Origin of the sequence: Microbispora oryzae (genome assembly GCF_017896165.1) — a bacterium.
In the GTDB taxonomy this organism is placed as follows: Bacteria; Actinomycetota; Actinomycetes; order Streptosporangiales; family Streptosporangiaceae; genus Microbispora; species Microbispora oryzae.
Genome location: NZ_JAFCNB010000006.1, coordinates 1 through 115,343, shown reverse-complemented (window position 1 = coordinate 115,343; position 115,343 = coordinate 1). Strand labels below are relative to the sequence as shown.

Genomic DNA, 115,343 nt, shown 5'->3' with positions numbered 1-115,343 from the left:
GCGGGACGATCACGGTGAGCTGCCCCACCGACACCGAGGCGTTGAACGTCACCTGGGTGCCGGGCGTGAGAGCGACGTCGCTCAGGTCGAGCCGGCCCTCGCCCATGCCCAGCGTGTATTCCATCGGCGTCGTCTGGGACGCGCTGATCGGATGCCACACGAAGCTGCCGATCTTCTTTGGGATTCCGTCCACCGTCGACCCCGCGATCAGGACGAGTGACACCAGCGTGCCGGCCGTGATGAGCGCCGCGCTCCGGCCGAACCAGGTGGCGACCAGCAGCCCGACTCCGAGCGTGACGAGGACCGCTCCGCCGATCACCGATAGGCCGGCCGTCGTCGCACCGGTCCGCTGCAGAGCAACCATGATCCCTCCAACGATCAGAGCGAGGCAGAAGGTCAGGCCGCCGACGAACGACCTGGGCCGCTTGGCCTTGACCTTGACCGGGCGGGGCGGCGGAGCCGGCCGGTAGGTCTCCTGCGGCGGGTACGGCTCCCTGGGCGGATACGGCTCCCGCATCGTGTAGGGGCCGTGGGGGGCGAACGGTTCGCCCGAGCCGTAGCCCGCGACGCCGGCGCGGGCCTCCCGGGCGAGGTCGGACAGGCGCCGGTAGCCGCTCGGCGCGGCTCCGGCGCCGTGCGTGGCACCGGCTCCGGCACCGGGGGCGGCGCTGGAGCCTGCGCCGGGGCTCCCGGGGGCCCGCGGCGGCGCAGTGGGAGCCTCTCCCGCCGGTGGAGCCGCCGGAGGATACGGAGCCGCCGGAGGATACGGGGCCTCCGGGCGGTACGGCGCCTCCGCGGCGTACGGCGGCTGGGCGAACTCGGCGGTCGCGGTGGCCGTCTCAGGAGCGAACGCCGGGTCAGGCCGGGGGGCGGGCGTCTCCCGCGTCCCGGCGGCCCGGCCCGGCATCGACCGCGCCATGGTGAGCAGGTCGACGCCGCGGGCGTGGGCGGCCAGCAGCACGACGGCCAGCAGCGTGCCGATCACGATCGTGCCCTTGTTGATGCCGCCCAGGACGTTGGTGATCAGGCTGAAGGCGAAGACGGCGGCCATCAGCGCGAGCACGGTCTCGGCGTCGAACCTGCGCCTGGTCCACTGCTCGATGAAGCCGGGACGGCCGTCGGGCTGCCGCATGAGCAGGAAGGCGGCGACGTAAAGCATGAAACCGGCGCCCGAGGCGAGGACCAGCACCGCGAACCCCACCCGGAACAGCACCGGGTCCATGCCGGTGAACCTGCCCAGGCCGGCGCAGACGCCGGTGGCGATGCGGCCGTCGTTGCTGCGGCTGATCACGCGTGCCTGGGCGGGGGCGGGATCGGGAGCGGGTGGTGCCTCGGTCATGCCCCCATCCTGGCCGTCACCGCCGGTCACCTGCCATCGGGGAGACCCCTGACTCGTCCCCGAGCCCCTGGTGCCGCGGGCCGGGGATCATCCGGCGCCGCGGCCGATCGCGCCGGTGGGCGCCGATCTCCCGGCCGCCGTCCCGGAGGAGAAGTCAGGGGTCGGCCCTGATGCGGCGCGCACCCGGGACGTGTGACGATGCTGCACGAGATGACTGAGATGCCCAACGCCCCCGAGGCGTACCCACGGATGGTGAGACCCGTCTCGGGTCGCGTCGTCGCCGGGGTCGCGCAGGGCGCCGCCGCCCAGCTCCGGCTCGACCCGGTCGTGCTGAGGCTGGCCTTCGTCCTGCTCACGGTGGTCGACGGGCTGGGCTTCGTGGCCTACGCCGCGCTGTGGATGTTCACTCCCAGAGAGCAGGTGAACGGGCGCGAGCCGAGCCGCGACTGGGGACAGCTCGCCGCGTACGGCGTGCTGTGGCTCGCGCTGGCGGCCTTCGGCTGGATGACCGGCGCGGCGAGCGGCGGCTTCGGCGCCTGGCCCATCGCCATCGGCGGCATCGGCGCGCTGATCCTGTGGCAGCAGGCCGACCCCGGCAGGCGCAAGCGCTGGATGTCCGGCGCGGTCAGGCAGGTGAGCACGACCTGGGTCCGCACCGGTCTCGGCGCGCTGCTCGTGGCCGTCGGCGCGATCGGGTTCCTCGCCGCGAGCGGCGAGCTGGCCAAGGCCAGAACCGGACTGGTCTTCACGGCGGTCGTCGTCGGCGGCATATTGATGATCGTCGCGCCGTGGCTGGCCTCCCTGGTGAAGGAGCTGCAGCGGGAGCGCACCGAGCGCATCCGGCAGGAGGAGCGGGCCGAGGTGGCCGCCCACGTCCACGACTCGGTGCTGCACACGCTGACGCTGATCCAGCGCAACGCGCACGACTCCAGAGAGGTCACCCGGCTGGCCCGGTCGCAGGAACGAGAGCTGCGCAACTGGCTTTACCAGCCGAAGCAGGACGCCGACGTCTCACTGGCCGCCGCCGTCCGCCGGGTCGCGGCCGAGGAGGAGGACGCCCACGGCGTGCCGATCGAGGTGGTCTGCGTGGGCGACTGCGCGCTCGACGAGCGTCTCGGGCCCCTGCTCCACGCGGCCAGGCAGGCGATGGTCAACGCGGCGAAGTACAGTGGCGCCCCCGTCGTGTCCGTGTACGCCGAGGTCGAGACCGACGAGGTCACGATCTTCGTACGCGACCGGGGGAAGGGCTTCGTGCTCGACGACGTTCCGGAGGACCGGATGGGCATCCGTCAGTCCATCATCGGCAGGATGGAGCGCAACGGGGGATCCGCCCGGGTCAGGACCGAGCCCGGTGACGGAACCGAGGTCATGCTGACCATGAAGAGGAACCCGTGACCGCCGCGGTCCGGGTGGTGAGGGAGTCATGAAGACCGTACGTGTGCTCATCGTCGACGACCACCGGCTGTTCCGATCGGGGGTCCGGGCCGAGCTCGGCCCGTCCATCCAGGTCGTCGGGGAGGCCGAGGACGTCGATTCGGCGGTGGCGGCGATCGCCGAGCTGGCGCCCGACGTGGTGCTGCTGGACGTGCACATGCCCGGAGGCGGCGGCCAGGAGGTGCTGAAGCGGGTGCTCGGGTCCGGCTCCCAGGTGCGGTTCCTCGCGCTGTCGGTCTCGGATGCCGCCGAGGACGTCATCGGTGTCATCAGAGGCGGCGCCCGCGGCTACGTCACCAAGACGATCAGCGGGACCGAGCTGACCGACGCGATCGTCCGGGTGTCGGAGGGCGACGCGGTCTTCTCGCCGCGGCTCGCCGGGTTCGTCCTCGACGCCTTCGCCTCGACCGAGGCCCCGCCCATCGACCCGGAGCTCGACTCGCTCACCCAGCGGGAGCGCGAGGTGCTCCGGCTCATCGCCCGCGGGTACGCGTACAAGGAGATCGCCAAGGAGCTGTTCATCTCGGTGAAGACGGTCGAGACGCACGTGTCCAGCGTCCTGCGCAAGCTCCAGCTCTCCAACCGGCACGAGCTGTCCCGGTGGGCGACCGCGCGACGTCTGGTGTGACCCGTCCCGGCGTGCGACTCTTCCTACATGGGTCGTGACGTCCCCGCCGTCACCTTCAGCCGCGAGGATCGCCGCCGGTACCGGGACAAGGTCCGCCGGTCCCTCGACGTGCTGGCCAGGATGCTGCGCGAGTCGCGCTTCGAGGTCGAACGGCCCCAGATGGGCCTGGAGATCGAGCTGAACCTGGTCGACGACCGGGGCGAACCGGCCATGAAGAACGCCGAGGTGCTCGCCGCCATCGCGGAGCCCGACTGGGCGACCGAGCTGGGGCAGTTCAACGTCGAGATCAACATCCCGCCGCAGCCCCTGTCGGGCGACGGCACCCGGCTGCTGGAGGAGTCCGTACGGCGCCGCCTGAACCGGGCGCAGGAGCGGGCGGCGCGCGTGGGCGGGCACCTCGTGCTCGTCGGCATCCTGCCCACGCTGCGCGAGTCGGACGTCTCCGAGGGGACGCTGTCGGCCAACCCGCGCTACCGCCTGCTCAACGAGCAGATCTTCGCCGCCCGCGGGGAGGACCTCCATCTGGTGATCGAGGGGACCGACCGGCTCGACACGTTCGCGGACAGCATCACCCCCGAGGCCGCCTGCACGAGTGTGCAGGTGCACCTGCAGGTCGGCCCCCAGGAGTTCGCCGCCCACTGGAACGCCGCCCAGGCCCTCGCGGGCCCGCAGGTCGCGGTGGCCGCCAACTCGCCGTACCTGTTCGGCAGGCAGTTGTGGCAGGAGACCAGGATCAGCCTGTTCGAGCAGGCCACGGACACCCGTCCGGAGGAGCTGAAGGCGCAGGGCGTCCGGCCACGCGTCTGGTTCGGGGAGCGGTGGATCACCTCGGTCTTCGACCTGTTCGAGGAGAACGTCCGATACTTCCCCGCCCTGCTGCCGCTGTGCGAGGAGGAGGATCCCCGGGCGGTGCTCGACGCGGGCGGGACTCCGCTGCTGCATGAGCTGACCCTGCACAACGGCACCGTTTACCGGTGGAACCGGCCGGTCTACGACGTGGTGGACGGGGTGCCCCACCTCAGAGTGGAGAACCGCGTGCTCCCCGCCGGGCCGACGGTGGCCGACATCGTGGCCAACGCCGCGTTCTACTACGGGCTCATGCGGGTGCTCCCGGCCGCGGAACGGCCGGTCTGGACCCGGATGTCGTTCGCCGCCGCGGAGGACAACCTCCGCAACGCCGCCAGATTCGGCCTGGACGCCCACCTGTACTGGCCGGGGCTCGGCGAGGTGCCCGCGAGCGAGCTGATCCTGCGGCGGCTGCTGCCCCTGGCGTACGAGGGGCTCGACCTGTGCGGGGTCGACCCGGCCGAACGCGACCGGCTGCTCGGCGTCATCGAGGGGCGCTGCATGACGGGCCGCACGGGGGCCGCCTGGCAGGTGGACACGGTCCGGTCGCTCGGGGGCGGGTACGAGGCCCTGCGCACGATGACCCTGCGGTACCTGGACCACATGCATTCCAACCAGCCCGTCCACCTATGGGACGTCTGATGGATGTCTAACGCGTTCGTCCCGATGTCACGAGGTTCAACCGGATAGAGACATGCGTCGTTAATCGGGTACTTATGTGGGAGTGATCCCCCGAAAGTTTCCCGCCCTTCTCCTGGCGGGAACGTTCCTCACCTCGTGCGCGCTGATCCCCGGGAATCCCGGCACCCCGACCGGAGAGACTCCGCTCGGCAGGTTCCCCGCCGGTGACGCCCCGGTCGTCCGGACACCGGACGCCATTCCCTTCACCGGGTTCCCGGCCATTGAGACGCCCGCCGGCGAGACGCCCGCCGTGACCGCGCCCGCCTCGCCCTGCGAAGGCGAGGACGGGCAGACCTTCCTCAGCGACGTACGGCTGGCCCGCTGCCTCACCGAGTGGTTCTGGGAGGGGCGGTTCCAGCAGGACGGCCGGACATATCAGCCGATCACCAGGTTCGTCGCGTACAACGGCTACGACGGGCCGAGCTGCGGCGCGGAGCCGTCGGTGCCGAACAACGCCTTCTACTGCCCGGACGGCCACTTCATCGCCTTCGACTCCGTCTGGCTCCAGGAGCTGTACGACCAGACCGGAGACGGATCGGTCTACGTCGTCATCCCCCACGAGCTGGGCCACGCGGTCCAGGCGCTACTCGGCACGCGGTTCACGTTCAACGTCGACCGCGAGCTCCAGGCCGACTGTTACGCGGGGGCCACGCTGGGCGGACTGATCCAGGCCGGGGTGCTCAAGGAGGACGAGGGCGACGACGGTGAGCTCCTGGCCAACCTGGAGGCCGCGGGCGACCCCACCGACGCCTGGTGGTCTCCCGACGCGCACGGCAGTCCGGAGCGGCGGCAGAGCTCTTTCACCCAGGGATTCACCGGCGGCGTGTCCGCTTGCTGACCGGCCCCGCGCAGGCGGCACGGCCGGGCGGCACGGCCGGGCGGCACGGGAGGCGCGGGAGGCGCGGCGGCTCGACGGCATGGCAGCATGGGCGCCGTGACCGGGCGAGAAGGCGCGAGGTGGCGGCTGGCGGCGAGTCTCGGCGTGCTCGCGGCGGCGAACGTCCTCAACAACCGGGTCGCCCGCCGGTTGGCCCCCGTGACGTCCGTGGCGGCCACCGCCGCTCTCGTCACGCTCGCCCGTCGTGAGGGCCTGACCTGGGCGGAGCTCGGGTTCCGCGAGGCCGGTCGCGGGGCCGCCGCCGGGGGCGCCCTGGCGGCCGGGGTGGCCGCGGTCTACGCCGCCGGCGTCACGCTGCCGCGCACCCGTCCGCTCTTCCTCGACGAACGGGCACTGGCGCTGTCGCGGCGCCGCCTGCTGGAGGAGGTCCTGGTGCAGGTGCCGATCGGCACCGTGCTGCTGGAGGAGGTCGGCTTCCGCGGGGTGCTACCCGCACTGCTCGGCCGCGCCGTGCCCGGCTCACGCGCCGGAGACCGGGCGGCGGCGAGGACGTCAGCGACGTCAGCGGGGCCGGTGACCTCGGTCATACCGGTGGCGGCGTCGGCGGGGCTGTTCGGGCTGTGGCACGTGCTGCCGGCGCTCGACATGGCCCGCATCAGGAACACCGCTGGGAACACCGCTGGGAACACTGCTGGGAACACCGCTGGGAACACCGCTGGGACGGCGCGTCTGGTGGCGGGAACGGTGGTGGCCACCACGGCCGCCGGTGTCGTGTTCCACGGGCTGCGGAGCCGGGCGGGCCTTCTCGCGCCCGCGTTCGTCCATCTCGCCACCAACGCGTTCGGCTACGCCGCCGCCCGGGCGGCCAGGCGCGTCGACGGGCGGATGGCTCAGCCGCCGTCCCGTGGGTCCGCGAGGTCGTGTCGGTAGGCGTAGACGACCGCCTGGGCCCGGTCGCGCAGCCCCGCCTTGGCGAACAGGTTGTTGATGTGCGTCTTGACCGTGGTCTCGACGATGAACAGCGCGGCGGCGATCTCCGCGTTCGACATACCCCGGGCGATCAGGCGGAGCACCTCCGCCTCGCGCGGAGTCAGCCCGTCGGGGAGGGTCTCCGGGGCCGATGGCCGCCCGCGGCCGCCCTCTTCCGCCGGCCCTCGCGGGGCGGGCGGCTCAGGCAGGGCCGTCACGGTGTTCAGCAGCCGGCGCTGCACGCCTGGGTCGAGCTGGGCGTCGCCGTTCATGACGGTCCGTACGGCCCTGGCGATCTCGTCGGAGTCGGCGCTCTTGGTCAGGAACCCCCGCGCCCCGGCGCGCAGGGCGGCGAACACCGACTCGTCGTCCGAATAGGTGGTGAGCACCACCACCTGGGTGTCGGGAAACTCCGCCCGGATCCTGCGGGTGGCCTCGACGCCGTTCATCCGGGGCATCCGCAGGTCCATCAGCACCACATCGGGCCGCCGCTCCGCGATCAGCCGCAGCGCCGCCTCGCCGTCCCCGGCCGAGCCGGCCACCTCGATGCCCGGCAGCAGGCCGAGCAGCAGCACGAGCCCGTCGCGTACCACCGCCTGGTCGTCGACGACCAGCACCCGCGCCGTCATGCCGGCACCCACAGCCGCACCCGGAACCCCCGGCCGGACGGCCCGGCCTCCAGCGTGCCGCCGAGCAGTTCGGCGCGTTCTCGCATGCCCACGAGTCCGTATCCTCCTCCAGATCCTTCCGCCGGCGTCTCCGGGGAGTCGCCGGCGGGGTTGCCGACCTCCAGCTCGCAGCCGCCGTCCAGGAAGGTGAGCCGGACGGTCGCCGGCGCTCCGGGCGCGTGGCGGCCGACGTTCGTCACGGCCTCCTGCGCCGTGCGGAAGACGGCGAGCGCGGTCTCGGGGGAGAGGCCGCGCTCGACGCCGTCCACCACGACCTCGCAGTCGTGGCCGGTCGCGATCCGGAACTCCTCGGCCAGCGCCTTCAACGCCTCCGTCAGCGGTGGGACGTCGCCCCGCAGGGCGGCCACCGCCCGGCGCGCCTCCTCCAGACCGCTCTTGGCCAGGTCTCTGGCGCGGTCGACCCGGTCGAGCGCCTCCTGCGCGCGGTCGGCCCGCAGCAGCAGCCGGGCCCCCTCCAGGTGGACGATCTGCGCCGAGAGCGAGTGGGCGAGGATGTCGTGGATCTCCCGGGCGATGCGGGCGCGCTCGGCCAGCACCGCCTCCCGCGCCTCGGCCGACCTGGCCTGCCTGCGCTGCCTGACCGAGTACGCGATGAGGAACACCAGGCAGGTGCTGACGCACAGCCCTAGCTCGTGGGCGACCTGGAGGGTCTCCACGGACCGCCACAGCAGGCCGGCGATCGCGATGAGCGCCAGCGGCAGGGAGTATCGGAGCGGGTGGCGTACGGCTGCCACGCCCACCAGATAGAGCAGCGCCGAGACCGCGAGCGGCGTGTACGCGAAGGCGAGCAGGCCGATCGACAGCGCGATCGCGCAGCCGGTGAGCACCACCGCGAGCGGCACGCCGAACGGGGCCGGCCAGGACCGGCCGTTCCGGCGGGAGAGACTGGCCGTCGCCGTCCCGGTCACCGCCATCGCCACCAGGAAGGTGAGGACGAGGTAGCCGGGGCCGCGTTCGGTGAGGCCCAGACCGGGCGGGGTGCCCGCCTGGGCCACCACGAAGAGCGCGACCAGCCCGAGCCGCAGGACGACTGGTCCGGCCGTGCCCTCCCACCTGCGCGCATTCACATCACGACGCTACCGTCGAGCGGCTCCTGCCGCCGTACGGCGGGAGCGGGCAGCGCGCGGCCCCGGCGCGCGACCAGGAGCGCCTGGGTGCCCAGGGTGATCCCCACGAAGAAGAAGAGCGCGTTGGTCGGCTGGTTGACGCCGGCGGCCTGTCCCAGGGCGTAGAGGACGACCCTGGCGGCTATGGAGCCGGCCCATGCGGCGAACGTCCACGCGGTGCCCCGGGCCCAGGCGACGCCCGTCTCGTCGCGCCACACGCGGACGGTCAGCGCGCGGACGGCGCCGAGGGCCACGGCCAGGATCAGTTCGGCCGCGAGGAGACCGACGCTGAGCGCCGTGTGACGCGGGTCGACCAGCCCGCCGCCCGCGATGCTGTAAAGGACCATCGCGGCACAGACGTAGAGGGCGCCGCGGCGCTCCGTGGGGCGCGTCGCCGTCTGGCGGTAGATGACGAACGCGACGGCGGCGACGATCAGTACGACGTTGGAGATGTCCATGGGCCCGACCGTAGGCTCCGGACCCCGCCCGGCGGATCGGCGCGGGGATGGAGCCGCGGACCTCCACCCGGGGATGGAGGACCCCCGGGTGGGAGAGCGCGCGTCGACGGTTAGGCAGTGACGACGACCTGGAACGCCTCGGCGAGCGAGCCCTCCGGCAGCCCGGCCGCCGCCGCGTGGTGCGAGAGCATGCCCTTGATCATGCCGTCGAGGTCGTCCATGTGGGAGGTCTGGCTGACGTGCGCGCGCAGCGCGGAGATCTTCCGCTCGGCCGTGCTCGTCACGTCGACGTACGAATCGGGGGTGGGGGAGCCGTTGAGCCACACCTCCCGCACCGTCCAGGCCTCGAGGCGCTCGTCCGCGAGCAACTCGGGGAAGGCGTACGGGTTGCGGGCGTCGGGATAGACAGCGTCGAGGGTCGCGCCGCCGACGGCCCGATGGTCGGGGTGGCTCGGGTAGATGCGGACGTAGTTGCGCTCCGGCGACGAGGTGATCACGACGTCCGGACGCACCTGGCGGATGACCCGTGCGATGTCGCGGCGCAGCCCGAGGGTCTGCTCGACGGCTCCGTCCGGATAGCCGAGGAAGCGGATGTCGGAGACGCCGACGCACTTGGCGGCGGCCGTCTGCTCGGCCCGGCGCACTTCGGCCATGCCGCCGTTGTCCATCTCCCGGTCGTAACCACCCGCGTCGCCGTCGGTGACCACGCAGTAGACGACCTCGACGCCCGCCGAGGTCAGCCTGGCCACCGTGCCCGCCGCGCCGAAGTCGACGTCGTCGGGGTGCGCGACGACCGCGAGTACTCTGTCGATCTCGTCTTCGCCCAGCATCGAAGCCCTTTCTCACAGTTCCGGCACATCACCTTAAACGTGACTTGCCAGGCGGGTGGGCCCCGGATGTCGGTGGGCCGCAATACCCTTAGGACGTGTCCACCCGAGCCGCCACCCATCCTTTGCTCGACGGTCTCAACCCGCAACAGCGGGAGGCCGTCATCCACCAGGGCAGTCCCCTGCTGATCGTCGCGGGGGCCGGCTCGGGCAAGACGCGGGTGCTCACCCACCGCATCGCCTACCTGCTGTCCGAGCGCGGGGTCCAGCCCGGGGAGATCCTCGCGATCACCTTCACCAACAAGGCGGCCCGCGAGATGAAGGAGCGGGTGGACAAGCTGATCGGCCCCCGCTCCAAGGCGATGTGGGTGATGACCTTCCACAGCGCCTGCGTGCGGATCCTGCGCCGGGAGGCCAAGCGGCTCGGGTTTCCCTCCAGCTTCTCCATCTACGACCAGGCCGACTCGCAGCGGCTCATGGCGATGGTCTGCCGCGAGCTCGACCTCGACCCCAAGCGCTACCCGCCGCGCTCGTTCTCCGCGCAGGTCAGCAACCTGAAGAACGAGCTCATCGACTACGAGAGCGCGGCCGACCGGGCGCAGACCCACCTGGAGCGCACGCTCGCCGAGGCGTACCGGACCTACCAGCGGCGGCTGACCGAGGCCGGCGCGATGGACTTCGACGACCTGATCATGCTGACGGTCACGCTGTTCCAGCTGTTCCCCGAGGTGGCCGAGCACTACCGGTTACGGTTCCGGCACGTCATGGTCGACGAATACCAGGACACCAACCACGCGCAGTACACGCTGGTCCGCGAGCTCGTCGGACGGCCGGAGGTGCGCACCGCCGACGGCGAGGTCGTGCGCGAGGGCGTGGAGCCCGCCGAGCTGGTCGTGGTCGGCGACGCCGACCAGTCGATCTACGCGTTCCGCGGCGCCACGATCCGCAACATCCTGGAGTTCGAGCGCGACTACCCCGACGCGCGGACGATCCTGCTTGAACAGAACTACCGGTCCACGCAGACCATCCTCGACGCGGCCAACGCGGTCATCTCGCGCAACGAGGGCCGCAAGCCGAAGAACCTCTGGTCCGACCAGGGCACCGGCGCCAAGATCGTCGGGTACGTCGCGGACAACGAGCACGACGAGGCCATATTCGTCGCTCAGGAGGTCGACCGGCTCACCGACGATCACGGGGTCGCCCCCGGCGACGTCGCGGTCTTCTACCGCACCAACGCCGCCTCCCGGGTGTTCGAGGAGATCTTCATCCGCACCGGCCTGCCGTACAAGGTCGTGGGCGGGGTGCGGTTCTACGAGCGCAAGGAGGTCAAGGACCTGCTCGCCTACCTGCGGGTCCTGGCCAACCCGAACGACACGGTCTCGCTGCGGCGGATCCTCAACGTGCCCAAGCGGGGCATCGGCGACCGCGCCGAGGCAATGGTCGAGGCGTTCGCCAACCGCGAGCGGATCAGCTTCTGGGAGGGTCTGCGCCGGGCCGCCGAGGCTCCCGGCATCGCCACCCGGTCGCTCAACGCGATCCGCGACTTCGTCGCCGTTCTGGACGACCTGCGGGCCAAGGAGCTGCCGATCTCCGAGCTCGCGGAGGAGGTGCTGAACAGCACCGGCTACCGCACCGAGCTGGAGACGTCGGGCGACCCGCAGGACGAGAGCCGCCTGGAGAACCTCAACGAGCTGATCTCGGTGGCCGCCGAGTTCGAGGAGGGCAATCCGGACGGCACGCTGGTCGACTTCCTGGAACAGGTCTCCCTGGTCGCCGACGCCGACCAGATCCCCGAAGGCGAGGACCGCGGCGGCGTGGTCACGCTGATGACGCTGCACACCGCCAAGGGCCTGGAATTCCCGGTGGTCTTCCTGACCGGCATGGAAGACGGCGTCTTCCCCCACATGCGTTCGCTGAGCGACCCCAAGGAGCTGGAGGAGGAGCGGCGGCTGGCCTACGTCGGCATCACCCGGGCCAAGCAGCGGCTCTACCTGTCCAGATCGGCCGTACGGTCCTCGTGGGGCGCGCCGGCGTTCAACCCGGCGTCGCGGTTCCTCTCCGAGGTGCCCGTCGACCTGCTCGACTGGCGCGGCGACCCGGGGAAGAACGCCTGGTCGGCCGCGACCACCAGGCAGACCAGGACGGCTCCCGCCCCGAAGGCCGGCGGCCGGGTGATCCCCGCCCTCTCGCCCGGCGACCGGGTCACGCACGACACGTTCGGGCTCGGCACGGTCGTCAGTGTGGACGGCGTGGCCGAGAAGACCAGGGTGAAGATCGACTTTGGCAGCGAGGGAGAGAAGACCCTGCTGCTCGCCTACGCCCCGATCGACAAACTCTGACGCCGCTCACGCGGGCGGCCGGGCGCGAGCCGCGCTCCGGCCGCCGCGGAGACTCAGTCGCCGGGCTCAGTCACCCAGGTTGATGGTGCCCGGAACGTCCGGCACGGTGCCGTCGATGTCAGACATATTGGCCACCTGGGCCTTCGGCGGGGCCTTGACCGAGACCTTCGTGCCCCATCCGGTGTAGGCGGTGGTGTCGGTCACGGTGAACACGATGGAGGACTTCTCGACCTTCATCTTGATGTCCGTCGAGGTGGACACCCGGCGGACGAGCTGGTCGGAGCCGACCCAGACCTTCCAGTTCACCACGACCTTGCCGGCGTCGCCGCCGAGGGACGCGATCCCACGCTTCAGCGAGGGGGTGGCCTGGGCGAGCTGCTTCAGCGTGATCGTGCCCTGGTAGAGCGTGGTCTTCGCGCCGTTGACGACACCGCCGGCTCCCTTGGCCTTGGTGCTCGCGAGGACCGTCTTGAGGTTCCGCCAGTCGGTGGGGTTGACGAACCCGCCGAGGGCCTGCAGGACCGCGTCCGGGCTCGTATTGGGAACCCGGAGCCAGGTCTTGCCCTCCGGGAGCAGGCTCGCGTAAATACCGCCGGAAATGTACCCCGTTCTCCCGATGACGATCATCCGGGTGGGGTCGTTCAAGCCCTTCATGCTCTCGCTGTTCCCGAGCAGGGCGCCGTAATTGACCTTCTGGGTGACGTTGGACGCGCCGACCCCGGCGCGGCCGAAGGCGAATGCGCCCTTCGCCGTGTATTTGATCGCGGATCCGGCGACGCTCAGCTTGCCGGACGACGCGAATCGGACGCCGTGGCCGGTCACGAACTGCTTGCGCAGCGCGGACACCGGGTCACCGGCCCGGGCCTGCGCCTGCGCGAAGGTCTGCGCGTGCGCGGGGACGGCGACGGCCGGCGCGATGAGTGCGGCGGTGGCCGCACATGCCAGGGCCGCCATTGTTCGCTTCAAAGGGGGTTCCTCCCGTGAGTACTTTCTGGAGTAAGAGCGACCACGGAATTGTCCCGACTAATGATCACGAACTTATCACGCCAATCCGGACAGAAAGTGAAGTGACATGGTGGAAAGGCGGCGGGCCCGCCACCTGGTGGCGTGCGGCGGGATCAGGTAAGGATGTGGGACGGGCACCATCGGGAGGTCGTCATGCAAGCCAGAATTCGGGTCGTCGTCGCCAAGCCCGGCCTCGACGGGCACGACCGCGGGGTCAAGGTCGTGGCGCGGGCCCTGCGGGACGCCGGGATGGAGGTCGTCTACACCGGGCTGCACCAGACGCCCGAGCAGATCGTCCAGGCGGCGATCCAGGAGGACGCGGCGGCCATCGGCCTGTCGATCCTGTCCGGCGCCCACATGACGCTCTTCGCGCGCGTCATCGAACTGCTGCGCGAACAGGGCGCGGCCGACATCGTGGTCTTCGGCGGCGGCATCATCCCCGAGGCCGACATCCCCGAGCTGGAGAAGATGGGGGTCGCGAGGATCTTCACGCCCGGCGCCACGACACAGGAGATCGTTGAGTGGGTGCGCGCGGCGGTGCCCGCGTCGGTTTGAGGGCGTTTGCCACTTTACGGGTCTTCTGTCAGGTCGATCGGGGTGTTGATGACAGAGCACTCCAGCCCCCGATGACGAGTCCACCGCCTGGCTGGGACTAGGCTTCATGCGCGGAATCGCCGGGCGGGACGACGGCGCCCGGCCTCGACTTCAAAAGGGACGGACCCTCGTGGACCTGTTCGAACATCAGGCGAAGGAGCTCTTCGCGGAGTACGGCATCCCGGTGCCGCGCGGCATCGTCGCGCATACCGCGGAGGAGGCGCGGGCGGCTGCCGAGCAGCTGACGGGCCGGGTTGTCGTCAAGGCCCAGGTCAAGACCGGCGGTCGCGGCAAGGCCGGCGGCGTGAAGGTGGCCGACGACGCGACCGACGCGTACGAGAAGGCGACGGCCATTCTCGGCATGGACATCAAGGGCCACACGGTCCACCGGGTCCTGATCGAGGAGGCCAGCCAGATCGCGGAGGAGTACTACTTCTCCTTCCTCCTCGACCGCGCCAACCGCACGTTCCTGGCCATCTGCTCGGCCTCCGGCGGTATGGACATCGAAGAGGTCGCGCACACCGCGCCGGAGAAGGTCGCCAAGATCCCGGTGAGCCCGATCACCGGCGTCGACCGGGCCAGGGCGCGCGAGATCGCGCAGGCGGGCGGGCTGCCGCAGCAGGCGCTCGACGGCGCGGCCGAGCTCATCGAGAAGCTGTGGGCCGTCTTCGTGGACGAGGACGCCTCGCTCGTCGAGGTCAACCCGATGATCCTGTCGGTCGACGGCCAGGTGAAGGCCCTCGACGGCAAGGTCACGCTCGACGACAACGCCGGCTTCCGCCAGCCGGAGCACGGCGTCTACGTCGACAAGGCGGCCGAGGACCCGCTGGAGGCGCGGGCCAAGGAGAAGCACCTCAACTACGTCAAGCTCGACGGCACGGTCGGCATCATCGGCAACGGCGCGGGTCTGGTCATGTCCACCCTCGACGTCGTCGCGTACGCGGGTGAGGAGTTCCCCGGGCAGCCGAGGCCGGCCAACTTCCTCGACATCGGCGGCGGCGCCTCGGCGGAGGTCATGGCCAACGGCCTGGAGATCATCCTGTCCGACCCGTCGGTGAAGTCGGTCTTCGTGAACGTCTTCGGCGGCATCACCGCCTGCGACGCCGTCGCGAACGGCATCGTCTCCGCCTTCAATCTGCTGGAGAGCAGGGGTGAGCAGGTCACCCACCCGCTCGTCGTCCGGCTCGACGGCAACAACGCCGCCCTCGGGCGGCAGATCCTCGCCGACGCGGGTCTCCCGCGCGTCGAGCTTGTGGACACCATGGACGAAGCGGCCAAGCGTGCCGCCGAGCTCGCCGCGGTAGGTGCGTAATGGCCATCTGGCTCACCGAGAACAGCAAGATCATCGTGCAGGGCATGACCGGCGCGGAGGGCACCAAGCACACGCGTCGCATGCTCGCGGCCGGCGCCCGGGTCGTCGGCGGCGTCAACGCCCGCAAGGCCGGCACCGTCCACGAGGGCCTGCCGGTCTTCGGCACGGTGGCCGAGGCCATCGAGAAGACCGGCGCGGACGTGTCGGTCGTGTTCGTGCCGCCGGCCTTCACCAAGGACGCGGTGCGCGAGGCGATCGACGCCGAGATCCCGCTCTGCGTGGTCATCACCGAGGGCGTCCCGGTCCACGACACCACCGAGTTCTGGGCGTACGCCGTGTCGAAGGGCAACAAGACCCGCATCATCGGGCCGAACTGCCCCGGCATCGCCTCTCCCGGCGCCTCGAACGCGGGCATCATTCCGGCCGACATCACGACCCCCGGCCGCATCGGCCTGGTGTCGAAGTCGGGCACGCTGACCTACCAGCTCATGTACGAGCTGCGCGACTACGGCTTCTCGACGGCCGTGGGCATCGGCGGCGACCCGGTCATCGGCACCACGCACATCGACGCCCTCCAGGCGTTCCAGGACGACCCGGGCACCGACGCCATCGTGATGATCGGCGAGATCGGCGGCGACGCCGAGGAGCGGGCCGCGGCCTTCATCGAGCAGCACGTCACCAAGCCGGTGGTCGCCTACGTGGCCGGCTTCACCGCGCCCGAGGGCAAGACGATGGGCCACGCAGGCGCCATCGTCTCCGGCTCGGCCGGCACCGCCCAGGCCAAGAAGGAAGCGCTGGAGAAGGTCGGCGTCCGCGTCGGCCGCACGCCGAGCGAGACCGCCCGTCTCATGCGGGAGATCATGCAGTCCCGCTGACTCCCGCCGACTTCGCTGGGAGATCCGTCGTCGTGATCCCGCGCACCTCCCGCGCGGGATCAACGACGTGCGTGGCGCGGAACGCCGGGCGGCGTGTCTGCGCGCGCTTCGCGGGCCGCGCTGGAAGCATGGGGTAACGTGACGGGTTTTCTCGATCAACTCAGGTCCGGCCCCCGAACCGTCCTGAGCCGCGTCTCCACCGGCGACGACGAGGAGCCCCGCCGTCCCCTGCCCGTCTCCGGCATGCTGGCCGCCGTCTGGACGCTCGGCGTGGGGCTCGCCGTCCTGACCATGCTGACCCTCGTCGGCTGGATCGCCGCGCCCCGTGGCCCGTTCGGTGAGGGACTCTCCGGGGTCTTCCGTACGGCCTGCCAGCTCTGGCTGGCCGCCCACCACGCCGGTTTCGCCATCCCCGGCGGCCGGGTCGGCCTGCTGCCCATCGGCCTCATGGTCCTGCCGGGCGCCCTGCTCTACCGGGCCGGGCTGTGGATGGCGCGGGACGCCGACCTCCGGGTCAGGATGCCCGCCCGGCTGCCCAAGGGCACCCCCCGCGACCTGGAGAACGCCCGCCGCCGGGCCCAGCTCGTGCTGATCGCGCAGGCGGGCATCTCGCTGGCCGCGCCGTATGCGCTGCTCGCGGGCATGATCGCGCTGATCGCCCGGAGCCAGGCCACTCAGCCGTTCCTGGCCGAGGCGCTCGTCAGCCACCTGGTGCTGGCGTTCGTGGCCGGCTCGCTGGCCACCGCCCGCACGATCGGGCCGTGGAAGGCGATGCTGCGGCTGCTCCCCGAGCGCCCGCGGTCGATGGTCGTCGGCACGGCGGTCGCGGTGACGGTGCTGCTCGTGGCCGGCTCGCTGCTCGTGCTCACCGCGATCGCGGTGAACTTCGGGGAGATGCGGGGCGTGGTCGACGTCCTCAGCCCCGGCTTCGTCGGCGGCCTGCTGCTCGTGCTCGTCGAGTGCCTCTACCTGATCAACGCGGCGATCTGGGGCCTGTCCTACATCGCGGGCCCCGGGTTCGCGGTGGGCACCGGCACGCTGGTGGCCCCCACGGGGGTGAAACTCGCCGCCGTGCCCGCGTTGCCGCTGCTGGGCGCGCTGCCCCCGCCGGGCGCGACGCCGAGCTGGGTGATGGGGGTCATCGCGGTGCCGTTCGCGGCCGGGGCCGTGGCGGGGGTGCTGGTGGCCCGCACCGCGCCGACCCCGACGCTGGAGGCGGCCCCGCTGTGGGGGTTCGCCTGCGGCCTGACGTCGGGCGCGGTCGCCGGGGCGCTGGCGGCCCTTTCGGGCGGCCCGCTCGGCGGCGCACGGCTGTCCGCCGTCGGCCCGTCGCCGTGGGAGGTCGCCCTGTCGGTCGCGCTGGAGGTCGGCGTGGCCGCGGGCATCTCGGCGGGGCTCGCGAACTGGTGGCTGATCTCGCGGCGGCCGGTGGCCGCGCCCGAGCCGGTGAAGAAGGCCGGGGCCGTCATCGTGAAGGCCGCAGGCCGGGTGCGGGCCGCCGATCGCCGGGCACGCGTGCTGCCCGGTCACTGGCTCGACGCCACCGAGGCCGACACCCAGCCCATCCCGGTCGTCAGGGACGACTGGACCGACGAGCACGCCGCGGCCACCGCCCGGACGTTCGACGACGTGACCGGGACGTCCCGGGAGCGGGGGAGGCCCGGAGGCCGGCCGGCCCGGGACAACCCGCCCCCGCGCAAGGACATCGTCGACGAGACCGACGACCGCGGGGGCCACGTCATCTACGTCGACCCCTACGCCTTCGACCGGGACTGATCTGTTACGGATCTCTTCGGGGGACGCCCGGAGGGCGATCCGCGGTCAGGAGGGGGCGGGAATGCCCGAGGGCCACGGCACGCCCAGCTTGTCCTCGAACGCCCGCACCAACTGCTCGGAGCAGTCCTGCCGGGCGGCCACCGTGTCCGCGCCCTTCCTGCACTCGGTGTACGCCGAGAGCTCGGCGGAGAAGTACAGCTGGAAGGCGGTCATCGCGGCGCCGAGGAGGAACGCGATCGAGGAGAGGGCCACCGCCCCGACTGCCATGCCGACCCCCTGCCGGGCCCGCTGGAGCGCGCGCAGGTCGCGGATCGCGATGAGGATCGCGAAGACGGAGAGCGCCAGCCCCGCGACGGGCAGCAGCAGCGTGAAGACCACCGCCGCGACGGCGAGGGTGAGCGACCGGCGCCCTCCGGTCGGAGGGGCCTGCGTCTGTAGGGGTGTTGTCACGTTCTCCTCGCCTCGTTCGTTCGGGGCCGGGCCGTCGTGGGTGGGGTGGGCGCCGCCGGATACCCTTTACCTGCGTCGGGAGACGTCCGCCCAGCCACCACCACGGAACCATCTCCCGGCAATCACCTGCAAAACGATGTCCGCTCGCAAAGGAGTTCCGCCCTGACGTTCCGGCTCGTTGTCCTCGTCTCGGGGTCGGGGACCAACCTACAAGCCCTGCTCGACGCCGTGCGTGCCGACGCCTTCGGCGCGAAGATCGTCGCCGTCGGCGCGGATCGCGACGGCATCGAGGGAATCGCCCGCGCCGAGCGGGCAGGGGTGCCGACGTTCGTGGAGCGCGTGGCCGACCATCCCGGCCGTGACGCCTGGGACGAGAGCCTCGCCACGCGGATCGCCGAATACAAGCCCGACCTCGTGGTCTCGGCCGGATTCATGAAGATCCTCGGCCCGCGCGTGCTCGGCTCGGTCCCCGTCGTCAACACCCACCCGGCTCTGCTGCCCGCCTTCCCGGGCGCCCACGCCGTCCGCGACGCGCTCGCGTACGGCGTGCGGGTGACCGGCTGCACCGTCCACCTGGTGGACGCGGGAGTCGACACCGGTCCCGTGATCGCCCAGGAGGCGGTGGCCGTACGGGAGGACGACGACGAGGAGACCCTGCACGAGCGCATCAAGGGGGTCGAGCGCAGACTGCTCGTCGAGATCGTCGGCCGGATGGCCCGCGAGGGGTGGACCGTGACCCGGCGCACCGTCCGGCTCGGGCGGCCGGACGACGCCGGCGCGAGCGCCCCGACAACCCAGGAACAAGGGAGGACCACGAAGTGACCCGCATCGCCATCCGGCGCGCGCTGATCGCGGTATACGACAAGACCGGGCTGGAGGAGCTGGCGCGCGGACTGGAGGCCGCCGGCGTGGAGATCGTCTCGACGGGCGGCACCGCGGCGGCGATCGCGTCCTTCGGCGTGCCGGTGACCAAGGTCGAGTCGCTCACCGGCTTCCCCGAGTGCCTCGACGGCAGGGTGAAGACGCTGCACCCACGGGTCCACGCCGGCCTGCTCGCCGACGGCGGCAACCCGTCGCACGTCAAGCAGCTGGACGAGCTGGAGATCGAGGCGTTCCAGCTCGCCGTGGTCAACCTGTACCCGTTCGCCGCCACGGTCGCCTCCGGCGCCTCGGACGCCGAGTGCGTCGAGCAGATCGACATCGGCGGGCCCGCGATGATCCGCGCGGCGGCCAAGAACCACGGCACGGTGTCCGTGGTCGTCGACCCCGCCTCCTACGGCGAGGTGCTCGCCGCCGTCGCCGAGGGCGGCTTCACCCTGACCGCCCGCAAGCGGCTGGCCGCGGCGGCCTACGCCCACACCGCCTCCTACGACGTGGCGGTCGCGTCCTGGTTCGCCAACGCGTACGTGCCCGACGACGACTGGCCGTCCTTCATGGGCGCCACCTGGGAGCGGAAGGCGTCGCTGCGCTACGGCGAGAACCCCCACCAGCGGGCCGCCCTCTACGTCGGCGGCCGGGACGGCCTGGCGAGCGCGGAGCAGTTGCACGGCAAGGAGATGTCGTACAACAACTACGTCGACGCCGACGCCGCCTGGCGGGCCGCCTGGGACTTCGACCAGCCCTGCGTCGCGATCATCAAGCACGCCAACCCGTGCGGGATCGCCGTGGGCGACGACGTGGTCGAGGCTCACCGCAAGGCGCACGAGTGCGACCCGGTGTCGGCCTACGGCGGTGTGATCGCGGTCAACCGCGAGGTCACCCGGGAGCTGGCCGAGCAGATCGCCCCGATCTTCACGGAGGTCGTGGTCGCGCCGTCGTTCGCGCCCGAGGCGCTGGCGGTGCTGCGGGAGAAGAAGAACATCCGGCTGCTGGCCTGTCCGGACGGCCCGGCCGACGCCGCGGAGTTCCGCCGGATCGACGGCGGGCTGCTGGTGCAGACGGTAGACCGTCTCGACGCGTCCGGCGACGACCCGTCCACATGGGAGCTCAAGACGGGGGAGGCGGCGCCGGCCGAGGTCCTCGCCGATCTGGCGTTCGCCTGGCGGGCGTGCCGTTCGGTCAAGTCGAACGCCATCCTGCTGGCGTCCGGCGGCGCCACCGTCGGCGTGGGCATGGGACAGGTCAACCGGGTCGACTCGGCCCGCCTCGCGGTCTCCAGGGCCGGGGAGCGGGCGACCGGGTCGGTGGGCGCCTCCGACGCCTACTTCCCGTTCCCGGACGGCCTGCAGGTGCTCGCCGAGGCGGGCGTGAAGGCGATCGTCGAGCCGGGCGGCTCGATCCGCGACGAGCTGGTCATCGAGGCGGCCAAGGAAGCGGGCATCACGCTCTACTTCACCGGCACCCGGCACTTCTTCCACTGATCCGCCGGATCCGCCGGATCCGCCGGATCCGCGCTGCGTCTGTCGGCGGCCGCCGCCCTCAGGGTGGCGGCCGTCGCGGCTTTTGGAGGAGAAACGGCACGGGCATCCGGGATGGCCGGTTACTGTGAAAACCCACTCCACTTCCCGCACGGAGCTGTTTCATGCCTCTGCTCGACCTGGTCGTGAACTCCTACGCGCTGATGCACGGCCTGTGGGCCAGCCCGGTCGCGTTGCTGCCCATCGCCGGCCTGGCCGCCTACTTCGGCTGGCGCGTGGTCGAGTTCATCCCCTTCACCCGGCGCATCATCGAACGCCGCGAAGGCGCCAACTAGCCGGAATCGAGGGCATGGCAGGATTGGGAGCCATGAGCGCGCAGATTCTGGACGGCAAGGCCACCGCCGCCAAGATCAAGGGAGAGCTGGCGGAGCGGGTGAAGGCCCTGGCGGCGGGGGGAGTCACCCCCGGGCTGGGCACCATCCTGGTCGGCGACGATCCGGGCAGCCAGATCTACGTGGCCGGCAAGCACCGCGACTGCGCCGAGGTCGGCATCGCGTCCCTCCGCAGGGATCTGCCCGAGAGCGCGACGCAGGCCGAGGTCGAGGCCGCGATCGACGAGCTCAACGCCGACCCGGCCTGCACCGGCTACATCGTCCAGCTCCCGCTGCCGCGCCACCTCGACACCCAGTCGCTCATCGAGCGGATCGACCCCGCCAAGGACGCCGACGGCCTCCACCCGGTCAACCTCGGCCGGCTCGTCCACATGGTCGACGCGCCGCTGCCCTGCACCCCCCGCGGCATCGTGGTCCTCCTGGAGGAGTACGGCGTGCCGCTCAAGGGCGCCGAGGTCGTGGTGATCGGGCGGGGCATCACCGTGGGCCGTCCGCTCGGCCTGCTGCTCACCCGGCGCAGCGAGAACGCCACCGTCACCCTCTGCCACACCGGCACCCGCGACCTGGCGGCCCACGTCAGGAACGCCGATGTCGTGGTGGCCGCCGCCGGAGTGCCCCACCTGGTGACCCCCGACATGGTCAAGCCGGGCGCCGCGGTGCTCGACGTCGGCGTCTCCCGGCTGGACGGCAAGCTCGCCGGAGACGTGGCGCCCGAGGTGCGCGAGGTCGCCGGGTTCTTCTCGCCCAACCCCGGCGGCGTCGGGCCGATGACCCGCGCCATGCTGCTGGCCAACGTCGTCGAGGCGGCCGAGCGCCGCTGACCGCCCGTCCGGCCTCACGCGGGCCGGTGCCGTGCCGGGTGTTTCCGCGCCTTCTCCTGTGACTTCTTCCCGTGTGGCTTCTTCGCGTGCGGCGGGGCGGATTTCCGCCCCCGCGGCGACGGGGACGGCCGGTGGCCGGCGGGCGACGGGTGACCCGACGCGGCGGGCGTCGAGCCCGGCCGGGCCGGGGCGTGCAGCTGCTGGGCGAGCCAGGGCAGGGCCTGGGGCAGCTCCCGGTTCCAGGTGGCGAAGTTGTGTCCGCCGCTCGGCAGGATCAGCGACGCGGCCTGCATCGGCGGCTTGACGGCGGACAGGAACCGCTCGGTCGTGTCGTAGTCGCCCTCGCCCTGGCGGCTCGTGGTCACCAGGACCGAGATCGGCGGGCTGGGCAGGTGTGCCAGCCGCCACATCAGGTCGTTCTCGTCCCGCAGGGCCGTGCTGCCGCCGAACAGGTCGCCCGTGGTCACGTCGACCAGGGTGTGGTAGTAGCCGGACAGGGAGACCGCGGCCGAGAACGCCTCGGGGTGACGCATGCTCATCTTGAGCGCGCAGTATCCGCCGGTCGAGCCGCCGAGAACGCCCCAGTTCGCCGCGTCCGTGCCCACGCGGTAGGCGGCCGCCACCGCCTGCCGCAGATCCCGGGTGAAGTACGTCTCCACCTGGGGGCCGCCCGGCACGTCCACACATTCGGTGTCCCTGGGCGGCACGACCGTCGGCCGCATGAGCACCAGGATCGTCGGCGCCATCTGATGGGCGTGGATCGACGTGGCCGCGACGGTGGGCAGGTTGAGCCGGGTCACGAGGTTGAGCGCGTCACCTGGGTAGCCCGTGAGCGCCAATATGGCGGGAAACCGCGTTTGGGCGTATTTCTTTTCGAAATATTGGGGCGGCAAATAGACATACCCGGGTGAGCTGAGTCCGGTCCGCGCGCCATTGATCAGGACCTGTTCGATCCGGCCGCCGAACGCGCCCGCCTTGCCGTCCGGTACCAGCACGGGCTTGCCGCTCAGCACCTTGACGTTCGCCGCTCCTCCCGTCGCGATTCCGGATCCGAAGGCGATCGCGGGCGCCGCGGTGGCGGCGTCGGTGCCGAACAGGTCGCCCCAGGAGCCGTAGAAGCCGAAGTAGGCGTTGACGACGACGCCGATGGCGACCAGCGTGACCAGCTGGTCCGCCACCAGCACGCCGGCGCGGGCGGCCACCGAGCCGATGGTCGGGCGGCTCAGCCGCGGCCAGAGCCACACGGTCGCGGCGAGACTCGCGACGGCGAGTATGACGAACAGGATCTGTACTTTCTTCGCAGTCAGTTCCAACGCGCGCTCTCCCCGCCGTCCCCCTCGTCGCAGGCTTAAGCAAAACTACTCGCCGGGCGTAAGGGCGTGGTTAAGGTTGGCGGACTGGGCTCCGAGCGACCATTTCGCCATTTATTGTTTCGTTCCGTGAGCCGTCCGACACCCAGGGAGCGAGGCGGGACCTCCCGCCCGTGGGTTCCGGCCGCCGCGGGCGCCGCCGCGGCGCTGATCGGCGCGCTGGACATCCTCAAGGGGGTCGTCCCGCACTTCCGGACGAGCCGGATCAGCGAGCTGGCGAGCGTGCTGCCCGGCAGCGTCACCACGCTGGCCGAGGCGGCCACGCTGCTCGTCGGCATCCTGCTCATCATGCTGGCCCACGCCCTGCGGCGGAGGAAGCGGCGGGCGTGGCGGGCCGTCGTGGTGCTGCTGCCGCTGGGGGCCGTCGTCGAGGCCCTGCGCTGGCGGCACCCGCTGGCCGCCGCGGTCAGCCTGGGACTGTTCGCCGTGCTGCTGGCCAACCGGCGCGAGTTCTCCGCGCTGTCCGATCCGCGTTCGCGCTGGCGCGCGCTGGGCAACCTGGTCGGCCTCGGCGCCGCCGACATCGTCATCGGCTGGTCGCTGGTGGCGTGGCACAGCAGGTCAGTGATCGGCAGTCCGTCGGTGGGCGACCAGTTGCGACATGTGGTCCTCGGCCTGTTCGGGCTGGAGGGGCCGGTCCAGTTCTCCGTCGAGCGCGTGGCCGACATGGTCTACTACTCGCTCGCCGGGCTGGGCGCGCTCACCGCCGTGACCACGATCTACCTGTTCCTGCGGCCGGAACGGCCGGTCGCGGTGCTCGGCCCCGAGGACGAGGAGCGCCTGCGCGCCCTCCTGGCCCGGTACGGCGGACAGGACTCGCTCGGCTACTTCGCCCTGCGGCGCGACAAGAGCGTCGTCTTCTCCCCGTCCGGCAAGGCGGCCGTCTGCTACCGCGTCGTCGCCGGGGTCATGCTGGCCAGCGGTGACCCGATCGGCGACGTCGAGGCGTGGCCGGGGGCGATCCGCCGGTTCCTGGACGAGGCGGCCCGGCACGCGTGGGTGCCCGCCGTCATCGGGTGCAGCGAGAGGGGCGGCGAGGTCTGGACGCGGGAGGGCCGCCTGGACGCGCTCGAACTCGGCGACGAGGCCGTGGTCGACGTCGCCGGGTTCACACTCGACGGCCGGGCCATGCGCAACGTCCGGCAGATGGCCAATCGGGTCGAGCGGCTGGGCTACACCTGCCGGGTCCGGCGGGCGGCCGACCTCAGCGGGGGAGAGAGAGACCGGGTCCGGGCGGCCGCCGACTCCTGGCGCGGGACGGAGACCGAGCGCGGTTTCTCGATGGCGCTCGGCCGCTTCGGCGACCCGGCGGACGGCGAATGCCTGGTGGTCACCGCGCACAGGGACCCAGGGGACGGGCCGGGCGGGGATCTGCGCGCGGTCCTGCACTTCGTGCCGTGGGGCGGCGACGGCGTCTCGCTCGACCTGATGCGCCGCGACCGGCAGGCCGACCCCGGCCTCAACGAACTGCTGATCGTCAAGGCGCTCCAGGCCGCACCGGGCTTCGGCGTGGCCCGGGTGTCGCTCAACTTCGCGATGTTCCGCTCCACCCTGGCCCGCGGCGAGCGGCTCGGCGCGGGGCCGGTGCTGCGCGCCTGGCGCGGAGTCCTGGTGTTCCTGTCGCGCTGGTTCCAGATCGAGTCGCTCTACCGCTTCAACGCCAAGTTTCAGCCGCGCTGGGAGCCCCGCTTCCTCGTCTATCCCACGGCCCGCGACCTGCCGCGCATCGGCCTCGCCGCGCTGCGGGCCGAGGCGTTCCTGACGCCGGGCCTGCCGCGCCCGCGGTTCGCCCGCCTGTCCGTACGGCTGGGGCGGCGGTCAGGGCGGCCCGAGGTCGAGGCGCTGCGGCGGCCCGCCGGGGCCGTGTCCGGGCCGGACGGCGACCCGCCCGTCCACCGCGAGGCCGGGTAGACGGCCGTATAGCCGGACTCGCGTAGCCGGCCTGGTGGACGGCGGCCCTGACGGGGATCAGGACGCGCGCCGGCCGGCTGAGGTGCGCGACTGGGGCTGGGGCTGCGGCTGGGACGGCTGGTCGGGCTCCGCCGGCCCGGTCGCGCGCTGCGGGGGGACGACCGGGGTGGGCCGGACCAGCCCCAGGGCCACCACCTCGTTGGCGAGCCGGGTGCGCCGGTTGGTTCCCTCAGGGATGCGGAACTTCTGGTAGAGCCGCAGCAGATGCTGCTTGACCGCGGCCTCCGTCACCACGAGGTCGTCGGCGATCTCCCGAGCCGTCGCCGGCGCCACGAACGCCTCGTCGGACAGGGCCGGGCGGCACAGCGAGGTCAGCACGTCAACCTCGCGGCGCGTCAGCTCGGGCGCGGCGGCCCGGCGCAGCTCGACCTCGGGCGCGAGGTCCTCGCGGGGGATGCCGCCGACCCGGGCCCGGGCGGCGCCGAAGGAGACGACGTCGCCGTCGTCGAGCACCCGCCTGGCGATCGGCCTGCCGTTCACCCTGGTGCCGTTGCGGGACAGGCCGAGATCCACGACGTACAGGTAGGGCCCGCGCCGGACGAACTCGGCGTGCAGCCGTGACACGCTCGGATCCGTCAGCCGGACGTCCACGCCCCTGCCGCGACCGATCGTGGTGACATCGGGGCGCAGCGGCACGATCTCACCGCTGTCCTCGATCCGAATGAACGGCCCGTCCACGGCAGTTCCTCCCCAGGTAGCCCGCCGTTACTTTCGCTACAGCGTCGGCTTACCCAGACGTGGCGATGGGGAATCGCCTTTGCCATAAGCAGAATCCTCGTTGAATTTGGCGTGGGCGTACACGGGGGGCTTTACCAGCTCACGGGTAGACTTCGGGGGAAGATACGCGGAGGAAACACTTATGGCGGACAAGCCCACCAAAGGCCTGGCGGATGTCGTCGCCGCATCCACCGCGCTGAGTGACATCGACGGCGTCGCCGGCCGGCTCTTCTACCGCGGGTACGACATCCACGACCTGGCCGGGCGTGCCACCTTCGAGGAGACCGCCCACCTGCTGCAGCACGGCGTGCTGCCCGACCGGCGGCAGCTCGCGGCGTACGGCGCCGAGCTGGCCGCGGGGCGCCGCCTGGGCCCGCTCGTGGAGGCCAACATCGCGGAGATCGCCGGCAGCCAGGAGCCGATGGAGGCCCTGCGCACGCTGGTCTCCCTCTCCAGCGCCGACGATCCCGACAAGGACTCGAACGCTCCGGACGCGAGCCGCCGCAAGGCGGCCCGGCTGACCGCGCGGCAGCCGCTCCTCGTCGCCCGCTACCACGCGGCCAGGACCGGGGCGTCCGTCCCGGAGCCCGATCCCGAGCTCAGCGTCGCGGCCAACTTCCTCATGCAGATCACCGGGCGGACGCCGGAGCAGCGGGAGATCGAGATCTTCGACACCTGCCTGGTGCTGCACGCCGACCACACCATGAACGCCTCGACGTTCGCCGCCAGGGTCTGCGCCGCCACGCTCTCCGACATGCACTCGGCGATCGTCGCCGCCATCGGCACGCTGAAGGGTCCCCTGCACGGCGGGGCGAACGAGCAGGTCATGCGCACGCTTGAGGCGATCGACCCGAACGGCGTGGCACGGGCCGTACGGGAGAAGCTGGCGGCCGGGCAGAAGATCATGGGTTTCGGGCACCGCGTCTACAAGACGGAGGACCCGCGAGCGACGCACCTGCGCCGGATGTCGCGTGAGCTCGGCGAGGCGTCGGGCGACGACACCTACTTCCGGATGTCCCGGGAGATGGAGGAGGTCGTCCTCGCGGAGAAGGGCCTCTATCCGAACGTGGACTTCTACGCCGCGACGGTGTACCACTACCTAGGCATCCCCACCGACCTTTTCACTCCGGTGTTCTCCGTCAGCCGGATGGCGGGGTGGACCGCCCATGTGATCGAGCAGCACGCCGACAACCGGCTGATCCGGCCGGACAGCGAGTATGTCGGCGAGCACGACCAGAAATGGGTGCCCATCGACGAGCGGTGACGGCTGGGGATGACACCAACGGCCCGGCGAACCCGCCGGGCCCCATCGGCGGGCCGGGGCGAGGACGTGAAGGCGAGCGGCGGAAGATTGGCCTGGGGGCCGTACCTGCTGGTGCTGGCGGGCGCGGCGACGGGACTGGGCGCGATCGCGCTCGGCGTGCGGCTGGCCGCGGGCGGGGCGATCATCGGGTCGGCCCTGGTCGTCGGCGCGCTGATCCGGCTGAACGTTTCGGACTCCCGGGCCGGGCTGCTCACCGTCCGTACCCGCAAGGTCGACACCCTGGTGATGGCGGGCCTGGGTGGCGCCCTCGTGGTGGGGTCGCTGCTGCTGCTCGTCCACCTGCACAACACCTAGTCACGGGCGCGTTCGGCCCGTCCGATAGCCTCGACGGCCAGTGAGCCTCAAAAGGGACTGTCCGGCCAGTTAGTTCAGAAGGGGAACCCCACGCATGCCCAAGATCAAGGTAGCCGGCCCGGTCGTCGAGCTCGACGGCGACGAGATGACCCGGATCATCTGGCAGTTCATCAAGGACCAGCTGATCCTGCCCTACCTCGACGTCGACCTGAAGTACTACGACCTCGGCATCGAGCACCGTGACGCCACCGACGACCAGGTGACGATCGACGCGGCCAACGCCATCAAGCAGTACGGCGTGGGTGTGAAGTGCGCGACGATCACGCCGGACGAGGCGCGGGTCGAGGAGTTCGGCCTCAAGAAGATGTGGAAGTCGCCGAACGGGACGATCCGCAACATCCTCGGCGGTGTGATCTTCCGTGAGCCGATCATCATGTCCAACGTGCCGCGGCTCGTGCCCGGGTGGACCAAGCCGATCGTGGTCGGCCGTCACGCGTTCGGCGACCAGTACCGCGCCACCGACCTCAAGATCCCCGGCGAGGGCACGCTGACCATGACCTTCACCCCGAAGGACGGCAGCGACCCCATCGAGCTCAACGTCTTCGACTTCCCCGGCTCCGGCGTCGCGCTCGCGATGTACAACCTCGACGAGTCGATCCGCGACTTCGCCCGCGCCTCCATGCGGTACGGCCTCAGCCGCGGCTTCCCCGTCTACCTGTCCACCAAGAACACGATCCTCAAGGCGTACGACGGCCGGTTCAAGGACATCTTCGCCGAGGTGTACGAGACCGAGTTCAAGACCGACTTCGAGGCCGCCGGGCTCACCTACGAGCACCGCCTGATCGACGACATGGTGGCCGCCGCCCTCAAGTGGGAGGGTGGCTACGTCTGGGCGGCCAAGAACTACGACGGCGACGTCCAGTCCGACACCGTCGCGCAGGGCTTCGGCTCGCTGGGCCTGATGACCAGCGTGCTGATGACCCCGGACGGCCGCACGGTCGAGGCCGAGGCCGCCCACGGCACGGTGACCCGTCACTACCGGCAGCACCAGCAGGGCAAGCCGACCTCCACCAACCCGATCGCGTCGATCTTCGCGTGGACCCGGGGCCTGCAGCACCGCGGCAAGCTCGACAACCAGCCCGAGGTCATCGACTTCGCGGAGAAGCTGGAGCAGGTCTGCGTCGAGACCGTCGAGGGCGGCCAGATGACCAAGGACCTGGCGCTCCTCGTGGGCGGCGACGCCGAGTGGCTGACCACGCAGGACTTCCTCGCCGCGCTCGACGAGAACCTGAAGAAGAAGATGTCCGCCTAGTTGGAATCGGCCCCTACCTGCGGTTCTGCCGTCAGGTAGGGGCCGTTTCGCGTCTGTGGGCGGTCTGTGGGCGGTCTGTTTGGGCCGTCGTGATCACGTGGCTGGAAAAGGATTGGACGGGATGACGTCCGGGCTTGTAGCTTGCCGTTGACCGTGAGACCGCCCGAGGAGGTGAGACCCATGAACGCTGTAGCGATGTGGGTGCTCCCCCTTCCGGTCACGGTCGGGCGATTGACATAGGTGTCGCCGGGAGCGCCTCGCCACCAAGGCACTCCCGAAAGGCAACACCTATGGAATCTCCGCAGTCCACCACCGGTCGCACGCCCCTCATGTTCGACGTGATCATCGTCGGGTGCGGGCCGACCGGTGCGATGCTGGCCGCCGAGCTGGGGCTGCACGATGTGCGGGTACTCGTTCTGGAGAAGGGACCGAGCCCAAGTCGTTCGTTCGCGTAGTCGGTCTGCATATGCGCAGTCTCGAGCTGATGGCGATGCGCGGACTGCTGGATCGCGTTCTCCCGCATGGAAGACGACGTCCGGCCGGCGGTTTCTTCGCCGCCATCCCGAAACCCGCGCCCGAGGGCCTGGATTCCGCGTACGCCTATCTGCTGGGCATCCCGCAGCCGGTCATCGAACGCCTGCTGGAAGAACATGCGATCGAACTGGGTGCGCAGGTCCGGCGAGGTCGCGCGGTCGCCGGTTTCGAGCAGGACGACGAGGGCGTGACCGTCGAGCTGGCCGACGGGGAACGGCTGCGTGCGGGCTATCTCATCGGCTGTGACGGCGCGCGCAGCACGGTGCGCAAGCTGCTCGGAGTCGGCTTCCCCGGCGAGCCCTCACGGAACGAGACGCTGATGGGCGAGATGGGGGTGGGCGTGCCGCAGGAGGAGATCGCCGCCAAGGTGGCCGAACTCCGCGAGCCCCATCAGCGATTCTGGCTCCGGCCCTTCGGCGAAGGGGTCTACAGCGTCGTCGTCCCCGCCGCGGGAGTCGGCGACCGCGCGGAACCGCCCACCCTCGACGATTTCAGACAGCAGCTGCGCGCCATCGCCGGAACCGATTTCGGCGTGCACTCCCCGCGCTGGATGTCCCGCTTCGGGGATGCCACCCGGCTGGCCGAACGCTATCGGGCCGGGCGGGTGCTGCTGGCCGGCGACGCGGCACACATCCATCCGCCCATCGGCGGACAGGGCCTCAACCTGGGCGTTCAGGACGCGTTCAATCTCGGCTGGAAGCTGGCCGCGCAGATCCGCGGCTGGGCGCCGGAAACACTGCTCGACACCTACCAGGCCGAACGGCATCCGGTCGCCGAGGACGTGCTGGACAACACCCGCGCACAGACGGAACTGCTGTCCGCCGAACCGGGCCCGCGCGCCGTGCGCAGGCTCCTCACCGAACTGATGGACTTCGACGAGGTGAACCGCCATCTGATCGAAAAGATCGCCGCGATCGGCATCCGCTACGACTTCGGCGAAGGCCCCGACCTGCTCGGCCGCCGCCTGCGCGACATCGACCTGAAGCAGGGTCACCTCTACGGTCTGCTGCATCGCGGCCGCGGCCTGCTGCTGGACCGCACCGAACGCCTGACCGTCGGCGGCTGGTCGGACCGGGTCGACCACCTCGCGGATCCCACCGCGGCACTGGATGTTCCGTGCGTCCTGCTACGCCCCGACGGCCACGTCGCCTGGATCGGCGACGATCAGCGGGACCTGGACGACCACCTCTCCCGCTGGTTCGGCAGGCCCGCCGGCTGATTTCGCCTGAACGGCGCTCACCCCCCCCATCACGACCGCCGAGGGGCTCGGCGGCTGGTTCGGCGACAAGGCCGAGATCGACCTCCGGGTCGGTGGCACCGCCACGCTGACCTGGGACACGGGCGACCAGGCGCACCTGCGCGTCGAGCGGGTCGAACCGAAAACGGTCTTCGGCTACACGTGGGGCATCAACGGCCTGCCCGAGGAAGATCCGCGTCGCACCTACGTCGAGTTCACTCTCGTCCCCGACGGGGCCGGCACGACGGTCGCCCGGACGGGTGACCGGACCGAGGTCCGCTTCACCCACGTGGGGCTCGTCCCCGGCTTCGAGTGCTTCGACAACTGCGCCGACGGCTGGAACTTCTTCATCAACGGCAGCCGCCACCGGCTGGTCACCACCGGCGAAGGGCCGCTGACGCCCCCCTGGGCCTGATAGGCGCCGGTCGAACTTCGTCGTCGACACGTGACAAACATGGGGGTCGCCGCCGGGCGGCCCCCTCCGCCGCTGTCATGGCCGACCGACGCCCCCGCGAGGAGACGTAAAGTTCTGCTGGCACGTACTTTGCCGAACGTGGGGACGCTGGATGCCGCAGATCTCGCCGCTCCGGCCGGGGGACCCACCCCGGCTCGGGCCCTTCGTGCTGTCCGGGCGGATCGGCGAGGGCGGGCAGGGCGTGGTCTACCTCGGGCTCGGCGAGGAGGGGGAGCAGGCCGCGGTCAAGCTGCTGCACGTGAAGTTCGGCGGCGACGCGATCGCCAGGTCGCGCTTCGCCCGGGAGTTGCGGGCGGCCCAGCGGGTCGCCGGATTCTGCACCGCGCGTGTCCTGGCGGCCGACCTGCAGGGCGACACGCCGTACATCGCGAGTGAGTACATCGAGGGCCCCTCACTGCGCGAGACGGTCGACGCGTCGGGGCCGCTGACGGGTTCCGCTCTGGAGCGCCTGGCGGTCGGCACGGCCACCGCGCTCACGGCGATCCACCGGGCCGGGATCGTGCACCGCGACTTCAAGCCCGACAACGTGCTGATCGCCCCCGACGGACCCCGCGTGGTCGACTTCGGCATCGCCCGCATCCTCGACTCCACCGCGACGATCACCAGCCGGGCCATCGGCACCCCCGCCTACATGGCGCCCGAGCAGATCTCGGGCGGGGACGCCGGGCCGCCCGCCGACGTGTTCTCCTGGGCCTCGACCATCGCGTTCGCGGCGACCGGCACGGCCGTGTTCGGCGGCGACTCGATCGCCTTCGTGCTGAACCGCATCCTCAACCACGAGATCGACGTGAGCGTGCTGCCGGAGCCGCTGCGCGGAGTGGTGCGCGACTGCCTGAGCAAGGACCCGGCCGCCCGGCCGGTCGCCGAGCGGATTCTGCTGCGCCTGCTCGGCGGCGGGGCGGAGGGGGGCGACGCCGAGACGACCGCGCTCACGCGGGGAGCGGCACGCGCGGCCGGACCCGAGCCGGAGGCCTCCCCGGAGCCGTCTGAGCCTTCTGAGAGACCTGCCGGGAAGCCCCCAGGGGAGCCTTCGGGTGACCAGAGCACCGGCGCGGCGGAGCGGCCGGACGCCGGGCCGACCGGAGCCGTACGGCTCCGCCGTCCCCGTGGGCGTCGTCGCCGCTGGTTCGCCCTGACGAAGGCCAGGGTGACGGTCACGGTCGCGGCCGTGGCGGCGGCCGCGGCCGGCCTCGCGGCGCTGGTGAACCTCGTGCCCGAGACGCGGGCGGGCGTGCTCCAGACCGGTGGGGCCGGCGGCTCCGGCGGCGTGGCCGCGGCGGCGGGCGCGTCGTTCTCCACGGTGGCGGAGAAGGCCGCCCGGACCCACCGTCTGACCATCGGCGTCAGGGGCGACCTGCCGGGCGTCGCGCTGGCGTCCCAGGGTGGATTCACCGGCTTCGACATCGACGTCGCCAAGTATGTGGCGGCGAAGCTCGGCGTCCCGCAGAGCGGCGTCGCCTTCCGGCCGATCGGCATCGGCGACCGGGTGAGGTCCCTGGCCGGGGGCGACGTCGACATGGTCGTCGGAACCTACTCCTACGACGACAACAAGGCCGACCGCGTCACCTTCGCCGGGCCGTACTATCGGGCGCACACCGACGTGCTCACGCTCGCCAACGGGGCGATCCACTCTCTCGGCGATCTCGCCGGGAGGCGGTTGTGCGCGCCGCCGGGCAACCGGTCGGCCCGGCTGCTGCAGGACAAGGTGAAGGCCCGGCCCGTCGCCGTGCCCGACTACTCCGTCTGCATGGCCAAGCTGATCCGTGGCGAGGTCGACGCCGTACCCGGCGACGACCTGATCCTCGCGGGCTTCGCCGACCGGGAGGCGCTGCGGATGTCGGTGCTCGGCCTGAAGCTCGCCGACCAGCGCTACGCCATCGGGCTGCCGGGCGGCGACGTGAAGACCTGCGAGGCCGTCGACCGGGCGATCTCCCAGATGTACCAGGACGGCACCATCGACAGGTTGTCAGCCCGGCATTTCGGGCATGTCGATTTCACTCCCGAACGTGACCGGCCCGCCGCGCTGCCCTGCCGCTGAGGGGGCGTTCCCCACCTCCGCCGTCCGGCGCCGCGGGCCGCCTCAGCTCGCGAGATGCCCGTTCCCACGCGGCGTGTCGCCGGATCCCCGGCCCGCCGGGCACGGTTGAATTGATCGCGAGCGTTCGGGGGAGCGGCATGGGTCACAGGGTCGTCACGGGTTTGGTCTGCGTATTCGTCGCCGGAGTGCCGCAACCGGCGGTCGCGGCCGATCAGTGGGGAACGGCGGACCTCTCGGTCGGCATCTCCGCGTCGCCGCGGGTCGCGCAGCCGGGCCAGCCGCTGACGTACCGGGTCACCGTGCACAACAAGGGTCCGGGAGACGCCGTCCTTCCAGTGCTGCGCGTGGAGCTGCCGCAGGACTTCCAGGTCGTGAACGTGGACGTCGCCGAGTGCCGGCCGGAGCGCGGCTGGTCGCAGGTCGTCTGCCGGTCCGCCAGGGACGTCGTGTCGGGCGGCTCCGGCGGCATGACGATCACCGGGGTCGTCCGCCCGGGGGCGCACGGTCCGCTCCAGGCCCGGGCGAGCCTGTCCTCCGAGGTCGTGGACGGCCACGAGGGCGACAACACGGCCGACGTCGTGACCCGGGTCGACGGCGGGGCCGACCTGGCGGTCCGGTTCCGTTCCTCGACCCCGTACACCCGGCCGGGGCACTGGTTCTCCGTGCGGGCCGAGGTGCGCAACCGGGGCCCGCGTGTCGTCCGGGACGCGTACGTCTTCTTCCAGCCCCGTCAGGCGCGGCTCGTGTCGGCCGCGGGCGGGCGCTGCCGCGGCGGCCGGGACTTCGTCGGCTGTGCCATGCCCCCGATCCGCTCCGGGTCGAGCGGACTGCTCAAGCTCGTCTTCCGCGTGCCCTCGCGCGCATGCCACGCCGTGGCGACGATGGCGACGGTCTACTCCCGCCGCTTCGGCGACCGGCGCCCGGAGAACAACCGGGCCCGCATGCGCGTCGCCCTGCGTCGCGGCTGACCGCGCATCACCGGACCGGGCGGCCGGCCGGTTCGCACGGAGTCTCCCTGGTCGACCCGACGGCGGTTGAGTCGGCGGTGCCGGAACCGGCGGTGCTGGAATCGACCGTGCCGGAATCGGCCGTGCCGGAATCGACGCTGGCGGAGTCCACCGTGGCGGACAGGTGGTGCGGGACCGCGGACGCGGCCCCAGTGACGGGCCCGGTCACGAACAGCACGGCCGCGGCGGCAAGAGCGCTTCCGAGCAGGACGACGGCGGACAGGGCCGCCCGGGCGATCAACGGGGGAAGCGCTCTCATGACTCACCTCATGGACCGGCGCACACCGGCCCTTCTCGTCGGGGCCGTACGGTAAGAGACGATCTCATCACAATCCGCGCCCGGTTTCTGGCTTTCCGCAGCCCGCCCAGGCGTCCGCGACGATCGTTTCGAGGGAGGTGCGCTGCGGCTTCCAGCCGAGCTCCCGCATGATCTTCTCGGACGACGCCACCAGGACGGCGGGGTCGCCGGGCCTGCGCGGGCCGGCGACCGTGGGGATGGGGTGCCCGGTGACCTGACGGCAGACGTCGATCACCTCCTTCACGGAGAAGCCGCTGCCGCTGCCCAGGTTGTAGATCCGGTGCTCACCGGGGGAGCAGGCGCCGAGGGCGAGCAGGTGGGCCCTGGCCAGATCGGCGACGTGGATGTAGTCCCGGACGCAGGTACCGTCGGGCGTCGGGTAATCGTCGCCGAAGACGCTCACCGACGGGCGCTCGCCGAGCGCGACCTTGAGCACGTTGGGGATCAGGTGGGTCTCCACCCCGTGCCGTTCCCGGAACGGGCCGTACGCTCCGGCGACGTTGAAGTAACGGAGGCTGACGGGCGCCAGGCCGTAGAGGCCGGCGAACGCGGCGAGAGCGGTGTCGACGGCCAGCTTCGAAGAGCCGTACGGGTTGCCGGGCCGGGTGGGATCGGTCTCCTGGATGGGAGTGTGCTCGGGCTCGCCGTACGTGGCGGCGGTGGAGGAGAAGACGATGCGGTTCACGCCCGCCTGCCGCATCGAGTCGAGCAGGGCGAGGGTGCCGCCGAGGTTGTGGGACCAGTACAGACCGGGCTTCTCGACGGACTCGCCGACGAGCGACTTGGCGGCGAAGTGCAGCACCGCGTCGAACCCCCGGTCGAGGACGCCGCGGGCGTCGGTGATGGACCCCCGCACGAAGGCGGCGCCCTCCGGCACGGCGTCCGCGTGCCCTGTCGACAGGTCGTCGAGCACGGTGACCTCGTGCCCCTCCTCGACGAGCTGGGCCGCGACGACGCTGCCGATGTACCCGGCTCCACCAGTAACCAGCAGCCTCACTGTTTACTCCTGTGCGAAATTGTTTGAACCTGTATGTGTTGGGCCCAGCTTACGCGGTTCCCCTGAGGAACGGGTTAAATGCCAGCAGTACCGCACTCGGACGGCCGGACGGCTGGGGCACCGGCCGGAGGGTGCGACACGCGGCACGAACGCACGGCATGAACACTCGGCACCAACACGCAGCACATCCCTGAACGGAATCAAGACGTGGGCAACGTCGCGGTGACCATCGGCCTGGTCCTGATATTCATTGTGATCGGCGGGTTCTTCGCGGCCGCGGAGATGGCCATGGTGTCTCTCCGGGAGAGCCAGATCCGCCGCCTCAGCGGGGAGGGCCGTCGCGGGGCGCGGGTGCAGAAGCTCGCCCGCGACCCCAACCGGTTCCTGTCCGCCATCCAGGTCGGGGTGACCGTGGCCACGGTCCTGTCGGCCGCGCTGGGCGCCGACCGGCTCGCGGGACGGCTCTCGCCCGTCCTGCGGCAGTGGGGGTTCGACGAGAGCGTCGCCGGTCCGGTGGCGTTCGTGACCGTCACCCTGGCCATCTCGTACGTGAGTCTGGTGCTGGGGGAGCTGGCCCCCAAACGGCTCGGGCGGCAGCGGGCGGAGAGCCTGTCGCTGATGGTGGCGCCGCTGCTCGACCGCATCGCGACGCTGTCGCGGCCGGTCATCTGGGTGCTGTCGATGTCGACGAACGGCATCGTCCGGCTGCTGGGCGGCAACCCCTCGGCGGACCGGGCGGCCATGACGACCGAGGAGCTCCGCGACATGGTCGTCGGCCACAAGGAGCTCACCCAGGACGAGCGCGATGTGATCGCTGAGGTGTTCGCCGCGGGAAAGCGCCAGCTCAGGGAGGTGCTGCTGCCGCGCACCGAGGTCGAGTTCATGTCCGCGGACACGCCGCTGGCGGAGGCCGCGGTGCTGGCGGCGGCGATGCCGCACTCGCGGTTCCCCGTCTACCGTGACTCCTACGACGACATCATCGGCTTCGTCCACGTGCGCGACCTGCTCGATCCGGTGCTTACCGGACGGATCGAGCCGATCAGCGAACTCGTGCCCATCCGCCCGGTGAAGCTGGTTCCCGTGAGCAAGCGGGTGCTGGCGACGCTGGCCGAGATGCGCGACGAGGGCCACCACCTCGCGATCGTCGTCGACGAGTACGGCGGCACCTCGGGCATCGTCACTCTGGAAGACCTGGTCGAGGAGCTGGTCGGCGACATCAGGGACGAATACGACGACGACGGCGAGGCCGTCCGCCTGATCGCGGGAGACATGGAGATCGAGGGGCTGGTCAACCTCGACGAGTTCGCCTCGCAGACGGGGGTCCGCCTGCCCGACGGCCCGTACGAGACCCTGGGTGGCTACATCATGGCGAGCCTCGGCCATCTGCCCGACTGCGGAGAGGCGGCGGACGGGCCCGGCGTCAAGCTGACCGTGACCGAGATGGACGGCCGCCGGGTGGCCCGGGTCCGCGTCACCTCCACGGCCCGCGGACCGGCCGGCCCGGGGGAAACCCCGCCTGACGGCCCAGCTGACGGCACGGTGGACGGCGCTTCGGGCGGCAGAGCGGACGGCGCTCCCGATCGCTGACCGCGGTGCCGTGGCGGACGCGCCCGCCGACGCGCGGGGCGGCGCCTGTCACGGGCAGGGGAGAACTCCTGACAGAATTACGTGTCATGGCGCGTCCTCGTGTTCTGTCCGGCATCCAGCCCACCGCCGACTCCTTCCATCTGGGCAACTACCTCGGCGCGGTGCGTCAGTACGTCGCCCTGCAGGAGACGCACGAGGCGTTCTACTTCATCGCCGACCTGCACGCGCTGACGGTCGCCCCGAAGCCGGAGGAGCTGCGCCGGCGCACCAGGGTCGCCGCCGCCCAGCTCTTCGGCGCGGGGCTCGACCCGGAGCGTTCGTCCGTCTTCGTGCAGAGCCACGTGCGGGAGCACAGTGAGCTCGCCTGGTATCTGATCTGCCAGACCGGCATGGGCGAGGCCGGCCGGATGACCCAGTTCAAGGACAAGTCCGCCCGGTACGGCGAGGGGTCGGCCAGCGTCGGCCTGTTCACCTACCCGATCCTCCAGGCGGCCGACATCCTGATCTACCAGGCCGACCAGGTGCCGGTGGGCGTCGACCAGAAGCAGCACCTGGAGCTCAGCCGCGACCTGGCCCAGCGGTTCAACACCCGCTACGGGCAGACCTTCACGGTGCCGAACCCGTACATCCTGAAGGAGGTCGAGAAGATCACCGACCTCCAGGACCCGACGGCCAAGATGTCCAAGTCGTCGTCGAGCCCGCAGGGCATCATCGACGTGCTGGAGGAGCCGGGCGCGCTGCGCAAGAAGATCATGCGCGCGGTCACGGACACCGGCTCCGAGGTGGTGGCCGACGAGGAGAACAAGCCGGGCGTCACCAACCTGCTGCGGATCCACTCCGCCCTGTCGGGCGTGCCGATCCCCGAGCTGGAGGCGAAGTTCGCCGGGCAGGGATACGGGACCTTCAAGAAGGAGGTCGCCGAGGTCGTGATCGACACGTTCGCCCCGATCAGGGAGCGGACCGAGAAGCTGCTCGCCGACGAGGCCGAGCTCGACCGGATGCTCGCGGCCGGCGCCGGCCGGGCCCGCGAGGTGGCCCGCCAGACGATGGCGCAGGTCCGCGACCGGATCGGACTGCTTCCCTCGCCGCCGATCGGCTGACCGTTCCCGCGCGTCGGGCGGCCTGGACGAGGGTAGTGGTCGGCGATGGGAATCGTCCTGATCGAGCGGGTCAGCCGTCGTGTCGACGCGGTCAGGGCGTGGGGGCGGAGGCGGCTTGAGCGGGACCGGGTCCGATTCCGCTGGTTGGATCACCTCGTCCGCACGGTGCAGCGCTACCAGGTGCAGTCGGGTGACCGGCTGGCCGGGGCGTTCACCTACTTCGCGTTCCTGTCCTTCTTCCCGGTGGTCGCCCTGGCGTTCGTGCTGGTCACGACCGTCTACCCGGACGCCATCGGCACGATAGTCAAGGCGGTCAACGCACAGCTCCCCGGGCTCGCCGGGAAGCTGCGAATCGACCAGCTCGCCGACGTGCGGGTCCGTGCGGGTGTGCTCGGCCTGTTCGGCCTGCTCTACGCGGGCCTGGGCGCGATGAACGCGCTCCGCGACGCGCTGCGCACGATCTGGATGACCTGCGAGCCGCCGACGAACTACTTCGTGGGCAAGCTGCGCGATCTCGTCGCGCTCGTGCTCATGGGCGTCGTCCTGCTGGCCTCGGTGCTCGCGGGTGGATTCGCGACCGGCGCGACCAGCATGGTGACCGGATGGCTCGGCCTGGGCAGCTCCAGCCTGGCGGGCTTCTCGGTGTGGTGTGCCGGGATCGGGGCCAGCCTCGTGGCCGACGTGTCGCTCTTCCTCGTGATGCTGGGCTGGCTGGCCCATCCGGGTCAGCCGTTCCGGGTGGTGTTCCGCGGCGCGCTGCTCGGAGCGGTCCTGTTCGGCCTGCTCAAGCAGCTCGCCGCCCTGATCCTGGGCGCCACGCTGCGCAATCCCGTGTACGGCACGTTCGCCGTGGTGGTCGGCCTGCTGGTGTGGATCAACCTGTCGTCGCGGGTGATCCTCTACACGGCGGCCTGGACCGCGACCGCGACCATGGGCCCGCCCCCGGAGCCGACGCCGCTGCCGTCTCCCGCCCTGCCCGGCGGAGGCCCGTGACCCTGTGACCCGTAACCCTGTGGCCCGTGACCCTGGGGCCCATAAGCCTGTGACGTGTAAGCCTGTGACCAGGAGATCCGTGAGACGGCGGCCCGGGGAGCCGGTCACTCCTCGTCGCGGCGTCTCCTGCGGAGCCTGCCGTACATGAGGAGGGCGACGCCGCCCGCGACGCCCGCGCCGAGCACGGCCGCGGCCACCCCCGGCGCCGCCCCCTGCCAGGCGCTCTTCCCGGCGCCTCCGGCGTTCCGCGCCGCACCCGGAGGGGCCGGAGTGCCGCCCGCGCGTACGGCCCCGGCGGGCGGCGACGGGGTCGGCGAGGGCGCGGGCCCCACCAGTTCGCCCACGGGCGCCGCCTTGCCGCGCACCTCGAAGCCCCAGTCGAGAAGCTTCGCGACCTCCTCCCAGAAGCCGCCCGGGTGATGCATGATCACCACGATGATCGTGTGGCCGTCGCGCTTCGCGGCGCCGACGAAGCTGCCGAGCGCCTTCGTCGTCCAGCCGTTCTTGACGCCCATCATGCCCTTGTAGCGGCCGAGCAGCTTGTTGTGGTTGGCGATCTCGTAGTGACCCTTGGGCGCGGGGAAGTCGGCCGTCTTCGTGCTGATGTACTCCCGGAAGTCGGGCATCGCGAGCCCGGCCCTGGCGATCAGCGCCAGGTCGTAGGGGGAGCTGCGCTGGCCGGGCCGGTCGAGGCCGTTCGGCGACTTCGCCACGGTGTCGTACGCCTGGAGCTGGCGGGCCCGCTCGTTCATGTCGGCCAGCGTCTCGCGCAGGCTGCCGTTGGCCTCGGCGAGGGCGTCGGCCGCGTCGTTGCCGGAGACCATGAGCAGGGCCCGCATGAGGTCGTGAACCTTGTAGATCGGCTTGGGCACCAGGCCGACCGCGCTGCCCTCCTCGTCGCACGCCCACTTGCTCGGCTTGATCACGCGGTCCTTGTCGAGTTTGGGGATCAGAGTCACGGCGGTGAGCGTCTTGAGCGTGCTGGCCGGCATGTAGTGCCCGTGCGGGTCCTTCGCCGCGAGTACCGCCCCGGTGTCGGCGTCCGCGATGAGGAACGCGGACGCCTCGGTCTTGGGCGGCGCGGGCACGCCCTGGGGGGCGATCAGGCCACGTCCGGCGAGACGCTCACCGCCGATGACGCGGTCGGCCGGCGGCGCGCCGAGCCGGGCCGGACCGGACGCCTGCGCCGGAGGGACGCCGGCCAGCGCCGTGGTCATGAGTCCCCACGTCATCGTGGACGTCGCCAGAACGGCGGCGCCGAGGGCCCTGCGCCGGCCGGTCACGCGTCGGCCGGTCCCCGGCTTGCCGGTCCTGTGTGTGCCGGCTCGGTTCTCGCTCACCCCGTGCTCGGCGACTACGTGCTTGCCCACCCCGTGCTCGGCGACTACGAGCTTGCCGACTCCGTGCCTGCCGACTCCGTGCGTGCTCCCCATAGGTCGCTCAGCCTAGCCGCGGGTCTCTTCGCATGTGATGACATTTCCCCCAAAGATCGCCGGACCACGCGTGCTCCAACCCGGCCGATACTGTGAGCATGACGAGACGTGTATCGGCCTTTCTCCTGGCCCTCGCCGCTTTCATGATCTTTGAGTGGATCTCGCTCGGCTTCAACCTGAGCGACGGTCATCCCACGGCCTTCTATGTCGTGCACGGCGTGCTGATCGTCGTCAACATCGTGCTGGCCGTCGTGCTCGCGCTGGTGGGCGTGCGGGGACTGAAGGCGGGTAGGGCTTAGTCGCCAAGTCTTTGCACGCGGATGTGCACGCGGATGTGATGGAGGCATGCGGTGGCGATCGAGTTCAGTCCCTCGCGCGGCGCGACCCTGGGTGTGGAGTGGGAGCTCCAGCTTGTCGACAGGCACACGCGCCTTCTCCGCCAGGACGCCAGAGACGTCCTCGCCGCGGTGCCGGACCTGAGCGAGAGCCAGCGGCCCAAGGCCATGCACGAGCTGATGCAGTCCCAGATCGAGATCGTCACCGACGTCTGCCACACCGTCGCGGAGGCCGTGCAGGACCTGAAGCGGAGCATCGGGCGGCTGCGGGAGGCCGTCGAGCCGCGCGGGATGTCGCTGGCGTGCACGGGCACCCACCCGATCAGCGACTGGCGGGACGCGGTCTACGCGCCGGTCCAGCGCTACACCGAGCTGGTCGAGGAGATGCAGTGGCTCGCCTGGCGGATCCAGACCTTCGGCGTGCACGTCCACGTCGGCGTGACCGACCGCGACAAGGTGATCCCGATCGTCAACGCGCTCGCCGCCCACCTTCCCCACTTCCTCGCGCTGACGTCCTCCAGCCCCTACTGGGGCGGGCAGGACACCGGGCTCGCGTCCAGCAGGGCGATCGTGTTCGGGGCGCTGCCCACGGCGGGGCCGCCGCACCTGCTCACCGACTGGGCCGAGTTCGAGGAGTACATGGACACGCTGCGCCGGGCGGGCACGATCAAGAGCATCAAGGAGGTGTGGTGGGACATCCGGCCCCACCCCGACTTCGGCACGATCGAGGTCCGCATGTTCGACGGGATCCCCACGCCCCGGGAGGTCGGCATGGTCGCCGCCCTCTCCCAGTGCCTGGTGCAGCAGTTCGACCAGCAGATCGACCGCGGCTACAAGCTGCCGCATCCGGCGGCGTGGGTCGTGCGCGACAACAAGTGGCGCGCGACCCGCTACGGGCTCGACGCGGACGTCATCACGGACGACCACGGCTCCACCGCGCCGATGCGCGACGTATTGTATGAACTCCAGCGTGAACTCGAACCCGTCGCCGAGCGCCTGGGCTGCGCCGAGGAGCTGGCGGTGCTCACCGACGTGCTGGAACAGGGGAGTTCGGCCGAGCGCCAGCGGGCGATCCTCGCCGGTGGGGGCACTCTCCAGGATGTGGTCGACGCGACGGTGATCGAGCTCGCGGAGGACAGGTTCGTCACGTCGAACCCCAACGGAGCGACCAAACATACGGGCACTTGATCACGATGTCATGATTTGTCCGGGAATTTGGGTCGGCTCCTGACAACAGGCGGTCGCCGGTGTAAATACTGGGCAATCCGCCGCCTGGGAAGGTCGCGGCATGGAAGGATTGTGATTGAAGGGTCGGTGGTGGCGAGACGACGCCCCGCGACCCTTTTGATCTTTGCCATGACGCGTCCAGTTGAACATTGATGATCCGGCGTACCCGGGGCGGGGTGGCGCCGGAGAAGGGAACTACCCGTGGCCACCTCATCGAAGCTCGCACTGCCGGACTCGGCCCAGCCCGGAGGGGGCGACCTGGCCGGTCAGCTGGCGGAGTTCCTTCGCGAGCGGGGCGATGAGCTGATCGAGTTCCGGCGTGATGTCCACGCGCATCCGGAGACCGCCTTCAGCGAGCACCGAACCACCGAGAAGATCGCTGAACGGCTGACGGACGCGGGCCTCACCCCACGCCTGCTCTCCCGTGGCACGGGCATGTGGGCCGACATCGGCCGGGGCGAAGGTCCGACGGTCGCGCTGCGCGCCGACATCGACGCGCTGCCGATGGACGACGAGAAGGACGTTCCGTACCGCTCGACCAATCCGGGCGCCTGCCACGCCTGCGGCCACGACGTGCACACGGCCGTCGTCCTCGGCGCCGGGCTGTTCCTGGCGTCGCAGGCGGACGCGGGCGCGCTGCCCGGACGGGTGCGGCTGATCTTCCAGCCGGCCGAGGAGGTCGCGGGCGGCGCGCTGGAGGTCATGCGGGACGGCGGCCTCACCGAGGTTGACCGGATCTTCGCGGTGCACTGCGACCCGCGGATCGACGTCGGTCACGTCGGGTTGCGGACCGGCCCCATCACCGGCTCGTGCGACAGCCTCCGGATCAGGGTGTCCGGACCGGGGGGTCACACCGCCCGTCCGCACCTGACCGTCGATCTCGTGTACGCGCTCAGCAAGATCATCACCGAGCTCCCGGCCGCCCTGTCGCGGCGGGTCGACCCCCGGTCGAGCCTCAGCCTGGTGTGGGGGCAGATCTCGGCGGGCTCGTCGTTCAACACCATCCCGGACGTGGGCATGGCCCAGGGCACGGTCAGGTCGCTCGACGAGGAGGCCTGGCACCAGGCCCCCGACCTGCTGAAGTCGCTGCTCGACTCGGTCGCGGGCGCGTACGGCGTCGACGCGGAGCTCGACTACCGGCGCGGCACCCCGCCGACCGTCAACGAGGCGACCAGCATCCAGATGCTGCACGACGCGGTCACCCAGATCATCGGGGAGGCGGCCGCCGTGCCCACCCCGCAGAGCCTCGGCGGCGAGGACTTCTCCTGGTACGTCGAGTCGGTGCCGGGCGCGCTCGCGCGGCTGGGCACCCGCGCCCCCGGCTCGATCGACGAGGTGGACATCCACCGGCCCGAGTTCGACGTGGACGAACGGGCCATCGGGGTCGGGGTCAAGGTCATGGCCGCCACCGCACTCACAGCGCTCTGGGGCGGCACGCACTGATCGAGATATCCAGCCTTCTCCTGACAGGAATCCGGTAAAGGGGTAAAAGCCGACAAACTTGGAAGAACGTTTTATTCCTCACGAGTTCGGTCTTACTTGGCGTAAGTAGCGTGGTGGCTCAGGCCAAGGTAGGGAGGATTCGTGCGGTCGATCGCGATGGTGTTGGCGGGTGTCGCCCTGGTGACCGCCTCTTGCGGCAGGGTCCCGGGCACGGGCGCCACGATCGAGACCGACTACGCGAAGAGCCTCCGCGTCGGGCTCGCGTACGACATCGGGGGCCGGGGCGACCAATCGTTCAACGACGCGGCGGCGGACGGGCTCGACGAGGTGCGGCGCAGCCTCGGGCTGCTCCAGATCAAGGAGTTCGAGGCCCAGCCGGGCGAGCCGCTCAGCAGCAAGCAGCAGCGCCTCCAGACGCTGGCGGAGAACGGATACAGCCCGGTCATCGCCGTCGGATACGCCTACTCGGACGCCGTCCGCACGGTGGCCCCGCGTTATCCCCACACCAAGTTCGCGATCATCGACGACAGAGCGGCGAGCGGGCCCAACGTGGCGAACCTGCTGTTCGCGGAGGAGCAGGGCTCGTTCCTGGTCGGCGCGGCGGCCGCGATGAAGTCGAAGACGGGGGACGTCGGCTTCGTCGGCGGCGTGCAGTCACCGTTGATCAAGAAGTTCGAGGCGGGGTATCGGCAGGGCGTGAAGTACATGAACCCGAAGGCGAAGGTCCGGGTCGCCTACCTCACCCGGCCGCCCGATCTCACCGGCTTCGACAATCCGGCCAAGGCCAGGCAGGCGGCCAAGGCCATGTACGACGGGGGGGCCGACGTGGTCTACCAGGCGGCGGGGGCCTCCGGGGCGGGGGTGTTCCAGGCGGCCAAGGACGCCGGCAGATGGGCCATCGGGGTGGACTCCGACCAGGCCAAGACGGCGGACCCGGCCGTACGTGACCTGATCCTCACCAGCATGATCAAGCGGGTGGACGTCGCCGTCTACGACTACATCGCCGCCCTCATGGACGGCACGGTCGCGAGCGGTCCGTCCGTCTACGACCTGAAGCTCGGCGGTGTCGACTACTCCAGCACCGGCGGGCACATCAAGGACATCCAGCCGAAGCTCGAACAGCTCAAGCAAGAGATCATTATCGGCAAGATCAAGGTTTCCCCAGGTTGAGCGCCTGGTCACGGGGAAGCGAGGGCTACATAACGGACATGTTGCGGACTGGTGTGCGGGTTTGGTCTATGCAGGTCAAACAACTATCTTCCGTGCAGGGTTGCCGTGCGTTCCTGCGTGCGTGCGACGAGAGTTGGACGGCGGGCACACGGAAGGGGAGTACTCACCTTGCTCCGCAATCGAGTTAGCAAACTGGCGGCCGCGACAACCGCGGGCGCCTTGCTCATGGCCGCCGCCGCGTGTGGGGGTAGCGACGACACCAAGGCGTCGGCGACCGGCGCGGCGTCGCAGGGAGCGGGTGCGGGCGGGGCCGCCCAGGTGAAGGTCGGCCTGGCCTACGACATCGGCGGCCGCGGCGACGGCTCCTTCAACGACGCCGCAGGCGCGGGCCTCGACAAGGCCGTGGCGGACCTCAAGCTCGGCAAGGCTCAGGAGCTCGAGGCGACCCAGGGCGAGACCGACGCCCAGAAGGAGCAGCGGCTGCGCCTGCTGGCGCAGGGCGGTTACAACCCCGTGATCGCGATCGGCTTCGCCTACTCCGGTCCCCTTGGGAAGGTCGCCAAGGACTTCCCCAACACCAAGTTCGCGATCGTCGACGACCCGGTGGAGGGCGCGAACATCTCCAACCTGCTCTTCGCCGAGGAGCAGGGCTCGTTCCTCGTGGGCGTGGCCGCGGCGCTCAAGTCCACCAAGGACAACATCGGCTTCGTCGGCGGTGTGGACGTTCCCCTGATCCACAAGTTCGAGGCGGGCTTCGAGGCCGGCGCCAAGGCCGCCAAGCCGAGCATCAAGATCCAGACCAAGTACCTCAGCCAGCCCCCGGACATGAGCGGCTTCGGCGACCCGGCCAAGGGCAAGACCGCCGCGCAGGGCATGTACGACGCCGGCGCGGACGTCGTCTACCAGGCCGCGGGCGGCTCCGGCGGCGGCGTGTTCGACGCCGCGAAGGCCGCGGGCGGGATGGCCATCGGCGTCGACTCCGACCAGGCGGCCCTCCCGGCGTACGCCAACGTCAAGGACGTCATCATCACCTCGATGCTCAAGAAGGTGGACGTCGCGGTCTTCGACTTCCTGAAGAACTACGTGGACGGCACGGTCAAGGCCGGCCCGACGGTCTACGACCTCAAGGCGGGCGGCGTGGACTACTCCACGACCGGCGGGAAGGTCGACGACATCAAGTCGAAGATCGACGATTACAAGCAGCAGATCATCGACGGAAAGATCACGGTTCCGAGCTCCTGACCTGCGCCGTTGCGGGGCCCGGTGGCATAGCCCCGGGCCCCTTGGTCTACTGTCAACTACCACTGTCCGTAACAGGCACTCCCAGGAGGAGGCCGCCATCACCGCCGCGACCGTCACGGAACCCGCAGTAGAACTCGACGGGATCACCAAGAGATTTCCCGGAGTCGTCGCCAACCGCGACATCCATCTTCACGTCGCCAAAGGACAGATCCACGCCATCGTCGGCGAGAACGGCGCGGGCAAGTCCACGCTGATGAAGATCCTTTATGGCATGCAGCGCCCGGACGAGGGCGAGATCCGCATCAACGGGTCGCCCGTGGGGTTCCACACACCGGCCGACGCCATCGCCGCCGGGATCGGCATGGTCCACCAGCACTTCATGCTGGCCGACAACCTGACCGTCCTGGAGAACGTGGTCCTCGGCAGCGAGCCGCGCAAGGGCGGGATCGCCCTCGACTTCGCCGCCGCGCACAAGCGGATCAAGGAGATCTCCGACGCGTACGGCCTGGGCATCCGGCCGGACGCCACCGTCGAGGAGCTGGGCGTCGGCGACCGGCAGCGCGTGGAGATCCTCAAGGTGCTCTACCGCGGCGCCCGGATCCTCATCCTCGACGAGCCGACGGCGGTCCTCGTGCCCCACGAGGTCGAGGAGCTGTTCGGCAACCTGCGCGACCTGGTCAGCCAGGGGCTGACGATCCTGTTCATCTCCCACAAGCTGGACGAGGTCCTCCGGGTGGCCGACGCCATCACCGTGATCCGCCGCGGCACGACCGTGGCCACCGTCGACCCCAAGGACGTCACGGCGCGCGGGCTGGCCGAGCTGATGGTCGGCAGCGAGCTGCCCAGCCCGGAGACGCGGGAGTCCACCGTGACCGACGTGGTGGCGCTGTCGGTGCGCGGCCTGTCCGTGTTGACCGACGGCCGGGCGGTGGTCGACGACGCGAGCTTCGACATCCACAAGGGCGAGGTGCTCGGTATCGCGGGCGTCGAGGGCAACGGACAGGCCGAGCTGGTCGAGGCGATCATGGGCATGCGCGCCTGCACCGCCGACCTGCTCACCCTGAACGGCGCGTCCATCGCGGACTGGTCGACCCTGCGCCGCCGCGCGGGCGGCATCGGCTACATCCCGGAGGACCGGCACCGGCACGGCCTGCTGCTGGAGTCCCCGCTGTGGGAGAACCGGGTCTTGGGACACCAGACCCGGCGGCCGAACGCCAGAGGCATCTGGATCGACCGCGCCGGGGCGCGGGCCGACACGCGGCGCATCGTCGAGGAGTACGACGTGCGCACCCCCGGTATCGACGTGGACGCGGCGGCCCTGTCGGGCGGCAACCAGCAGAAACTGATCGTCGGCCGCGAGATGAGCGGCGATCCCGTGCTGCTGATCGCCAGCCATCCGACGCGCGGCGTCGACGTGGGCGCCCAGGCGGCCATCTGGGACCATCTGCGCCGGGCCCGCGCGGCCGGGCTGGCGGTCCTGCTGATCTCCGCCGACCTGGACGAGCTGATCGGCCTGTCCGACTCGCTGAAAGTCATCCTCCGGGGCAGGATCGTCGCCGACGTCGACCCCGCCACCGTGACCCCCGAGCAGCTCGGCTCGGCCATGACCGGCGCCGGGGAGGGCGCATGAGTTCGTTTCTCGACCGGCTGACCGGCCGGGTGCGGCTCGGCGGCTGGCTCGCCGTCGCCGCGCCCGTCATCGCCATCCTGTTCGCGGTGCTGATCACCTCGGCGGTGCTGCTCGTCGCGGGCAACGACCCCGTCGAGGCCTTCCGCACGCTGGCCGACTACGGTTCGCAGCCGCCCACGATGGCGCTCATCCTCAACACGTCCGTGGGCTACTACATCTCGGCCCTCGCCGTGGCCGTCGGCTTCCGGATGAACCTGTTCAACATCGGCGTGGACGGCCAGTACCGGCTCGCCGCCGTGGTCGCCGCCGGACTCGGCGGCGCGGCCGTGCTCCCCGGGGTGCTGAACATCGTCTTGACGATCGTCTGCGCCGTGGTGGTCGGAGCGCTCTGGGCCGCGATCGCCGGCGTGCTCAAGGTGACCCGCGGCGTCAGCGAGGTCATCTCGACCATCATGCTGAACGCCATCGCCACCGGCGTCGGATCATGGCTGGTCAGCAACTACTTCGGCGTCCTCAACGGCAACGACCTCGCCACCCGCCCCATCCCCGACGACGCCCACGTGCCGGGCATCCCGCTCGTCGCGGGCGCCCCGCAGCCGGTCAACGGCTTCATCGTGCTGGCGGTGATCCTCGGGGCGGCCTACTACGTGCTGCTCAACCGCACCCGGTTCGGCTTCGACCTCAGGGCGACCGGCCAGTCCGAGACGGCCGCGGTGGCCAGCGGGGTCAACGTGCGCAGGATGGTCGTCGCCACGATGGTCATCTCGGGCGCCGTCGCCGGGCTGAGCGGCATGCCGGAGCTTCTCGGCGCATCGTTCAAGTACAGCAACAACTTCCCGACCGGGCTCGGCTTCACCGGCATCGCGATCGCGCTGCTCGGCCGGAACAACCCCGTCGGCATGGCGGTCGGCGCGCTGCTGTGGGCCTTCCTCGACACCTCGTCGGACGCGCTCCAGCTGCTCAACATCTCGAAGGAGATCGTGCAGATCATGCAGGGGGTCATCGTGCTCTCCGTGATCGTCGCGTACGAGCTGGTGCACCGCTACCGGATCGTCGCGGAGCAGCGCAGGGTCAGCCGCGAACTGGCGGCACCCGCCGAGCCCGAAGGAGCGGCGGCGTGAGCGGACGCGTACGGTACGGGCGCGAGGGCGAGGAGACGGCATGACGGCGACGGGCCTATCCGTGGGCAGCCCGGTGGAGGCGCCGCCCGCCCGGAGGTTCCGGCTGACCACGCCGGTCCTGCTGCTGGGGCTGGCCGGGCTGGTCGTGCTGCTCTCCCTCACCCGGGTGATCACGGGCGCCGAGGACATCACCTCCAAGGGTACGGTCAGCGCCGCGCTCGGCCTGGCGGTCCCGATCGGGCTCGCCGGTCTCGGCGGCCTGTGGTCCGAGCGGGCCGGCGTGGTCAACATCGGCCTTGAGGGCATGATGGTGCTCGGCACCTGGTTCGGCGCCTGGGGCGCCCTGGAGTTCCACAACCCGTGGGCCGGGGTGATCGCCGGCGCCGTCGGCGGGGCGCTCGGCGCCGCCATCCACGCGCTGGCCACGGTGACGTTCGGCGTCGACCACATCATCTCGGGTGTCGCGATCAACATCGTCGGCGTCGGGTTCACCCAGTATCTGTCCAAGCTGGTGTTCGACGGCATGCCGGGCGGCGGGGCCAAGCAGTCGCCTCCGCTGCCGAAGCTGAGCACCTTCAGCATCAAGTTCCTCAACGATCCCCTGCAGACGCTGGAAACCAAGCACTGGTTCCTGCTCTCTGATGTGGCCGGGCTGCTGCGGGGCATCACTCAGGACGTGTCCTGGTTCACGATCCTGGCGCTGCTGCTGGTGCCGCTGACGTTCTACCTGCTGTGGCGCACGGCGTTCGGCCTGCGGCTGCGGGCCTGCGGCGAGCGGCCGATCGCCGCGGAGTCGCTGGGCGTCAACGTCTACCTGTACAAGTGGATCGGCGTGCTCGTCTCCGGCCTGCTCGCCGGGCTGGGCGGGGCCTTCCTGTCGCTCGTGGCCGCCGGCATCTACCGGGACGGGCAGACGGGCGGCCGGGGCTACATCGGCCTCGCCGCCATGATCTTCGGCAACTGGCGGCCGGGAGGGCTGGCCGCCGGGGCGACGCTGTTCGGCTACACCGACGCGCTCCAGCTGCGGCAGGGCGGCACCTCCGTCCACGCGCTGCTGCTGGTCGTCGCGCTGCTGCTCGCCGCGGTCGCCGTCTACCAGCTGGTCCGGCAGCGTCGCGGCGGGGCGGCCCTGATCACGGCGATCGTCGCGGCCGTCGTCTTCGCGGTGTTCGCCGTCACCACGACCGTGCCCGAGCAGTTCACCTCGTTCACTCCGCACCTCACCACGTTGCTGGTGCTGTCGCTGGCCTCGCAGCGTCTGCGCATGCCCGCGGCCGACGGAATCCCGTACCGGAGGGGGAACGCCACATGACCAAGCCCACCGAACCCACTGGGTCCACCGGTTCCACGGCTGCCGGCCTCGACTGGGAGGCCCTGCGCGTCGCCGCGCGCGACGCCATGGCCAACGCCTACGCGCCGTATTCGAAGTTTCCCGTGGGGGCTGCGGCTCTCGTCGACGACGGCCGCGTCGTCACCGGCTGCAACGTGGAGAACGCGTCGTACGGCCTGGGGTTGTGCGCCGAGTGCGGGCTGGTGTCGGCCCTGCACGCCGGGGGCGGCGGCCGCCTGGTGGCGTTCACCTGCGTGGACGGGCACGGCGAGCTGCTGATGCCGTGCGGGCGCTGCCGTCAGCTCCTCTTCGAGCACGGCGGCCCCGAGCTGCTGGTGGAGACGCCGGAAGGGCCCGCGCGGATGGCCGAGATCCTGCCGTTCGCCTTCGGGCCGGACGACCTGTCGCGATAGGGAGACTCATGGGATTCGACGCGATCGAGATCATCACCGCGAAGCGGGATCGCGGGGAGCTGTCGACCGCCCAGATCGACTGGGTGATCGACGCCTACACGCGCGGCGAGGTGGCCGACGAGCAGATGTCGGCGCTGCTGATGGCGATCCTGCTGAACGGGATGGACCGCAGGGAGATCGCGGACTGGACCCAGGCGATGATCCGTTCGGGGGAGCGGATGGACTGGTCGTCGCTCGACCGTCCCACCGCCGACAAGCACTCCACCGGCGGCGTCGGCGACAAGATCACGCTGCCGCTCGCGCCGCTGGTGGCCGCGTGCGGGGCGTACGTGCCCCAGTTGTCGGGCCGCGGGCTCGGCCACACCGGTGGCACCCTGGACAAACTGGAGTCGATCCCCGGATGGCGGGCGTCGCTGTCGAACGACGAGATGCTCGGCGTGCTCCGCGCCGCCGGAGCGGTCGTGTGCGCGGCGGGCAGTGGGCTCGCGCCCGCCGACCGGAAGCTCTACGCGCTGCGCGACGTGACCGGGACGGTGGAGTCGATCCCGCTGATCGCCTCCTCGATCATGTCGAAGAAGATCGCCGAGGGCACGGGCTCACTCGTGCTCGACGTCAAGGTCGGCTCCGGGGCGTTCATGAAGAACGTGGCCGACGCCAGGGAGCTGGCCCGGACGATGGTCGCCCTGGGCAGCGACGCGGGGGTCCGTACGGTGGCTCTGCTCACCGCGATGGACCGGCCGCTCGGCCTGGCCGTGGGCAACGCGCTGGAGGTCCAGGAGGCGGTCGAGGTCCTCGCGGGCGGAGGCCCGCAGGACATCGTCGAGCTCACCGTGCGGCTCGCCCGGGAGATGCTGGAGGCCGCCGAGGTGGCGGGCGCCCGTGACCCGGAGGAGGCGCTGAAGGACGGCTCCGCCATGGACGCCTGGCGGCGCATGATCACGGCACAGGGCGGCGACCCGGACGCCGCCCTGCCGAAGGCGGCCGAGTCCGTCGAGGTCGCCGCGCCCGCGTCCGGCGTGCTGACCTCGCTCGACGCCCTCAAGGTGGGGATCGCCGCGTGGCGGCTCGGCGCCGGCCGGGCCCGCAAGGAGGACCCGGTGTCGGCCGGCGCGGGCATCACGCTGCACGCCAAGCCGGGCGACGTCGTCCGCGAGGGCCGGCCGCTGATGACGCTGCACGCCGACGAGGCCGGGCGCTTCGAGCGGGCGCTGGCGGCGCTCGACGGCGCCTACGAGATCGGGGAGCCGAGCGGCGACGGCCTGCTGCCGCTCGTCGTCGACCGGATCACTGCCTGACGGGGCCGGGTGCGGGGACCGCGGGCCGGTCCTCGTGCCTCTTCTCGTCCCTGCTTTGGACACTGCTCACGAGGCCGCTCACGGTGCTGCCCTCGGCGCCGCTCACAGCGCTGCTTACGGTGCTGCTCACAGTGCTGCTCTCGTGGGACCGCTTCGCGGTGTCCCGTTCGGTGCCGAGGCAGCGGGAGCCGTTGACGAGGTGCGGGAACAGGTGGGCGCTCAGCACTCCTCTGTGGGTGGGCACGGCCTCGTCGTGACGCCTGCGGCCCGCGTCGGTGAGGTAGACGAACACACCGCGGCGGTCGGCCTCGCACAGGGACCGGGACACCAGCCCCTCGCGCTCCAGGCGGGCGATCAGGCGGGACAGCGCGCTCTGGCTCAGGTGGACCTGCGCGGCCAGCTCCTGCACCCGGAACTTGGGAGCTCCGTCGCACCCCTCCGTCGTGTTTCCCTCGGCGAGCCGTTCGAGCACCTCGAACTCGCTCACGCCCAGGGAATGCCTGTCGCTGAGCTCCCGCTCCAGCGCGCCTGTCACCTCGGCGTGGCGTGCGAGCAGCTCGCGCCAGGCCATAACCACGAACTCTGAGTCGGTGTCGTTCATCGGCCTTCTGACCCGCCTTTCTGCGCGCGATGCTAGCACGTCAGGGAGATACGTGCAAATACATTATTTGCTTGTGCATTGGATGCGCATGCATGTAACTTCGTCGGCATGACTTCCTCCACATTGGACGCGCGCTGGGGGGCGCGCCTATGGGGTGCCCTCACCGTGCTCTGCGCGGTCATCTTCCTTGACGCCCTCGACGTATCGATGGTGGGCGTCGCCCTGCCGTCCATCCAGGCCGACCTCGGCATGACCACCTCGTCCCTGCAGTGGGTGGTCAGCGGTTACGTGCTGGGGTACGGCGGTCTGCTGCTTCTCGGGGGCCGGACCGCCGACCTGCTCGGCCGCCGCCGGGTCTTCCTCGCCGCGCTGGTGGTCTTCGCCGTCGCGTCACTGCTCGGCGGCCTGATGAGCGACGGCACGCTGCTCGTCGCGGCCCGTTTCCTCAAGGGCATGAGTGCGGCGTTCACCGCGCCCGCCGCCCTGTCCATCATCACGACCACGTTCGCCGAGGGACCGGCCAGGAACCGGGCGCTGAGCATCTTCACCGCCTGCGGCGCCAGCGGCTTCTCTCTCGGCCTGGTGCTGTCCGGCCTGCTGACCGAGGTCGGCTGGCGCTGGACGTTCCTCATGCCGGTCCCGGTGGCCCTCATCGCGCTCGTCGCCGGGGTGCGGCTGCTGGCCCGCGACCGCGAGCGCGGCGAGGGCGGGCACGACCTGCCGGGCGCGCTCACCGTGACCGGGGCCATGCTGCTGCTCGTCTTCGCGGTCGTCGAGGCGCCGAAGGTGAGTGTCGTGCAGACCGTGGCGTCGCTCGCCGGATCCGCCGTCCTCCTCGGACTGTTCGTCTGGATCGAGCGCCGGGTCCGCCACCCGCTCGTCCGGCTGGGCATCCTGCGCTCGGCCCCGCTGGTGCGGGCCAACATCGGGCTCGTCATCCTCTTCGGGTCGTACGTCGGGTTCCAGTTCGTGGCCATGCAGTACTTCCAGAACCTGCTGGGCTGGAGCGCCCTGCAGACGGCCGTGGCGTTCCTGCCCGCCGGGCTGCTCGTCGCCCTCAGCTCCACCCGGATGGGCCGGCTCGCCGACCGGTTCGGCACCGGACGGCTGATCGTGCTCGGCTCCGTGGCCCTGCTGGCCGGCTATGCGATGTTCTTCCGGGTCGACCGGCACCCGAGCCTGCTCGGCATGGTGATCCCGGGCATGGTGCTGCTGGGCATCGCGTTCGGGCTGTCGTTCCCGTCGCTGAACATCCAGGCGGTGGCGGGCGTCCCCGACAGCGAGCAGGGGCTGGCCTCCGGCCTGCTCAACACCTCCGGCCAGGTCGGCGGCGCGGTGGTGCTCGCCATCGTCACCGCGGTCCTGACGGCAGGCGACGGCGACGGCGACCCGATCTCCCGATTCCGCGCGGCGATCACCGTGTCGGCCGTGTTCGCGCTGGTCGGACTGGTGGTCGCGCTGACCGGGCTGCGTTCGAGACGCGCCCCGGCCGCGGTCGCGGTGGAGAGCGAGGAGAGGGCGCTGGAAGCGGCCTGACCCAGGCTCCCCCCTACAGGGGGGATGAACGGCCGCGCCGAAGGGGGAGCGCGGCCGGAAACAGAAGGGGGCGTCCCGATTTCTCGGGGCGCCCCCTTCGGCTGTCCGTCGGCTCGGATGGCGGTCGGTCGTCCGGGTTCTCCGTCGGGCCGCTCTGTGGGATGCATGGGCCTGGCCGTGGGGCCTGGCCGTGGGGCCTGGGCCTGGGTCGGGACTGTCGAGTTTGTCGGTCACGATGCGTAGCGTGTCGAACGCGTGATCCATCTGAGGGGATCTCCGCGTTGGACGTTCGTGCGGCTCCGGCGTCGCTGTTCCGCCGATGTTGCGCGCGTTGGGTGTGTTGGGTGGGTGTATTGGCTGGTTGGGTCTCCCACTTCTTCTCTTGGGATTTTCGAACTCAGTTGCGGATTGTCGATGACGTTCTGTAGCGTTGTGGTTACTTGAGGGGTCTGGTGGAGGAGGTGTCTGGGTGCCGGCGTTCCATGACCCTGCTGTCGACGGCTGCGATGATCACGCGGCCTCTGGCCAGCCGCTCATCGTGCAGGCATTCCCCGATCCCACGGTCCGGCCCGAAGGCGCGCGGGCCACTGCCATGCGATCGGTGCCGCCGGTGCTTGAGGGCACATGTCTTGACCCACGGGTGGATTCTCGTACCGGCCCCCTGAAGCAACCTGCTGATGAGGGATGTGCCGGCGACCGGCGCAGCGACGGGGAGCGCGGCCACGTGCCCGGCTTGAGCTCGGGCGCCGGTGAGCCACGGCAGATAGGAGAGATAGGAGAGGCAGGAGAGACAGGAAAGGCCGGTGCTGCCCCGGGCCCGGGGCCGTGCTTGTCGGAGGCGGAGTTGCTGCGGGTGGCGGCCAGGTGGGCGAGTGCGGAGGTGCCGGACAGTTCGGCGGTGTGCCTTCAGCGGGCTGAGACGCTGATCCAGGCGGTGGATCTGCTGAATGCGGCGATGGTGGCGCTGCTGCACCGGGTGCATGTCACCGGTGAGGCCAAGGCGTATGGGCATGCCTCCACCGCTTCATGGCTCCGCTCGGACAGACCGAGCACCCCCGATCCGACCACCCCCGCACCGAGCACTTCTGCGCCAGACGCGTCTGCGTCAGACGCGGCAGAGATCGGTGCGGAGACGCCAGTAGCGCCGGGGGTGGCGGAGAGCGGCGCGGAGGCGCCGGGAACTGCTGGCGTGCATGGGCCGCCGGTTGTGGTGCGGCGTGGTCCGGGGATGACGGGTGCGCGGGCGTCGCGGTGGTTGCGGATTTCCGGTGAGGTGGCCCGCCTGCCGGAGGTGAAGGCCCGCTACCGGGCCGGGTCACTGTCCGGCGGAGCGGTGGACGCCATTACCTCGGTGACGGCGAGGCTGACCGACGCGCAGGCGGCGGAGGCCGAGCCGATTCTGGTGCAGTTGTCCGACAGCGCGTCGTGTGCGGAGGTGGCCAAGGCGGGCCGGTACATCCGGGAGATCCTCGACCCCGGCACCCTGGTCGAGGAGTGTGAGGATGACTACGCGTCCCGGTTCCTGGTGGTTCGCCCGTCCAGCACCGGCGGGGTGGAAGGGGAGTTCCGCCTGCCGAGGGAGGCGGCGGCGCGGTTGCGGGCGTTCTTGACTTCATACGCCCGGCCCAAGGACAGGGACGACGACCGGCCGCTACGCGTCCGTCAGGCCGACGCGTTCGCCGCGCTGTTGAGTGAGAAGGTCTCCACCGAACTCGTCGTCATGGTCCGGGCCGAGTCCCTGCCCGACGACATCCTCGCCCCCACCGGCGCACCGAAGGCCCCGCCGGCCGGAGCGCAGGACGCCACCCCGACCGGCACCGACTCCGACACGACGATCGGCACAACCGATCCCACGACTCAGAACACGTCGCCGGGCGCCAGCCGGGCGACGGGCGCACGCAGCACCGCGGGTGCGGCGGGTGCGGCGGGTGCGCGCGGCGATGATGAGGCACCTCCTGCGGCCGGCGCCGACCGAGACGGTCCAAACGACGAGGCGGTTCCTCCCAGGGATGGTCCACCCGAGTCCGCTTCACCCGAGTCCGCTTCACCCGAGTCCGCTCCCGAGCAGGCGGGTCCTGGCGACTCCCGTCCCGACCATGCCGTGGAGCCCGACCATGCCGCAGAGCCCGACCATGGTGCGGGTTCTGACGATGCCGCGTGGCCTGCCGACGGCACGGGGAGCGGCGGTTGGGGTGGTGGCATGCCCGCTGCCGCTGCCGCTGCCGCTGCCGCTGCCGCTGCCGTAGGCGCTGCCGCGGGCGCAGACGCGGAGTCGCGGGCGGGTGGGCGGACGGAGGCACAGGCGGCCGGAGCGCGGGCTGACGCGTGCCGGACGTGTGGGCATGCCCCGGACCGGCTCGCTCCCGGCCTGCTGGTCGCCACCGGGCACCTGCTGCCCGTCAGCGACGTCCACCGCCTGGCGCGGACCTCACGCCTGACCCGGATGGTGATGGACGCCAAGGGGCAGGTGCTGGACATGGGCCGCTCGGTGCGGCTGGCCACCCCCGCCCAGCGCAAAGCCCTGCTCGCGCAGTACGCCACCTGCTACTGCCAGGGCTGCCCCATCCCCGCCACCATGGCCGAAGTCGACCACGTCCACGGCTGGATCGACGACGGCGTCACCAACCTCGACCTGCTCGCCCCCGCCTGCACCTTCCACAACCGCGACAAATTCACCCACCCCGACCGCTACACCGCCCACCGCAACCCCAACGGCACCTGGACCCTCACCCACCACCCCAACCGCCGCGGCTACGAGCGCAGCACCCGCCAACGCCCGGGGTAAACGCCTGAACGGAACGCCCGGATATGCGCCCGGGACATGCACCTAAGACATGCGCTCGGGACAGATGCCGAGAGCAAACGCCGGGACAAGACACCCGGGGAAGACGGACGCACGGGATAGACGGACGCCCGGGATAGAGGGACACCCGGGCACAGGCGGGCGTGAAGCCGGGCCGCGAGAGACGCACACCTCGCGGCCTCGCTGAGACGTGTCCGCAGGGCGGCACGCACTCGCCCGGGGGCCCGCCGGAGCACGCGCCGTCGAACGCGCCTCGCTGGAGCAGATCCCTGGGCCCCGAGATCGCCAGACCCGAGATTCCCAGACCCGAGATTCCCAGACCTCCGACACCCGAACTCCCAGACCCCCGGATTCCCAGACCCCCGGATTCCCAGACCCCCGGATTCCCAGACCCACCCCTCAATGGCTTAGTGGAGCGCGCCGGGGGCCCAGGTGGCGGGGGAGCCTGCTCCGTCCAGGACTATCTCCCGCGACGACCCGGTCCGCATGTCGATCGCGTACACCCGTCGGCTGTGGGGCGTGGCCGTCTGCACGAGGACCTCGTGGTCGCTTGCCCACCCGCGTACGGTGACAGGGCGGGTGCCAGCAGGGAGGGCTGCGGCCGTCGTACGCCGCTGCCCCGTTTCGGTATCCACTGTCACGACGGGCGCCGTTTGGGTGTGTCCGGACTCGCGTCCAAGGAAGGCCAGATACCGGCCGTCTGAGGACAGCGCGGTTCCGCCGGCGGAAGGGGCGGGAACGATCGGGACGCCGCTCAGCATGTGGCCGTCCGGCCGTACGCGGATGAGGGTGGTCCCACCGGCCGCCGCGGGCCGGGTACCGGTGACGACGCCGTCCTCGGACACGCCCAGAACGGTCAGGGGCCACGGCAGCACCCAGGTGCGGTTGCCGGTGAAGTCGTGCACCCGGGGTTTCGGGGCGCGGGCTGCGGTGCCGAAGTCGACGGCGATCCACTGGCCGGCGGGGGAGATGGCCAGCCCGGTGCGGCGCGGGAAGTGCGTCACGCCGTCGGTAAACCTGCTGTACTCGGGGATGGAGTGGCGCCGGTCCATCACCTGGAAGTCGGACATGCTCGTGCTGAAGTAGCCCATCCGGTTGCCGTCGGCGCTGATGACGAAGGGCGGCCGCCCCTTCGCGCCCTGGCGGAGGTCGACGTCGGCGATCCGCCACTGCTCGCCCCCGCCCGTGACCACACGCCACTGTTCGCAGGGCGCGCCTTCCACAGGAGGATCTTCGAAGGGCACCCGCTCGCTTCTCCTCTGCTCCACGATCTGTTCGAGGGTGCAGCGGCCCCGGTAGGCGAAGAGAATCGGGTCCGCGACCGTGGCCGGCAGCGTCCCGGGTACGGTCGACGAGGGAGCGTGAGCTGCGGGAGCGGGCGGCACGTTCGCGCCGGGAACATCGTAAATGTCAGGATCGTCGGAGGCGCTGGGGACGGGGACAAGCGACGTGCGCTGGTAGTGGTCTGCCAGCGCCACTGCGGCGAAGGCGAGCGGCGTCACAGCCAGGGCGGTCAGCGTTAGCGCGACGCTGGCACGGACCGCCGCGCGCCGACCCTGGGCGGCCAGCGCCGAGGCGAGGGTCTCCTCGGCAGCAGGTACGGGCATCCGGCGGGACAGAAGGTCGAGCGAGCGCCGAAGCTCCTCGTCGGGGGCGCCCACTGAGTCCGGGGCGCCCACTGAGCCCAGGGAATCCGGGGAGCCCGGGGAGCCCGAGGAGTCCGTGGAACTCGCGGAGCCAGGGAAGTCCGGGGGCTCCGGGAAGACCAGCACGTCGGTGGAGGGGGCGGAGCCGGAGGAGTCCTCGAGGCGCGTCGGCGAAGTGGGGACGAGTGGGCGCAGGCGGGCGAGCGCCGCCGCCAGCTCGGCGCGGGCGACGGTGGGCTTCGTACGACACAGGACGGCCGCCACCTCCTCCGGCACGCCTTCGTGGAGGTGGGCGACGACGAGGGCACGGGACCGTGGGGTCAATCCGGCCAGAAGGGCCTGCAGGCTGTCGAGCAGATCCGTGTCCGGCGACGCCTGGACGCCACTGGGGCCACCGAAGCCAACGAGACCGGCGTCGCCGAAACCATAGAGAGCGGGGTCACCGAGAGCGGGGTGGCTGGGACCGGGGCGACCGGGGCGACCGGGGGCCGTTCCCGGCCGGCGGAGGAAGGCCGCGAAGAGTTCCAGGCGCGCCGCGTGGCCCGGGTACCGCCAGCGCACCGAGCGCCATTGGGCCGCCAACGCGGTGAGCGTCCGCACCACGAGAGCGTTCGCCTCTCCGGTGTCGCCGGTCAGCAGATAGGCGGTCCGGGCAAACGACTCGCAGTGGTCGGCGAAGAACGCGCCCAAGCCCGGCGGCTCTCTCATCGGCACCCCTTTACTGCCGCGATGTTGTCCCTCTGGCGCCGGAAAGGGTAGCGAACCCACCGTTCTGGGGTGGTCGTCCGCACTGACACACTTGGTCCCATGGTCAGGATGATTGACGGTCCCACCCGTGTCCCGGTGCCCGGGGGCAAGCTCATCGACGAGTACGTCGGCCGCGTGAACAGCGGTGACGCCTCGGTGTCGATCGCCCACATGGTGGCGCCGCCCGGCTGGGAGGAACCGGCGCAGACGCCGGAGTTCGCGGAGTACACGCTGGTGCTCAAGGGCACGGTCGTGATCGAGCACGCCGAAGGCACGACCGTCGTGGCGGCCGGGCAGGCGTTCGTGAGCGAGCCGGGTGAGAAGATCCGGTACACCTCTGGCCCGGACGGCGCCGAGTACGTCGCGGTGTGCCTGCCGGCCTTCTCTCCCGAGACCGCCAACCGCGAGGAGTGATCGCGCCCGATCCGGTCCCGGGGAAGCCGGAACGGCCGGCGCTAGGATTACCAGATGAACGACCGCGGCGAGGAGGGCACATGAACGGCCTGCCCACCCTGGACGAGATTCGCAAGGCTCCCAAGGTCCTGCTGCACGACCATCTCGACGGCGGGCTCCGCCCCGAGACGATCGTGGATCTCGCCCGCGACTGCGGGCACGAGCTGCCCTCGGCCGACCCCGGCAACCTCGCGACCTGGTTCCGTGAGGCGGCCAACTCGGGCTCTCTGGAGCGCTATCTGGAGACGTTCGCCCACACCGTCGGCGTGATGCAGTCCGCCGAGGCGCTGACCAGGGTGGCCGCGGAGTGCGCTCAGGACCTGGCGGACGACGGGGTCGTCTACGCCGAGGTCCGCTACGCGCCGGAGCAGCACACGTCCACCGGTCTCACTCTCGACCAGGTGGTCGAGGCGGTGCTGGAGGGCTTCCGGATCGGCTCCGCCGGGCCCGACGGCCGTCCGCGCATCCGCGTGGGCACGCTGCTCACGGCCATGCGGCACCAGGCCCGGTCGATGGAGATCGCCGAGCTCGCCGTGCGTTACCGTGACCTCGGTGTGGTCGGCTTCGACATCGCGGGCGCCGAGGCGGGCTACCCGCCCACCCGCCACCTGGACGCGTTCGAGTATCTCCAGCGTGAGAACGCCCACTTCACCATCCACGCGGGAGAGGCGTTCGGGCTGCCGTCGATCTGGCAGGCCATCCAGTGGTGCGGGGCCGACCGGCTCGGCCACGGCGTGCGCATCATCGACGACATCACCGTGTCAGGCAACGGCGGTGAAAAGCTCGGGCGGCTCGCGGCGTATGTACGCGACAAGCGCATCCCGCTGGAGATGTGTCCCACGTCGAACCTGCAGACCGGGGCCGCCGCGTCGATCGCCGAGCATCCCATCGGCCTGCTGCGCCGCCTGCACTTCAGGGTGACGGTCAACACCGACAACCGGCTGATGAGCGACACCAGCGTGTCCCGGGAGTTCGCCCAGCTGGTCGACGCCTTCGGCTATGGCTGGGACGACCTGCAGTGGTTCACGGTCAACGCGATGAAGTCGGCGTTCATCCCGTTCGACGAGCGCCTCAACCTGATCAACGGCGTCATCAAGCCCGGTTTCGCCCGGCTCAAGTGGCCCGCGTGAGGGGGCAGGTCTACCGGTCCCGCGCGGGTTGGGTGTTCGGCTGGGCCTGGCTGCTGTTCACCGCCTGGAACGTCTGGGACCTGGCCGCCCACGGCACCATGCCGTCGGCGCTGGTCGCGGGCGCGGTGCTCGGCGTCGTCACCGCACTGGTCTTCCTCCTGGCGATGCGCCCGGCCGTCGTCGCCGGGGAGGAGGGGATCCTGGTACGCAACCCGCTCAGGAACACCCGGATCCCGTGGAGCGCCGTGGACGACGTCATCGTGACGAGCGGGATCGTGATCGAGTCGGGCGAGACGGCCGTCCGGTGCTGGGTGCCGCAGGCCTCTGCCCGGGAACGGGCGAGGGCCACCAGGCGGGCCGCCCGCGCCATCGCCGCCACCGCATCCGACACCATGTCCAAGACCGAGAAGGCGGCGGCCGAGGCCATCGGGGCCCGCACCCACGCCGACTGGGTCGGTCAGCAGCTCATGGAGGCCCGCGCGGAGCGGCTCGGCGTCGAACCGGGGGCGGCGCGGGGCGCGGTGACCGCGCAGGTCACCTGGTCGCCGTCCGCCCTGGCGGCCGTGGCCGCCGCGCTGGCGCTGGTCGTGCTGATCGTCGTCCTGTCCGTCTGACAGCAAGACTGACAGCAAGACTGACGAGCAAGACTGACAGCAGGACCGACAGCAGGACCGACAGCAGGACCGACAGCCGGTCCCGCCGGGCAGGCCGGTCTGGCCGGACCGCCCGGCGGCCGGGGGTCACAGACCGAGGGCGGCCCCCAGGTCGCGGCGCAGCGCGTCAAGGTCGCGGGCGGCTTCCGCCCGTGCCTCGGCGACCTCGCCGGCCACCGGGACGACGACCTCCAGGTAGCACTTGAGCTTGGGCTCGGTGCCACTCGGGCGGACCACGATCCGGGCGCCGCCCGACAGGCGGTAGCGCAGCCCGTCCGTCGGCGGCAGGCCGGCCACGCCCTCGGTCAGGTCCTCGGTCGATTCGACCTTCCGCCCCCCGAGCTCCACCGGAGGCCGGTCGCGCAGCCGTTCCATCGCCGCGGAGATCAGGGACAGGTCCTCGACGCGGAACGACAGCTGACCGGTGGCGTGCAGACCGTACCGCCGGGCCTGGTCGTCGAGCAGGTCGAGCAGGGTGCGGCCGTCCCGCTTCGCGGCGGCGGCCAGCCCGGCGACCGCCAGCGCGGCTCCGATGCCGTCCTTGTCGTGGACGGGCGTCCCCGCGTCGGAACCGACGCTGTAGCCGAGCGCCTCCTCGTAGCCGAACACCAGCCCGGGGCCGGTCTTCATGATCCACTTGAAGCCGGTGAGTGTCTCCGCGTGCCGTACGCCGTACGCCTCGGCGATCCGGGCGAGCAGCGACGACGACACGATCGAGTTGGCCACCAGGCGGTCGGGGCCGGAGGTGTGCCGCAGCGCGTGCTCGGCGAGCAGCCCGCCCACCTCGTCGCCGGTCAGCATGCGGTAACCCCCGCCGGGCAGCGGCGTGCCGGCCGCGCACCGGTCGGCGTCCGGGTCGTTGGCGATCACGAGATCGGCGTCGATCGAGGCGGCGAGGCCGAGCACGAGGTCCATCGCGCCCGGTTCCTCCGGGTTGGGGAACGCCACCGTCGGGAAGTCCGGGTCCGGCTCGGCCTGTTCCGGCACGACGGTCGGGGCGGGGAAGCCGACCCGGGCGAACGCCTCGGCCAGCGTCGTGCCACCGACGCCGTGCATCGGCGTGTACGCCACGGAGATGTCCCTGGCGTCACCGATGGGCAGCGCGGCGAGGGCGTCCAGGTACGGCTCGATGACGTCGCCGTGATCGAGGGTCGTCCATCCCTCCCCGAGCGGAAGCTCGTCGACCCGGCCCACGGCGTCGATGGCCTGCGAGATCTCGTGATCGATCGGCGGCACGATCTGCGCGCCGTCGTTCCAGTAGACCTTGTAGCCGTTGTCCCTCGGCGGGTTGTGCGACGCGGTGACCATGACGCCCGCGTCCGCGCCCAGGTGTCGTACGGCGAAGGCGAGGACCGGGGTGGGCCACCTGGCCCCCATGATCGAGGCGCGCAGCCCGGCCCCGGTCAGCACGGCCGCCGTGTCGGCGGCGAACACGTCCGAGTTGTGCCGGCCGTCGTAGCCGATCACGACGTGCTTCCCCGGGCCGAGCCGGCGGGCGAGCCCGGCGGCGGCCCGCATGACGGTCACGCGGTTCATCCGGTTCGGCCCGGCGCCCAGCTCGCCGCGCAGGCCGGCGGTGCCGAACTCAAGTTTCGCGCCGAACCGGTCGGCCAGCGCGGCCAGGTCATCCCGCTCCAGGATGGCGTCGAGCTCTGCCCGGGTCCGCGGGTCGGGGTCCTGCTCGCGCCATTCGCGGGCGAGTCGTACGAGGTCCGCGATGTCCCCGCCGAGGGGCGCGGCGGAGGGGCCGGCGGACGGGGTGGCAGGGCCGGCGGACGGGGTGGCAGGGCCGGTGGACGGGGAGGCGGGGCCGGTGGAGGAGACGGCGGGGCCGCTGGACGGGTCGGTGGAGGGCACGCGTACTCCCTGTCAGAGCTTGTCGACGACCGTGGAGAGCAGGACGCCCATGCGGGCGGCGGTGGCCCGGCCCACTTCGAGGACTTCCTCGTGGTTGAGCGGCTCGCCCACGAGCCCTGCGCCGGGGTTGGTGACGAGGGAGATCCCGAGCACCTCGGCGCCGCCTTCACGGGCGGCGATCGCCTCCAGCACCGTCGACATGCCGATCAGGTCGCCGCCCAGGGTGCGCAGCATGCGGATCTCGGCCGGAGTCTCGTAGGTCGGGCCGCGGAAGGCGACGTAGACGCCCTCCTGGAGGGTCGGTTCGGCCGCCCGGGCGAGGTCGCGGAGGCGGCGCGAGTAGACCTCGGTGAGATCGACGAACCGGGTGCCCGTGATCGGGTTGCTGCCGGTCATGTTGATGTGGTCGGCGATCAGGACCGGCTCCCCGACCTTCTGGGTCTCCGGGCGCAGCCCTCCGGCGGCGTTGGTCAGCACGACCGTCCGGGCTCCCGCGGCCACCGCCGTGCGCACGCCGTGCACCACGGGCGCGACGCCGCGGCCCTCGTAGAGGTGGGTGCGGCCGAGGAAGACCAGCGCGTTCCTGCCGCCGCTCGTCCGCACGGCCCGGATCGAGCCGCCGTGGCCCGCGACGGCCGGCGCGGAGAAGCCCGGCAGCTTGGTCGCGGGCAACTCGGCGACCGTCTCGCCGATCGCGTCGGCGGCGGGCGCCCAGCCCGAACCCATCACGAGTGCCACGTCGAACGAGGGAGTGCCGGTGAGGTTCCTCAGCGTGGTGGCGGCCTCCGCGGCCAGCAGGTACGGATCGTTCGTCACTTCACGTAGCGTACAGAAGCGGATGAACCGCCACGCCTGGTCATAGCAGTTCGGCGGCCGTCAGTCGCCGAGCGACTTGCACGGACGGGTGCGCAGGGCGGTGACGTAGTCGTCGGGCGCGCCGGCCTTCTCCGCGGCGTCGGCGAGGATGCCGAGGTAGCGGGCGGACGGCAGGCCGCCCTCGTAGGAGTCGAGGACGTAGGACCAGGCCAGCACGTCGCCTTCCAAGGTGGCCACCCGCAGGCGCAGCTTGCGGTAGAGGCCGAGGTCGCTGCCCTGCCAGCGGTCCAGGGAGGTCTCGTCCCACTCCGGCACGTCGTAGAGCACGACGAACACCTGCTCGGCCGAGTCTTCGACGATGGTGGTGAGCGCGCCCTCCCAGCCGACGTCCTCCCCGCCGAAGGTCAGCCGCCAGCCCTGGAGCCAGCCGGTTCCTCGCATGGGAGAGTGGGGCGCCCACTCCGCCATCTGCTTGGGGTCCATGTTGCTGCCGTAGGCCGCGTAAACAGGCACGGCACACAAGCCTAATCCAAGATCCCCAAAGATCGGCGAAGGCCGGGGTCGCTGTAATTACACGTAGTCGGGCCATTACCGTCCCCCTCATCGGACGAGCTGGGAGATATACGGGACAATGGGCGGTGTGACGAGGATTGTGATCATCGGCGGGGGCCCTGGCGGATACGAGGCGGCACTGGTGGCCGCCCAACTGGGGGCTCAGGTCACCGTGGTCGAGAAAGAGGGACCGGGCGGCGCCTGCGTGCTCACCGACTGCGTGCCGTCCAAGACCCTGATCGCCACCTCCGTCCGCAAGCAGGCGCTGCTCGACGCGGCGTCCCTGGGCGTGCGCTACAGCGGCGGCCCCGACGGTGACGCCGGAGGGGTGCTCGCCGACATGCCCCTGGTCAACAAGCGGGTGAAGGAACTCGCGCAGGCCCAGTCGGCCGACATCGCGGCGCGGCTGGCCGCCGAGGGGGTCGAGGTCATCACGGCCGCCGGCCGCCTGGTGGACCCCCAGGTCGTCCAGGCCGGAGACCGTACGATCCGGGCCGACGTCGTGATCGTCGCCACGGGCGCGCACCCCCGCGTGCTGCCCGGCGCTGAGCCCGACGGCGAACGCATCCTGAGCTGGCGCCAGCTCTACGACCTCGAAGAGCTGCCCGAGCACCTGATCGTGGTCGGCTCCGGCGTCACGGGGGCCGAGTTCGCCGGGGCGTACCGGTCGCTGGGCTCCGAGGTGACGCTCGTCTCCTCCCGCGACCGGATGATGCCGAACGAGGACGCGGACGCCGCCGAGGTCCTGGAAGAGGTCTACCGCCGCCGCGGGATGAACGTCATGGGCCGGTCCCGGGCCGCGTCGGTGAAGCGCACCGAGGACGGCGTCGTCGTCACCCTGGAGGACGGCAGGACGGCCGAGGGCACCCACTGCCTGATGACGGTCGGCATGGTGCCCAACACCGCCGGCATCGGGCTGGAGGAGGCCGGAGTGCGGCTCGACCGCAACGGCTTCATCGAGGTCGACAAGGTGTCCCGGACGTCCGCGCCCGGCGTCTACGCGGCCGGCGACTGCACCGGCGTGCTCATGCTCGCCTCCGTCGCCGCCATGCAGGGCCGGATCGCCGTCTGGCACGCCCTGGGAGAGGCGGTCCAGCCGATCCGGCTGGCCACGGTGGCCTCGAACATCTTCACCGATCCGGAGATCGCCGCCGTGGGAGTCTCGCAGCGGCAGATCGAGGCCGGTGAGATCGAGGCCAACGTCGTCAAGCTGCCGCTGGCCACCAACGCCCGCGCCAAGATGCAGGGCTTCAACGACGGTTTCGTGAAGCTGTTCTGCCGGCCCAACACCGGCATCGTCCTGGGCGGCGTCGTGGTGGCCCCACGGGCGTCCGAGCTGATCCTCGCCGTGTCGGTCGCCGTGCAGCACCGGCTCACCGTGGACCAGCTCGCCCACACCTTCGCGGTCTACCCGTCGCTGTCGGGGTCGGTCACCGAGGCGGCCCGCCGCCTCATGTCACCGCTGACCGCCGGTATCTGACAGCCGCGTGCGCACCTTCTCCAGTGCGCGCCGTCCCTGCGCCACGGCCGTGGCCGCCCCCGCCAGCTCGTACGGCGTCTGGGCCACGTCGAGGACCCGCCGGGCGGCCTCGTAGGCGTCGAGGGCGGCCCGCCACTCGTCGGCCGGGCCGCTGATCTGACTGACCTTCATGTCGAAGTCGAGGGCGTCGATCTCCTCGCCGAACCTGACCACGTCCTCCTCGGCCCGGTGCCTGGCCACCGCCATGGCCGCCACGAACCGCTCCTTGCGCCGGTGGCTGACGCCCCAGATCAGCAGGGTCAGGCTGAGGCCCAGCCCGCCGAGAATCACCAGGACCAGCGCCGTCGGCGGCCGGCTCACGGGCCGGCCCGCGGAGACGGGCGTGTCGCCGTCGCCGTCCTCGTCGCCGTCACCGGCCGGAGCCTGCTTGATCGCGTCATCCGGGACGTCCTTGGCCGCGCCGTGGGTGCCGGTGAGGTTGAGGTGCTCGGCCTGGATGAAGCTCGTCTTGCCGACGTCGGCGCCGTGGAGGTCCGCGCCGTCGAGGTCGGCCTGGGTGAGCTCCGCCTCGCGGAGGTCGGCGTCCTTGAGCACCGCGTTCTGCAGCTCTGCCTGGCCCATCTTGGCCTCGTTGAGCCTGGCCTTCGTGAAGTCGGCGGTACGGGCCTTGATCTGGCCGAGCGTGGCGTTCCTGAGGTCGGCGCCGGCCAGCTTCGCGTCCACCAGGTTGGCCTGGGTGAGCTCCGCCCTGGTGAGGACCGCGCCGGTCAGGTCGGCGTGGGGAAACTGCGCCTGCCCCGCGTGGGCGTCGGTCAGCACGGCGCCCCTCAGATCGGCGTGCTTGGCCTGCAGCTGGCCGAGGTCGGCGTCGGAGAAGTCGGCGCCACGCAGGTCGGCGTACTCGAGGTGCGCCTGGGTGAGGTCCGCTTCCTTGAATGAGGCGTCGCGCAGGATCGCGCCGGTGAGATCCTTCTGGGTCAGGTCGACTTCGTCGAACGTGGCCCGGGTCAGGTCCGCGCACCTCAGGTTCAAGGGGAGCGTCGCCCCGTTGGTGAAGTCCTTGCCACGGAGCTTGGCGCCGCTGCCGGGTTTGCACGGGCTGACCGCCGCGTGCGCGGCGGTCGCCGGGACGAGCACGAAGAGGACGGAGACAATGAGGGGGACGAAACGACGCACGGGGGGCCTCCTGAGGGAACGCCCCGAGTTTCTCATGCGATCTTTACGTCCACTTGCATCTCGCTGACCTGCCGGACACGAGGCCGGGGACGCAGGGTGCCGGCCATCGCGGGCACCGCCGCGAGGACGCAGGTCACGAGCCCGAACGCGACGGGGAAGGCGAAGGTGTGAGCGAGCCAGCCGATGACGGGGGGAGAGAGCAGCCCCGACAGGTAGGTGATCGTGGCCACGCCCGCGACGCCCTGGCCCGCGGTGGCGCTCACCCGGCCGGCGGCGGCGAAGACCAGCGGCACGATCGTGGCCAGTCCCAGGCCGAGCAGCGCGAACCCGGCGATCACCGGTGCCGGGCTGCGGCCCGCGGCGATGACAAGGCCCCCGGCCACCGCCGTGACGGCGCTCGCCCGGACGGTCGCCACCGGCCCGAACCGCCGGACGAGCCGGTCTCCGGTCAACCTGGCCGCGACCATGCAGGACACGAAGACCGCGTAGCCGCCCGCCGCGAGCCCGGCCGTGGCGCCGGTGACCTGCTCGAGGTAGACCGCCGCCCAGGAGATGCCCGCCCATTCGGCGAAGGTGGCGCAGAAGCCGACCAGGGCGATCGCGAGCACCGCGGGCGGTGGCAGCTGGAAGCGGCCCGGGGCCGGCTCTCCGCTGTCCGGCCGTCCCTCGGGGAGCCCGCGGCTGCCGGCCGCGCCCGCGAGCAGCAGGGCGCCCGCCACCAGGGCGAGGTGCGCGCGGGCGTCGAGGGAGATCTGCGCGGCCAGCGCGCCGGTGCCGGCGCCGATGAGGTTGCCCACACTCCACATGCCGTGCAGTCCGGACATGATCGATCGGCCGAGCCGCTTCTCGACGACCACTCCCTGCGCGTTCATGGCGACGTCGCACATGCCGGCCGCCGCGCCGTACAGGAGGAAGACGACGCCGAGCCAGAAGGGGCCGGGCATCAGGGCGGGCAGCGCCAGCGCCGCGCACCAGAGGGCGAGCAGGCCGCGCGTCGCGGCGCGTCCGCCGAAGCGGTGGGCGAGCCGTCCGGCCATCGGCATCGCCAGGAACGCTCCGATGGGCGGGCAGAGCAGGGCGAAGCCGAGAACCTGCGTGTCGATTCCGAGATGATCCTGCAGCCAGGGGACGCGGGTGGCCAGGCTGCCCGCCACCGCTCCGTGAACCGCGAAGACGACGGCGGCTGCGCGTTGCTGTCTGTCGGTCATGGCAATAAATTAACAGTTAGGTTGCCTGATGAATAGAGGCATGAGTATGAGAACCGCTACACCACGGCTCGCGCGAGCCATCAACGACCGGGTCGCGCTCGATCTGCTGCTCGAACGCGGCCCGCTGACCGCGCCGCAGTTGCGGGAGATCACCGGGCTGTCCCGGCCTACGGTCTCCGACCTGATCGAACGGCTGCAGGCGGAGGGCCTGATCCGGGTCGCCGGGGAGACGGGCGGAGACCGGCGCGGGCCGAACGCCCGCCTGTACGGCCTGGTGGCCGAGCGCGCCCACGTGGGCGGCGTCGACATCCGGCGTGACGTGGTGAACGTGACGGTGGCCGACATCGCCGGCGAGCCGGTCGGCTCGGCGACGCGGCCGGTCGACCCGCGCGACCTGCCCGGACTCGTGGCGGCGACGTTGGCCGAGGCCGCCGGGGCGCGGCCCCTGCACACGGTCGTCGTGGGCGCGCCCGGCCTGGTCGACCCCGGAACGGGCGACCTGTCGGAGGTCAACGACATGCCGGGCTGGCGGCCGGATCTGCGGACGGCGCTGGAGAGGGTCGTCGGCGTACCCGTGATCATCGAGAACGAGGTGAACCTGGCCGCCGTGGCCGAGCACCAGGGTGGCGTCGCCGCCGGGCGGGACGACTTCGTGCTGCTCTGGCTCGACGACGGTGTGGGCGCCGCCGTGATGCTGGGCGGCCGGCTGCGCCGGGGTGTGTCGGGAGGCGCGGGGGAGCTCGGCTATCTCAGCCTGTCCGGCACGCTCGCGTGCGATCTGCTGGCCGAGGAGGCGCTCCACGGGCTGGACACCGGCGCCCTGGCCGGCCGCGTCGCCGAGTGCGCGTTCACGATGGTCGCCGTGCTCGATCCCGGGCTGGTGGTGCTCGCCGGCGGGACCAGCCGTGCGGGCGGGGCGGAGCTCGCCGCGGAGGTCGAGCGGCGCCTTTCCGCCGTATCACCCGTGCCCGTGGAGGTCAGGATGACCGAGATCGCCGACAACCCCGTCCTGCGGGGGGCGGTGCACACCGCCTTGGCGTCGGCGCGGGACGAGGTGTTCGGCGGGGCCGCCCGCTGACGCGGGCGGCCCGGGGGAGGCTCAGCCGAGAGGGAAGCCCGGGTTACCGGCCGGGTCGCCGACCCGGATTCCCAGGCGGATTCCCAGCCGGGTTACCAGTCGCCTCCGCCGAAGTCGCCGCCGCCGAAGTCACCCCCACCCCAGTCTCCGCCGCCTCCGCCGCCGAAGTCGCCTCCGCCACCGAAGTCTCCGCCGCCGCCCCAGCCGCCGCCGGCGTCCTGCAGGCCCTCCTGGTAGCCGGAGTCGTATCCGGCGCCGTAGCCGTAGCCGCCGCCCCAGCCGCCGAACGCGCCGCCGAGCATGGTGCCGACGAGCATGCCGGTCAGCAGGTCGCCGCCGAAGCCGCCGTAGTAGCCGTACGCGTAGGGCTGGTACATCGGTCCCGCGTCCCAGTAGGGCCGCCGCTGGCCGTTGACCACGACTTCGCGCATCTGCGGGTCGAACCCGCGCTCCACGGCGTCGGCGTCGGCCGCGCACGCGGGGACGTCACGGACGGCGCCGCCGGGCGGCGCCCACCGGACGGTGCGGACCGACGGCCCGTGCTGCGGGTTGAAGAAGCACGGGGGCAGCCGCTCGGGCAGCGGCTGGTGGTTCACCCGGGCCTTCACGCAGGCCAGCGCGTACCGCCCGTCCTCCAGGGTGGAGGTCACCGTACGGAGGTCGTCCGGGCGGCGCACCCCGTCAAGCTCGGTCTTGGCGCGCTCGTAGGAGTCGAGCGCTCGCTGCCAGTCGCCACCCGTCTCGCCCTGCGGAAGCATCTTGACGTCCAGGTCGAGCGCGGTGATCTCCTCGCCGAACTTGGTGACGTCCTCCTCGACCGTGTGCTTGACGGCGGCGAGCTCGGCCGCCTCCCGCTCCTCGCGCTTCCGCCTGCTGCGGCGGGCGAAGATCCACAAACCGGCACCTCCCACGACTGCGATGCCCAGAATGCCGACCAGCACGCCGCCTCCGCCGCCACCGCCGACCGTCGGCTTCGGGTTGCGGGCGCCGTTGAAGTCGCCCTCGCGCACCAGGTTCACCCGGTTGACGAAGTCCTGCATGCCGGTGACGACGTCGTCGTTGGCGTTGGTGGACAGCTTGGCCAGCGTGCCCGCCGCGTTCTTGGGGAGCGCGTCCGAGGCGGCGAACAGGGTCCGCCCGTCGAGCACGGCGACGGTCGCGCTGGACTTGCCGGCGGTGTCGAGCGCGGCCAGCACCTGCGGCAGATAGGTCGCCACGTTGGCCCTGGTCACCGTGCCCTCGGGTAGCGCGGCCACGTAGACGTCCGCCTTGGAGTCCTTCAGGGCGGTGCGGATCTCGTTCTGCTGTCCCGAGGAGAGCGGCGATCCGCCCTGCACGTAGAGCGGGTCCTTGCTGTTCTTCCAGTGCCCGACGAGCACGGTGGGGTCGGGTGGCGCGGCGGCCAGGGCGGCCGGGGAGAACGCGGCCACCGCGAAGAGACCGGCGAACAGCGCCGCCAGAACGGCTCCGACGCGGCTCAGCGGTTTTGTCATGGTCACGGCTTCAAGCCTCCTTCGCCCTCAAGGACGAACGGCGGTGCGCGAATGTTCCTCTCAGCCGTCACCGTATCCAGCCCGCGACAGCTCATTCCGGCTCATGGCCGCGACTCGCGCGGGCCGCGGGCTCAGGCGTCCTTGATCTCGCAGATCACGGCGCCCGCCGTGACCGGCTGGCCGACGGCGGCGGCCAGGCCGGTGACCGTGCCGGCCTTGTGGGCTGTCAGCGGTTGTTCCATCTTCATCGCCTCCAGGACGACCACGACGTCGCCGGCGGCGACCGTGTCCCCGTCCGAGGCGACGACCTTCACGATCGTGCCCTGCATGGGACTGACCAGGGAGTCGCCGCCGACGGCCGCCTGCCGCGACCGGCCCGCTCCGCCGCGCCGCGGCGCCGTCCTCGCCTCGGCGGCGCGCGGGGCCGCCGCCCCGAGCCCGGCGGGCAGTACGACCTCCAGGCGCTTGCCGCCCACCTCGACGGTGATCCGCTCCCGCTCGGCGGGTTCGGACTGGGCCACGTCCCCCTCGTACGGCGGGATGCCGCCCGCGAACTCGGTCTCGATCCACCGGGTGTGGACCGAGAACGGCTCCCCGGTGAAGGCCGGGTCGTCGACGACCGCCCGGTGGAACGGCAGCACGGTCGGCATGCCGCCGATCTCGAACTCGGCGAGCGCCCGGCGCGACCGCTCCAGCGCCTGCCGGCGGGAGGCGCCGGTCACGACGAGCTTGGCAATCAGCGAGTCGAACGCCTGCGGCACGCTCATGCCCGTCTCGTAGCCGGAGTCGACCCGTACGCCGGGGCCCGTGGGGAGCCGCATCGAGGTGAGCGTGCCGGGAGCGGGCAGGAAGCCGCGGCCGGGGTCCTCCGCGTTGATCCTGAACTCGATGGAGTGGCCGCGCAGCGGCGGATCGTCGTAGGCGATGGGCTCGCCGTCCGCGATGCGGAACATCTCCCGGACGAGGTCGACGCCGGCGACCTCCTCGCTGACCGGGTGCTCCACCTGGAGCCTGGTGTTGACCTCAAGGAACGAGACGGTGCCGTCCTGCCCGACCAGGAACTCACAGGTGCCCGCGCCGACGTACCCGGCCTCGCGGAGGATGGCCTTGGACGAGGAGTAGAGCAGGTCGCGCTGCTCGTCGGTCAGGAACGGCGCGGGCGCCTCCTCGACGAGCTTCTGGTGCCGCCGCTGGAGCGAGCAGTCGCGGGTGCTGACGACCACGACGTTCCCGTGCCGGTCGGCCAGGCACTGCGTCTCCACGTGCCGGGGCCGGTCGAGGTAGCGCTCCACGAAGCACTCGCCGCGCCCGAAGGCGGCCACCGCCTCGCGGACGGCCGACTCGTAGAGATCCGGGATCTCCTCCATGGTGCGGGCCACCTTGAGGCCGCGCCCGCCGCCGCCGAACGCCGCCTTGATGGCGATCGGCAGGCCGTGCTCCCGGGCGAAGGCGACCACCTCGTCGGCGCCCGCCACCGGGTCGGGCGTGCCGGCGACCAGCGGAGCGCCCACGCGCTGCGCGATGTGCCGGGCCTGTACCTTGTCGCCGAGCGCCATGATCGCCGCGGGCGGCGGGCCGATCCAGATCAGCCCGGCCTCCTCGACGGCGCGGGCGAATTCGGCGTTCTCGGCCAGGAAGCCGTAACCGGGGTGAACGGCGTCGGCTCCCGTCTCCTCCGCCACCGCGATGATCTTGGCGATGTCGAGGTAGGTCTCGGCCGGGGTCAGTCCGCCCAGGGCGCGGGCCTCGTCGGCCATCCTGACGTGCAGCGCGTCCAGGTCCTGGTCGGCGTAGACGGCGACGCTCGCGAGCCCGGCGTCCGCGCAGGCACGGGCGACGCGTACGGCGATCTCCCCGCGGTTGGCGATCAGGACCTTCTGCACGGGTGGGGCTCCTTCCTCCGGTGCTGCCGAGCCTCCCAGGAGTGTAAGCGGACGGGCCCAAGCGGACATCTGGCCCCCGACCGGGCGGGGGAGGCACCGAGGGCCCCGGCGGCGCCGGTCTGTCCGCCTCCGCCGGGTGAGGACGTCACGGACATCCCACCTATCGGCCCATAGCCGCTCGGCATAAAGCCTTCACACCGTTGACAGGAGTTTTACGGTGAGGGCGGCCCCTCTGTCGATAAAGGAGTGACTGTATGAGTAACAGCTTGCTCGGCGGCGACCCCGCGGAGATGCAGAGCATGGCCGCGCAGTTCAGCCAGCAGGCGGACCAGGTCCGTGCCACCATGGCGAGCCTCGACCGTGAGGCGGCCAAGGTCGGCACCGCCTGGACCGGTCCCGGCGCACAGCGCTTCCACGACGCGTGGCAGAACTACCGGACCGCGTTCCAGCGCATGTCGGAGGAGCTCAGCGAGGCGTCCCGGGTCATCACCACGTACCGCGGCAACATCGAGTCCGCCACCCGGTAGGGGCCGGACCGCAGGCCGGCGACAGGCCGGCCGGGCACGAGCAGGGTCACGACGCCGAGGCCGCCCGCCCTCCGGGGCCGGGCGGCCTCGCCGTTCGCACGGTGTCAGTCCTGCGGTGGATGTCCGGCATGAGCTACTCCGGCATGAGCTACTCCGGCACGGCCGTCTGGATCGGCGTGACGGCGCCGGAGACGACCAGCAGGCCGCGTCCAGGCGGGCCGCCGACCGCGCCGCGGGGGAGCCGTACCGTGAAGAGGTCGCCGTCGGAGGGGCTCTGCACCGACAGCAGCAGGCCGGTCCGGCCCTTGCGGGCCTCGGCCACGAAACCCCGGTAGGCGGTGGCCAGGTCGCCCGTGGCCCCGGCGACGAGCATGCCGTGATCGCCGTCCCTGCCGGTGCGCAGGATCTCGTCGAGGGCCTGGCCGAGCGACGAGTCGGGGGAGATCAGTTCGGCGTCGTCGACGATCACGACGTACCTGTCCCGGCCGGCCACCAGCGCGAGCGGATCGGCCACGCCGGGAGCCTGCGCACCGAGGTGGTCCTGGTAACCGGGGTCCTGGAAACCGGGGTCCTGGAAAGCCGGGTCTTGGCCAGGGTCCTGGGCACCGGGAGCGGCGGGGGCGGCGGGGTCGTGGGCGCCGCCGGCCACGTGACCGGCGTTGCCGTCCAGTACGGCGAGCACGCCCGGGGCCCCGGCGAGTTCGCGCAGCGGGCTGCGGCGCGGCGTCACGACCAGGACGGGTGTGCCGCGGCGCAGCAGCGAGCGGGCGGCCGTCAGCAGGCACGACGACCGGCCCGAGCGGGGCGGCCCGGCGACCACCGCGGCCGGTCCCTGTCCCTGCAGGTCGACGCCCAGCGGAGCCAGCGAGTCGCCACCCGCGCCGAACAGCGCCCACAGCGGCGACGGCGGCTCGAACGACGGATCGAGGCCGAGTGCCTGGTCCGCGGTGATCCGCATTGGCAGGGCGTCCACGCGCAGCGGAGGCGGGGAGGCCCAGACCCAGCCCCGGCCGGCGGCCTCGCCGGAAAGTCGGTCTCCGGAGAGCTTGTCGCCGGGAAACCCGTCGCCGGGGAACCTGCCGGCGGCCGTACGGCCGAGCTCCTGCAGCACGGCCACCTGGGCGGGGCCGGACGGGTCGTCGCACAGCAGCGCGATCTGGCTCTCCACCAGGCCCTGTTCGCCGACCGACAGGGCCCGTCCCGGCGGCATGGCGGTCGGCAGGTTGCGGACGGGCAGCCCGGCGAGGCCGTAGTCGGCCGGGTCGGCCAGCTTCAGCACCAGGCGGTCGTCGAAGACCGTGGAGATCTGCCCGAGCAGCCCCGACCGGTCCGCGGTGACGATCGCGCGGAGCCCGACGGCCGGGCCCTCGCGCAGGAGTTGCATGAGCGCGTCGACCAGCCGGCCGTAGTCGTAGTTTTCGAACGCCGCGACGTAGCCCTCCCAGCGGTCCACCATGAGCACCATCCAGGGCAGCCGCCCGGCCTCAGGCCCGCCGGGGCCGGACGACCGGCGGGCCCTGGCGGCGGCGCGCGCCTCGGCCAGGGACGCGAATCCGGCCTCGGCCAGCAGTTGCTGGCGGCGTCCCACCTCCGCGCGCAGCCGGGTCAGCAGCCGTTCCACCCGGTCGAGCTGGTCGCGGGTGACGACGGCACCGCAGTGGGGCAGGCCCATGAGCGGCAGCAGCGCCCCGGAGCCGCAGTCGACGGCGTGGATGTGGACGTCTTCGGGCGAGGCCCAGGCGGCGATCGACCCGGCGACGGTCCGCAGGGCCGTGGACCGCCCGCTGCGCGCGCCGCCCGCGAGGAGCAGATGACCGCCGTGCCGGAGGTCGAGGACGAGCGGCCGCCTGTCCTGCTCCCAGGGCAGGTCCACCAGCCCGAACGGCAGCGGCGGCACTTCCTCGGCCCCCGGGCGGTACGGCCGGGCCGCCCGCGGGGCGTTGCCGTCCGCGCGGCCGTCCGCGCCGCCGTCCGCGCTCCCCGAGGCGGACCCGAACGCGCTCTCCGCCGCCCCGCCGTACGGCCCGGGACCGGGGAGGACGACCCGGCCGGTGAGCGGCGGCAGCCAGGGGCTGCGCGGCCGGGGGACGTCCCGCGCCGCCGCGCGGATCGCGTCGACCAGGAGGGCGAGGTCGGTGTGGTCGCCGGCCTCGGCGGCGGGAGCGGCGAGCGGGCGGCCGAGCGCGGGCCAGGGCAGGTCGATCACCCGCACCTCCTCGCCGTCGGGGCCGTCGCCGCCGCGCGCGACCGGCGTGCGCCCGCCGATCCTGGCCGTCTGGACGGCGACCGGCGAGCCCGAGCCGGCCCGCACGTAGCAGCGGCCCGGCGTGGTGCGGGAGATGTGCGCGGCCTCCGGCCCGTCGATCACGTCGGCCGACTCGTGGGCGTCCGTCACCCGCAGGGCGATCCGCAGCGAGGTGTTGGCCTGGATGTCGGCCGTGACGACGCCGCCGGGCCGCTGGGTCGCGAGGATCAGATGGATGCCGAGCGAGCGGCCCCGGCGGGCGATGTCGACCAGGCCGTCGACGAAGTCGGGCAGCTCGGCGACGAGCGCCGCGAACTCGTCGATGATGAGCACGAGTCTCGGCAGCGGCGACAGCTCGGCGCCCGGCCGCTCCCCTCCCGCGCCGTCTCGCGGCACTGCGCCGTCTCCTGGCACTGTGGCGTCTTCCGGCACTGTGGCGGAGGCGGAGGTGGCGGCGCGGTCGGCGGGCACCGGCGCGCCGAAGATCCCGTGGCCGCGCGATCGCCTGACGCCTCCGGCCCCGAGGACCCAGGTCGAGTCGCGCGAGCGCAGCCGCTGGTATTCCTCGATGTCCTTGGCGCCCGCCCGCAGGAGCAGGCGCTCCCTGCGCCGGATCTCGGCCGCCAGGGACGACAGGGCGCGCTGGGTCAGGTGGCCGTCCAGGTCGCTCACCATGCCGGCCGTGTGCGGGAGCCGTACGCACTCCTTGAAGGCGGCCCCGCCCTTGTAGTCGATCAGCACGAACGTCATCTCGTCCGGCCGGTTCGCCACGGCCAGTGAGCTGATCAGCGTCTGGAGCAGCTCCGACTTGCCCGCTCCGGTGGTGCCGGCCACGAGCGCGTGCGGCCCGTCGCGGCTGAGGTCGATCTCGAACGGACCCTCGGGCCCGACGCCGATGACCGCCCGGGTCGAGCGGCCCCACCGCTTGGCGATGTCGGCGGGGCCCGGCGGCGCGGCGCCCGGTCCGAGCAGGTCGAGCAGCCGTACGGCGTCGGGCAGGGCGGTCGTGGGGTCGTCCCTGCTCACGTCGCGCAGCGGGGCGAGGGCCCGGGACAGCCGTTCGGCCCAGGCCGGCGACACCTGGTCGCCGCGGATGCCGCCGATCGGGTCGAGGCCGCCGCCGTGGAGCCGTACGGTGCCGTCGGCCGCGCACGAGACGACCGTCGCGCACTCCTCGGGCAGCAGCCGCTCGTCGTCGTCGATCGCGATCGTGTAGACACCGGCGCGCGGGCCCTGCCTGAGCACCTGCGGCATGCCCGGCAGGCCGCGCAGCGCCTGGGCGCCGTCGAGGACCACGAGGACGTCGTACGGGCGCTCGTCGTAGGCGGCGAAGGCGGGCTCGGCGGGCTGGCCGGAACGGCCGAGGTCGTCCCAGCCCGCGGGGCCGCCCGCGAGCCGTGCGCCGCGCAGCACCCCGGCGTACGGCCCGTCGCCGCCCTCGGTGTCGAGCCGGGCGGTGATCAGCGCCGCGAGCTCGGCGACCCGGCGGGCGGCCGACTCCGGATCGGCCCCGACGAGGACCGCGCAGTCGGCGGAGACCGGGCCGCCGCGGGCCGCCGTGTCCGGCGCGCAGTGGGGCAGCCAGCGGATCCAGCCCCACGGCCCGGCGCCGTCCTGGCCCGCGGTCAGCACGACGATGGCGAGGTCGCGGGGGCTGTGCAGGGCCGCGGCCTGACCCACGAGCCAGCGGGCGACGCCCAGCGCCGTCCGGCGCGGCCCGGTGACGCCCGCGACGCCGAGACGGCGCATGACCAGGGCGACCGGCACGTCCCTGCAGGTGGGCGCGTCGGGCAGGGGCGTCTGGGCGGGAGCGCCCGCCTCCGGCTCGAACTGGAGGTCGGCGGGGAGGTCGGCGAGCCCGATGCGCAGCCGCAGCGCGTCGCGGTCGTGGACGCGGCGCTCCCACAGCCTCCGGCGCGGCCCGGTGGCGGTGAGCAGCACCTCGGCCGGGTCGGGCGCCCCGGCGCGCCGCGCCGCCTCGTCCTCCTCGACCGCGCGGGCGACCTGGTTCTCGTACGCCGCGAGCCGTTCGCGGTACGCGCGGACGGCCTGGCGGTGCTTCTTCCGGCCGTGCCTGCGGTCCCCGGCCCACTGGCCGATCATGATGAGCGGCGTCATGAAGGCGACCAGCAGGAAGTACCAGTTGTGGAAGGTCAGGGCCATGACGACGCCGAGGACGGCCGGGAGCAGCGCGGCGAGCAGTTGCAGCCGCATTCCCTCGCCGCGCTTGGGTTCGGCGGGCACCACGATCCGCCGGTGGCGCTCGGGCGGCTGCAGCCGGGGCGGCCGGTTGTAGGCGAGCCCGCCGCCGGGCAGCGGGTCGAGATGCGCGTCCGGCGGCCGCACCGGGCCGGCCGACAGGACGGTGCCGCCGCAGGCGAGCATGCCGCCCGGCCGCCATGGCGCGGGGCCGGTCAGCGGCTCGCCGTCCAGGCGGGCGGCCGCCGGGCCGGAGACGGCGCCGGACACAGCGCCGGAGATGTCGCCTGAGGCATCCGTGCCGTCGCCCGGCGGGGTCTTCCTGCGGCGGCGCCGGGCGATCGGGCCGCGCGCCGCGGCGTCCGGCCGCGACGTGGCCCCGGCCGGCTCCACGGTCAGCCCCTCGGGCGCGACCCTGATCACCGCGACGAGCGGCGGCATCCGTGGGTCGGGCACGGCGACCGCGCAGGCCGGATCCGACCCGACGGTGTGGGCGCCCACCCCGAGCCGGTGCACCGCGCCCGCGCCGGGGCCGCCGACGACCCGCAGCTCGGCCAGGCCACCCGGCTCCTCGGTCAGCGTCGCCGCGGCCGCCCGGCCGTCGAGCGCGACGATGTCGCCGTCGCGGAGCAGGCCGAACGCCGCCGCGTCCGGGTCGAGCGGCCGTCCGTCCAGCCAGAGCACGGCCCCGCGGGCCGCGGCCCGCCGCCCGTCCTGTCCCCGGTCCAGGTCGTACGGCGCCCGCGCGCGGGGCAGTCGCACGACGTTGGCGGGGCGGCCGGAGGAGCGGTCGAGCGCGGCGGCGAGACCGGCGACGGTGACCGCCTCGTCGCCCTCGACCACCACGTCGCGCCGGCCGTGCTCGGCCACCACGGTGAGCGTCATCCGCATGCCTAGGCTCCCGGTCGGCGGGGCCCGCGGGCGCCGCGGTGACGCGGGCCCGGCCGGATTCCGCCGCTATTGTCGCGAGGCCCTCCCGGCGAGGTCCTCGGATGGTGACGTTCTCGTCGAACGCCTCGAACTCCTCGAAAGCGTTTCATCCCCGGCTCGCGCCGTGAAGATCTTCTCGGGATGGGGCCTCGGGATAGAGCGAGGCCATCGGGGTGTTTTGTCCGAGATGTTCTCGTGTGGACGCTCCGGGGGGACAGATTAAGCCATGTCCCGCGTACCCAGCCCGGTGTTTCCGTAATCGGTCAAGGCCGGGTCGGTTCGTGCCCGCAGGGGCGCATGGGATGCCGGGTGGAGATGTGACCTCCCTGCAGGGCGGCGGAGTTCCGAGCGGACCGCAAAGTCAGGACGCTTGTGAACGATGTGACCAGTGAGAGAAAAGTGATTCCCCTATTAGCATGAAATATCCTGTCCGGAAAGCGATCCGGCAAAATGGCGATAGATCCACTGCCGTTGACAGGCGTATTCCTAACGGATAAGCATGGGTCGCCGCTTCCAGGCTCCACGGAGCGTGGAAGCTGCCCATAATGTGATGAATTCGGAGAGAACCGCAGGACCGTAAACACATTGGTGCGGCCCGAAACAATGGGCTCGATCATCCCTGGGAGTCCCCCACCCATGAGGATCAGCGAGAAGCCGTCGCAGGACGGCCGCGCACCCGCCGCCGAGCGGCCGGGCCTGTCGGGCCCCGCCTCCCGCAAGCTGCCCGTGCCGCCGAGAGAGCGCAAACCCGCGCTGGCCGCGCTCGCCGTCCTGCTGATCCTGGGCGGGGCGCTGGCCACCACGCTTCTCGTCATGCGCAGCGGCGACCGCGTGTCCGCCGTACAGATCGTCGAGCAGGTGAACGCCGGGCAGCCGGTCCCGAAGAGCGCGCTCAGGGAGGTCGAGATCGCGGACACCGGGATCGGCTACGTCGCCTGGCGTTACAGCGACCGCGTCACCCGGACGTACGCCGCCGTGACCCTGTTGCCCGGCACGCTGCTGACCGAGCAGATGGTGACGGCCCGCGGCGACGAGGCCGGGCCCGGCAAGGCCAAGGTGGGGCTCGCGCTGAAGGCCGGGCAGATGCCCACCGACCTCGTCAAGGGCGATCTGGTGCAGGTGATCTACGTGCCGGCCCAGGGGCGCGACTCGGGGTCGGCGCAGCAGCGGGTGCTCGCCCCCGCGGCCCGGGTCGCCGGGGTGGGCCTGCCGGGGCGGACCGGGAGCAGCGGGCTCGTCTCGGTGATCGTCGACACGTCCGTCGCTCCCACGGTCGCCCTGTACGCGTCCAGTGGGGAGATCGCCCTCGTCGAGCTGCCCGGGGCCGGCTGACGTGGCCCTCATCGTCCTCGCCGCCGACAAGGGGGCGCCCGGAGTCACCACCGCGGCGACCGCGCTCGGAGCCGTGTGGCCGCGTCCCGTGCTGCTGGCCGAGTGCGACCCGTCCGGCGGCGACCTCGCCTACCGGCTCCCGGGCGCCGACGGGGGAATGCTCAACCCCGGCAGGGGGCTGCTCAGCCTCGGCGCCGTCGCCCGGCGCGGCCTGCGGCCCGAGCAGATCCACGAGCACAGCCAGAAGCTCGTGGGCGGCCTCGACGTGCTGCTCGGCCTGGTCAACGGCGAGCAGGCGGCGGGTCTCACCTGGCTGTGGGGGCCGCTCGGCCGGACGCTCGCCGCGCTGCCCGAGGCCGACGTGCTCGCCGACTGCGGCAGGCTCGGCCAGCATCCCCAGATCAACGACCTCCTCGCCGAGGCGGACCAGGTGGTCCTCTTCACCCGGCCCAGCCTCGATCACGTGGCCCACTTACGGGAGCGGCTGAGCCTGCTCAACCGGCGGGTGGGCGTGGTGGTCATCGCCGACCCCCGGTCGTACCGGTCCTCGCTGGACGAGGTCAGGCGGATCGTCGCGGGCTGGGACGTGGCGTTCGTGGGCGGCCTGGCGCACGATCCGAAGGGCGCGGAGCTGCTGCGCGGCCAGTGGGGCGGCCGGCTCGACCGCAGCCTGCTGATCAGGACGGCGCGTGAGCTGGCCGGCCGGCTGGCCGCACAGGTGACCGGCACCGCGGCGGGTGACGCCGCCGGACACACGGCAGGACACACGGCCGGAGACGCGGCGGGCGACCGGACCGGGCCCGTCCGCCGGCCGCAGGAACCGTCGAGCGGGGTGCGGCCGTGAACGCCCAGCGGAGGCCGATCGACCACGGCCTGGTGAAACGGTTCCGGCAGGAGGTCGGCGATCGGCTGGCCCACCAGCGCAGGCTCGACCAGGCGTCCGGCGTGCCGCCGATGACGGGCGAGGACGAACGGCAGTTCGCCCGCGCGCTGATCGCCCAGGTCCTGGAGGAGTTCGCGCGCGGCGAGATCGGGCTGGGCCGCACCCCGCCCACGGCCGAGGAGGAGGAGGCGCTCGCGGCGGGCATCCACGCCGCGCTCTTCGGCGTGGGCCGCCTCCAGCCGCTGCTCGACGACACCGAGGTCGAGAACATCGACATCAACGGCTGCGACCGCGTCTTCGTCAGCTACGCGGACGGCCAGGAGCTCATGCACGATCCCGTGGCCGAGTCGGACGAGGAGCTCATCGAGCTGATCCAGATCCTCGCCGCCTACTCGGGCCTGTCGTCGCGCCCGTTCGACACCGCCAACCCCCAGCTCGACCTGCGCCTGCCGGACGGCTCCCGGCTGTCGGCCGTCATGGACGTCACCGTCCGCCCCGCCGTCTCGATCCGCCGCGCCCGGCTCGGCAAGGTCTTCCTCACCGACCTGATCGGCAACGGCACCCTCACGCCCGACCTCGGCCGGTTCCTTTCGGCGGCCGTGGCGGCGCGCAAGAACATCATGATCGCGGGATCGACCAACGCCGGGAAGACCACCCTGCTGCGGGCCCTGGCCAACGAGATCCCTCCGACCGAGCGGCTCATCACCGTCGAACGCGCCCTGGAGCTCGGGCTCGACCAGTTCGCCGAGCTGCATCCCAACGTCGTGGCCTTCGAGCAGCGCCTGCCCAACTCCGAGGGGCAGGGCGAGATCTCCATGGCGGAGCTGGTGCGCCGCTCGCTGCGGATGAACCCGTCCCGCGTGATCGTCGGCGAGGTGCTCGGCGACGAGATCGTCACCATGCTGAACGCGATGACGCAGGGCAACGACGGGTCGCTGTCGACCATCCACGCCAACTCCAGCATGGAGGTCTTCAACCGCATCGCCACCTACGCCCTGCAGGCGGAGGAACGGCTGCCGATCGAGGCCACCCACATGCTGATCGCGGGGGCCATCGACTTCGTCGTCTTCGTCGAGAAGCGCAACGACTACCACCGCGGCGGCACCCTGCGCCGCTTCGTGTCCAGCGTGCGCGAGGTCACCGGCTGCGACGGGCGCGTGCTGTCGTCGGAGGTGTTCGTCCAGGCGGGCGACCGCGCCGTGCCGCACGCGCCGATCTCCTGCATCGAGGAGCTCGCCGCGTACGGCTACGACCCGGCGCCGGGGGCGTGGCGATGAGCGCCCCGCCCCGCGTCGCCGCCGGTCCGGGGAGGTCGTGAATGCCGCTCCCCCCTGGAACGATCGACCCGCTCGTGCTGCTGTCCGGCGCCGCCGTCGGTGGCGGCCTGTTCGCGTTCGGCCTGGCCCTGTACGGCCTGCCGCAGCGCCCCGCCGGTCCTGACGGCACCGCCAGGCGCAGACGACTGCTGCGCACCCTGTCGACCAGGTCGGCCGTGGCCGCCGTCACCGGGGTGGTCGTGCTGGCGGTCACGGGCTGGCCCGTCATCGCGGTGGGATCGGTGCTGCTTGTCCTTGCCTGGCGCGGTCTCACCGGCGGGGCCGCCGAGGAGCGGGCCGCGATGCGGCGGCTGGAGGGGCTCGCCGCGTGGACGGAGTCGCTGCGCGACACGATCGCCGGCGCGGCCGGGCTGGAACAGGCCATCCCGTCGTCGATCCGGGCAGCCGCCCCCATGCTCAGACCGCACCTGCGGGCGCTCGTCGACCGGCTGCACACGCGGATGCCGCTGGCGGACGCCCTGCGCATGTTCGCCGACGAGCTCGACGACACCTCGGCCGACCTGGTGGTGGCCGCGCTCATCCTCAACTCGCGGCTGCGCGGGCCCGGCCTGCGCGACGTGCTGTCCGCCCTCGCCGTTTCGGCCCGCGAGGAGCTCGACATGCGGCGACGGGTGGAGGCCGAGCGCAGGTCGACCCGCAAGAGCGTGCAGATCGTCGTCGGCACCGCCCTCACGTTCGCCGGTCTCCTGGTCGTGTTCAACCGCTCGTACGTCGAGGAGTACGACTCGCTGCTCGGCCAGGCCGTGCTGGTGGTGGTCGCGGGGCTGTTCGGCGCGGGCTTCGCCTGGATGCGGCGGCTCGCCCGGTTCGACAAACCGGCCCGCATCCTCGCGCCCTACCACCGCCCGGCCGGGACTCCCGGCCCCGCCGACGCGTCCACGACGGCACACACGACGGCTCACACCCCGGCTTCCAATACGGCCGCCGCCGCACGAGTCGGGGAGGAGGGCAGATGATCTACGAGGTGCTCGCGGGGAGCGTCCTCGGCATGGGGGTCTTCCTCCTGCTCCGGGCGTTGTTCCCGCCACGGCCCGGCCTGCTCGCCCGGCTGGCCGCGCTCGACCTCGCCAGGGACGGCGCCGACGCGCCAAGGGCGCCCCTGATCGCGCCCGAGGAGCACGTCAGTCCCTTCCGGCAGCGGCTCGGCCTCCGGGTGGCCGCGTTCTACGCGGCCCGCGGCTGGGAGGCCGGCTCACTGCGGGCCGACCTCGCCCTGCTGGGCAAGTCGTTCGAGGGATTCCTGGCGACGAAGGCGCTGCTGGCCACCTCGGGGCTGCTGGCCTTCCCCATCCTGGTCGCCTGGCTCGCGCTGATGGGCTGGGGCGTCTCCGTTCAGGTGCCGCTCTGGTCGTCTCTCGTCGTCTGCGTGGTCTTCTTCCTCCTGCCCGATCTGCAGATCAGGCGCGACGCGGCGGTGCGGCGCCGCGACTTCCGGCACGCCGTCGGCGCCTTCCTCGACCTCGTGGCCATGAACCTGGCCGGCGGCCGGGGCGTCCCCGAGGCGCTGCTGATGGCCGTATCGGTGGGCGGCCCCGGCGCGCCGGTCAACGGTTCCGGCCCGCCGGCCGGGTCCAACTGGGCGATGGAGCGCATCCGCGAGGCACTCGCGAACGCGCGCATCGTCGGCATCACGCCCTGGCAGGCCCTGGGCCAGCTCGGCGACGAGATCAACGTCGACGAGCTGCGCGACCTGTCGGCGGCCCTCGGTCTCGTCGCCGACGACGGGGCCAAGATCCGGGCGTCGCTCACCGCCCGGGCGGCCACCCTCCGCCGCCGCGAGCTCGCCGAGGTCGAGGGCAAGGCGGGGGAGCGGTCCCAGTCGATGCTGGTCGCGCAGCTCCTGCTGTGCGCGGGCTTCGTGATCTTCCTCAGTTATCCGGCAGCCATGAAGATGTTGGGGTCCTGATGCTCTGGTTCGACTACCTGGTCGCCGTCCTCTACGTCCGGATCGACCGTGCCAGGAACGCTCCCTCGCGCGGCGCCTCGGCCGTCGAATGGGTGATCATCACAGCGATCATCGCCGGAGTCGCACTCGGGCTCGCGACGCTCATCAAAACCCTCGTCACGCAGAAGCAGAGCGAGATCCAGTCCAACTTCGGCGGCGGTGGTGGAGGGGCCGGTGGCGCCGGTGGTGCGGGCGACGGCGGCGGCCTGGGCGGCGGCGGGGACCAGTGACACCGGTCGCCGTCGCCCCGCCCCGCCGGCGGCCGGCCGGTGCCCGGCCCTCCGCCGCCGGGTCCGGCCGGCGCGGCGACCGCGGCGCCACCGTCATCGAGCTGGCCATGCTCATGCCGGTCGTGCTGGCGATCGTGCTGCTGATCGTCCAGGTGACGCTCTGGTTCCACGGCCGTCAGGTGGCCGACGCCGCCGCGCGGGAGGGGGCCCGAGTGGCCCGCGCCGCCGGGGAGTCGGGCGACTGGCAGGGCGCCGCGGAGTCGAAGGCACAGCAGATCATCCAGGCGGTCGGCCCCGAACTGCTGCAGAACGCCAAGGCCACGGCATGGGAGAGCGACGGCCGGCGCGGCGTCGAGATCACCGGGAGCGCCGTGCAGGTGGTGCCGCTGCTGCCGTCGATGACCTTCACGATCACCGCGCGTTTCGGCGGCCCCGTGGAGTGCTTCCGGCCGGACGTCGGCGACGGGGAGGACTGCGAGTGATCCGTCCCAGCCGGCTCCGTACCCCGTCCCGGCGGGCTCCGCGCCGGACGGCTTCCCCGGGCGACCGCGGCTCGATGACGGCCGAGACGGTCATGCTCGCCCCGGTCTTCCTGCTGTTCCTGATGTTCCTCGTGGGCGCCGGCCGCATCGTGGAGGCGCAGGGAGAGGTGAACGGCGCCGCCAGGGACGCGGCCAGGGCCGCGTCCATCGAGCGGACCCTGCCGGACGCCGAGGCCGCCGCCACCGAGGCCGCGCAGGACGCGCTGTCGAGCGAGTGCGCGCCCCAGACCAGTACGGCCGGCTCCAAATGGGAGGCCGGCGGTTACGTCAAGGCCACCGTGACCTGCGACCTCGACCTCGGGTTCCTGGGCTTCGGCGGGGCCAAGACGATGTCGGGCAGCGCGGTCGTGCCCCTGGAGCAGTTACGCCGGATCGTCCAGGAGTCGGGAGGCGGCCAATGACCACGTCGCCGATCCTCGGACGCGCCGCCGGGCGGCCCGGACGCCGGGGCGAACATCGGGCCGACACCGGCTCGATGTCCGTCTTCGTGGTGCTCTTCTCGGGCGTGGTGTTCCTGCTGGCCGGGCTGCTGGTGGACGGCGGCGCCGCGATCAACGCCAGGCTCAAGGCCGCCGACATCGCCGAGCAGGCCGCGCGGGCCGCGGCCGACCAGATCGACACGGAGGTGCTGCGGGCGACCGGCCAGGTGCGGCCGATGACCGGCGGCGGGTCCTGCGACCGCGCTCAGGAGATCGTCCAAGCGCAGGAGGTGGAGGGCGCGCGGATGACGTCGTGCGATCCCGGGAACGCCGACGTGACGGTCGGCGTCGCCGTCCGCTGGAACGCCTTCTTCCTGGCCGTTCTCGGCTTCGGCGGGTCGGAGATGACGGCCACGGCCACCGCCGCACCGGACGCGGGGGACGCGTGAGCCGCGACCCGGGGCGGTCGCGCCCCGGCACCCCGATCCCGTCCGACGGCGGCCGGCCGCCGGAGCGGTGGCGGGAGCCACTGCCCGCCCGGGTCCGGCCCAAGCGGTCGGCCGGCGACGTCTTCGCCGGGATCGGGGCGCTGATCGCGCTGGTCGGCCTCGTCGGTGGCGTGCCGTACGCGCTGATCCGGCTGGCCGGGCCGCCCCTGAGCGGCGACCTGCTCAACTCCGGCGTGTTCACCAGCCGGGTCGGGCCGGAGACGATCGTCTCGATACTGGTGCTGCTCGTCTGGCTGGCCTGGCTCCAGCTGTTCCTCTGCGTGGTGGTCGAGGTCTACGCGGGTCTGCGCCGGGTGGGCATGCCCGCGCGCGTCCCGCTCTCCGGCGGCACCCAGGCCCTGGCGAACCGGCTGGTCTCCGCCGTGCTGCTGCTGTTCACCGCGGCCGCGGTGGCGGTGCCGCTCGTCCGGGCCGGCGCTCCGGCGCCGATCCGGCCGCAGGTCGCCGCCCTGTCGGCTCCCGTCGCGACGGAGACGGACCGGCCGTCCCTGCACGCGCGTGAGGTCAAGAAGGTCTACGTGGTGCAGCCGCCCCACGGCCGTCACCACGAGAGCCTGTGGGAGATCGCCGAGAAGTGCCTGGGCGACGGGCGGCGCTATCCCGAGATCTACCGGCTGAACCAGCACAAGGAACAGCCCGACGGCAGCCGCCTGCACATGGCCGACCTCATCCGCCCCGGATGGGTGCTGGACATGCCGGACGACGCCAGGAACGTCCACGTCGTCCCCGTCGAGGAGGGGCGTCCCGAGATCCTTTCGGAGCACCGCGGCGCGCCCGCCGAGCTGGACGGCGGCACCCACCTGGACGGGTCACACCACGACGGCCCCCGGGCGGACCACCCAGGCGGCGGTGCTGGCGGCGGTGCTGGCGGCGGCGCGACGGCCGGGCCGGGCGCCCGGCCCGGCACGGCGCCCGATCCCGGGGACATCTCGCTGCCCGACTCCGGGGCACCGCCCGCCGATGAGCGCGCGCTCGAGCCCACACAGGGGCCTACAGGGCGTCCGGCGCACGATCGGGCCCACGACGCCGAGCAGGGGCCTGGGCAGGGATCCGGGCGGGGACGGCACGCCGGGCCCCCCGCCGAGCCGGTCTCGCCGGCTGTCTCACCACCTGTCTCGCGGCCGGTCTCCCCGCCTCTCGCTCCGTCCGAGCGGACGGCCACTCCGGCGATGACCACCCAGGCGCAGGACCACGAGGCCGGGGCGGGCCTCCTCGACTACCTGGCCGGCGCCACCCTCGCCTCGGCCGGACTGCTCGCCCTGCTCGGCCGCCGGCGGCGCGAGCAGCTTTGGCGGCGGGCGTTCGGCCGGCGGATCGCCCGCCCACGGGGCGACGCGGCGCAGGCCGAGGTGGCGATCCGCCTGGGCGCGGACGCTCCCGGCAGCCGGATGCTCGATCTCGGCCTGCGGCTGCTGGCCATGAGGCTGACCGAGCGCGGCGCGCGCCTGCCGACCGTCTACGCCGCGCACCTGTCCGAGCAGGGCCTCGACCTGTGGGTCCACCCGCCGGACGAGAACGTCCCCGAGCCCTGGGAGGCGTGGGACGACGGCCAGCTCTGGCGGCTGCCCGCCCACGAGGGCCGCCGGATCGACGAGCACGACCTGGCCGGGGTCCCCGCGCCGTACCCGGGCCTGGTGTCGCTGGGCAGCGCGCGGGGCGGGCGGGTGCTGGTCGACCTGGAGGCAGCGCACGGCGTGATCGGCATGACCGGCACGCAGCCGGTCGCCGCGCTGTCGGCCCTGGCGGTCGAGCTGGCCACGAACCGCTGGTCGGATGACATGTGGATCACCCTCGTCGGCTTCGGCGACGAGCTGGCGCTGCTCGCCCCCGAGCGGATCACGGTGGCCGGCAGCCTGGCGGAGGCGCTGCCCGAGTTCGAGGAGCGCGCCCGGCAGGCCCCGGGCGACGACGTCCTCACCGGGCGGGTCCACGGCCGGGTGGCCGACCCCGCGTACACGCCGCACTTCCTGCTGTCGGCGATCCAGCCGGACGCGGACGAGGCGCGGCGCCTGGCCCTGCTCGGCAAGGGCAGGCGGACGGCGAGCGGGTTCGTGATCGCGGGCCCGCCGCACGCCACCTGGACATGGGAGATCGGCGAGGACGGACACGCCCGCCTCGACTCCCTCGGCTTCGACGTCGAGGCCCACCTGCTGCCGCGCCGCCACTACAACGCCGTGATCAATCTGTTCCGCACGGCGGGATCGGCCGAGGGCGAGCCGCTCACCCCGGTCGAGCCCCTGCCGGACGAGCCGCCGTCGATCGAGGTGGGCGTCCTCGGGCCGATCGAGATCACCCCGGTGGCCCCGCTGGAGGAGGGCCGGGCCGCGCTCGCCCACGAGCTGGTCGTCTACCTGGCCACCCACCCGGAGGGCGTCCATCCCGTCGTGCTCGGAGGCGTGCTGTGGCCGCGCGGCGTCCAGGCGGCGGTGCGCGACGCCACGATCGGCCGGGTCGCCGAATGGCTGGGCGCCGATCCCGAGGGCCGTCCCCACCTTCTCGTGGACGGCGACGGCCGGCTGCGGCTCGGCCCCGGGATCCGTACCGACTGGCGGCTGTTCCAGGAGCTGGTCCGCCGCGCGGCGGCGGACCGGGGCACCGAGACCGAGGCCGACCTGCTCGACCGGGCGCTGCGGCTGGTGCGCGGGCCGCTGCTCACGGGCCGGCCGCCCCACAGGTACGCATGGCTCGCGGCCGATCCCCTGGAGTACGACGTGACGGCGTGGGTCGCGGACGCGGCGCACGCCCTGTGCGAGATCCGGCTGGCGCGCTCCGACCCGCACGGGGCGGTCGCCGCGGCGCGGGCCGGGCTGCTGCTCGCGGCCGACGACGAGGGGCTGTGGCGCGATCTGCTCCGCGCGGCCCACGCCACCGGCGACCCGGCCCGGCTCCGCGCCGTAGTCGACGGCCTGCGCCGCCGGGCCGCCTCCCATCCGTACGGCGGCGGCATGGCGCCGGAGACGGAGGCGCTCATGGACGAGCTGCTGCCCGACTGGCGCCAGGCCGACTCACCCGACCTGAGAACCTCTCGTCTCGCCTGATCGGAGGGGCCGATGCGTGACACAGCCAGGGCGGCGGCCACTGCGGCGATCACCATGGTCGCCGTCGCGGCCTGTACGGCGCTGGCCGCCGCGTGCTCCACCGCTCCGGAGCGCGAGTTCACCCCCGCCGGCGCGGCGGCCGGTGACAGGGCCGGTGGCGCGGCAGGAGAGGCGGCGGCCGCGCCGGTACCGACCGTCGCGACGACCACGGTGGCGCCGGGGCTGCGGGTGCAGGTCGAGTGGCCGGCGGTGCCCGAGCCGGGCCAGGCCGCGATCATCAAGGCGTTCGGCGACGTCTACACCCGTCAGTGGCGCGCCGTCGGCACCCTCGGCGCTGACACGTCCTACCTGGACGGCGTGGAGGAACCGGCCAGCCGGGACGCCTACACCTGGGTCAACGGCTTCGTCGGCGAGGGCCTGTCGGCGCGCGGCGTCGCCCGGCTCTACGCCCTGCGGGTGGCCTCGGTGAGCGGGCCGGGAGCGGAGGTCGACGGCTGCGTCGACGAGTCGGGGGTCCGGGTCACCGACGAGAAGGGGACGCCGGTCGCCCGTCAGCCCGACTGGACGAAGCCCCCGAAATCCACCTACTTCCAGGCCGCCGGAGTGCGGCGGGGCGACGACGGCACCTGGCGGGTGAAGCTGTTGCGGCACGCCGCCTATCCCGACGAGCGCGCGAAGGAGTGCGTCCGATGAACACGCATGGGTCAGCGCCCCGGCCGCGACGGCCGCGGGCCCGCCGCCGTTCGAGCCTGGCACCGGTCGCCCTGGCGGGCGGGCTGGTGGCGGGCGGGCTGCTGTCCGTCGCGGCGGCGCCCAACCCGGGCGGGCCGCAGGGCGAGGGATTCCAGTACGGCCGCACCGTCGGGGTGCGGCTGCAGAACTCCTCCATCGTCGTTTCGGGCAGCGGAGTCGGGGCGAAGAGCGACGGCTACCGGGTCAAACGGCCCTGCTGGTATGAGCCGGGCAAGTCCGCGGAGGACATGCTCAAAAGCCAGCAGGACGTACGGGCCTGGTGGTTCCACGTGAACCCCGGCAAGACCGAAGAGGACTACCAGAAGTCCATCAAACAGTTCGAGGACAAGGTCGGCGAGCAGGGCCGGTGGTGGACGCCCGCCTACAACGCGGCCGATCCGAACGGCATGTCGTGCTGGACCGGCCTGCAGGGAGCCGTCTGGGTGCCGCAGGGGCAGACCCCGCCCGCCGGGATCACCATGCAGGAGCTCATGGACATCGCCCGGGCCGCGCTGACCGTGCCGGAGCCCACGATCAAGCTGAGCCCGGACGCCAAGAGCTACGTCAATCTCCCGACCTGGGTCTGGCTGGAGGGCGTCGGGGCGACCACCCGCTCGGTCACCGCCACCCTGCCGGGGGTCATGTCGGCGACGGTGACCGCGACGCTCGGCAGCATCAAGATCGATCCTGGCACCAAGGACGACACCAGGGCCGAGGTACGCACAAACTGCGGCACCACCGGCCATCCGTACGTCAAGGGCAGCACGGACTTCCAGTGCGGGGTCAAATACCTGCGCTCCTCCGCCGATCTGCAGCCGCCGGTCTATCACCTCACGGTGACGACCGTGTGGCCGGTGACCGGCCAGGGAAACAACCTCGGCGGAGGGGCGGTCGCGCCCTTCGTCTACGACCCCAACTACGCGCCGGTGCAGGCCTCGGCGACCAGGGACGTCCCGGTCGGGGAGGTGCAGAGCGTCGTCCAGCCGTGATCAGGCCCCGCGTCAGGCATGCGACTCGTGGGCGAGCAGCCACTCCTTGACGGGCGTGCCGTAGTAGTAACCGCCGTAGCCTCCCGACGACGGCAGCACGCGGTGGCACGGCACGAACGGCGCGATCAGGTTCTGCGCGCAGGCCGACCCCGCGGCGCGGGCCGCCGTCCGCGGCAGGCCGGCCTTCTCGGCCAGGTCGCCGTACGACACGGTGGTCCCGGCGGGCACGCCGCGCAGCGCCTCGTAGAGCCGATGCCGGGTCGGGGTGCCCGGCTGCTCGACGGGCACGCGGTCGAGCGCGTCCACCCGGCCGTCGAGATACTCCTCCACGGCGTGGGCGGCGTCTCCCACGTCGCCCTCGCGCAGCGGCAGGGCGCGCTGCGCGGGCGAGAGCCGTACGAACATGTCCCGGGGGTCGGCGGTGAAACCGGCGGCGACGAGGACGCCGTCACGGGTGAGCAGGGCGAGCGGGCCCACCGGGGTGGGCAGCACCTGAGAAACGATCATTCCGGGCGCGGCCACGAGGCCGCTACCTCCCTTGACGGTGATTGCGGACGGGGTCAGCGGTGCGATCGGCGCTCGCGCTCCACAGATGGAGGGCGGCGTAGGCGCGCCACGGCCGCCACCCTTCCGCTTCCCGTGGCGCGATGCCGAGATCGGCCATCGTCTTGTCGAGCACGAGGTCGTTGTCGGGCCAGGCGTCGGGGTCGCGCAGGGACCGCAGCGCGATGTATCCGGCGGTCCAGGGGCCGATGCCGGGCAGGTCGAGCAGCTTCGCCCGGGTGTCGGCCGGATCTTCGGCCCCGTCGAGGTCGAGCCGGCCGTCCGCCACGGCCTCGGCCAGGGCCCTGATCGTGGCCGTGCGGCGGCCGGTCAGGCCCAGCCCGGTGAGGTCGGCCCCGGCCAGCCGGTCGGCCGGGGGGAAGAGTGTGCCGACCTCGGGCACAGCGTCACCGGCCTGGGGTTCGCCGCTCTGGGGTTCGCCGGTCTGGGGCCGGTCCGTCCCGGACTCTTCGGGCAGGTCGCGGACCGGCACGCCGGTCCTTGCGGTGATCCGGCCGAGGAGGGTGCGGGCCCCGGCCACCGAGATCTGCTGTCCGACGACGGCCCGCACCGCCATCTCCAGCCCGTCGAACGCGCCCGGCACCCGCAGGCCCGGACGGGCCTCGACCAGGGGGGCCAGCGCGGTCGAGCCGAGCGCCGACGTGATCGCCTCGGGATCGGCGTCCAGGTCGAGCAGGCGGCGGCAGCGGGACACGATCCGCGACAGCTGCCGGGTCTGGTCGGTGCGCACGGTGAGCCGGATGTGGTCGCGAGCCGGGGCGAGGGTGATCCATCCGCCGGGGACGGCCCGGCTGTAGCCCGCCACCTCCGGGGTGGGCCCGGCCGTCCAGGTGACGGCCTCCACCCCGGGGATCGCCCGCGCCGCGAGGAACCGCAGCACCGACTGGGCGTCGTACGGGCGGCGGTACGCCAGCCGGAGGACCAGCGGCGTCAGCACCGCGGGCGGTTCCGTCGTGGCGAGCGGGCCGACCGCCTTGCGCAGATCACTCGGCGCGAAGCGGTACGACTCCTTCATGGCCGCGTTGAACTGCCGGACGCTGCCGAACCCGGCGGCGAAGGCCACGTCGGCCATCGGCAGCGACGTCTCGGTGAGCAGCCGCTTGGCCAGCAGCAGCCGACGGGTGCGGGCGACGGCGAGCGGCCCGGTGCCCAGTTCGGCGACGAACAGCCGGTGCAGGTGCCGCTCGGTGACGTGCAGCCGCCGGGCCAGGCCCGCGACGCCGCCGTCGTCGGCGACACCGTCGTCGATCAGCCGCAGCGCGCGTCCCACGAGATCGGCGCGGACGTTCCAGCCGGGGTCGCCGGGGCTGACCTCGGGACGGCAGCGGCGGCAGGGCCGGAACCCGGCGGCCTCGGCGGCGGCGGCGTACCGGTAGAAGCTGACGTTGGTCCGGGCGGGGGTGCGGGCCGGGCAGATGGGGCGGCAGTAGATGCCGGTCGTGCTGACGGCCGTGTAGAACCGTCCGTCGAAGCGGGGGTCACGCGCGCTGACGGCGAGGTAGCAGGCGTCGAAGTCGAGCTCTCGTGTCGTCACGCGTTCGATGCTAGGCACACGTCGTGGCGGTGGACACGCGGAAATCGGACCTCGCTGCCCGGCCCGCCGGACAGGCTCTCAGCCCGTCCGGCGGGCGAGGCGGCTCACTTGCTGGAGATGCCGACACCGAGGTCGAACTCGCGGTAGACCCTGGCCCAGAAGCCGTCCCGCAGCCAGACGCGGGCCTCCGGGTAGGGGCGGAGCGAGTGCCCCAGCTCCTTCTCGGCCTCGATGAGCAGCTCGGTGTCGATCACGGTGGGCAGGATCGGGCCGGGCAGCAGGTCACGGATGTTGTCCCGGCCGCGGGTCAGTATCCATTTCTGCGCGACGTGTTCCCCGACCTCCTCGACGCGCGGGCGTCCGGGGCCGAGCTTGGTGACCTGCCCGACCGGAGCCCTCGGCGGCACCGGCTTGACCGTGCGGCCGGCGAAGACCTGGGCGGGCGACGGCGCGGGCGGCACGGGCACCGGCACGGGCGCCTTGGCGAAGAAGGGGCGCAGGAAGTCGGCGGAGAGGATCTCGACGGTGTCCGACTCCCACACGAGCCGCTCCGCCTGGTTGGTCCCGAACGGCGGCTCGACCCCCCACAGGTGGATCCGCACGCCGTACGCCTGGGCGGCCTCGACGGCGGGCACCATGTCCTCGTCTCCGGCGATCAGCACGGTGTCATGCACGGCGTGATGGCGGGCCAGCGCCTCCAGATCGCTGCGGATCTGCGCGTCCACGCCCTTCTGCTGTCCCCGCGCGTTGAGGTTGCCAAGGCGCACCTTGACCCAGGGGAGCTGGGCGATGACCCGCTGGTCCACGGTCGGGACCCGGTCGCGGGCGGCGTCGTACCAGTAGATGCGGAGCAGTTCGCCGGGGATGCGCTCGAGCGCGTGCTTCTGGAGTGCCTGGATCAGCTCGTCGGCGGAGACCCGGTACTCCTTGCGCTCCTTCGCGCCTAAGAGCACCTCACCGGCCGCCGCGTACAGGTAACCCACGTCCACAAGGACGGCATACTTCGCGGCAATGCCGTGTGCGCTGAAGTCCGGGATGGCCATGGTGTCCTCCAGGACTCGTCACTAGATGATCGGCTGACTGTATTCCCCCGCTTTCTAGATAGTCCCAACTCTAGAGCCCGTTGACACCCTGTTCCGCTGATGTAATCGCACCGTGGTCGCCCGCCGGTCGCCCGTCGATCACCCTCACTCGCCCGTCGGTCGTCCGTCCCCGTTCGTGTGCCCGTCAGCCCGCGCCGGAAACCGGCGGCAACCGGGACGGGAGGGTCGTCAACCGGCGGAAACCCTCGTAACTGGCCCCCGGCTCCGTCGTAGGGGACCGGGGAGAACGGTCACCTGTACCCAGGGAGGAAGGCCGCGCGCCAGGCCCCCGGCCCCCGCGGCGTCGTCCCGCGCAGCCGCCCCGCGGGATCACGCCACCTACCGGCCCCGGCCCCGGTCTCGGCCTCGGACGTGGCGCCGCGCGGGGCGGCCGTGGCCGCCCGGGCGGCCAGTACGGCGGCCAGGGCCGCGATCTCCTCGGCGGTCGCGTCGCCCCGCATGATCCGCAGGCGCGGCTCCGGCTCGCTCACAGCGGGATGTTCCCGTGCTTCTTGGGCGGCAGCGTGGCCCGTTTGTTCCGCAGGGCCCGCAGCGCCCGGACGATCCGCACCCGCGTGTCCGACGGCCGGATGACCGCGTCGACGTAGCCGCGCTCGGCCGCCAGATAGGGATTGGCGAGGGTGTCCTCATACTCGGCGACGAACCCGGCCCGCGCCGCGTCCGGATCGTCGGCGGCGGCCAGTTCGCGCCGGTAGAGGATGTTGACCGCGCCCTGCGCCCCCATCACCGCGATCTGGGCGGTCGGCCAGGCCAGGTTGACGTCGGCGCCCAGGTGCTTGGACCCCATGACGTCGTACGCCCCGCCGTACGCCTTGCGGGTGATCACCGTCACCAGGGGCACGGTCGCCTCCGCGTACGCGTAGAGCAGCTTGGCCCCGCGCCGGATGATGCCGTTCCACTCCTGGTCGGTGCCGGGGAGGAAACCGGGCACGTCGACAAATGTCAGCACCGGGACGTTGAAGGCATCGCAGGTGCGGACGAACCGGGCGGCCTTCTCCGAGGCGCCGATGTCGAGCGTGCCCGCGAGACTCATGGGCTGGTTGGCCACGACCCCCACCGGGCGGCCCTCCACCCGGCCGAAGCCGACGACGATGTTGGGCGCGTACCCCGCCTGGATCTCCAGGAACTCGCCGTCGTCGAGGACGTGCTCGATCACCGTGAGCATGTCGTACGGCTGGTTGGCCGAGTCGGGGATGAGCGCGTCGAGCTCCCGGTCCGTCTCAGTGATCTCCAGGTCGGCCTCGACGCCGTACGACGGAGCCTCGTCCAGGTTGTTCGACGGCAGGTACGACAGCAGCGCCCGGGCGAACTCCAGGCAGTCCTGCTCGTCGGACGCCTCGTAGTGGGCGACCCCGGAGCGCGAGTTGTGCGTATGTGCGCCGCCCAGTTCCTCGAAGGTCACCTCCTCGCCGGTGACGGTTCTGATGACGTCCGGCCCGGTGATGAACATGTGCGACTTCTCCTGCACCATCAGGACGAAGTCGGTCAGCGCGGGGGAGTAGACGGCGCCGCCCGCGCACGGGCCCATGATCAGGGAGATCTGCGGGATCACACCCGAGGAGTGGACGTTCCGCTTGAAGATCTCCGCGTACAGGCCGAGGGACACCACGCCCTCCTGGATGCGGGCCCCGCCGGAGTCGTTGATGCCGACCACCGGGCAGCCGACCTTCAGCGCGTGGTCCATGACCTTGACGATCTTCTCGCCGAAGACCTCGCCGAGCGATCCGCCGAAGACTGTGAAGTCCTGCGCGAAGACCGCGACCGGGCGGCCGTCGACCGTGCCGTGCCCGGTGACGACCCCGTCGCCGTACGGGCGCTCCCGCTCCAGGCCGAAGCCGGTCGAGCGGTGCCGCGCGAGCTCGTCGAACTCCACGAACGAGCCCTCGTCGAGGAACGCCGTGACCCGCTCGCGGGCCGTCATCTTGCCCTTGGCGTGCTGCCGTTCCACGGCGGGCCGCGAGCCCGCGTGGGCGGCCTCGCCCAGCCGCCGCTCCAGGTCGGCGATCTTGCCGGCGGTCGTGTGGATGTCGATCTCGTGGGCGTCCCGGCTCATGTCGGAAAGGGTAGTCCCGCCCCTCCGTCCGGGGACGAGGGGCGGTCGCGCCGACCGGGGCCGCGGTGAGCCGGCGTCAGGGCTTGCGGGCCACGACGGCGTAGCCCGCCACCTCGGCCGGCGTCCCCCACGGGGTCTCCTCGGGACGCCAGTGGGACATGGAGACGAGGCCGGGCTCCAGCAGTTCCAGCCCGTCGAGCAGCCCGATGATCTCCTCGCGCGTCCGGGGCGAGATCTGCTGCGGCGCCTTCTCGTTCCAGTCCTCGTTGGCCTGGGCGTTGGCCTGGATCGACGACTGGTCGCCGATGTCGAGCGTGGCGTGGGTGAGCACCAGGTAGCTGCCGGAGGGAACGGCGCCGAGCAGCCGGTCCAGGATCGCGCGCGCGTCGCCGTCGTCGCCCACGAAGTGCAGGATGCCGAGCAGCATGATGGCGACCGGACGGCCGTAGTCGAGCGTCTTGGCCGCGGCCTCGATGATCGCCTCGGGCTCGCGGAGGTCGGCGTCGATGTAGTCGACCACGCCCTCGGGGCTGCCGACCAGCAGGGCGTGGGCGTGGACGAGCACCAGGGGATCGTTGTCCACGTAGACGATGCGGGCGTCGGGGGCCACCTGCTGGGCCACCTCGTGCGTGTTGTTCATCGTGGGCAGGCCGGTGCCGATGTCCAGGAACTGGCGGATCCCGGCCTCGCCCGCCAGGTGGCGGACGGCGCGCCCGAGGAACGCGCGGTCGGCCCGCGCGATGTCGCGCATCTGGGGGAAGACGCTGAGGATGCCGTCGGCGGCCGCGCGGTCGGCCGGGAAGTTGTCCTTGCCGCCGAGCAGGTAGTTCCACACCCGTGCGCTCTGCGGCACGTTCGTGTCGATCCTGGAGGACAGCGGCGGGGCCGCGGACGAGTCGGGCTCGGTCATGGGGGGCGCCCTTCTGCCAGCCGTTGCGGACGGACCGGCTCCATCCTACGGAGCGGACCCGGCATGATCCACTGGTCTAGTCCAATGGGTGAGACCGGTATCGGGCGACCGAGCGCGATTCGCTAGCCTTCGAGGCATGGCCGCCATCGCTCCTGCCGAACGACACGACGCCGTCGCGGAGATGCCGGACGAGCTCCGTGCCGACGTACGCCTCCTGGGTGGACTGCTGGGTCAGGTGATCGCCGAGCACGGCGGCGCCGATCTCCTCGCCGACGTCGAACGGCTCCGCAAAGCCGTGATCGCCGCCAGGCGCGGCGAGACGACGGCCGACGAGGTCGCCGGCATGGTCGCCGGGTGGCCGTTGGACCGGGCCGTCCAGATCGCCCGCGCCTTCACCTGCTACTTCCATCTCGCCAATCTCGCGGAGGAGCACTTCCGCGTCCGCGTGCTCCGGCGCAGGGACACCGACACGGTGCCGCTGCGCGAGTCGCTCGCCGAGGCCGTGCAGGCCCTCAGGGGCGACGACAGGCTCCAGGACCTCGTGGACGGGCTGGAGTTCCGGCCGGTCCTCACCGCGCATCCCACCGAGGCCCGGCGCCGGGCCGTCGTCACCGCCATCCAGCGGATCGGCGTCCAGCTTGAGGCGTACAACGCGCCCGGCGGCGGCGCGGCCGAGCGCGAGGAGGCGCACCGGCGGCTGCTGGAGGAGATCGACGTCCTCTGGCGCACCGCGCAGCTCCGGGCGACCAAGCTCGACCCGCTCGACGAGGTGCGCACCGCGATGGCGGCGTTCGACGAGACGCTGTTCCGCACGGTGCCGCAGATCTACCGCTCACTCGACGCCGCGCTCGCCTCGGGCACCGGCACCCGCCCTCCGCTCGCCCGGGCGTTCATCAGGTACGGGAGCTGGATCGGCGGCGACCGGGACGGCAACCCCAACGTCACCGCCAAGGTGACCAGGGAGGCCGTGCAGATCCAGGCCGAGCACGTGCTGATCGCGCTGGAGAGCGCCACCACCCGGATCGGCCGCTCCCTGACGCTCGCCGCGTCGTTCACCCCGCCGTCCGCCGACCTGCGGGCCGCGCTCGCCAAGGCGGAGGGCGATCACCCCGACCTGGTGTCGGAGATGGCCACCCGGTCGCCGCAGGAGCCCCACCGGCAGTGGCTGATGTTCGTGGCGACCCGGCTGGCCGCCACCCGGCGGCGCGACCTCGACCTCGCCTACCGCTCCCCGTCGGAGATGCTCGCCGACCTGAGGCTGGTGCAGGACTCGCTGCGCGGCGCGGGCGCGGCCCGGCAGGCGTACGGCGAGCTGCAGCACCTCGTCTGGCAGGTGGAGACGTTCGGCTTCCACCTGGCCGAGCTGGAGGTCAGGCAGCACTCCGCCGTGCACGCGGCGGCGCTGGAGGAGATCGCCGCGGGCACCCTGTCGGAGCGCACCGAGGAGGTGCTCGCCACCATCCGGGTGATCGGCTGGATCCAGGAGCGGTTCGGCGTCGACGCCTGCTGCCGCTACGTGGTCTCGTTCACCCGTTCGTCCGAGGACGTCGCGGCCGTCTACGAGCTGGCCCGGCACGCGATGGGCGACCGGGCGCCGGTGCTCGACGTCGTGCCGCTCTTCGAGTCCGGTCAGGACCTCGACAACTCCACGGCCGTCCTTGAGGGCATGCTGAAGCTGGAGCCGGTGCGGCGGCGGCTCGCCGCCAACGGCCGGCGCGTCGAGGTCATGCTCGGCTACTCCGACTCGGCCAAGGAGCTCGGCCCGGCCGCGGCGACCCTGCGCCTCTACGACGCCCAGGCGGCCCTGGCGGCCTGGGCCGCCGACAACGACGTGCGGCTGACGCTCTTCCACGGCCGGGGCGGCGCCCTGGGCCGTGGCGGCGGTCCCGCCAACCGCGCCGTGCTCGCCCAGGCCCCCGGGTCGGTGGCGGGCCGCTTCAAGGTCACCGAGCAGGGCGAGGTGATCTTCGCGAGGTACGGCCACTCCGCCATCGCCAAGCGGCACATCGAGCAGGTGACCAACGCGGTGCTGCGCGCCTCGACCTCCGGGGTCGAGTCGAACACGGCCGCCGCCGCGTCCCGCTTCCGCGGGCTGGCCGACCAGGTCGCCTCCTCGTCCGAGCGGGCATACCGGGCGCTGACCGAGGCGCCGGGCTTCCCCGAGTGGTTCGCCCTGGTCAGCCCCCTGGAGGAGATCGGGTCGCTGCGGCTCGGCTCGCGGCCCGCCCGGCGCGGCCTCGGCGCGCCGCGGTCGCTGGACGACCTGCGGGCGATCCCGTGGGTGTTCGCCTGGGCGCAGACCCGGGTCAACCTCCCCGGCTGGTACGGCCTGGGCAGCGGCCTGTCGGCCGCCCTGGAGGCGAGCGGCATCGAGGAGCTGCGCTCGGCCTACCGGGAGTGGCCGCTGTTCGCCGCCATGCTGGACAACGCGGAGATGTCCCTGGCCAAGACCGACCGGGCGATCGCCTCCCGCTACCTGGCCCTGGGCGGGCGGGCCGACTTCGCCGAGCAGGTCCTGGGCGAGTACGACCTCACCAGGAGGATCGTCCTGGAGGTCACCGGGCACAGCAGGCTGCTGGAGAACCGCAGGGTCCTGTCCCGGGCGGTCCAGCTCCGCGACCCGTACGTCGACGCGCTGAGCCACCTGCAGCTGCGGGCCCTGTCCGCGCTGCGGGCGTCCGGCGATCTCAGCTCGGAGGAGCGCGAGAGCCTGTCCACCCTGCTCCTGCTGAGCGTGAACGGCGTCGCCGCCGGCCTGCAGAACACCGGCTGAGCGCGCACCCGCCGCTCCGCCCGCGCCGCGCGTCAGCGGGCGCCGACCCGTTCGGCGCCCGCGTAGACGTTGAAGCGCCCGTCGCGGAGGAACCCGACGAGCGTCATGCCGAACTCCCGCGCGAGGTCGACCGCCAGCGACGACGGGGCCGACACGGCGCAGACGAAGGGGATGCCGGCGGCCAGGGCCTTCTGCATGATCTCGTAGCTGGCCCGGCCGCTCACGACCAGCAGGTGGCGGTCGAGCGGCAGCCGCCCGCCGAGCAGCGACCAACCCACGAGCTTGTCGACGGCGTTGTGCCGCCCCACGTCCTCCCGCGCGCCCACCAGGGCGCCGTCCGGGGTGAACAGCCCCGCGCCGTGCAGCCCGCCGGTCCGGCCGAACACGCCCTGTGCCTTCCGCAGCAGCGCCGGCAGGCCGTGCAGGACCTCGGGGGTGACGGAGGGCCCCGCGCCGGCGACGGCCGCGGCGCGGCGCTGCCGCAACGCGTCGAGGCTGGCCGTCCCGCACACGCCGCAGGCGCTCGACGTCACGAAGTGCCGGTCGAGTGAGGCGAGCTCGGGGAGGGTCGTCCCGTGGAGCCGTACCGTGACCGTGTTGTAGCGCTCCTCCGGCCGCAGGTCACGGTCGGTGCAGTAGCCGATGGCCGCGATGTCGCCCGGCCCGGCGACGCCCTCGCCGTGCAGGAAGCCGGCCGCGAGCTCGAAGTCGGCGCCCGGAGTGCGCATGGTGATCGCGACCGTGCGGCTCTCGCCGCCCGCGAGCAGCCTGATCTCCAGCGGCTCCTCGGTGGCCAGGTCGTCGCGCCGGTCCCGGACGGCGGAGCCGGTGACCTCACGCACCCGCACCCGCGTCACGGGTCCGGGGCGGCGCACGCCTTCGCCGTCCATCACGCATCCTCCTGCCCGCCGCGTCTCGGCACGGGCACACCCTATGCCCGGAGACCTCCCGGAGGACGCCCCGAGAACGCGGCGGCCGCACGCCCGATAACCTGGGCGGGTGTCCGACTCACCGTACGCCGATCTCGACCGCCCGCCGCTGTCGGAGGCGGCGCTCACCCGGGCCCTGGTCCGGCCGGGGGCGCTGTGGTCGTCGATCAGCGTGGTCGCGCGCGCCGGGTCGACCAACGCCGACCTGGCCCAGGCCGCGCGCGAGGGCGCCCGGCAGGGCGCCGTGCTGGTGGCGGAGACGCAGTACGCCGGGCGCGGCCGGCTCGCCCGCGAGTGGACGGCGCCGCCGAGGTCGGGGCTCACGTTCTCGATGCTGTTCGTCCCCGAGACGCCGCCCGCCCGGCAGGGGTGGCTGATGCTGCTCGTGGGACTCGCCGCGGTCACGGCCCTGCGGCGCGTCGCCGAGATCGACATCAGACTCAAGTGGCCCAACGACCTGATCGTGGGCGAGCGCAAGCTGGCCGGGATCCTCGCCGAGCGGGCCGACAGCGCCGTGATCGTGGGCATGGGGCTCAACGTCAGCCTCCGGGCGGACGAACGGCCGGTGGAGCAGGCGACCTCCCTCGCCCTTGAGGACGCCGCGTGCACCGACCGCGACCCCCTGCTGCGCGCCATCCTCCGTGAGGTCGAGTCGCACTACCGCGACTGGGAGGCGGCCGGCGGCGACGCCGAAGCCAGCGGGCTGCGCGCCGCCTACCTGGTCAACTGCGCCACGATCGGGCAGGAGGTCAAGGTGGAGCTGCCGGGTGACCGCACGCTCACGGGGCTCGCGACCGGCGTCGACGCCGACGGCCGCCTGCTGGTGAAGACCGGCGGCGAGGTCCAGGCGCTCGGCGTCGGCGACGTCGTCCACGTCCGGCGCCCCGGGCCGGCCGCCGGGGCGCCGTAACCACCGGTCGGAGCGGGATCGGTCGTGGACATGCGAACGGGCAGCGGACGTGTCACGATTTGCGCCATGGGTCTCCCAGATCACTACCTGACCGAGGGCGAGCGGGTCGTTCTGTCGTTCCACCCGCACTGGAAGCGGCTCATCCTGCCGATCCTCGCCCTCATCGTGGTCGTCGCCGTCGGCGGCGCCGCGATCGTTCTCATACCCGGCGACTACGAGTACGCCGCCTACGCCCGCGGGGCCGTCGCCGTGGTGGCGCTGGTCGCGCTCGTGCTGTGGTCGTTCATCCCCTATCTGAGGTGGCTCACCACCTCGTACACGCTGACCTCCCACCGGTTCGCGATCAGCACCGGCGTCCTCAGCAAGTCGGACGACGACATCCCCCTCGCCAAGGTCAACAGCGTGAGCTCCGACCAGCGGTTCATCGAGCGCTTCCTCGGCTGCGGAACGCTCCGGGTCGAGTCCGCCTCGGAGAAGGGGGAGATCGACTACCGCGACATCCCGAAGATCCAGCTCGTCAGGCAGGAGCTGTTCCGCCTGGTCGAGGATGCCGCCGACGGGGAGATCGACGGCAAATGAGCACGCCGCGGGCCTCGCGCCCGCAGGGGGAGGGGCACGTGGACACTCCCGGGCGCCCGGGGGCCGACGAGATGCGCCGGCTGTTCCTCGGCCCACCCCCCGCGTACACGCGGGCGCAGGTCGCGGAGGCGGCCGGCGTCCCGCCCGACCTCGCGACGCGGATCTGGCGGGCGCTGGGCTTCGCCTCCCTGCCGGACGACGCGGTGGCGTTCAGCGAGGCCGACCTCGCGGCCCTGAGCCGCATCGGCGACCTGCTCGACGAGGCCAGGCTCGACGAGCGCACCCTGATCCGGATGGGCCGGGCGCTCGGCCGGACCACGGCACGGCTCGCCCAGTGGCAGGCCGAGATCATGATCGAGGCGCTGCTCGATCCGCAGGGACGGCCGAGCGACGACGATGTCCGGCGGGTCATGGCCACGGTGAGCCGCCTCATGCCGGACTTCGAGCAGATGCTGGTGCACGTCTGGCGATCGCAGCTCGCCGCGGCGGCCAGCCGCCTCATCTCGCTCACCGAGGTGGGCCAGGAGATGCTGCCCACCCGGCTCACGCTGGCCGTCGGCTTCGCCGACCTGGTGGCCTTCACCCGCGTGTCGCGGGAGCTCGACGAGCTGGCCCTGGCCGACCTCGTCGAGGGTTTCGAGTCCCGGGCCTCCGACGTCATCGCCGCCCACGACGGGCGGCTGGTCAAAACGCTCGGCGACGAGGTGCTTTTCACGACCGGCGACCCGCGCACCGCCGCGCTCGTCGCGCTCGACCTGGTCGAGGAGCTGAAGCTCGACCAGGACGGGCCGGACGTGCGGATCGGCCTGGCCTACGGGCCGGTCCTCCCCGCGATGGGCGACGTGTTCGGCACCACGGTCAACCTCGCGGCCCGGCTCACCGCCATCGCCCGTCCGGGCACGATCGTCGCCGACGCCGGGATGGCCGAAGGCCTCGCCGGGGTGTCCGAGGTCGACCTGGTCAAACTCCGCCGCCGTCCGGCCCGTGGGCTCGGCGTGGTTCAGCCGTATGTTCTCCGTAGGGCCGATCCGGCGCACGCAGCGGCCCGGAGGCCAACCCAGCCGACCGAGAGGTGAGGTGCAGCGCATGCCGTACGAAGTGCAGGGTGTGATCGCCAGAGGAAAGGGCGAGCCCGTCACCCTGGAGACCGTCCTCGTGCCGGATCCGGGGCCGGGGGAGGCGGTCGTCGACATCCGGGCGTGCGGGGTCTGCCACACCGACCTCCACTACCGCGAGGGCGGCATCAACGACGACTTCCCGTTCCTGCTGGGGCACGAGGCCGCGGGGGTCGTCGAGGCCGTGGGCGAGGGCGTCACCGAGGTCGCGCCGGGCGACTTCGTCATCCTCAACTGGCGGGCCGTGTGCGGCGCCTGCCGCGCCTGCCTGCGGGGCCGCCCCTGGTACTGCTTCAACACCCACAACGCGGCGCAGAAGATGACCCTCGCCGACGGCACCGTCCTCAGCCCCGCCCTCGGCATCGGCGCGTTCCTGGAGAAGACGCTCGTGGCGGCCGGCCAGTGCACGAAGGTCGACCCCGCCGCCGAGCCCGCGGTCGCCGGCCTGCTGGGCTGCGGCGTCATGGCGGGCATCGGCGCGGCCATCAACACCGGCGGCGTCACCCGCGGCGACTCGGTCGCCGTGATCGGCTGCGGCGGCGTCGGCGACGCCGCGATCCTCGGGTCGAGCCTCGCCGGCGCGGAAAAGATCATCGCGGTGGACGTGGACGACCGCAAGCTCGCCTGGGCGCGGGACTTCGGCGCCACCCACACGGTCAACTCCCGTGAGAACGACCCGGTGGAGGCGATCCGGGAGCTGACGGGGGGCAACGGCGCCGACGTGGTGATCGAGGCGGTGGGCCGGCCGGAGACCTACCAGCAGGCGTTCTACGCCCGCGACCTCGCCGGGACCGTCGTGCTCGTCGGCGTGCCGACCCCGGAGATGCGGCTGGAGCTTCCGCTGCTCGACGTGTTCGGGCGGGGCGGCGCGCTCAAGTCCTCCTGGTACGGCGACTGCCTGCCGAGCCGCGACTTCCCGATGCTGATCGACCTCTATCTGCAGGGCAGGCTGAACCTCAAGGGCTTCGTCTCCGAGACCATCGGGCTGGGCGACGTCGAGGCGGCGTTCGAGAAGATGCACCGCGGCGAGGTGCTGCGGTCGGTGGTGGTCCTCTAGCCGGGCCTTCCAGCCGGGCCTTCCAGCCTCACGTGCCGCGCCGGTCGCCGCAGGGTGACCGGCGCGGCGCGTGCCGGGGGGCCGGTGTGGCGCGCTTCACATAGGCATGCCTAACATGGATGAGTTACCTTAGGTTTGCCTAACCTACGAAGCTACGGTGAAGCCACTGCGTAGCGACGACGAAGCGATCGAGAGGCCAGCCCCGCATGTATGTCTGCATCTGCCGCGCCGTCACCGAGAGCGAGGTGCACGACTGCATCGCCGAAGGTGCCCGCACCGCCCGCCAGGTGCGCGACGCGACGGGCGCCGGAGGGGACTGCGCCGTCTGCGTGCGGAAGATCTGTGCGATGCTGAAACGGTCGGAAGACCTGGTCACCAGCGCATGAACGAGAGGCCGCCATGCAGGGGGACAAGGAGATCGTCGCGCTGCTCAACGAGCAGCTCACCTCCGAGCTGACCGCCATCAACCAGTACTTCCTGCACGCCAAGCTGCAGGAACACTGGGGATACACGAAGCTCGCCGCCTACACCAGGGCGGAGTCGATGGACGAGATGCGGCACGCCGAGGAGCTGACCGACCGCATCATCTTCCTGGAGGGGCTGCCCAACTACCAGAAGCTGAACACCCTGCACATCGGGCAGACGGTCAGGGAGCAGCTCAGGGCCGACCTCGATCTGGAGATCGCCGTGGTGGGGCGCCTGAAGCCCGGCATCGCGCTCATGCGCGAGCGGGGCGACGTCACGTCCGCCACGATCTTCGAGCGGATCCTCGCCGACGAGGAACACCACATCGACTACCTGGAGAGCGAGCTGGGTCTCCTCGAGAGCCTCGGCGAGCAGCTCTACCTCCAGCGTTACGCCGAGCCTCCGTCGGCCGGCTGACCCTCCTCGCTCGGCTCCCGCCGTCCGGGCTTCTACCGGGCGGCTCGGCGCCGCGGCGCCGAGCGACCCGATCACGCCACGATCACGTGGTGTCGCTGCCGTGTCCACGGAGACTCCGAGCCGTATGATCACCACGCGGCCACGGGGCCGGGCGGTCACGCCCGCCGCCCGCCACGACGCGGCGGTGTCGCGCCGCCCACTTCGCGCCTAAATCTGTCCTAGATATGGCCTAAGCCGGGTTGTGCCGCATATTCAAGGAATGCTGCGTATATCCGGCCCCTTGCGTGATGACTATCCCGGATTTATCAGTGTTTGCCCAGGTAAATTGATGGGTCAACGACAAGTCAAACTGCACGCTGTACCGGGGAAACGATCGCTTAAGGTCCTACGATCGCATTCATGACCTGCGTACTTCTCGCCGAGGATGACACCTCGATATCCGAGCCGCTGGCGCGCGCTTTGCGCCGGGAGGGCTACCAGGTGGAGGTGAGCCCTGATGGCCCGCAGGCCCTTGAGAGGGCCCTGTCGGGGGGCGTCGACCTGATAGTTCTCGACCTCGGCCTGCCAGAGATGGACGGGCTGGAGGTGGCTCGCCGCATCAGAGCGGAGGGGCACGGGACCCCGGTCCTGATCCTCACCGCGCGCGTCGACGAAGTCGACACCGTCGTCGGCCTGGACGCCGGCGCGGACGACTACGTGACCAAGCCGTTCCGCCTCGCCGAACTGCTCGCCCGGGTGCGGGCGCTGCTGCGCCGCGGAACGTCGGAGACCCCGGTCGTGCAGGGCGTCCGCATCGACGCCGACTCGCGCCGGGCGTGGATGGGAGACAAGGAGCTACACCTGACCACCAAGGAGTTCGACCTGCTCCGCGTGCTCGTACGTGACGCCGGGAAGGTCGTCACCCGCGAGCAGATCATGCGCGAGGTGTGGGACACGAACTGGTGGGGGTCCACGAAGACACTCGACATGCACATCTCGTGGTTGCGCCGCAAGCTGGGCGACGACGCCGCCAAGCCGCGGTACATCACGACCGTCCGAGGGGTCGGCTTCCGTTTCGAGCGCGAGTAGACCGCCGTGGGGCGGACATCGGGGAGGAGCTAGCACGTGCGCCGGCGCCTGCTGTCCTCCATGCTGCTCGTGGCGGTCATCGCCGTTCTCCTGTTAGGCGTGCCCCTCGCGGTCGTCGTCGTCCGCCTGATAAACGACGAGGCCGCCCAGGAGCTCAGAACAGACGCGAACCGCCTGCTCATCGGGGTGGAGTACGCCGTCAGCCAGCAGCAGGCGATCAACCCGGAGCAACTCGCGAAAAACTACCCGGACCTCTTCCTACAGGTGTACGTCCGGGGCACCCCGCCGATCGTCGTCGGCACACCGCCGCCGCCCGCCCGGGAGCTGACCGAGGAGGGACGTTCGGAGAACGGCTATGTGCTGGTGAGCCGCGACGCGGGGCAGATCCGGCAGGACATCCAGGCGCGGTTAGTGCTCACCATCGCGCTGGGAGTCGTCGCGCTCGGCGCCGCGATCGGGCTGGCGACCGTGACGTCGCGCCGCCTGAGCCTGCCGCTCCTCGACCTCACCAAGCTCGCGGAGCGGCTGGGCTCGGGCGACGCCAGGCCCAGCAGGCGCCGCTACGGCATCCCGGAGCTCGACCTGGTCGCCGAGGTCCTCGACCGCAGCGCGCTGCGCATCTCCGATCTGCTGGCCAGGGAGCGGGAGTTCGCCACCGACGCCTCCCACCAGCTCCGCACGCCGCTCACCGGCCTGACGATGCGGCTGGAGGAGATCGTCGGGGCCGCCCACGAGCCCCGGGTGGTCCGGGAGGAGGGTGAGGCCGCGATCGTGCAGGTCGAGCGGCTCACCGCGGTCATCGACGAGTTGCTCGCCGCGGCGCGGCGGCAGCGGCACGCGCAGGCTGCGCCGATCGACGTCGACGACGTCCTCGGACAGCAGATCACCGAATGGGAGCCGGCGTTCCGCCGGGCGCAGCGCTCGCTGGTGCTCGTCGGCGACCGGGGTCTTTCCGCCCTCGGCACGACCGGCGGGCTCAGTCAGGTGCTGTCCACCCTGCTGGAGAACTCGCTCAAGCACGGCGGAGGCGCGCTCACGATCAACACGTCGAGCACGGACCGGTCGATCGTGATCGAGGTGGCCGACGAGGGGCCGGGCATTCCCGACACGCTCGGCCAGAAGGTCTTCGAACGCAGCGTGAGCGGCGCGGGCGGGACGGGTCTTGGGCTGACGCTCGCCCGGGCCCTGGTCGCGGCCGACGGGGGACGGCTTGAGCTGGTCAAACGCCGTCCCGCCACGTTCGCGATCTTCCTCCGGCAGGTGACCGACAGCCACCGCCACCGCGTCGTCAGCGGTCCCGCGTGAGCCCGGCGAGAGCCGGTCTCAGCGGGTCGCCTGGGCGTGGACGTCGCCGATGCCGTCAACGCCGGGGGCGGCGGGGATCTCCGGCGCGGCCAGGAAGACCCACTTCTTGTACGACCAGAAGCGGAAGATCGTGCCAAGGACCAGGCCGATGACCTGGGCGATGTTGTAGCTCAGCACGTCGTGCAGCTGGAGCGAGTAGGACACGAAGCCGATCACGATCAGCGAGATGAACAGACCGATGCCGTTCAGCAGGAAGAACAGGATGTACTCCCGTGCCACACCGGACTGCTCGCGGTGCCGGAACGTCCACCACCGGTTGCCGAGATAGGCCACGGTCGCGGCGACGGTGGTGGCCAGGGCCTTGGAGCTGAGCGGGCCCAACTCCACCCCGAAACGCAGCAGGTTGGTGCCACCGAAGTCGATCACGAATGCGACGGCGCCCACGATGCCGAACTTCAACAACTCGTGGACGAGCGCGGCGAACCGCTCGTAGGAGCGTAGGAGAAACTGCACGTCCCGTACGGTCCTTCCCTATCGGCGGCGATGTCCTCCCAGGCTACCGGTAGGAGGGGCGGATAGTGCTGATACGGGCTCCAGGCCGCGTTTCGTCCCAGGTCACCAAAGAACATTTCACGAAATATCAGCCTGTAACGGGAAACTACGGACGAGTAGCCACTACGCTCTCGCCAACCAGGACCGTCGGTCCCGGCAGCTGCGTTGTCCTCGAGAGGTCCCTGACGTGCTGCGCAGAATCACCGCCGCCGCCCTCGGTCTCGCCCTGCTGTCGGGCTGCGGGGGCGAGAACGCGAGCGCCACCCCCGCCGCCTCCGGCGACGGACGCCCGGCGCCGTCCGCCACGGCCGCCGCCACCGTGACCCAGGCCGACGTCGACGCCGCGTTCGACGGCCTGAAGACGCTGGAGAACGCCTGGAAACAGCGGGACTGCGCGGCCATCGCGATGCTGACGACCTGGGTGGAGGGCACTCTGGGCGACCGGATCTGCGCGGCGGCCCGCGACGGCCGCCCGGCTCCGGGCTTCACGCGCTACACCGACCCGGAGCTCGTCCCGCCCGCCGCGGAGCTGGACGACTCGGGCGACGGCCGCTGGTTCGCCGTGCTGGCCCGGCATCCGAGCCCCGCCTACTTCGTGTTCGTCCGGGCGGGCGGGCGCTGGCGCCTCGGCGCCGGGCCCATCCCGGTCGTGGGCGACGCGCCCGCGCCGGACGACGTGGAGGCGGGCGCCGGCTCAGGCGGCGATGCCGCTGCCGACTCGGGTGCCGCCCTGCGGGCACGGCTCGTGCCCACGCGGCACGTGGCGTTCCTGACCGACCCGGCCAACGTCGGCGGGGTGAAGATCGCCGCGCACGACCCCGTCCGCGCCCTGATGAGCGAGCTCGTCCGCGCTCCCGCCCGGGCCCGTCCCGACCGGCTCTCGGTCGACGTCCAGCTGGAGGGCGAGCCTCGCGCGATCGCCCTGCCGGACGGGGCCGCGCTCGTCTTCCACGCGCTGCGCGTCGTCACCAGCCAGAGGCCCGGCCAGGGCCACTCGACGCTGACCCACCCCCGCTACGGCGCGGCCGACGTGCGCGCCTTCACCGGCGGGAGCGCCGCCGCGGGCATGACCGGCAGCGAGCTGGTGCTGCTCGCCACCAAGGTCACCGCCGGCAACGTGATGAGCACGGTCGCCATCCGCCGATCGCTCGCCGACATCACCCCCGGCACGTCGGGCTAGCGGGGACGGCTCCGGGCCGGCCGCCCGCGGGCCCCGTGGCGGCCGTACCGATCGGAATCGGTAGGCTGACGTGTCGTGAACAGGCCGAACGTTCCCCCTACTCGCTCCGTGACCGCCCCGGTGGTGGGCATGGTCGGCGCGGGCCAGCTCGCCCGGATGACCCAGCAGGCCGCGATCGCGCTCGGCGTCGACCTGCGCGTTCTGGCCGGGGCCAGAGACGAGAGCGCCGCGAAGGTCATCGTCGACACCCGGCTGGGCGACTACCGCGACCTCGCCGATCTCAGGGAGTTCGCCAAGGGCTGCGACGCCGTCACCTTCGATCATGAGCACGTGCCGACCGAGCACATCCGCGCCCTGATCGCCGAGGGCCACTCGGTGCACCCCGGCGCGGACGCGCTGGTTCACGCCCAGGACAAGGCCGCCATGCGTGAGCGGCTGACCGCGATCGGCGTCCCGTGTCCCGCCTGGACGCGCGTCTCGGCCCTCGCCGACGTGACGGAGTTCGCCGACCGGCACGGCTGGCCCGTCGTCCTCAAGGCGGTCCGCGGCGGGTACGACGGCCGCGGCGTGTGGGTCTGCTCGACACCGGACGAGGCGCGTGAGGCGCTCGCCACGGGCGTCGCGCTGCTCGCCGAGGCGTTCGTGCCGTTCGAACGCGAGCTCGCCGTGCTGGTGGCCCGCTCGCCGCACGGCCAGGGGGTGAGCTACCCGGTCGTGGAGACCGTGCAGCAGGACGGCATCTGCGTGGAGGTCATCGCGCCCGCGCCCGACCTGTCCGGGGAGGACGCCGCCACGGCCCAGAACATCGCGCTCACGATCGCCCGGGCGCTCGGCGTCACGGGGCTGCTCGCGGTCGAGATGTTCGCCACCTCCACGGGCCTGGTCGTCAACGAGCTGGCCATGCGCCCCCACAACAGCGGCCACTGGACCATCGAGGGCGCCCGCACCTCGCAGTTCGAGCAGCACCTGCGGGCCGTGCTCAACCTGCCGCTGGGTTCGCCGTCGCTCGCCGCGCCCGTGGTCGTCATGGCCAACCTGCTCGGCGGGCCCGACCCTGACGTCTACTCGCGCTACGAGCACGTCATGGCCAACGACCCCGGCATCAAGATCCACTTCTACGGCAAGGACGTGCGGCCGGGCCGCAAGATCGGGCACGTCACCGCCCTCGGCACCGACCTCGACGAGGTCAGGGCCCGCGCCCACCACGCCGTCACCTGCCTGAGAGGACCCCTGAATGCCTGACGTCGGGATCGTCATGGGCAGCGACTCGGACTGGCCGGTCATGCGGCTCGCCGCCGAGGCGCTGGCCGAGTTCGGCGTGCCGTTCGAGGCCGACGTCGTCTCGGCGCACCGCATGCCCGCCGAGATGATCGAGTACGGCTCCCGCGCCGCGGCCCGCGGCCTGAAGGTGATCATCGCGGGGGCCGGGGGAGCCGCCCACCTGCCCGGGATGCTGGCCTCGGTCACGCCGCTGCCGGTGATCGGCGTGCCGGTGCCGCTGAAATACCTGGACGGGATGGACTCCCTGCTGTCCATCGTCCAGATGCCCGCGGGCGTTCCCGTGGCGACCGTGGCCGTCGGCGGCGCCCGCAACGCGGGGCTGCTCGCCGTACGGATCCTGGCCGCGTCGGACGAGGGGCTGCGGCGGCGGATGGAGGAGTTCCAGGCCGCGCTCAAGGATCAGGCGTACGCGAAGGGCGAGCGGCTGCGCGTGGAGGTGGCCGGGATGCCCGGCGCCGCCGTCACCGAGCGGTCGTGACTCTGCGGCGGCGGGGGATTCCTCCCCGCCGCCATGACGTCTTCCCCCACGGGCCGCTGAAGCAGGCCGTTGAAGCAGGCCGTTGACCGTCAGGGACGGCCGAGCGCCCGGTAGTGCCAGCCGGCGCAGCGCCAGACCTCCGCGTCGAGCGCGTTCCGGCCGTCCACCAGGTTGCGCGCCGCGACGACGGCGCCCAGCTCCTCCGGGTCGAGCGAGACGAACTCCTGCCACTCGGTGAGCAGCAGCACCACGTGGGCGTCGCGGGCGGCCTCAAGGGCGCTGCCCGCGTAATCGAGCTCGGGATGGGCGACCCGCGCGTTGTCCAGCGCCGCGGGGTCGTAGATCGTGACCTTGGCGCCCTGGCGGGCGATGGCCGCGGCCACGTCCAGCGCGGGGGAGTCGCGGATGTCGTCCGAGTTGGGTTTGAAGGCCGCGCCCAGCACGGTCACCCTGCGGCCGTCGAAGGACCCGCCCAGCAGCTCGCGGGCCAGGTCGCCGGCACGGGTGCGGCGGCGCAGGTTGATCGCGTCGACCTCGCGGAGGAAGCCGAGCGCCTGCCCGGCGCCCAGCTCGTCGGCCCGCGCCATGAACGCCCGGATGTCCTTGGGCAGGCACCCGCCGCCGAAGCCGAGCCCCGCGTTGAGGTATTTGCCGCCGATCCGCTCGTCGAACGACAGGGACTGCGAGAGCTGCCTGACGTCCGCCCCGGCGGTCTCGCACAGCTCGGCCATGGCGTTGATGAACGAGATCTTCGTGGCCAGGAAGGCGTTCGCCGCCGTCTTGACCAGCTCGGCCGTCGGGTAGTCGGTCACCACGATGGGCACCTCGCCCAGCGGCCCGTACACGTCGCGCAGGATCTTCTCGGCCCGCTCGGAGGCGACGCCCAGCACGATGCGGTCGGGGCGGAGCGTGTCCTGGACGGCGAAGCCCTCACGCAGGAACTCGGGGTTCCAGGCCAGCTCGACCCGCTGGCCGGCCGGCGAGAGCCGTACGAGCTTGTCGGCGAGCCGCTGCGCGGTGCCGACGGGGACCGTCGACTTGCCGACCACCAGGCATTCGCGATCGAGGTGGGGAGCCAGCGACTCCACCACCGAGTCGAGATAGGAGACGTCGGCCGCGTACCCGTCCTTGATCTGGGGAGTGCCCACACAGATGAAATGGACGTCCCCGAAGTGGGCCGCCTCCTCGAAGGAGGTGGTGAAACGCAGCCGGCCGGACTCCAGGTTGCGCTGGAGCAGCTCCTCCAGCCCGGGCTCGTGGATCGGCAGTTCGCCGCGCCGCAAGCGCTCGATCTTGCTGTGGTCCACGTCCAGACCGAGCACCTCGAAGCCCAGTTCGGCCATGCACGCCGCGTGCGTGGCACCCAGATAACCGGTCCCCAGCACGGTGAGGCGGTACGGCACGGCACGCTCCCCTCTTACCGACTCTTTGTGATCTGGCATGGTACCGGGCCGGTCAAATGCCCGCTCAACCACCTGGACAAACCTGCCACTGCCCCACCGTACGATCGTCATTCACGCTGGTCGAGAGCCGTTCGTCCCGAGTGCTCAGTCATGTGGCCTGTCAGGAAGGCGGAGCGCCGTACCGGCTGGTAACTAAGTCCTGGGAAGTCCTAGTATCGCGCTATGAGCTTCCCTCTCTACGCGCCCGGGGAGGAGCACGACATGCTCCGCGAGACGGTCCGGGCCCTCGCCGACGAGAAGATCGCCCCGCGTGCCGCCGCCGCCGACGAGAACGAGGAGTTCCCCTGGGAGGTCTACAAGGACCTCGTCGCCGCCGACCTGCACGCCGTCCACGTCCCCGAGGAGTACGGCGGGGCGGGCGCCGACGCCCTGGCGACGGTGATCGTCATCGAGGAGGTGGCCCGTGCGTGCGCGTCGTCCTCGCTCATCCCGGCCGTTAACAAGCTCGGCACCGTGCCGCTGCTGCTGTCGGCGTCCGAGGAGCTCAAACAGCGCTACCTGCCGCCCGTCGCCCGCGGCGACGCGATGTTCTCGTACGCGCTGAGCGAGCCGGAGGCCGGCTCCGACGCCGCCGCCATGAAGACGCGGGCCGTGGCCGACGGTGACCACTATGTGCTGAACGGCACCAAAATGTGGATCACCAACGCCGGCGTCTCCGAGTACTACACGGTCATGGCCGTCACCGAGCCCTCGGCGGGCGCCCGCGGCATCTCGGCGTTCGTCGTGGAGAAGGACGACGAAGGCGTCTCCTTCGGTGCGAAGGAGAAGAAGCTCGGCATCAAGGGCTCGCCCACCCGCCAGGTCATCCTGGAGAACGTGCGCATCCCGGCGTCCCGCATGATCGGCGAGCCGGGCACCGGCTTCCGCACCGCCCTCGCCACACTCGACCACACCCGGATCACCATCGCCGCCCAGGCGCTCGGCATCGCCCAGGGCGCTCTCGACTACGCCATCGGGTACGTCAAGGAGCGCCGGCAGTTCGGCAAGCCGATCGCCGAGTTCCAGGGCCTGCAGTTCATGATCTCCGACATGGCCATGAAGCTGGAGGCGGCCCGCCAGCTCACCTACGCCGCCGCCGCCAAGTCGGAGCTCGCCATGCACGGCACCCGCGTCAAGGACCTGACGTTCTTCTCCAGCGCCGCCAAGTGCGCCGCCTCGGACGCCGCGATGGAGATCACCACCGACGCCGTCCAGCTCCTCGGCGGCTACGGCTACACCCGCGACTACCCGGTCGAACGCATGATGCGCGACGCCAAGATCACCCAGATCTACGAGGGCACCAACCAGATCCAGCGCATGGTCATGGCCCGCCAGCTCCTCAAGTAACCCCTGACCTGCGGTAGCCCCGCCTGCCGCACTCGGGAGGCGGGGTGCGTCATGTCCGATTCGGAGCCTCTAAAAGATCTTGTTCCGTGGCTGTTCCGTGAGAGCTGCCGAACGCGTTTGGCTGTGATCGTCAACGACCATCAGCGGGACGCGCCCGCGCTCACCCAGGGTGACCATCTGTAGTCACGAAAAGCGAAGAGCCACCGGGCGGGTTTCGTCGCCGGTGGCTCGTGTACTTTCCAGGCGCTACCCCGTGGCGACCTGGTCGCCGGAGACGGCGCGGGGACGGAACAGGCGGTCGTCGATGGCCTTGCGGGCTCGGTCGTGGGAGCCGGGCATCATTGGGCGTACACCCGGAGCGTGAAGCCGGGGTCGGCGTGGCCGAGATACTCGGCGAGTTCCTTGATTGAGACGCCGCCGGCCAGCATGACGCTGGCGTAGTAGTGCCGGAGCTGGTGGAGGCCTTCTCTCCGTGAGGTGGTGAACCGCTTCCTGGCACGAGCGTCCTTCTCAGCGGCCGGGATGACGTTGGCAAGGACGAGGGCGGGCTTCCAGACGAGTTCGCTGTAGCCGCGCGCCCGGACGAACTTGTCGTCGGTCCAGCGGAACAGCAGGTTGTGCGTTCTGAGCTTGCCGTTCGGCTTCTCCCAGGGGAGCGAGCAGACCAGCGGCGAATGTGCCTTCACATGACGCTGAATAGCCTCAGCGGCCCACAGGGGGAGCGGCACGACGCGTTCCCGGTCGTTCTTCGGCAGCGCATAGACGTGGTCAGCGCCCAGCTTCTTAATCTGTCGGCGGACCCGGATTACCTGCTCGTCGAAATCGACGTCTTCTAGGGCGAGGCCGAAGAGTTCTCCCTGGCGGAGGCCGCAGGACGCTGCGATCAACGGGACCAGCCGGAAGAGATCGGGGTGAGCGTGAATCACCGCATGGACACGCTCGTCCGACCAAGCAATCAGCTCTTCTCCCGTGCGCTTCGGTACCTGTACGACCGGCGATCGCGCCGGGTTCTTCTTGATCGCCTCGTCCGCGACGGCCAACTCCAGCACTCCTTGCAGAACAAGGAAGGACGTCTCGATCGTCGACGGCCCGTAGCGCTCGTTCAGGTTGCTGATCCATGCCTGGATATGCGAGGGAAGGATGCTCTTCACCTGGCGCCGGTCGAAGGTTGGGGCGACATAGAGGCGGTATATGTACTCGTAGCGGATCTTCGTTGATGGGTCGACGATGCGGGAGTCCAGCCAGCGAGCAGCGAAGTCGGCGAAGAGCGCCTTGCCGGCCTTCGGGTCGATGTAGTCGCCCCGGCTGACGTCCGTCTCCATGGACGACGCCTTCTTCTCAGCGTCGGCCTTCCGCTCGAATGCGGCCGAGACCTCCTTCCCGTCGGGATCGAGCCAGACGGCGAGCCAGCGCTTGCCCACGCCGTACCGCCTGGTCTTGACCTTCTCCGTCCTCCCATCCGGGTGGCGGACAGTCTTGGTCCAAAGGTCCTTGACGAAGGCCATCGGCTACTCCTGCTCGCGGACCCAGGCCATGACGTCCTCGGGCAGGTAGCGCGGGGCTGTACAAACAACGGTGTAACTCCTGATCAAGGAGACACCTGTGACGAGTACGGTGATCCAGCAGTCTGAGGCGCTGGACCTGGAGGACACCGCGGTGGCGCGGAAAGAGCATGATGCGTCG

The 115,343-nt window shown here is 71.9% G+C and carries 99 protein-coding genes and 2 pseudogenes (1 of these 101 running past the window's edge); 69 read left to right on the top strand and 32 right to left on the bottom strand.

Annotation, left to right across the window (positions count from 1 at the left end):
* Positions 1–1,339, bottom strand: the 5' portion of a protein-coding gene (locus JOL79_RS13310) for a PspC domain-containing protein (RefSeq protein ID WP_210156090.1). The gene continues 194 nt to the left of window position 1, outside the view; only the first 1,339 of its 1,533 coding nucleotides appear in the window; its start codon is at positions 1,337–1,339; its stop codon lies beyond the left edge, outside the window.
* 210 nt (positions 1,340–1,549) lie between these two features.
* Between JOL79_RS13310 and JOL79_RS13305 the strand changes: the two genes are divergently transcribed.
* The 5 genes from JOL79_RS13305 (at position 1,550) to JOL79_RS13285 (ending at position 6,696) form a co-directional block, all read left to right on the top strand.
* A complete protein-coding gene (locus JOL79_RS13305; RefSeq protein WP_230984730.1) occupies positions 1,550–2,734 on the top strand; it encodes an ATP-binding protein in 1,185 nt (394 codons plus the stop codon).
* A 28-nt stretch (positions 2,735–2,762) separates the two neighbouring features.
* The gene (locus JOL79_RS13300) at positions 2,763–3,401 is read left to right on the top strand and encodes a response regulator (RefSeq protein ID WP_210156089.1); all 639 of its coding nucleotides are present in this window, start codon (positions 2,763–2,765) and stop codon (positions 3,399–3,401) included.
* 27 nt (positions 3,402–3,428) lie between these two features.
* Positions 3,429–4,889 (top strand): glutamate-cysteine ligase family protein, encoded by a 1,461-nt coding sequence (locus JOL79_RS13295; RefSeq protein ID WP_210156088.1) that lies wholly within the window; start codon positions 3,429–3,431, stop codon positions 4,887–4,889.
* An 82-nt stretch (positions 4,890–4,971) separates the two neighbouring features.
* A complete protein-coding gene (locus JOL79_RS13290; RefSeq protein WP_307848512.1) occupies positions 4,972–5,766 on the top strand; it encodes a neutral zinc metallopeptidase in 795 nt (264 codons plus the stop codon).
* Between the two features lie 87 nt (positions 5,767–5,853).
* Positions 5,854–6,696 carry a CPBP family glutamic-type intramembrane protease gene (locus JOL79_RS13285; RefSeq protein ID WP_210156087.1) on the top strand — a complete coding sequence of 281 codons (843 nt, stop codon included), beginning with the start codon at positions 5,854–5,856 and terminating at the stop codon, positions 6,694–6,696.
* Here the strand turns inward: JOL79_RS13285 and JOL79_RS13280 are convergent.
* From JOL79_RS13280 to JOL79_RS13265, 4 genes are all read right to left on the bottom strand, one after another.
* The gene (locus JOL79_RS13280) at positions 6,657–7,364 is read right to left on the bottom strand and encodes a response regulator transcription factor (RefSeq protein WP_210156086.1); all 708 of its coding nucleotides are present in this window, start codon (positions 7,362–7,364) and stop codon (positions 6,657–6,659) included. The genes JOL79_RS13285 and JOL79_RS13280 overlap by 40 nt on opposite strands.
* Positions 7,361–8,491, bottom strand: a complete 1,131-nt coding sequence (locus JOL79_RS13275) for a sensor histidine kinase (protein ID WP_210156085.1) — start codon at positions 8,489–8,491, stop codon at positions 7,361–7,363. Before JOL79_RS13275 ends, JOL79_RS13280 begins: the two co-directional genes overlap by 4 nt.
* Positions 8,488–8,988, bottom strand: a complete 501-nt coding sequence (locus JOL79_RS13270) for a hypothetical protein (RefSeq protein ID WP_210156084.1) — start codon at positions 8,986–8,988, stop codon at positions 8,488–8,490. Before JOL79_RS13270 ends, JOL79_RS13275 begins: the two co-directional genes overlap by 4 nt.
* 110 nt (positions 8,989–9,098) lie before the next feature.
* Positions 9,099–9,818: a PIG-L deacetylase family protein gene (locus JOL79_RS13265; RefSeq protein ID WP_210156083.1), complete on the bottom strand. Its 720-nt coding sequence runs from the start codon at positions 9,816–9,818 to the stop codon at positions 9,099–9,101.
* A 95-nt stretch (positions 9,819–9,913) separates the two neighbouring features.
* Here JOL79_RS13265 and pcrA point away from each other — a divergent pair, with 95 nt between their 5' ends.
* A complete protein-coding gene (gene pcrA, locus JOL79_RS13260) occupies positions 9,914–12,154 on the top strand; it encodes a DNA helicase PcrA (protein WP_504739988.1) in 2,241 nt (746 codons plus the stop codon).
* Positions 12,155–12,220: 66 nt separating this feature from the next.
* Here the strand turns inward: pcrA and JOL79_RS13255 are convergent, their stop codons facing one another.
* Positions 12,221–13,120: a hypothetical protein gene (locus JOL79_RS13255; protein WP_210156082.1), complete on the bottom strand. Its 900-nt coding sequence runs from the start codon at positions 13,118–13,120 to the stop codon at positions 12,221–12,223.
* Positions 13,121–13,312: 192 nt separating this feature from the next.
* Between JOL79_RS13255 and icmB the strand changes: the two genes are divergently transcribed.
* From icmB to JOL79_RS13235, 4 genes are all read left to right on the top strand, one after another.
* Positions 13,313–13,714, top strand: a complete 402-nt coding sequence (gene icmB / locus JOL79_RS13250; RefSeq protein WP_210156081.1) for a coenzyme B12-dependent isobutyryl CoA mutase small subunit — start codon at positions 13,313–13,315, stop codon at positions 13,712–13,714.
* A gap of 169 nt (positions 13,715–13,883) precedes the next feature.
* Positions 13,884–15,065, top strand: coding sequence for an ADP-forming succinate--CoA ligase subunit beta (gene sucC / locus JOL79_RS13245; protein WP_210156080.1), 1,182 nt, complete (start codon positions 13,884–13,886; stop codon positions 15,063–15,065).
* Positions 15,065–15,940 carry a succinate--CoA ligase subunit alpha gene (gene sucD / locus JOL79_RS13240; protein ID WP_210156079.1) on the top strand — a complete coding sequence of 292 codons (876 nt, stop codon included), beginning with the start codon at positions 15,065–15,067 and terminating at the stop codon, positions 15,938–15,940. Before sucC ends, sucD begins: the two co-directional genes overlap by 1 nt.
* A gap of 138 nt (positions 15,941–16,078) precedes the next feature.
* The gene (locus tag JOL79_RS13235) at positions 16,079–17,716 is read left to right on the top strand and encodes a cell division protein PerM (RefSeq protein WP_210156078.1); all 1,638 of its coding nucleotides are present in this window, start codon (positions 16,079–16,081) and stop codon (positions 17,714–17,716) included.
* A 45-nt stretch (positions 17,717–17,761) separates the two neighbouring features.
* Here JOL79_RS13235 and JOL79_RS13230 read toward each other — a convergent pair whose 3' ends face one another.
* Positions 17,762–18,166, bottom strand: coding sequence for a hypothetical protein (locus JOL79_RS13230; protein WP_210156077.1), 405 nt, complete (start codon positions 18,164–18,166; stop codon positions 17,762–17,764).
* Between the two features lie 162 nt (positions 18,167–18,328).
* Between JOL79_RS13230 and purN the strand changes: the two genes are divergently transcribed.
* The 4 genes from purN to JOL79_RS13210 all read left to right on the top strand — a co-directional run bounded on the left by purN (position 18,329) and on the right by JOL79_RS13210 (position 21,736).
* The gene (gene purN / locus JOL79_RS13225) at positions 18,329–18,988 is read left to right on the top strand and encodes a phosphoribosylglycinamide formyltransferase (RefSeq protein ID WP_210156341.1); all 660 of its coding nucleotides are present in this window, start codon (positions 18,329–18,331) and stop codon (positions 18,986–18,988) included.
* Positions 18,985–20,526, top strand: a complete 1,542-nt coding sequence (purH, locus tag JOL79_RS13220) for a bifunctional phosphoribosylaminoimidazolecarboxamide formyltransferase/IMP cyclohydrolase (RefSeq protein WP_210156076.1) — start codon at positions 18,985–18,987, stop codon at positions 20,524–20,526. The genes purN and purH overlap by 4 nt, the downstream gene beginning before the upstream one ends.
* Positions 20,527–20,687: 161 nt before the next feature.
* Positions 20,688–20,858: a hypothetical protein gene (locus JOL79_RS13215; protein WP_210156075.1), complete on the top strand. Its 171-nt coding sequence runs from the start codon at positions 20,688–20,690 to the stop codon at positions 20,856–20,858.
* 32 nt (positions 20,859–20,890) lie between these two features.
* Positions 20,891–21,736, top strand: coding sequence for a bifunctional methylenetetrahydrofolate dehydrogenase/methenyltetrahydrofolate cyclohydrolase (locus JOL79_RS13210; protein ID WP_210156074.1), 846 nt, complete (start codon positions 20,891–20,893; stop codon positions 21,734–21,736).
* A 14-nt stretch (positions 21,737–21,750) separates the two neighbouring features.
* Here the strand turns inward: JOL79_RS13210 and JOL79_RS13205 are convergent, their stop codons facing one another.
* On the bottom strand, positions 21,751–23,049 hold the full coding sequence (locus JOL79_RS13205; protein ID WP_210156073.1) for an alpha/beta hydrolase: 1,299 nt from the start codon (positions 23,047–23,049) through the stop codon (positions 21,751–21,753).
* A gap of 126 nt (positions 23,050–23,175) precedes the next feature.
* On the opposite strand from JOL79_RS13205, the gene JOL79_RS13200 reads away from it, so the two are divergent.
* Positions 23,176–25,017, top strand: a complete 1,842-nt coding sequence (locus tag JOL79_RS13200) for a phosphatidylglycerol lysyltransferase domain-containing protein (protein WP_210156072.1) — start codon at positions 23,176–23,178, stop codon at positions 25,015–25,017.
* 57 nt (positions 25,018–25,074) lie between these two features.
* Here JOL79_RS13200 and JOL79_RS13195 read toward each other — a convergent pair whose 3' ends face one another.
* Positions 25,075–25,755, bottom strand: a complete 681-nt coding sequence (locus tag JOL79_RS13195) for an FHA domain-containing protein (protein WP_210156071.1) — start codon at positions 25,753–25,755, stop codon at positions 25,075–25,077.
* Positions 25,756–25,936: 181 nt separating this feature from the next.
* Between JOL79_RS13195 and JOL79_RS13190 the strand changes: the two genes are divergently transcribed.
* The 8 genes and pseudogenes from JOL79_RS13190 (at position 25,937) to JOL79_RS13160 (ending at position 33,976) form a co-directional block, all read left to right on the top strand.
* The gene (locus tag JOL79_RS13190) at positions 25,937–27,058 is read left to right on the top strand and encodes a citrate/2-methylcitrate synthase (RefSeq protein ID WP_210156070.1); all 1,122 of its coding nucleotides are present in this window, start codon (positions 25,937–25,939) and stop codon (positions 27,056–27,058) included.
* Positions 27,059–27,124: 66 nt separating this feature from the next.
* The gene (locus JOL79_RS13185) at positions 27,125–27,412 is read left to right on the top strand and encodes a DUF3017 domain-containing protein (RefSeq protein ID WP_210156069.1); all 288 of its coding nucleotides are present in this window, start codon (positions 27,125–27,127) and stop codon (positions 27,410–27,412) included.
* A gap of 94 nt (positions 27,413–27,506) precedes the next feature.
* On the top strand, positions 27,507–28,724 hold the full coding sequence (locus tag JOL79_RS13180) for an NADP-dependent isocitrate dehydrogenase (RefSeq protein ID WP_210156068.1): 1,218 nt from the start codon (positions 27,507–27,509) through the stop codon (positions 28,722–28,724).
* Positions 28,725–29,053: 329 nt separating this feature from the next.
* A pseudogene (gene rox / locus JOL79_RS13175) lies at positions 29,054–30,477 on the top strand (rifampin monooxygenase).
* A gap of 28 nt (positions 30,478–30,505) precedes the next feature.
* A pseudogene (locus JOL79_RS35755) lies at positions 30,506–30,745 on the top strand (SRPBCC family protein); the annotation flags it as partial.
* 39 nt (positions 30,746–30,784) lie between these two features.
* A complete protein-coding gene (locus JOL79_RS35000; RefSeq protein ID WP_269143801.1) occupies positions 30,785–30,910 on the top strand; it encodes a hypothetical protein in 126 nt (41 codons plus the stop codon).
* A 151-nt stretch (positions 30,911–31,061) separates the two neighbouring features.
* Positions 31,062–33,008, top strand: coding sequence for a serine/threonine-protein kinase (locus tag JOL79_RS13165; RefSeq protein ID WP_210156067.1), 1,947 nt, complete (start codon positions 31,062–31,064; stop codon positions 33,006–33,008).
* A gap of 137 nt (positions 33,009–33,145) precedes the next feature.
* Complete coding sequence (locus JOL79_RS13160) at positions 33,146–33,976, top strand: COG1361 family protein (RefSeq protein ID WP_210156066.1); 831 nt, start codon at positions 33,146–33,148, stop codon at positions 33,974–33,976.
* Positions 33,977–33,983: 7 nt separating this feature from the next.
* Here the strand turns inward: JOL79_RS13160 and JOL79_RS13155 are convergent, their stop codons facing one another.
* Both JOL79_RS13155 and galE read right to left on the bottom strand, forming a co-directional pair.
* The gene (locus JOL79_RS13155; RefSeq protein ID WP_210156065.1) at positions 33,984–34,274 is read right to left on the bottom strand and encodes a hypothetical protein; all 291 of its coding nucleotides are present in this window, start codon (positions 34,272–34,274) and stop codon (positions 33,984–33,986) included.
* 67 nt (positions 34,275–34,341) lie between these two features.
* Positions 34,342–35,310, bottom strand: coding sequence for a UDP-glucose 4-epimerase GalE (gene galE / locus JOL79_RS13150; protein ID WP_210156064.1), 969 nt, complete (start codon positions 35,308–35,310; stop codon positions 34,342–34,344).
* A 207-nt stretch (positions 35,311–35,517) separates the two neighbouring features.
* Between galE and JOL79_RS13145 the strand changes: the two genes are divergently transcribed.
* The 3 genes from JOL79_RS13145 to JOL79_RS13135 all read left to right on the top strand — a co-directional run bounded on the left by JOL79_RS13145 (position 35,518) and on the right by JOL79_RS13135 (position 38,990).
* Positions 35,518–36,897: a hemolysin family protein gene (locus JOL79_RS13145; RefSeq protein WP_210156063.1), complete on the top strand. Its 1,380-nt coding sequence runs from the start codon at positions 35,518–35,520 to the stop codon at positions 36,895–36,897.
* 86 nt (positions 36,898–36,983) lie between these two features.
* Positions 36,984–37,997: a tryptophan--tRNA ligase gene (gene trpS, locus JOL79_RS13140; protein WP_210156062.1), complete on the top strand. Its 1,014-nt coding sequence runs from the start codon at positions 36,984–36,986 to the stop codon at positions 37,995–37,997.
* A gap of 45 nt (positions 37,998–38,042) precedes the next feature.
* Positions 38,043–38,990, top strand: a complete 948-nt coding sequence (locus JOL79_RS13135) for a YihY/virulence factor BrkB family protein (protein WP_210156061.1) — start codon at positions 38,043–38,045, stop codon at positions 38,988–38,990.
* A 104-nt stretch (positions 38,991–39,094) separates the two neighbouring features.
* Here JOL79_RS13135 and JOL79_RS13130 read toward each other — a convergent pair whose 3' ends face one another.
* On the bottom strand, positions 39,095–40,423 hold the full coding sequence (locus JOL79_RS13130; protein ID WP_230984727.1) for a D-alanyl-D-alanine carboxypeptidase family protein: 1,329 nt from the start codon (positions 40,421–40,423) through the stop codon (positions 39,095–39,097).
* A gap of 98 nt (positions 40,424–40,521) precedes the next feature.
* On the opposite strand from JOL79_RS13130, the gene JOL79_RS13125 reads away from it, so the two are divergent.
* From JOL79_RS13125 to JOL79_RS13080, 10 genes are all read left to right on the top strand, one after another.
* Entirely contained in the window at positions 40,522–40,722 is a 201-nt protein-coding gene (locus JOL79_RS13125; protein WP_230984726.1) for an SCO4848 family membrane protein, read from the top strand.
* A gap of 51 nt (positions 40,723–40,773) precedes the next feature.
* Complete coding sequence (locus JOL79_RS13120; RefSeq protein ID WP_210156059.1) at positions 40,774–41,946, top strand: glutamate--cysteine ligase; 1,173 nt, start codon at positions 40,774–40,776, stop codon at positions 41,944–41,946.
* Between the two features lie 240 nt (positions 41,947–42,186).
* The gene (locus JOL79_RS13115; protein ID WP_210156058.1) at positions 42,187–43,428 is read left to right on the top strand and encodes an amidohydrolase; all 1,242 of its coding nucleotides are present in this window, start codon (positions 42,187–42,189) and stop codon (positions 43,426–43,428) included.
* A gap of 141 nt (positions 43,429–43,569) precedes the next feature.
* Complete coding sequence (locus JOL79_RS13110; protein ID WP_307848510.1) at positions 43,570–44,598, top strand: BMP family lipoprotein; 1,029 nt, start codon at positions 43,570–43,572, stop codon at positions 44,596–44,598.
* A gap of 168 nt (positions 44,599–44,766) precedes the next feature.
* Positions 44,767–45,840, top strand: coding sequence for a BMP family lipoprotein (locus JOL79_RS13105; protein WP_210156057.1), 1,074 nt, complete (start codon positions 44,767–44,769; stop codon positions 45,838–45,840).
* A gap of 97 nt (positions 45,841–45,937) precedes the next feature.
* Positions 45,938–47,470: an ABC transporter ATP-binding protein gene (locus tag JOL79_RS13100; protein WP_210156337.1), complete on the top strand. Its 1,533-nt coding sequence runs from the start codon at positions 45,938–45,940 to the stop codon at positions 47,468–47,470.
* Positions 47,467–48,591 carry an ABC transporter permease gene (locus JOL79_RS13095; RefSeq protein ID WP_210156056.1) on the top strand — a complete coding sequence of 375 codons (1,125 nt, stop codon included), beginning with the start codon at positions 47,467–47,469 and terminating at the stop codon, positions 48,589–48,591. Before JOL79_RS13100 ends, JOL79_RS13095 begins: the two co-directional genes overlap by 4 nt.
* A gap of 40 nt (positions 48,592–48,631) precedes the next feature.
* A complete protein-coding gene (locus tag JOL79_RS13090; RefSeq protein ID WP_210156055.1) occupies positions 48,632–49,903 on the top strand; it encodes an ABC transporter permease in 1,272 nt (423 codons plus the stop codon).
* Positions 49,900–50,334 carry a cytidine deaminase gene (locus JOL79_RS13085; RefSeq protein WP_210156054.1) on the top strand — a complete coding sequence of 145 codons (435 nt, stop codon included), beginning with the start codon at positions 49,900–49,902 and terminating at the stop codon, positions 50,332–50,334. Before JOL79_RS13090 ends, JOL79_RS13085 begins: the two co-directional genes overlap by 4 nt.
* An 8-nt stretch (positions 50,335–50,342) precedes the next feature.
* Entirely contained in the window at positions 50,343–51,629 is a 1,287-nt protein-coding gene (locus JOL79_RS13080; RefSeq protein ID WP_210156053.1) for a thymidine phosphorylase, read from the top strand.
* Here JOL79_RS13080 and JOL79_RS13075 read toward each other — a convergent pair.
* On the bottom strand, positions 51,619–52,230 hold the full coding sequence (locus tag JOL79_RS13075; protein WP_210156052.1) for a MarR family winged helix-turn-helix transcriptional regulator: 612 nt from the start codon (positions 52,228–52,230) through the stop codon (positions 51,619–51,621). The genes JOL79_RS13080 and JOL79_RS13075 overlap by 11 nt on opposite strands.
* Before the next feature lie 108 nt (positions 52,231–52,338).
* Here JOL79_RS13075 and JOL79_RS13070 point away from each other — a divergent pair, with 108 nt between their 5' ends.
* Together JOL79_RS13070 and JOL79_RS13065 are read left to right on the top strand one after the other, a co-directional pair.
* Positions 52,339–53,766 carry an MFS transporter gene (locus tag JOL79_RS13070; protein ID WP_210156051.1) on the top strand — a complete coding sequence of 476 codons (1,428 nt, stop codon included), beginning with the start codon at positions 52,339–52,341 and terminating at the stop codon, positions 53,764–53,766.
* Positions 53,767–54,994: 1,228 nt separating this feature from the next.
* A complete protein-coding gene (locus tag JOL79_RS13065) occupies positions 54,995–56,551 on the top strand; it encodes an HNH endonuclease signature motif containing protein (RefSeq protein WP_210156050.1) in 1,557 nt (518 codons plus the stop codon).
* A gap of 425 nt (positions 56,552–56,976) precedes the next feature.
* On the opposite strand, the gene JOL79_RS13060 is transcribed toward JOL79_RS13065, so the two are convergent.
* The gene (locus tag JOL79_RS13060) at positions 56,977–58,923 is read right to left on the bottom strand and encodes a SigE family RNA polymerase sigma factor (RefSeq protein ID WP_210156049.1); all 1,947 of its coding nucleotides are present in this window, start codon (positions 58,921–58,923) and stop codon (positions 56,977–56,979) included.
* A gap of 99 nt (positions 58,924–59,022) precedes the next feature.
* Here JOL79_RS13060 and JOL79_RS13055 point away from each other — a divergent pair, with 99 nt between their 5' ends.
* The 3 genes from JOL79_RS13055 to JOL79_RS13045 all read left to right on the top strand — a co-directional run bounded on the left by JOL79_RS13055 (position 59,023) and on the right by JOL79_RS13045 (position 61,159).
* Positions 59,023–59,376 carry a cupin domain-containing protein gene (locus JOL79_RS13055; protein ID WP_210156048.1) on the top strand — a complete coding sequence of 118 codons (354 nt, stop codon included), beginning with the start codon at positions 59,023–59,025 and terminating at the stop codon, positions 59,374–59,376.
* An 80-nt stretch (positions 59,377–59,456) separates the two neighbouring features.
* A complete protein-coding gene (locus tag JOL79_RS13050) occupies positions 59,457–60,545 on the top strand; it encodes an adenosine deaminase (protein WP_210156047.1) in 1,089 nt (362 codons plus the stop codon).
* The gene (locus tag JOL79_RS13045; protein WP_210156046.1) at positions 60,542–61,159 is read left to right on the top strand and encodes a PH domain-containing protein; all 618 of its coding nucleotides are present in this window, start codon (positions 60,542–60,544) and stop codon (positions 61,157–61,159) included. Before JOL79_RS13050 ends, JOL79_RS13045 begins: the two co-directional genes overlap by 4 nt.
* A gap of 126 nt (positions 61,160–61,285) precedes the next feature.
* On the opposite strand, the gene JOL79_RS13040 is transcribed toward JOL79_RS13045, so the two are convergent.
* From JOL79_RS13040 to JOL79_RS13030, 3 genes are all read right to left on the bottom strand, one after another.
* Positions 61,286–62,917 (bottom strand): phospho-sugar mutase, encoded by a 1,632-nt coding sequence (locus JOL79_RS13040; protein ID WP_210156336.1) that lies wholly within the window; start codon positions 62,915–62,917, stop codon positions 61,286–61,288.
* Positions 62,918–63,067: 150 nt separating this feature from the next.
* Complete coding sequence (locus JOL79_RS13035) at positions 63,068–63,871, bottom strand: purine-nucleoside phosphorylase (protein WP_210156045.1); 804 nt, start codon at positions 63,869–63,871, stop codon at positions 63,068–63,070.
* Between the two features lie 60 nt (positions 63,872–63,931).
* Positions 63,932–64,384: a gamma-glutamylcyclotransferase family protein gene (locus tag JOL79_RS13030; RefSeq protein WP_210156044.1), complete on the bottom strand. Its 453-nt coding sequence runs from the start codon at positions 64,382–64,384 to the stop codon at positions 63,932–63,934.
* A 127-nt stretch (positions 64,385–64,511) separates the two neighbouring features.
* Here JOL79_RS13030 and JOL79_RS13025 point away from each other — a divergent pair, with 127 nt between their 5' ends.
* Positions 64,512–65,903, top strand: coding sequence for an NAD(P)H-quinone dehydrogenase (locus JOL79_RS13025; RefSeq protein WP_210156043.1), 1,392 nt, complete (start codon positions 64,512–64,514; stop codon positions 65,901–65,903).
* Here JOL79_RS13025 and JOL79_RS13020 read toward each other — a convergent pair.
* On the bottom strand, positions 65,880–67,079 hold the full coding sequence (locus JOL79_RS13020) for a pentapeptide repeat-containing protein (protein WP_210156042.1): 1,200 nt from the start codon (positions 67,077–67,079) through the stop codon (positions 65,880–65,882). The genes JOL79_RS13025 and JOL79_RS13020 overlap by 24 nt on opposite strands.
* 32 nt (positions 67,080–67,111) lie before the next feature.
* Positions 67,112–68,287 carry an MFS transporter gene (locus JOL79_RS13015; protein WP_210156041.1) on the bottom strand — a complete coding sequence of 392 codons (1,176 nt, stop codon included), beginning with the start codon at positions 68,285–68,287 and terminating at the stop codon, positions 67,112–67,114.
* Between the two features lie 46 nt (positions 68,288–68,333).
* Between JOL79_RS13015 and JOL79_RS13010 the strand changes: the two genes are divergently transcribed.
* Positions 68,334–69,365 carry an ROK family transcriptional regulator gene (locus JOL79_RS13010; protein ID WP_210156040.1) on the top strand — a complete coding sequence of 344 codons (1,032 nt, stop codon included), beginning with the start codon at positions 68,334–68,336 and terminating at the stop codon, positions 69,363–69,365.
* A gap of 92 nt (positions 69,366–69,457) precedes the next feature.
* Here the strand turns inward: JOL79_RS13010 and JOL79_RS13005 are convergent, their stop codons facing one another.
* Together JOL79_RS13005 and JOL79_RS13000 are read right to left on the bottom strand one after the other, a co-directional pair.
* Positions 69,458–70,858: a hypothetical protein gene (locus JOL79_RS13005; RefSeq protein ID WP_210156335.1), complete on the bottom strand. Its 1,401-nt coding sequence runs from the start codon at positions 70,856–70,858 to the stop codon at positions 69,458–69,460.
* 131 nt (positions 70,859–70,989) lie between these two features.
* On the bottom strand, positions 70,990–72,741 hold the full coding sequence (locus JOL79_RS13000) for an acetyl/propionyl/methylcrotonyl-CoA carboxylase subunit alpha (protein ID WP_210156039.1): 1,752 nt from the start codon (positions 72,739–72,741) through the stop codon (positions 70,990–70,992).
* 254 nt (positions 72,742–72,995) lie between these two features.
* Between JOL79_RS13000 and JOL79_RS12995 the strand changes: the two genes are divergently transcribed.
* The gene (locus tag JOL79_RS12995) at positions 72,996–73,268 is read left to right on the top strand and encodes a WXG100 family type VII secretion target (protein ID WP_210156038.1); all 273 of its coding nucleotides are present in this window, start codon (positions 72,996–72,998) and stop codon (positions 73,266–73,268) included.
* 148 nt (positions 73,269–73,416) lie between these two features.
* Here JOL79_RS12995 and JOL79_RS12990 read toward each other — a convergent pair whose 3' ends face one another.
* Positions 73,417–78,603 (bottom strand): FtsK/SpoIIIE domain-containing protein, encoded by a 5,187-nt coding sequence (locus JOL79_RS12990; RefSeq protein WP_210156037.1) that lies wholly within the window; start codon positions 78,601–78,603, stop codon positions 73,417–73,419.
* A gap of 675 nt (positions 78,604–79,278) precedes the next feature.
* Here JOL79_RS12990 and JOL79_RS12985 point away from each other — a divergent pair.
* Genes JOL79_RS12985 through JOL79_RS12930 form a run of 12 tightly spaced genes read left to right on the top strand, consistent with a single transcriptional unit; the run spans position 79,279 to position 90,598 of the window.
* A complete protein-coding gene (locus tag JOL79_RS12985) occupies positions 79,279–79,974 on the top strand; it encodes a hypothetical protein (RefSeq protein WP_210156036.1) in 696 nt (231 codons plus the stop codon).
* Between the two features lies 1 nt (position 79,975).
* Positions 79,976–80,818 (top strand): CpaE/TadZ family protein, encoded by an 843-nt coding sequence (locus JOL79_RS12980; protein WP_230984723.1) that lies wholly within the window; start codon positions 79,976–79,978, stop codon positions 80,816–80,818.
* Positions 80,815–82,134, top strand: a complete 1,320-nt coding sequence (locus tag JOL79_RS12975; RefSeq protein ID WP_307848509.1) for a TadA family conjugal transfer-associated ATPase — start codon at positions 80,815–80,817, stop codon at positions 82,132–82,134. The genes JOL79_RS12980 and JOL79_RS12975 overlap by 4 nt, the downstream gene beginning before the upstream one ends.
* A gap of 41 nt (positions 82,135–82,175) precedes the next feature.
* On the top strand, positions 82,176–83,150 hold the full coding sequence (locus JOL79_RS12970; RefSeq protein ID WP_210156035.1) for a type II secretion system F family protein: 975 nt from the start codon (positions 82,176–82,178) through the stop codon (positions 83,148–83,150).
* Complete coding sequence (locus JOL79_RS12965; protein WP_210156034.1) at positions 83,147–84,100, top strand: type II secretion system F family protein; 954 nt, start codon at positions 83,147–83,149, stop codon at positions 84,098–84,100. The genes JOL79_RS12970 and JOL79_RS12965 overlap by 4 nt, the downstream gene beginning before the upstream one ends.
* Positions 84,100–84,369: a hypothetical protein gene (locus JOL79_RS12960; RefSeq protein WP_210156033.1), complete on the top strand. Its 270-nt coding sequence runs from the start codon at positions 84,100–84,102 to the stop codon at positions 84,367–84,369. The genes JOL79_RS12965 and JOL79_RS12960 overlap by 1 nt, the downstream gene beginning before the upstream one ends.
* Positions 84,366–84,851 carry a TadE/TadG family type IV pilus assembly protein gene (locus JOL79_RS12955; RefSeq protein WP_307848508.1) on the top strand — a complete coding sequence of 162 codons (486 nt, stop codon included), beginning with the start codon at positions 84,366–84,368 and terminating at the stop codon, positions 84,849–84,851. The genes JOL79_RS12960 and JOL79_RS12955 overlap by 4 nt, the downstream gene beginning before the upstream one ends.
* Complete coding sequence (locus JOL79_RS12950; protein ID WP_307848507.1) at positions 84,848–85,312, top strand: TadE family protein; 465 nt, start codon at positions 84,848–84,850, stop codon at positions 85,310–85,312. Before JOL79_RS12955 ends, JOL79_RS12950 begins: the two co-directional genes overlap by 4 nt.
* A complete protein-coding gene (locus JOL79_RS12945; RefSeq protein WP_230984722.1) occupies positions 85,309–85,779 on the top strand; it encodes a pilus assembly protein TadG-related protein in 471 nt (156 codons plus the stop codon). The genes JOL79_RS12950 and JOL79_RS12945 overlap by 4 nt, the downstream gene beginning before the upstream one ends.
* Positions 85,776–88,877 carry a hypothetical protein gene (locus tag JOL79_RS12940; RefSeq protein WP_230984808.1) on the top strand — a complete coding sequence of 1,034 codons (3,102 nt, stop codon included), beginning with the start codon at positions 85,776–85,778 and terminating at the stop codon, positions 88,875–88,877. The genes JOL79_RS12945 and JOL79_RS12940 overlap by 4 nt, the downstream gene beginning before the upstream one ends.
* Positions 88,878–88,889: 12 nt before the next feature.
* Positions 88,890–89,570 carry a hypothetical protein gene (locus tag JOL79_RS12935; RefSeq protein ID WP_210156032.1) on the top strand — a complete coding sequence of 227 codons (681 nt, stop codon included), beginning with the start codon at positions 88,890–88,892 and terminating at the stop codon, positions 89,568–89,570.
* Entirely contained in the window at positions 89,567–90,598 is a 1,032-nt protein-coding gene (locus tag JOL79_RS12930) for a hypothetical protein (RefSeq protein WP_230984721.1), read from the top strand. Before JOL79_RS12935 ends, JOL79_RS12930 begins: the two co-directional genes overlap by 4 nt.
* A 12-nt stretch (positions 90,599–90,610) precedes the next feature.
* Here JOL79_RS12930 and JOL79_RS12925 read toward each other — a convergent pair whose 3' ends face one another.
* The 6 genes from JOL79_RS12925 to JOL79_RS12900 all read right to left on the bottom strand — a co-directional run bounded on the left by JOL79_RS12925 (position 90,611) and on the right by JOL79_RS12900 (position 96,762).
* Entirely contained in the window at positions 90,611–91,120 is a 510-nt protein-coding gene (locus JOL79_RS12925) for a methylated-DNA--[protein]-cysteine S-methyltransferase (protein ID WP_307848506.1), read from the bottom strand.
* A gap of 7 nt (positions 91,121–91,127) precedes the next feature.
* The gene (locus tag JOL79_RS35405) at positions 91,128–92,696 is read right to left on the bottom strand and encodes a DNA-3-methyladenine glycosylase 2 family protein (RefSeq protein WP_210156031.1); all 1,569 of its coding nucleotides are present in this window, start codon (positions 92,694–92,696) and stop codon (positions 91,128–91,130) included.
* 104 nt (positions 92,697–92,800) lie between these two features.
* Positions 92,801–93,739, bottom strand: coding sequence for an NYN domain-containing protein (locus JOL79_RS12915; RefSeq protein ID WP_210156030.1), 939 nt, complete (start codon positions 93,737–93,739; stop codon positions 92,801–92,803).
* Positions 93,740–94,029: 290 nt separating this feature from the next.
* A complete protein-coding gene (locus JOL79_RS12910; protein ID WP_307848505.1) occupies positions 94,030–94,269 on the bottom strand; it encodes an acyl-CoA carboxylase epsilon subunit in 240 nt (79 codons plus the stop codon).
* Positions 94,266–95,852, bottom strand: a complete 1,587-nt coding sequence (locus JOL79_RS12905; RefSeq protein WP_210156029.1) for an acyl-CoA carboxylase subunit beta — start codon at positions 95,850–95,852, stop codon at positions 94,266–94,268. The genes JOL79_RS12910 and JOL79_RS12905 overlap by 4 nt, the downstream gene beginning before the upstream one ends.
* Before the next feature lie 76 nt (positions 95,853–95,928).
* Positions 95,929–96,762, bottom strand: coding sequence for an SAM-dependent methyltransferase (locus JOL79_RS12900; protein ID WP_210156028.1), 834 nt, complete (start codon positions 96,760–96,762; stop codon positions 95,929–95,931).
* Positions 96,763–96,898: 136 nt separating this feature from the next.
* Between JOL79_RS12900 and JOL79_RS12895 the strand changes: the two genes are divergently transcribed.
* On the top strand, positions 96,899–99,535 hold the full coding sequence (locus JOL79_RS12895; protein ID WP_210156027.1) for a phosphoenolpyruvate carboxylase: 2,637 nt from the start codon (positions 96,899–96,901) through the stop codon (positions 99,533–99,535).
* A 32-nt stretch (positions 99,536–99,567) separates the two neighbouring features.
* Here the strand turns inward: JOL79_RS12895 and fdhD are convergent, their stop codons facing one another.
* The gene (gene fdhD, locus JOL79_RS12890) at positions 99,568–100,425 is read right to left on the bottom strand and encodes a formate dehydrogenase accessory sulfurtransferase FdhD (protein WP_210156026.1); all 858 of its coding nucleotides are present in this window, start codon (positions 100,423–100,425) and stop codon (positions 99,568–99,570) included.
* 109 nt (positions 100,426–100,534) lie between these two features.
* Between fdhD and JOL79_RS12885 the strand changes: the two genes are divergently transcribed.
* The 8 genes from JOL79_RS12885 to JOL79_RS12850 all read left to right on the top strand — a co-directional run bounded on the left by JOL79_RS12885 (position 100,535) and on the right by JOL79_RS12850 (position 107,380).
* The gene (locus tag JOL79_RS12885) at positions 100,535–101,374 is read left to right on the top strand and encodes a biotin--[acetyl-CoA-carboxylase] ligase (RefSeq protein ID WP_210156025.1); all 840 of its coding nucleotides are present in this window, start codon (positions 100,535–100,537) and stop codon (positions 101,372–101,374) included.
* A 66-nt stretch (positions 101,375–101,440) separates the two neighbouring features.
* Positions 101,441–101,953 (top strand): PH domain-containing protein, encoded by a 513-nt coding sequence (locus tag JOL79_RS12880; RefSeq protein ID WP_210156024.1) that lies wholly within the window; start codon positions 101,441–101,443, stop codon positions 101,951–101,953.
* On the top strand, positions 101,950–103,029 hold the full coding sequence (locus JOL79_RS12875; RefSeq protein WP_210156023.1) for an adenylate/guanylate cyclase domain-containing protein: 1,080 nt from the start codon (positions 101,950–101,952) through the stop codon (positions 103,027–103,029). The genes JOL79_RS12880 and JOL79_RS12875 overlap by 4 nt, the downstream gene beginning before the upstream one ends.
* Before the next feature lie 10 nt (positions 103,030–103,039).
* Complete coding sequence (locus JOL79_RS12870) at positions 103,040–104,125, top strand: S-(hydroxymethyl)mycothiol dehydrogenase (protein WP_210156022.1); 1,086 nt, start codon at positions 103,040–103,042, stop codon at positions 104,123–104,125.
* A gap of 206 nt (positions 104,126–104,331) precedes the next feature.
* Complete coding sequence (locus tag JOL79_RS12865; protein WP_210156021.1) at positions 104,332–104,511, top strand: (2Fe-2S)-binding protein; 180 nt, start codon at positions 104,332–104,334, stop codon at positions 104,509–104,511.
* Between the two features lie 13 nt (positions 104,512–104,524).
* A complete protein-coding gene (gene bfr / locus JOL79_RS12860) occupies positions 104,525–105,007 on the top strand; it encodes a bacterioferritin (RefSeq protein WP_210156020.1) in 483 nt (160 codons plus the stop codon).
* A gap of 399 nt (positions 105,008–105,406) precedes the next feature.
* Complete coding sequence (locus tag JOL79_RS12855) at positions 105,407–106,075, top strand: response regulator transcription factor (RefSeq protein ID WP_030451323.1); 669 nt, start codon at positions 105,407–105,409, stop codon at positions 106,073–106,075.
* A 36-nt stretch (positions 106,076–106,111) separates the two neighbouring features.
* A complete protein-coding gene (locus JOL79_RS12850) occupies positions 106,112–107,380 on the top strand; it encodes a sensor histidine kinase (protein ID WP_210156019.1) in 1,269 nt (422 codons plus the stop codon).
* Positions 107,381–107,398: 18 nt separating this feature from the next.
* Here JOL79_RS12850 and JOL79_RS12845 read toward each other — a convergent pair whose 3' ends face one another.
* Positions 107,399–107,893, bottom strand: a complete 495-nt coding sequence (locus JOL79_RS12845; RefSeq protein ID WP_210156018.1) for a GtrA family protein — start codon at positions 107,891–107,893, stop codon at positions 107,399–107,401.
* Positions 107,894–108,119: 226 nt separating this feature from the next.
* On the opposite strand from JOL79_RS12845, the gene JOL79_RS12840 reads away from it, so the two are divergent.
* The 3 genes from JOL79_RS12840 (at position 108,120) to purE (ending at position 110,871) form a co-directional block, all read left to right on the top strand.
* Entirely contained in the window at positions 108,120–109,112 is a 993-nt protein-coding gene (locus tag JOL79_RS12840; RefSeq protein WP_210156017.1) for a hypothetical protein, read from the top strand.
* 108 nt (positions 109,113–109,220) lie between these two features.
* Positions 109,221–110,354, top strand: a complete 1,134-nt coding sequence (locus JOL79_RS12835; protein WP_307848504.1) for a 5-(carboxyamino)imidazole ribonucleotide synthase — start codon at positions 109,221–109,223, stop codon at positions 110,352–110,354.
* Positions 110,347–110,871: a 5-(carboxyamino)imidazole ribonucleotide mutase gene (gene purE / locus JOL79_RS12830; RefSeq protein WP_210156015.1), complete on the top strand. Its 525-nt coding sequence runs from the start codon at positions 110,347–110,349 to the stop codon at positions 110,869–110,871. The genes JOL79_RS12835 and purE overlap by 8 nt, the downstream gene beginning before the upstream one ends.
* An 89-nt stretch (positions 110,872–110,960) precedes the next feature.
* On the opposite strand, the gene JOL79_RS12825 is transcribed toward purE, so the two are convergent.
* A complete protein-coding gene (locus JOL79_RS12825; protein WP_230984720.1) occupies positions 110,961–112,313 on the bottom strand; it encodes a UDP-glucose dehydrogenase family protein in 1,353 nt (450 codons plus the stop codon).
* Between the two features lie 183 nt (positions 112,314–112,496).
* Between JOL79_RS12825 and JOL79_RS12820 the strand changes: the two genes are divergently transcribed.
* Positions 112,497–113,660 carry an acyl-CoA dehydrogenase family protein gene (locus JOL79_RS12820; RefSeq protein ID WP_210156013.1) on the top strand — a complete coding sequence of 388 codons (1,164 nt, stop codon included), beginning with the start codon at positions 112,497–112,499 and terminating at the stop codon, positions 113,658–113,660.
* A gap of 338 nt (positions 113,661–113,998) precedes the next feature.
* On the opposite strand, the gene JOL79_RS12815 is transcribed toward JOL79_RS12820, so the two are convergent.
* Entirely contained in the window at positions 113,999–115,165 is a 1,167-nt protein-coding gene (locus JOL79_RS12815; protein ID WP_210156012.1) for a tyrosine-type recombinase/integrase, read from the bottom strand.
* Positions 115,166–115,343 lie beyond the last annotated feature (178 nt).

What these genes read in the sequence shown, in the direction of transcription:
- JOL79_RS13305 (WP_230984730.1), top strand. Translation starts at nt 1,550, where the DNA reads ATGACTGAGATGCCCAACGCCCCCGAGGCGTACCCACGGATGGTGAGA.
- JOL79_RS13300 (WP_210156089.1), top strand. Translation starts at nt 2,763, where the DNA reads ATGAAGACCGTACGTGTGCTCATCGTCGACGACCACCGGCTGTTCCGA.
- JOL79_RS13295 (WP_210156088.1), top strand. Translation starts at nt 3,429, where the DNA reads ATGGGTCGTGACGTCCCCGCCGTCACCTTCAGCCGCGAGGATCGCCGC.
- JOL79_RS13285 (WP_210156087.1), top strand. Translation starts at nt 5,854, where the DNA reads ATGGGCGCCGTGACCGGGCGAGAAGGCGCGAGGTGGCGGCTGGCGGCG.
- JOL79_RS13280 (WP_210156086.1), bottom strand. Translation starts at nt 7,364, where the DNA reads ATGACGGCGCGGGTGCTGGTCGTCGACGACCAGGCGGTGGTACGCGAC.
- JOL79_RS13270 (WP_210156084.1), bottom strand. Translation starts at nt 8,988, where the DNA reads ATGGACATCTCCAACGTCGTACTGATCGTCGCCGCCGTCGCGTTCGTC.
- JOL79_RS13265 (WP_210156083.1), bottom strand. Translation starts at nt 9,818, where the DNA reads ATGCTGGGCGAAGACGAGATCGACAGAGTACTCGCGGTCGTCGCGCAC.
- icmB (WP_210156081.1), top strand. Translation starts at nt 13,313, where the DNA reads ATGCAAGCCAGAATTCGGGTCGTCGTCGCCAAGCCCGGCCTCGACGGG.
- sucD (WP_210156079.1), top strand. Translation starts at nt 15,065, where the DNA reads ATGGCCATCTGGCTCACCGAGAACAGCAAGATCATCGTGCAGGGCATG.
- JOL79_RS13215 (WP_210156075.1), top strand. Translation starts at nt 20,688, where the DNA reads ATGCCTCTGCTCGACCTGGTCGTGAACTCCTACGCGCTGATGCACGGC.
- JOL79_RS13210 (WP_210156074.1), top strand. Translation starts at nt 20,891, where the DNA reads ATGAGCGCGCAGATTCTGGACGGCAAGGCCACCGCCGCCAAGATCAAG.
- JOL79_RS13190 (WP_210156070.1), top strand. Translation starts at nt 25,937, where the DNA reads ATGGCGGACAAGCCCACCAAAGGCCTGGCGGATGTCGTCGCCGCATCC.
- JOL79_RS13180 (WP_210156068.1), top strand. Translation starts at nt 27,507, where the DNA reads ATGCCCAAGATCAAGGTAGCCGGCCCGGTCGTCGAGCTCGACGGCGAC.
- JOL79_RS13165 (WP_210156067.1), top strand. Translation starts at nt 31,062, where the DNA reads ATGCCGCAGATCTCGCCGCTCCGGCCGGGGGACCCACCCCGGCTCGGG.
- JOL79_RS13160 (WP_210156066.1), top strand. Translation starts at nt 33,146, where the DNA reads ATGGGTCACAGGGTCGTCACGGGTTTGGTCTGCGTATTCGTCGCCGGA.
- JOL79_RS13155 (WP_210156065.1), bottom strand. Translation starts at nt 34,274, where the DNA reads ATGAGAGCGCTTCCCCCGTTGATCGCCCGGGCGGCCCTGTCCGCCGTC.
- trpS (WP_210156062.1), top strand. Translation starts at nt 36,984, where the DNA reads ATGGCGCGTCCTCGTGTTCTGTCCGGCATCCAGCCCACCGCCGACTCC.
- JOL79_RS13135 (WP_210156061.1), top strand. Translation starts at nt 38,043, where the DNA reads ATGGGAATCGTCCTGATCGAGCGGGTCAGCCGTCGTGTCGACGCGGTC.
- JOL79_RS13130 (WP_230984727.1), bottom strand. Translation starts at nt 40,423, where the DNA reads ATGGGGAGCACGCACGGAGTCGGCAGGCACGGAGTCGGCAAGCTCGTA.
- JOL79_RS13125 (WP_230984726.1), top strand. Translation starts at nt 40,522, where the DNA reads ATGACGAGACGTGTATCGGCCTTTCTCCTGGCCCTCGCCGCTTTCATG.
- JOL79_RS13095 (WP_210156056.1), top strand. Translation starts at nt 47,467, where the DNA reads ATGAGTTCGTTTCTCGACCGGCTGACCGGCCGGGTGCGGCTCGGCGGC.
- JOL79_RS13090 (WP_210156055.1), top strand. Translation starts at nt 48,632, where the DNA reads ATGACGGCGACGGGCCTATCCGTGGGCAGCCCGGTGGAGGCGCCGCCC.
- JOL79_RS13085 (WP_210156054.1), top strand. Translation starts at nt 49,900, where the DNA reads ATGACCAAGCCCACCGAACCCACTGGGTCCACCGGTTCCACGGCTGCC.
- JOL79_RS13080 (WP_210156053.1), top strand. Translation starts at nt 50,343, where the DNA reads ATGGGATTCGACGCGATCGAGATCATCACCGCGAAGCGGGATCGCGGG.
- JOL79_RS13075 (WP_210156052.1), bottom strand. Translation starts at nt 52,230, where the DNA reads ATGAACGACACCGACTCAGAGTTCGTGGTTATGGCCTGGCGCGAGCTG.
- JOL79_RS13070 (WP_210156051.1), top strand. Translation starts at nt 52,339, where the DNA reads ATGACTTCCTCCACATTGGACGCGCGCTGGGGGGCGCGCCTATGGGGT.
- JOL79_RS13065 (WP_210156050.1), top strand. Translation starts at nt 54,995, where the DNA reads ATGACGGGTGCGCGGGCGTCGCGGTGGTTGCGGATTTCCGGTGAGGTG.
- JOL79_RS13060 (WP_210156049.1), bottom strand. Translation starts at nt 58,923, where the DNA reads ATGAGAGAGCCGCCGGGCTTGGGCGCGTTCTTCGCCGACCACTGCGAG.
- JOL79_RS13055 (WP_210156048.1), top strand. Translation starts at nt 59,023, where the DNA reads ATGGTCAGGATGATTGACGGTCCCACCCGTGTCCCGGTGCCCGGGGGC.
- JOL79_RS13050 (WP_210156047.1), top strand. Translation starts at nt 59,457, where the DNA reads ATGAACGGCCTGCCCACCCTGGACGAGATTCGCAAGGCTCCCAAGGTC.
- JOL79_RS13015 (WP_210156041.1), bottom strand. Translation starts at nt 68,287, where the DNA reads ATGACCGACAGACAGCAACGCGCAGCCGCCGTCGTCTTCGCGGTTCAC.
- JOL79_RS13010 (WP_210156040.1), top strand. Translation starts at nt 68,334, where the DNA reads ATGAGAACCGCTACACCACGGCTCGCGCGAGCCATCAACGACCGGGTC.
- JOL79_RS13005 (WP_210156335.1), bottom strand. Translation starts at nt 70,858, where the DNA reads ATGACAAAACCGCTGAGCCGCGTCGGAGCCGTTCTGGCGGCGCTGTTC.
- JOL79_RS12995 (WP_210156038.1), top strand. Translation starts at nt 72,996, where the DNA reads ATGAGTAACAGCTTGCTCGGCGGCGACCCCGCGGAGATGCAGAGCATG.
- JOL79_RS12990 (WP_210156037.1), bottom strand. Translation starts at nt 78,603, where the DNA reads ATGCGGATGACGCTCACCGTGGTGGCCGAGCACGGCCGGCGCGACGTG.
- JOL79_RS12985 (WP_210156036.1), top strand. Translation starts at nt 79,279, where the DNA reads ATGAGGATCAGCGAGAAGCCGTCGCAGGACGGCCGCGCACCCGCCGCC.
- JOL79_RS12970 (WP_210156035.1), top strand. Translation starts at nt 82,176, where the DNA reads ATGCCGCTCCCCCCTGGAACGATCGACCCGCTCGTGCTGCTGTCCGGC.
- JOL79_RS12965 (WP_210156034.1), top strand. Translation starts at nt 83,147, where the DNA reads ATGATCTACGAGGTGCTCGCGGGGAGCGTCCTCGGCATGGGGGTCTTC.
- JOL79_RS12960 (WP_210156033.1), top strand. Translation starts at nt 84,100, where the DNA reads ATGCTCTGGTTCGACTACCTGGTCGCCGTCCTCTACGTCCGGATCGAC.
- JOL79_RS12945 (WP_230984722.1), top strand. Translation starts at nt 85,309, where the DNA reads ATGACCACGTCGCCGATCCTCGGACGCGCCGCCGGGCGGCCCGGACGC.
- JOL79_RS12935 (WP_210156032.1), top strand. Translation starts at nt 88,890, where the DNA reads ATGCGTGACACAGCCAGGGCGGCGGCCACTGCGGCGATCACCATGGTC.
- JOL79_RS12930 (WP_230984721.1), top strand. Translation starts at nt 89,567, where the DNA reads ATGAACACGCATGGGTCAGCGCCCCGGCCGCGACGGCCGCGGGCCCGC.
- JOL79_RS12915 (WP_210156030.1), bottom strand. Translation starts at nt 93,739, where the DNA reads ATGGCCATCCCGGACTTCAGCGCACACGGCATTGCCGCGAAGTATGCC.
- JOL79_RS12905 (WP_210156029.1), bottom strand. Translation starts at nt 95,852, where the DNA reads ATGAGCCGGGACGCCCACGAGATCGACATCCACACGACCGCCGGCAAG.
- JOL79_RS12900 (WP_210156028.1), bottom strand. Translation starts at nt 96,762, where the DNA reads ATGACCGAGCCCGACTCGTCCGCGGCCCCGCCGCTGTCCTCCAGGATC.
- JOL79_RS12895 (WP_210156027.1), top strand. Translation starts at nt 96,899, where the DNA reads ATGGCCGCCATCGCTCCTGCCGAACGACACGACGCCGTCGCGGAGATG.
- fdhD (WP_210156026.1), bottom strand. Translation starts at nt 100,425, where the DNA reads ATGGACGGCGAAGGCGTGCGCCGCCCCGGACCCGTGACGCGGGTGCGG.
- JOL79_RS12880 (WP_210156024.1), top strand. Translation starts at nt 101,441, where the DNA reads ATGGGTCTCCCAGATCACTACCTGACCGAGGGCGAGCGGGTCGTTCTG.
- JOL79_RS12875 (WP_210156023.1), top strand. Translation starts at nt 101,950, where the DNA reads ATGAGCACGCCGCGGGCCTCGCGCCCGCAGGGGGAGGGGCACGTGGAC.
- JOL79_RS12870 (WP_210156022.1), top strand. Translation starts at nt 103,040, where the DNA reads ATGCCGTACGAAGTGCAGGGTGTGATCGCCAGAGGAAAGGGCGAGCCC.
- JOL79_RS12865 (WP_210156021.1), top strand. Translation starts at nt 104,332, where the DNA reads ATGTATGTCTGCATCTGCCGCGCCGTCACCGAGAGCGAGGTGCACGAC.
- bfr (WP_210156020.1), top strand. Translation starts at nt 104,525, where the DNA reads ATGCAGGGGGACAAGGAGATCGTCGCGCTGCTCAACGAGCAGCTCACC.
- JOL79_RS12855 (WP_030451323.1), top strand. Translation starts at nt 105,407, where the DNA reads ATGACCTGCGTACTTCTCGCCGAGGATGACACCTCGATATCCGAGCCG.
- purE (WP_210156015.1), top strand. Translation starts at nt 110,347, where the DNA reads ATGCCTGACGTCGGGATCGTCATGGGCAGCGACTCGGACTGGCCGGTC.
- JOL79_RS12825 (WP_230984720.1), bottom strand. Translation starts at nt 112,313, where the DNA reads ATGCCAGATCACAAAGAGTCGGTAAGAGGGGAGCGTGCCGTGCCGTAC.
- JOL79_RS12820 (WP_210156013.1), top strand. Translation starts at nt 112,497, where the DNA reads ATGAGCTTCCCTCTCTACGCGCCCGGGGAGGAGCACGACATGCTCCGC.
- JOL79_RS12815 (WP_210156012.1), bottom strand. Translation starts at nt 115,165, where the DNA reads ATGGCCTTCGTCAAGGACCTTTGGACCAAGACTGTCCGCCACCCGGAT.